The sequence below is a fragment of the Telluria sp. LT2P34 genome (genome assembly GCF_059685915.1).
In genome coordinates this window covers 853,459-966,896 of sequence record NZ_JCASIN010000002.1, presented here as the reverse complement: position 1 = coordinate 966,896, position 113,438 = coordinate 853,459, and the positions used below count along the sequence as shown (strand labels likewise).

100 protein-coding genes and 1 tRNA gene (2 of these 101 only partly in view) are annotated in these 113,438 nt (G+C 64.4%); 48 read left to right on the top strand and 53 right to left on the bottom strand.

What is annotated here, in order from left to right; all coding sequences use genetic code 11:
• The 3 genes from AC56KZ_RS10185 to AC56KZ_RS10175 all read left to right on the top strand — a co-directional run.
• Positions 1-332, top strand: partial view of a gamma-glutamyl-gamma-aminobutyrate hydrolase family protein gene (locus AC56KZ_RS10185; RefSeq protein WP_497162035.1) — the end only. 427 nt of this gene lie to the left of the window's left edge; only the last 332 of its 759 coding nucleotides appear in the window; its start codon lies beyond the left edge, outside the window; it ends in the stop codon at positions 330-332.
• Positions 333-502: 170 nt separating this feature from the next.
• Entirely contained in the window at positions 503-1,873 is a 1,371-nt protein-coding gene (locus AC56KZ_RS10180) for a glutamine synthetase family protein (RefSeq protein ID WP_497162034.1), read from the top strand.
• A 54-nt stretch (positions 1,874-1,927) separates the two neighbouring features.
• Entirely contained in the window at positions 1,928-3,376 is a 1,449-nt protein-coding gene (locus AC56KZ_RS10175; RefSeq protein WP_497162033.1) for an aspartate aminotransferase family protein, read from the top strand.
• A 132-nt stretch (positions 3,377-3,508) separates the two neighbouring features.
• Here AC56KZ_RS10175 and AC56KZ_RS10170 read toward each other — a convergent pair whose 3' ends face one another.
• Positions 3,509-4,969, bottom strand: coding sequence for a high affinity choline transporter 1 (locus AC56KZ_RS10170; protein WP_497162136.1), 1,461 nt, complete (start codon positions 4,967-4,969; stop codon positions 3,509-3,511).
• A 131-nt stretch (positions 4,970-5,100) separates the two neighbouring features.
• Between AC56KZ_RS10170 and AC56KZ_RS10165 the strand changes: the two genes are divergently transcribed.
• Complete coding sequence (locus AC56KZ_RS10165) at positions 5,101-6,585, top strand: aldehyde dehydrogenase (protein ID WP_497162032.1); 1,485 nt, start codon at positions 5,101-5,103, stop codon at positions 6,583-6,585.
• Positions 6,586-6,609: 24 nt separating this feature from the next.
• Here the strand turns inward: AC56KZ_RS10165 and thpR are convergent, their stop codons facing one another.
• The 6 genes from thpR to hda form a co-directional block, all read right to left on the bottom strand.
• Complete coding sequence (thpR, locus tag AC56KZ_RS10160) at positions 6,610-7,125, bottom strand: RNA 2',3'-cyclic phosphodiesterase (protein ID WP_497162031.1); 516 nt, start codon at positions 7,123-7,125, stop codon at positions 6,610-6,612.
• A gap of 15 nt (positions 7,126-7,140) precedes the next feature.
• The gene (gene panB, locus AC56KZ_RS10155; protein WP_497162030.1) at positions 7,141-8,010 is read right to left on the bottom strand and encodes a 3-methyl-2-oxobutanoate hydroxymethyltransferase; all 870 of its coding nucleotides are present in this window, start codon (positions 8,008-8,010) and stop codon (positions 7,141-7,143) included.
• A 77-nt stretch (positions 8,011-8,087) separates the two neighbouring features.
• The gene (folK, locus tag AC56KZ_RS10150; RefSeq protein ID WP_497162029.1) at positions 8,088-8,561 is read right to left on the bottom strand and encodes a 2-amino-4-hydroxy-6-hydroxymethyldihydropteridine diphosphokinase; all 474 of its coding nucleotides are present in this window, start codon (positions 8,559-8,561) and stop codon (positions 8,088-8,090) included.
• Between the two features lie 4 nt (positions 8,562-8,565).
• Entirely contained in the window at positions 8,566-10,017 is a 1,452-nt protein-coding gene (gene pcnB / locus AC56KZ_RS10145) for a polynucleotide adenylyltransferase PcnB (protein WP_497162028.1), read from the bottom strand.
• On the bottom strand, positions 10,010-10,681 hold the full coding sequence (locus tag AC56KZ_RS10140) for an HAD family hydrolase (RefSeq protein WP_497162027.1): 672 nt from the start codon (positions 10,679-10,681) through the stop codon (positions 10,010-10,012). The genes pcnB and AC56KZ_RS10140 overlap by 8 nt, the downstream gene beginning before the upstream one ends.
• Positions 10,678-11,403, bottom strand: coding sequence for a DnaA regulatory inactivator Hda (gene hda, locus AC56KZ_RS10135; RefSeq protein WP_497162026.1), 726 nt, complete (start codon positions 11,401-11,403; stop codon positions 10,678-10,680). The genes AC56KZ_RS10140 and hda overlap by 4 nt, the downstream gene beginning before the upstream one ends.
• 154 nt (positions 11,404-11,557) lie before the next feature.
• On the opposite strand from hda, the gene purM reads away from it, so the two are divergent.
• The gene (gene purM, locus AC56KZ_RS10130) at positions 11,558-12,601 is read left to right on the top strand and encodes a phosphoribosylformylglycinamidine cyclo-ligase (protein WP_497162025.1); all 1,044 of its coding nucleotides are present in this window, start codon (positions 11,558-11,560) and stop codon (positions 12,599-12,601) included.
• Positions 12,602-12,643: 42 nt separating this feature from the next.
• Here the strand turns inward: purM and AC56KZ_RS10125 are convergent, their stop codons facing one another.
• The 6 genes from AC56KZ_RS10125 to AC56KZ_RS10100 all read right to left on the bottom strand — a co-directional run bounded on the left by AC56KZ_RS10125 (position 12,644) and on the right by AC56KZ_RS10100 (position 20,685).
• Positions 12,644-13,870, bottom strand: a complete 1,227-nt coding sequence (locus AC56KZ_RS10125) for a 6-phosphofructokinase (RefSeq protein ID WP_497162024.1) — start codon at positions 13,868-13,870, stop codon at positions 12,644-12,646.
• Between the two features lie 44 nt (positions 13,871-13,914).
• The gene (locus AC56KZ_RS10120; protein ID WP_497162023.1) at positions 13,915-15,945 is read right to left on the bottom strand and encodes an alpha/beta hydrolase family protein; all 2,031 of its coding nucleotides are present in this window, start codon (positions 15,943-15,945) and stop codon (positions 13,915-13,917) included.
• A 106-nt stretch (positions 15,946-16,051) separates the two neighbouring features.
• Positions 16,052-18,136, bottom strand: a complete 2,085-nt coding sequence (locus tag AC56KZ_RS10115; RefSeq protein ID WP_497162022.1) for a sodium:solute symporter family protein — start codon at positions 18,134-18,136, stop codon at positions 16,052-16,054.
• Positions 18,133-18,456: a DUF4212 domain-containing protein gene (locus AC56KZ_RS10110; protein ID WP_497162021.1), complete on the bottom strand. Its 324-nt coding sequence runs from the start codon at positions 18,454-18,456 to the stop codon at positions 18,133-18,135. Before AC56KZ_RS10110 ends, AC56KZ_RS10115 begins: the two co-directional genes overlap by 4 nt.
• The gene (locus AC56KZ_RS10105; RefSeq protein ID WP_497162020.1) at positions 18,446-19,948 is read right to left on the bottom strand and encodes a sensor histidine kinase N-terminal domain-containing protein; all 1,503 of its coding nucleotides are present in this window, start codon (positions 19,946-19,948) and stop codon (positions 18,446-18,448) included. The genes AC56KZ_RS10110 and AC56KZ_RS10105 overlap by 11 nt, the downstream gene beginning before the upstream one ends.
• 17 nt (positions 19,949-19,965) lie before the next feature.
• Complete coding sequence (locus AC56KZ_RS10100; protein WP_497162019.1) at positions 19,966-20,685, bottom strand: response regulator; 720 nt, start codon at positions 20,683-20,685, stop codon at positions 19,966-19,968.
• A 190-nt stretch (positions 20,686-20,875) separates the two neighbouring features.
• Between AC56KZ_RS10100 and recA the strand changes: the two genes are divergently transcribed.
• Both recA and recX read left to right on the top strand, forming a co-directional pair.
• The gene (recA, locus tag AC56KZ_RS10095; protein WP_497162018.1) at positions 20,876-21,964 is read left to right on the top strand and encodes a recombinase RecA; all 1,089 of its coding nucleotides are present in this window, start codon (positions 20,876-20,878) and stop codon (positions 21,962-21,964) included.
• Positions 21,965-21,994: 30 nt separating this feature from the next.
• Positions 21,995-22,453: a recombination regulator RecX gene (gene recX, locus AC56KZ_RS10090; protein WP_497162017.1), complete on the top strand. Its 459-nt coding sequence runs from the start codon at positions 21,995-21,997 to the stop codon at positions 22,451-22,453.
• 146 nt (positions 22,454-22,599) lie between these two features.
• Here the strand turns inward: recX and AC56KZ_RS10085 are convergent, their stop codons facing one another.
• Positions 22,600-23,649, bottom strand: a complete 1,050-nt coding sequence (locus AC56KZ_RS10085) for a TPM domain-containing protein (RefSeq protein ID WP_497162016.1) — start codon at positions 23,647-23,649, stop codon at positions 22,600-22,602.
• A gap of 149 nt (positions 23,650-23,798) precedes the next feature.
• Between AC56KZ_RS10085 and AC56KZ_RS10080 the strand changes: the two genes are divergently transcribed.
• The 5 genes from AC56KZ_RS10080 (at position 23,799) to AC56KZ_RS10060 (ending at position 27,971) form a co-directional block, all read left to right on the top strand.
• Complete coding sequence (locus tag AC56KZ_RS10080) at positions 23,799-24,527, top strand: DUF2889 domain-containing protein (protein WP_497162015.1); 729 nt, start codon at positions 23,799-23,801, stop codon at positions 24,525-24,527.
• Positions 24,528-24,602: 75 nt separating this feature from the next.
• Positions 24,603-25,772 carry an ADP-forming succinate--CoA ligase subunit beta gene (sucC, locus tag AC56KZ_RS10075; protein WP_497162014.1) on the top strand — a complete coding sequence of 390 codons (1,170 nt, stop codon included), beginning with the start codon at positions 24,603-24,605 and terminating at the stop codon, positions 25,770-25,772.
• A 14-nt stretch (positions 25,773-25,786) separates the two neighbouring features.
• Positions 25,787-26,668 (top strand): succinate--CoA ligase subunit alpha, encoded by an 882-nt coding sequence (gene sucD / locus AC56KZ_RS10070; RefSeq protein WP_497162013.1) that lies wholly within the window; start codon positions 25,787-25,789, stop codon positions 26,666-26,668.
• 259 nt (positions 26,669-26,927) lie between these two features.
• Positions 26,928-27,374 carry a pilin gene (locus AC56KZ_RS10065; RefSeq protein ID WP_497162012.1) on the top strand — a complete coding sequence of 149 codons (447 nt, stop codon included), beginning with the start codon at positions 26,928-26,930 and terminating at the stop codon, positions 27,372-27,374.
• A 147-nt stretch (positions 27,375-27,521) separates the two neighbouring features.
• The gene (locus AC56KZ_RS10060; RefSeq protein WP_497162011.1) at positions 27,522-27,971 is read left to right on the top strand and encodes a pilin; all 450 of its coding nucleotides are present in this window, start codon (positions 27,522-27,524) and stop codon (positions 27,969-27,971) included.
• Positions 27,972-28,034: 63 nt separating this feature from the next.
• Here AC56KZ_RS10060 and AC56KZ_RS10055 read toward each other — a convergent pair whose 3' ends face one another.
• The 4 genes from AC56KZ_RS10055 to moaC all read right to left on the bottom strand — a co-directional run bounded on the left by AC56KZ_RS10055 (position 28,035) and on the right by moaC (position 32,149).
• Positions 28,035-28,745 carry a flagellar brake protein gene (locus AC56KZ_RS10055; protein ID WP_497162010.1) on the bottom strand — a complete coding sequence of 237 codons (711 nt, stop codon included), beginning with the start codon at positions 28,743-28,745 and terminating at the stop codon, positions 28,035-28,037.
• A gap of 151 nt (positions 28,746-28,896) precedes the next feature.
• Complete coding sequence (locus AC56KZ_RS10050; RefSeq protein ID WP_497162009.1) at positions 28,897-30,972, bottom strand: S9 family peptidase; 2,076 nt, start codon at positions 30,970-30,972, stop codon at positions 28,897-28,899.
• A 177-nt stretch (positions 30,973-31,149) separates the two neighbouring features.
• Positions 31,150-31,494 carry a hypothetical protein gene (locus tag AC56KZ_RS10045; protein WP_497162008.1) on the bottom strand — a complete coding sequence of 115 codons (345 nt, stop codon included), beginning with the start codon at positions 31,492-31,494 and terminating at the stop codon, positions 31,150-31,152.
• Between the two features lie 148 nt (positions 31,495-31,642).
• Positions 31,643-32,149 carry a cyclic pyranopterin monophosphate synthase MoaC gene (gene moaC, locus AC56KZ_RS10040; protein ID WP_497162007.1) on the bottom strand — a complete coding sequence of 169 codons (507 nt, stop codon included), beginning with the start codon at positions 32,147-32,149 and terminating at the stop codon, positions 31,643-31,645.
• A 98-nt stretch (positions 32,150-32,247) separates the two neighbouring features.
• Between moaC and AC56KZ_RS10035 the strand changes: the two genes are divergently transcribed.
• Positions 32,248-33,843 carry a beta-barrel assembly-enhancing protease gene (locus tag AC56KZ_RS10035; RefSeq protein ID WP_497162135.1) on the top strand — a complete coding sequence of 532 codons (1,596 nt, stop codon included), beginning with the start codon at positions 32,248-32,250 and terminating at the stop codon, positions 33,841-33,843.
• On the opposite strand, the gene AC56KZ_RS10030 is transcribed toward AC56KZ_RS10035, so the two are convergent.
• The 3 genes from AC56KZ_RS10030 to AC56KZ_RS10020 are packed head-to-tail and all read right to left on the bottom strand — an operon-like array spanning position 33,836 to position 35,704.
• The gene (locus AC56KZ_RS10030) at positions 33,836-34,447 is read right to left on the bottom strand and encodes a DUF2946 family protein (protein WP_497162006.1); all 612 of its coding nucleotides are present in this window, start codon (positions 34,445-34,447) and stop codon (positions 33,836-33,838) included. The genes AC56KZ_RS10035 and AC56KZ_RS10030 overlap by 8 nt on opposite strands.
• Before the next feature lie 5 nt (positions 34,448-34,452).
• On the bottom strand, positions 34,453-35,472 hold the full coding sequence (locus tag AC56KZ_RS10025; protein WP_497162005.1) for a YheT family hydrolase: 1,020 nt from the start codon (positions 35,470-35,472) through the stop codon (positions 34,453-34,455).
• Positions 35,473-35,509: 37 nt separating this feature from the next.
• Positions 35,510-35,704 (bottom strand): zinc-finger domain-containing protein, encoded by a 195-nt coding sequence (locus AC56KZ_RS10020; protein ID WP_497162004.1) that lies wholly within the window; start codon positions 35,702-35,704, stop codon positions 35,510-35,512.
• 112 nt (positions 35,705-35,816) lie between these two features.
• Between AC56KZ_RS10020 and AC56KZ_RS10015 the strand changes: the two genes are divergently transcribed.
• The 11 genes from AC56KZ_RS10015 to AC56KZ_RS09965 all read left to right on the top strand — a co-directional run bounded on the left by AC56KZ_RS10015 (position 35,817) and on the right by AC56KZ_RS09965 (position 46,800).
• Positions 35,817-36,566 carry an AzlC family ABC transporter permease gene (locus AC56KZ_RS10015; protein ID WP_497162003.1) on the top strand — a complete coding sequence of 250 codons (750 nt, stop codon included), beginning with the start codon at positions 35,817-35,819 and terminating at the stop codon, positions 36,564-36,566.
• A complete protein-coding gene (locus AC56KZ_RS10010; RefSeq protein WP_497162002.1) occupies positions 36,559-36,903 on the top strand; it encodes an AzlD domain-containing protein in 345 nt (114 codons plus the stop codon). Before AC56KZ_RS10015 ends, AC56KZ_RS10010 begins: the two co-directional genes overlap by 8 nt.
• A 49-nt stretch (positions 36,904-36,952) precedes the next feature.
• Positions 36,953-38,158, top strand: coding sequence for a phosphoglycerate kinase (locus tag AC56KZ_RS10005; RefSeq protein ID WP_497162001.1), 1,206 nt, complete (start codon positions 36,953-36,955; stop codon positions 38,156-38,158).
• 83 nt (positions 38,159-38,241) lie between these two features.
• Positions 38,242-39,693, top strand: a complete 1,452-nt coding sequence (pyk, locus tag AC56KZ_RS10000) for a pyruvate kinase (RefSeq protein WP_497162134.1) — start codon at positions 38,242-38,244, stop codon at positions 39,691-39,693.
• Between the two features lie 68 nt (positions 39,694-39,761).
• Complete coding sequence (gene fba, locus AC56KZ_RS09995) at positions 39,762-40,826, top strand: class II fructose-bisphosphate aldolase (protein WP_497162000.1); 1,065 nt, start codon at positions 39,762-39,764, stop codon at positions 40,824-40,826.
• A gap of 86 nt (positions 40,827-40,912) precedes the next feature.
• Entirely contained in the window at positions 40,913-41,809 is an 897-nt protein-coding gene (locus AC56KZ_RS09990; RefSeq protein WP_497161999.1) for a phosphoribosylaminoimidazolesuccinocarboxamide synthase, read from the top strand.
• A gap of 2 nt (positions 41,810-41,811) precedes the next feature.
• Positions 41,812-42,309, top strand: a complete 498-nt coding sequence (purE, locus tag AC56KZ_RS09985) for a 5-(carboxyamino)imidazole ribonucleotide mutase (RefSeq protein WP_497162133.1) — start codon at positions 41,812-41,814, stop codon at positions 42,307-42,309.
• Positions 42,310-42,352: 43 nt separating this feature from the next.
• Entirely contained in the window at positions 42,353-43,546 is a 1,194-nt protein-coding gene (locus AC56KZ_RS09980; RefSeq protein ID WP_497161998.1) for a 5-(carboxyamino)imidazole ribonucleotide synthase, read from the top strand.
• Complete coding sequence (locus tag AC56KZ_RS09975) at positions 43,543-44,580, top strand: L-threonylcarbamoyladenylate synthase (RefSeq protein ID WP_497161997.1); 1,038 nt, start codon at positions 43,543-43,545, stop codon at positions 44,578-44,580. Before AC56KZ_RS09980 ends, AC56KZ_RS09975 begins: the two co-directional genes overlap by 4 nt.
• A gap of 150 nt (positions 44,581-44,730) precedes the next feature.
• Positions 44,731-46,086 (top strand): SGNH/GDSL hydrolase family protein, encoded by a 1,356-nt coding sequence (locus AC56KZ_RS09970; RefSeq protein WP_497161996.1) that lies wholly within the window; start codon positions 44,731-44,733, stop codon positions 46,084-46,086.
• A 33-nt stretch (positions 46,087-46,119) separates the two neighbouring features.
• Positions 46,120-46,800, top strand: a complete 681-nt coding sequence (locus tag AC56KZ_RS09965; protein ID WP_497161995.1) for an OmpW/AlkL family protein — start codon at positions 46,120-46,122, stop codon at positions 46,798-46,800.
• Positions 46,801-46,864: 64 nt separating this feature from the next.
• Here AC56KZ_RS09965 and AC56KZ_RS09960 read toward each other — a convergent pair whose 3' ends face one another.
• From AC56KZ_RS09960 to AC56KZ_RS09950, 3 genes are all read right to left on the bottom strand, one after another.
• A complete protein-coding gene (locus tag AC56KZ_RS09960; RefSeq protein ID WP_497161994.1) occupies positions 46,865-48,904 on the bottom strand; it encodes a putative bifunctional diguanylate cyclase/phosphodiesterase in 2,040 nt (679 codons plus the stop codon).
• Positions 48,905-49,198: 294 nt separating this feature from the next.
• Positions 49,199-50,392, bottom strand: a complete 1,194-nt coding sequence (locus AC56KZ_RS09955) for an acyl-CoA dehydrogenase (protein ID WP_497161993.1) — start codon at positions 50,390-50,392, stop codon at positions 49,199-49,201.
• A gap of 93 nt (positions 50,393-50,485) precedes the next feature.
• Positions 50,486-50,992: a flavin reductase family protein gene (locus AC56KZ_RS09950; RefSeq protein ID WP_497161992.1), complete on the bottom strand. Its 507-nt coding sequence runs from the start codon at positions 50,990-50,992 to the stop codon at positions 50,486-50,488.
• Between the two features lie 136 nt (positions 50,993-51,128).
• Between AC56KZ_RS09950 and msrA the strand changes: the two genes are divergently transcribed.
• Complete coding sequence (gene msrA, locus AC56KZ_RS09945) at positions 51,129-51,665, top strand: peptide-methionine (S)-S-oxide reductase MsrA (RefSeq protein ID WP_497161991.1); 537 nt, start codon at positions 51,129-51,131, stop codon at positions 51,663-51,665.
• A 21-nt stretch (positions 51,666-51,686) separates the two neighbouring features.
• On the opposite strand, the gene pdxH is transcribed toward msrA, so the two are convergent.
• Positions 51,687-52,904: a pyridoxamine 5'-phosphate oxidase gene (gene pdxH, locus AC56KZ_RS09940; RefSeq protein WP_497161990.1), complete on the bottom strand. Its 1,218-nt coding sequence runs from the start codon at positions 52,902-52,904 to the stop codon at positions 51,687-51,689.
• 88 nt (positions 52,905-52,992) lie between these two features.
• On the opposite strand from pdxH, the gene tcdA reads away from it, so the two are divergent.
• Positions 52,993-53,862 (top strand): tRNA cyclic N6-threonylcarbamoyladenosine(37) synthase TcdA, encoded by an 870-nt coding sequence (gene tcdA / locus AC56KZ_RS09935; RefSeq protein WP_497161989.1) that lies wholly within the window; start codon positions 52,993-52,995, stop codon positions 53,860-53,862.
• Between the two features lie 54 nt (positions 53,863-53,916).
• Here the strand turns inward: tcdA and AC56KZ_RS09930 are convergent, their stop codons facing one another.
• The gene (locus AC56KZ_RS09930; protein WP_497161988.1) at positions 53,917-54,486 is read right to left on the bottom strand and encodes a YdeI/OmpD-associated family protein; all 570 of its coding nucleotides are present in this window, start codon (positions 54,484-54,486) and stop codon (positions 53,917-53,919) included.
• 189 nt (positions 54,487-54,675) lie between these two features.
• Positions 54,676-55,326, bottom strand: coding sequence for a hypothetical protein (locus AC56KZ_RS09925; RefSeq protein WP_497161987.1), 651 nt, complete (start codon positions 55,324-55,326; stop codon positions 54,676-54,678).
• 403 nt (positions 55,327-55,729) lie between these two features.
• Between AC56KZ_RS09925 and AC56KZ_RS09920 the strand changes: the two genes are divergently transcribed.
• A complete protein-coding gene (locus tag AC56KZ_RS09920) occupies positions 55,730-56,623 on the top strand; it encodes a DUF4394 domain-containing protein (protein ID WP_497161986.1) in 894 nt (297 codons plus the stop codon).
• A gap of 223 nt (positions 56,624-56,846) precedes the next feature.
• Here AC56KZ_RS09920 and AC56KZ_RS09915 read toward each other — a convergent pair whose 3' ends face one another.
• The 4 genes from AC56KZ_RS09915 to AC56KZ_RS09900 form a co-directional block, all read right to left on the bottom strand.
• On the bottom strand, positions 56,847-57,275 hold the full coding sequence (locus AC56KZ_RS09915) for a hypothetical protein (RefSeq protein ID WP_497161985.1): 429 nt from the start codon (positions 57,273-57,275) through the stop codon (positions 56,847-56,849).
• Positions 57,276-57,881: 606 nt separating this feature from the next.
• Complete coding sequence (locus AC56KZ_RS09910) at positions 57,882-58,667, bottom strand: hypothetical protein (RefSeq protein ID WP_497161984.1); 786 nt, start codon at positions 58,665-58,667, stop codon at positions 57,882-57,884.
• An 82-nt stretch (positions 58,668-58,749) separates the two neighbouring features.
• A complete protein-coding gene (locus tag AC56KZ_RS09905) occupies positions 58,750-59,103 on the bottom strand; it encodes a hypothetical protein (RefSeq protein WP_497161983.1) in 354 nt (117 codons plus the stop codon).
• 113 nt (positions 59,104-59,216) lie between these two features.
• Positions 59,217-60,203 (bottom strand): alpha/beta hydrolase family protein, encoded by a 987-nt coding sequence (locus tag AC56KZ_RS09900; RefSeq protein ID WP_497161982.1) that lies wholly within the window; start codon positions 60,201-60,203, stop codon positions 59,217-59,219.
• 590 nt (positions 60,204-60,793) lie between these two features.
• Here AC56KZ_RS09900 and AC56KZ_RS09895 point away from each other — a divergent pair.
• The gene (locus AC56KZ_RS09895; RefSeq protein WP_497161981.1) at positions 60,794-61,426 is read left to right on the top strand and encodes an FKBP-type peptidyl-prolyl cis-trans isomerase; all 633 of its coding nucleotides are present in this window, start codon (positions 60,794-60,796) and stop codon (positions 61,424-61,426) included.
• A 32-nt stretch (positions 61,427-61,458) separates the two neighbouring features.
• A complete protein-coding gene (gene cysK, locus AC56KZ_RS09890) occupies positions 61,459-62,391 on the top strand; it encodes a cysteine synthase A (protein WP_497161980.1) in 933 nt (310 codons plus the stop codon).
• Between the two features lie 139 nt (positions 62,392-62,530).
• On the opposite strand, the gene pulA is transcribed toward cysK, so the two are convergent.
• The 3 genes from pulA to AC56KZ_RS09875 all read right to left on the bottom strand — a co-directional run bounded on the left by pulA (position 62,531) and on the right by AC56KZ_RS09875 (position 67,008).
• Positions 62,531-65,593, bottom strand: a complete 3,063-nt coding sequence (gene pulA / locus AC56KZ_RS09885; RefSeq protein ID WP_497161979.1) for a pullulanase-type alpha-1,6-glucosidase — start codon at positions 65,591-65,593, stop codon at positions 62,531-62,533.
• Positions 65,594-65,746: 153 nt separating this feature from the next.
• Positions 65,747-66,694: a cation diffusion facilitator family transporter gene (locus AC56KZ_RS09880; RefSeq protein ID WP_497161978.1), complete on the bottom strand. Its 948-nt coding sequence runs from the start codon at positions 66,692-66,694 to the stop codon at positions 65,747-65,749.
• A complete protein-coding gene (locus AC56KZ_RS09875) occupies positions 66,691-67,008 on the bottom strand; it encodes an ArsR/SmtB family transcription factor (protein WP_497161977.1) in 318 nt (105 codons plus the stop codon). Before AC56KZ_RS09875 ends, AC56KZ_RS09880 begins: the two co-directional genes overlap by 4 nt.
• 323 nt (positions 67,009-67,331) lie before the next feature.
• Here AC56KZ_RS09875 and glf point away from each other — a divergent pair, with 323 nt between their 5' ends.
• Positions 67,332-68,486, top strand: a complete 1,155-nt coding sequence (glf, locus tag AC56KZ_RS09870) for a UDP-galactopyranose mutase (RefSeq protein ID WP_497161976.1) — start codon at positions 67,332-67,334, stop codon at positions 68,484-68,486.
• Between the two features lie 57 nt (positions 68,487-68,543).
• Here the strand turns inward: glf and AC56KZ_RS09865 are convergent, their stop codons facing one another.
• Genes AC56KZ_RS09865 through AC56KZ_RS09845 form a run of 5 tightly spaced genes read right to left on the bottom strand, consistent with a single transcriptional unit; the run spans position 68,544 to position 74,147 of the window.
• Entirely contained in the window at positions 68,544-69,227 is a 684-nt protein-coding gene (locus tag AC56KZ_RS09865) for a class I SAM-dependent methyltransferase (RefSeq protein ID WP_497161975.1), read from the bottom strand.
• The gene (locus tag AC56KZ_RS09860; RefSeq protein WP_497161974.1) at positions 69,224-69,835 is read right to left on the bottom strand and encodes an NUDIX hydrolase; all 612 of its coding nucleotides are present in this window, start codon (positions 69,833-69,835) and stop codon (positions 69,224-69,226) included. Before AC56KZ_RS09860 ends, AC56KZ_RS09865 begins: the two co-directional genes overlap by 4 nt.
• The gene (locus AC56KZ_RS09855) at positions 69,832-72,666 is read right to left on the bottom strand and encodes a M16 family metallopeptidase (protein WP_497161973.1); all 2,835 of its coding nucleotides are present in this window, start codon (positions 72,664-72,666) and stop codon (positions 69,832-69,834) included. The genes AC56KZ_RS09860 and AC56KZ_RS09855 overlap by 4 nt, the downstream gene beginning before the upstream one ends.
• 37 nt (positions 72,667-72,703) lie before the next feature.
• Positions 72,704-73,654 carry a metallophosphoesterase family protein gene (locus AC56KZ_RS09850; protein WP_497161972.1) on the bottom strand — a complete coding sequence of 317 codons (951 nt, stop codon included), beginning with the start codon at positions 73,652-73,654 and terminating at the stop codon, positions 72,704-72,706.
• Between the two features lie 10 nt (positions 73,655-73,664).
• Entirely contained in the window at positions 73,665-74,147 is a 483-nt protein-coding gene (locus AC56KZ_RS09845; RefSeq protein ID WP_497161971.1) for a CinA family protein, read from the bottom strand.
• Between the two features lie 284 nt (positions 74,148-74,431).
• Between AC56KZ_RS09845 and AC56KZ_RS09840 the strand changes: the two genes are divergently transcribed.
• Entirely contained in the window at positions 74,432-76,447 is a 2,016-nt protein-coding gene (locus AC56KZ_RS09840; RefSeq protein ID WP_497161970.1) for a sensor histidine kinase, YfiR-like protein-associated, read from the top strand.
• The gene (locus AC56KZ_RS09835) at positions 76,444-79,008 is read left to right on the top strand and encodes an EAL domain-containing protein (RefSeq protein ID WP_497161969.1); all 2,565 of its coding nucleotides are present in this window, start codon (positions 76,444-76,446) and stop codon (positions 79,006-79,008) included. The genes AC56KZ_RS09840 and AC56KZ_RS09835 overlap by 4 nt, the downstream gene beginning before the upstream one ends.
• A 155-nt stretch (positions 79,009-79,163) precedes the next feature.
• Here the strand turns inward: AC56KZ_RS09835 and thiL are convergent, their stop codons facing one another.
• A complete protein-coding gene (gene thiL / locus AC56KZ_RS09830) occupies positions 79,164-80,132 on the bottom strand; it encodes a thiamine-phosphate kinase (protein WP_497161968.1) in 969 nt (322 codons plus the stop codon).
• Positions 80,133-80,222: 90 nt separating this feature from the next.
• Here thiL and AC56KZ_RS09825 point away from each other — a divergent pair, with 90 nt between their 5' ends.
• The 5 genes from AC56KZ_RS09825 to AC56KZ_RS09805 all read left to right on the top strand — a co-directional run bounded on the left by AC56KZ_RS09825 (position 80,223) and on the right by AC56KZ_RS09805 (position 86,625).
• Positions 80,223-80,717, top strand: a complete 495-nt coding sequence (locus AC56KZ_RS09825) for a hypothetical protein (RefSeq protein ID WP_497161967.1) — start codon at positions 80,223-80,225, stop codon at positions 80,715-80,717.
• Positions 80,718-80,824: 107 nt separating this feature from the next.
• Positions 80,825-83,137 (top strand): NADP-dependent malic enzyme, encoded by a 2,313-nt coding sequence (locus tag AC56KZ_RS09820; protein ID WP_497161966.1) that lies wholly within the window; start codon positions 80,825-80,827, stop codon positions 83,135-83,137.
• A 293-nt stretch (positions 83,138-83,430) separates the two neighbouring features.
• Positions 83,431-84,477, top strand: coding sequence for a GDP-mannose 4,6-dehydratase (gene gmd, locus AC56KZ_RS09815; RefSeq protein ID WP_497161965.1), 1,047 nt, complete (start codon positions 83,431-83,433; stop codon positions 84,475-84,477).
• Position 84,478: 1 nt separating this feature from the next.
• Positions 84,479-85,441, top strand: a complete 963-nt coding sequence (locus AC56KZ_RS09810) for a GDP-mannose 4,6-dehydratase (protein WP_497161964.1) — start codon at positions 84,479-84,481, stop codon at positions 85,439-85,441.
• Positions 85,442-85,452: 11 nt separating this feature from the next.
• Positions 85,453-86,625, top strand: coding sequence for a glycosyltransferase family 4 protein (locus tag AC56KZ_RS09805; protein ID WP_497161963.1), 1,173 nt, complete (start codon positions 85,453-85,455; stop codon positions 86,623-86,625).
• Here AC56KZ_RS09805 and AC56KZ_RS09800 read toward each other — a convergent pair.
• Both AC56KZ_RS09800 and AC56KZ_RS09795 read right to left on the bottom strand, forming a co-directional pair.
• Positions 86,609-87,628, bottom strand: a complete 1,020-nt coding sequence (locus AC56KZ_RS09800; protein WP_497161962.1) for a response regulator — start codon at positions 87,626-87,628, stop codon at positions 86,609-86,611. The two genes, AC56KZ_RS09805 and AC56KZ_RS09800, sit on opposite strands and share 17 nt — an antisense overlap.
• Entirely contained in the window at positions 87,629-91,018 is a 3,390-nt protein-coding gene (locus AC56KZ_RS09795) for an MHYT domain-containing protein (protein ID WP_497161961.1), read from the bottom strand. It abuts the gene before it with no gap.
• 230 nt (positions 91,019-91,248) lie between these two features.
• Between AC56KZ_RS09795 and AC56KZ_RS09790 the strand changes: the two genes are divergently transcribed.
• Positions 91,249-92,040, top strand: a complete 792-nt coding sequence (locus tag AC56KZ_RS09790; RefSeq protein WP_497161960.1) for a substrate-binding periplasmic protein — start codon at positions 91,249-91,251, stop codon at positions 92,038-92,040.
• 34 nt (positions 92,041-92,074) lie between these two features.
• On the opposite strand, the gene AC56KZ_RS09785 is transcribed toward AC56KZ_RS09790, so the two are convergent.
• The 3 genes from AC56KZ_RS09785 to AC56KZ_RS09775 all read right to left on the bottom strand — a co-directional run bounded on the left by AC56KZ_RS09785 (position 92,075) and on the right by AC56KZ_RS09775 (position 93,320).
• The gene (locus AC56KZ_RS09785) at positions 92,075-92,311 is read right to left on the bottom strand and encodes a hypothetical protein (protein ID WP_497161959.1); all 237 of its coding nucleotides are present in this window, start codon (positions 92,309-92,311) and stop codon (positions 92,075-92,077) included.
• Positions 92,312-92,665: 354 nt separating this feature from the next.
• A tRNA-Leu gene (locus AC56KZ_RS09780) sits at positions 92,666-92,750 on the bottom strand.
• A complete protein-coding gene (locus AC56KZ_RS09775; protein ID WP_497161958.1) occupies positions 92,733-93,320 on the bottom strand; it encodes a hypothetical protein in 588 nt (195 codons plus the stop codon). The genes AC56KZ_RS09780 and AC56KZ_RS09775 overlap by 18 nt, the downstream gene beginning before the upstream one ends.
• A gap of 191 nt (positions 93,321-93,511) precedes the next feature.
• On the opposite strand from AC56KZ_RS09775, the gene AC56KZ_RS09770 reads away from it, so the two are divergent.
• A complete protein-coding gene (locus tag AC56KZ_RS09770) occupies positions 93,512-94,099 on the top strand; it encodes an FxDxF family PEP-CTERM protein (protein ID WP_497161957.1) in 588 nt (195 codons plus the stop codon).
• 18 nt (positions 94,100-94,117) lie between these two features.
• Here AC56KZ_RS09770 and AC56KZ_RS09765 read toward each other — a convergent pair whose 3' ends face one another.
• The 6 genes from AC56KZ_RS09765 to hutC form a co-directional block, all read right to left on the bottom strand.
• A complete protein-coding gene (locus tag AC56KZ_RS09765) occupies positions 94,118-95,851 on the bottom strand; it encodes an ArnT family glycosyltransferase (RefSeq protein WP_497161956.1) in 1,734 nt (577 codons plus the stop codon).
• 139 nt (positions 95,852-95,990) lie between these two features.
• Entirely contained in the window at positions 95,991-96,266 is a 276-nt protein-coding gene (locus tag AC56KZ_RS09760; protein ID WP_497161955.1) for a type B 50S ribosomal protein L31, read from the bottom strand.
• A gap of 213 nt (positions 96,267-96,479) precedes the next feature.
• Positions 96,480-97,742: a transcription termination factor Rho gene (gene rho / locus AC56KZ_RS09755; protein WP_497161954.1), complete on the bottom strand. Its 1,263-nt coding sequence runs from the start codon at positions 97,740-97,742 to the stop codon at positions 96,480-96,482.
• Positions 97,743-97,919: 177 nt separating this feature from the next.
• Positions 97,920-98,264, bottom strand: a complete 345-nt coding sequence (gene trxA / locus AC56KZ_RS09750; protein ID WP_497161953.1) for a thioredoxin TrxA — start codon at positions 98,262-98,264, stop codon at positions 97,920-97,922.
• A 231-nt stretch (positions 98,265-98,495) separates the two neighbouring features.
• Positions 98,496-98,894, bottom strand: a complete 399-nt coding sequence (locus tag AC56KZ_RS09745; RefSeq protein ID WP_497161952.1) for a response regulator — start codon at positions 98,892-98,894, stop codon at positions 98,496-98,498.
• Positions 98,895-98,991: 97 nt separating this feature from the next.
• Positions 98,992-99,711, bottom strand: a complete 720-nt coding sequence (gene hutC, locus AC56KZ_RS09740) for a histidine utilization transcriptional repressor HutC (RefSeq protein ID WP_497161951.1) — start codon at positions 99,709-99,711, stop codon at positions 98,992-98,994.
• 114 nt (positions 99,712-99,825) lie between these two features.
• On the opposite strand from hutC, the gene ada reads away from it, so the two are divergent.
• Positions 99,826-100,899, top strand: a complete 1,074-nt coding sequence (gene ada, locus AC56KZ_RS09735; RefSeq protein WP_497161950.1) for a bifunctional DNA-binding transcriptional regulator/O6-methylguanine-DNA methyltransferase Ada — start codon at positions 99,826-99,828, stop codon at positions 100,897-100,899.
• A gap of 9 nt (positions 100,900-100,908) precedes the next feature.
• Here ada and bla read toward each other — a convergent pair whose 3' ends face one another.
• On the bottom strand, positions 100,909-101,766 hold the full coding sequence (gene bla / locus AC56KZ_RS09730) for a subclass B3 metallo-beta-lactamase (RefSeq protein ID WP_497161949.1): 858 nt from the start codon (positions 101,764-101,766) through the stop codon (positions 100,909-100,911).
• A 140-nt stretch (positions 101,767-101,906) separates the two neighbouring features.
• On the opposite strand from bla, the gene AC56KZ_RS09725 reads away from it, so the two are divergent.
• The 7 genes from AC56KZ_RS09725 to hutI all read left to right on the top strand — a co-directional run bounded on the left by AC56KZ_RS09725 (position 101,907) and on the right by hutI (position 110,956).
• The gene (locus AC56KZ_RS09725) at positions 101,907-103,574 is read left to right on the top strand and encodes an amidohydrolase (protein WP_497161948.1); all 1,668 of its coding nucleotides are present in this window, start codon (positions 101,907-101,909) and stop codon (positions 103,572-103,574) included.
• A gap of 105 nt (positions 103,575-103,679) precedes the next feature.
• Positions 103,680-105,389, top strand: a complete 1,710-nt coding sequence (hutU, locus tag AC56KZ_RS09720) for a urocanate hydratase (protein ID WP_497161947.1) — start codon at positions 103,680-103,682, stop codon at positions 105,387-105,389.
• 13 nt (positions 105,390-105,402) lie between these two features.
• Positions 105,403-106,950 carry a histidine ammonia-lyase gene (gene hutH, locus AC56KZ_RS09715; RefSeq protein ID WP_497161946.1) on the top strand — a complete coding sequence of 516 codons (1,548 nt, stop codon included), beginning with the start codon at positions 105,403-105,405 and terminating at the stop codon, positions 106,948-106,950.
• 20 nt (positions 106,951-106,970) lie between these two features.
• Positions 106,971-107,759: an N-formylglutamate deformylase gene (hutG, locus tag AC56KZ_RS09710; RefSeq protein ID WP_497161945.1), complete on the top strand. Its 789-nt coding sequence runs from the start codon at positions 106,971-106,973 to the stop codon at positions 107,757-107,759.
• Positions 107,756-109,123, top strand: coding sequence for a formimidoylglutamate deiminase (locus AC56KZ_RS09705; RefSeq protein ID WP_497161944.1), 1,368 nt, complete (start codon positions 107,756-107,758; stop codon positions 109,121-109,123). The genes hutG and AC56KZ_RS09705 overlap by 4 nt, the downstream gene beginning before the upstream one ends.
• Positions 109,120-109,719: a HutD/Ves family protein gene (locus AC56KZ_RS09700; protein WP_497161943.1), complete on the top strand. Its 600-nt coding sequence runs from the start codon at positions 109,120-109,122 to the stop codon at positions 109,717-109,719. Before AC56KZ_RS09705 ends, AC56KZ_RS09700 begins: the two co-directional genes overlap by 4 nt.
• On the top strand, positions 109,712-110,956 hold the full coding sequence (gene hutI, locus AC56KZ_RS09695) for an imidazolonepropionase (protein WP_497161942.1): 1,245 nt from the start codon (positions 109,712-109,714) through the stop codon (positions 110,954-110,956). The genes AC56KZ_RS09700 and hutI overlap by 8 nt, the downstream gene beginning before the upstream one ends.
• Before the next feature lie 18 nt (positions 110,957-110,974).
• On the opposite strand, the gene AC56KZ_RS09690 is transcribed toward hutI, so the two are convergent.
• Positions 110,975-112,540 carry a methyl-accepting chemotaxis protein gene (locus AC56KZ_RS09690; RefSeq protein ID WP_497161941.1) on the bottom strand — a complete coding sequence of 522 codons (1,566 nt, stop codon included), beginning with the start codon at positions 112,538-112,540 and terminating at the stop codon, positions 110,975-110,977.
• A 195-nt stretch (positions 112,541-112,735) separates the two neighbouring features.
• Here AC56KZ_RS09690 and AC56KZ_RS09685 point away from each other — a divergent pair, with 195 nt between their 5' ends.
• Positions 112,736-113,438, top strand: partial view of a dienelactone hydrolase family protein gene (locus AC56KZ_RS09685; protein WP_497161940.1) — the 5' portion only. Its footprint extends 149 nt past the window's final position; the window shows 703 of its 852 coding nt (coding positions 1-703); the start codon lies at positions 112,736-112,738; its stop codon lies beyond the right edge, outside the window.

Genomic DNA, 113,438 nt, shown 5'->3' with positions numbered 1-113,438 from the left:
AACTCGGCCTGGATGAGCAATACGGCGACGCCCACAAGATCACGCTGACCCGGGGCGGCATGCTGCACGGGATCGTGGGCGCCGACGAAATCCCGGTCAATTCGCTGCACGGGCAAGGCGTCAACGAGATGGCGCCGGGCCTGGTGGTCGAGGCGGTCGCCGAAGACGGCCTGGTCGAAGCATTTTCGGTCGGCGCCGCTCCCGGCTTCACGCTCGCGGTGCAGTGGCACCCCGAGTGGCGCATCACGCAGAATCCGTATTCGATGAAGATGTTCGGCGCCTTCGGCCAGGCCTGCCGCGACTACCGTGCCAAGAAACTGGGGCTGCCATGACCGCCTGCAAGCGCCTGCTGGTGCGCGGCGGCGCGGTTAGCGCCGTCCCCTAGCTTTTCTCCTTTCTTCCCGCCTGCATGCAGGGTGCGTCCTTGCGCGCCTGCACCAGGCCCCACCCATCCACACACACTGAGCGAATATCGGCTGAGCGAACACTGACTGAGGCAATCATGGCAATCCGCGAGAATTTTTCCTATACCGACATGGACGAGTGGCTCAATGCCAAGCGCGTCACCGAAATCGAATGCCTGGTCCCCGACCTGACCGGCGTTGCCCGCGGCAAGATCCTGCCACGCGGTAAATTTACCGAAGAGCGCGGCATGCGCCTGCCGGAAGCGGTGCTCGGCATGACCGTCACCGGCAACTCGCCGACCGACGACGAGGCCTACGACCGCGCCATTTCCGCTACCGACCGAGACATGATCCTGAAGGCCGACCCGACCACCATCACGATGGTGCCGTGGGCTGTGGACCAGACCGCGCAGGTCATCCACGACTGCTATTTCGCGAATGGCGAACTGGTCGATTTCGCCCCGCGCACGGTGCTGCGCCGGGTCCTGAAACTGTACGAGGACAAGGGCTGGAAGCCGCTGGTGGCGCCGGAACTCGAGTTTTACCTCACTGCCAAGAACATCGACCCCGACCTGCCCCTGTGCGCCCCGATCGGCCGCAGCGGCCGCGCCGAAACCAGCCGCCAGGTCTACAGCATCGACGCCGTCAACGAATTCGATCCGCTGTTCGAGGACATCTACGATTACTGCGACCTGATGAACCTCGACGTCGACACCCTGATCCACGAGATCGGCGCCGGCCAGATGGAAATCAACTTCCAGCACGGCGACCCGCTGGGCCTGGCCGACAAGGTGTTCTATTTCAAGCGCACGCTGCGCGAAGCGGCATTGAAGCATGACATGTACGCCACCTTCATGGCCAAACCGATGGCGGGCGAGCCCGGTTCGGCGATGCATGTGCACCAGAGCGTGGTCGACGCCACCACCGGCCGGAATATCTTCAGCGATGCCGAAGGCAAGGCCTCGACCCTGTTCCACCAGTACATCGGCGGCTTGCAGCGCTACATGCCCTCGGCCATGGCGATCATCGCCCCTTATGTCAATTCCTACCGCCGCATCGTGCGCCACACGGCCGCGCCGATCAACCTGCAGTGGGGCATCGACAACCGCACCGTGGGCTTCCGGGTGCCGGTCTCGGGCGCCCAGGACCGCCGCATCGAGAACCGCATCATCGGCGCCGACGCCAACCCCTACCTGGCGCTGGCCGTGACCCTGGCCTGCGGTTATCTCGGCATGGTCGACGCCCTCGAGCCGACCGCGATCGTCGAAGGCAGCGCCTACAAGATGGCGGTCGAACTGCCGCAGGGCCTGCCGGAAGCGCTGCACCTGTTGCGCCGCGAGGCGCGCCTGCGCGAAGTGCTGGGCGACCGCTTCATTGATGTGTATTCTGCGATTAAGGAACTCGAACACCAGGAGTTCATGACCGTGATCAGTCCATGGGAGCGCGAACACCTGCTGCTGCACGTGTAACCAGGGCTGAACAAACCAAAACCAGGGTTTTTACATATTAAAAGAGGTGCCGTCATGGCAACCGACGATACGGCGGTGATTGCCGCCAGCTTGGCTTCCCGGGGCGCGCCCGATGTCGACACCTTCGACACGGCCGCCCTGCAACAACTCGATTCGGCGCATTTCCTGCATCCGTTTACCGACCATGCGGCGCTGCGCGACAAGGGCGCGCGCGTGATCGTGCGCGGCCAGGGCGTCTACCTGTGGGATTCCGACGGCAAGCGGCTCATCGACGGCATGTCCGGGCTGTGGTGCGTGAACGTCGGTTATGGCCGCACCGCGATTTCCGAAGCGGTCTATCTGCAGATGGAAACGCTGCCCTTCTATAACAGCTTTTTCAACACCACGAACGTGCCGGCGCTGCGCCTTGCGGCCGAGCTCATTGCGCTGGCGCCGCCGCAATTCAGCCACGTGTTCTTCACCGGCTCCGGCTCGGAAGCGAACGACACGGTCGTGCGCATGGTGCGGCGCTACTGGGAAATCCTCGACCAGCCGGAACGGCAAGTCATCATCAGCCGCCACAATGCCTACCATGGCAGCACGCTGGCCGGAGCTTCTCTCGGCGGCATGGCCGGCATGCACGCCCAGGGCGGCCTGCCGATTCCCGGCATCCGCCACATCGGCCAGCCGAATTACGCCGAAGCCGGGCAGGGCATGAGCGAGAGCGCCTTCGGCCTGCTCGCGGCGGGCTGGCTGGAGGAAGAGATCCTGGCCATCGGACCGGATAAGGTAGCCGCCTTTATCGGCGAGCCGGTGCAGGGCGCGGGCGGCGTCATCATTCCGCCCGCGACCTACTGGCCGGAGGTGCAGCGCATCTGCGACAAATACGGCATCCTGCTCGTCGCCGACGAGGTCATCTGCGGCTTCGGGCGCCTCGGCGCCTGGTTCGGCTCCGAACTGATGGGCTTCAGGCCCGACCTGATCAGTTTTGCCAAGGGCGTGACTTCCGGCTATGTACCGCTCGGCGGCGTCCTGGTCGGCAAACGGGTGGCGCAGGCGCTGGTCGAGCAGGGCGGCGACTTCAACCACGGATTTACCTATTCAGGCCACCCGGTGGCCTGCGCGGCGGCGCTGGAAAACCTGCGCATCCTGCGCGAGGAGCGCCTGCTGGAAAAAGTGGCGCTGGAGACGGGGCCGCACCTGAAAGCGGCGTTCAACGCCCTGGCGACGCATCCGCTGGTGGGCTACGCCGACAGTTACGGCATGGTGGCGGGGCTCAACCTGGTGCGCGTCAAGGGCGCCACCGTGCACGACTGCGTGCCGTTTGACCGCGCCCTGCATGTCGGCATGCTGTGCCGCGGGCACATGTTCGAGCAGGGGGTGATCATGCGCGCCGTCGGCGACCGCATGATCGTCGCGCCGCCGCTGGTGATGACGAAGGCCGAGATCGACGAGATGGCGGCGCAGATCCGGCACTGCCTGGATCTGACGCTGGCGGATGTGCGCTCGCGCGGCTGGATGTGATTTGCAATCGTAGGGTGGGCCTGGGCGGCCCCGCGGTTCGCCGCTCACGCGTTCAATCAGCGGGTGCTAGTTACATCGCGAATTGGCACCGAGTAGTTGAACGCGTGAGCGGCAGAGCCGCCCACCCTACGTTTAAACGCCCGCCGGCATCGACTTGCTTGGCTCGGTCCGGTTTTTCAGGACCTGCGGCGCCAGCGAGCCGATGAACATGCCTGCAAACGCGGCAATCAGCCCGGCCAGCTGGCCCGGGAAGGCTTCGCCCAGGTTCGATACCTGCGGGAAGAACAGCAGCCACACGAACAGCCCGGCGGCGATCGAGACGATCGCGCCCTGGGTGGTGGCGCGCTTCCAGTACAGGCCCATCACCAGCGGCACGAAGGCGGCGACCAGGGTCACCTGGTAGGCGCTCGACACCAGTTCGTAAATCGAGGTGCCTTCCATGGCGATCGCGTAGGCCAGCACCAGGGCGGCGAAGATGACGATGGTGACGCGCATGGCGAACAGTTGCTGGCGGTCGGTCATGCCCGGGCGCAGGTTTTTCAGGATGTTCTCGGTGAAGCTGGTCGACGGCGCCAGCAGCGTGGCCGACGAGGTGCTCTTGATGGCCGAGAGCAGGGCGCCGAAGAACAGGATCTGCATGATCAGCGGCATCTTGGTCATGACAAAGGTCGGCAGCAGGCGCTGGTAGTCGTTCTTGGCGATGTCCATGGCGCTGTCGCCCATCACCACCACGGCGGCCAGGACGATGAACATCGGCACGAAAGCGAACAGGATGTAGCTGGCGCCGCCGATCACGGCGCCGGTGCGCGCGGTCGGCGCGTCCTTGGCCGACATCACGCGCTGGAACACATCCTGCTGCGGAATGCTGCCGAACATCATGGTGACGGCCGCGCCGATGAAGAAGGCGATATCGGTAAAGCTCGGCTCCGGCCACACGCGCCACAGGTCGGCACGGTGCGCCATGTCGATCACGTTGCCGGCGCCGCCGGCCAGGTCGGCCGCGAAAATGGCGATGACCGACATGCCGATCACGAGCACGATCATCTGGATGAAGTCGGTCAGGGCAACGGCCAGGAAGCCGCCCACCACCACGTAGATCAGCACGGCGAGGGTGCCGATCACCATGCCCGTCGCCGGCGCCATCGCGCCCCAGGTCAGCACCGAAAACACCAGGCCGAGCGCGGTGATCTGGGCCGCGACCCAGCCGAGGTAACTGAGGATGATCGCGACCGAGCAAAAGATTTCGATGCCCTTGCCGTAGCGCTCGCGGTAATAGTCGCCGATGGTCAGCAGGTTCAGTTTATAGAGCTTGGTCGCGAAGAACAGGCCGACCAGGATCAGGCAGGTGCCGGCGCCGAACGGGTCTTCGATGATGGCGTTCAGGCCGCCCTGCACGAACTTGGCGGGCACGCCCATCACGGTCTCGGCGCCGAACCAGGTGGCGAAGGTTGTTGTAATTACCATGATCAGCGGCAGGCTGCGCCCTGCGACGGCAAAGTCGCTGGTATTCTTGATGCGCGAGCCCGCCCACACGCCCAGCGCCAGTGTGCCCAGCAGATAGAGCACGACGCAAGTAATCAAGGTGTTGTTTATCATGGTGCGGCTGCTCCGGGAAGGATTATTATCGGGCGGAAAATTCGCGATTATAGCGGCAGAACTTCGCCGTGAGAGGGGCTTGATGCGGTTTTTCCTCCGCTTTTCTTCACTTTAGAAGGAACACTGGCATGCCGACAACAAGCTGGCACGAACGTGCCGCCGCACTGCAAATCGACGGGCGCGCTTTCATCGATGGCGAACGGGTCGACGCCCGCAGCGAAGCGCGCTTCGATTGCATCTCGCCGGTCGACGGGCGCAAGCTGGCCGAGGTTTCACGCTGCGGCGGCGAAGACGTCGACGCCGCAGTTGGCAGCGCGCGTGCCGCCTTCGAAGACCGGCGCTGGGCCGGCAAAGCTCCCGCCGAGCGCAAGAAAATCCTGATCCGCCTGGCCGACCTGATGCTGGCCCACCGTGACGAACTGGCGCTGCTCGAAACGCTCGACATGGGCAAACCGATCCGCTACAGCCTGAGCGTCGACGTGCAGCTGGCGCAGAACTGCATCCGCTGGTACGGCGAAGCGATCGACAAGCTCTACGACCAGGTGGCGCCGACGGGCGAGGCCAGCCTGGCCCTGATCACGCGCGAACCGGTGGGCGTGGTGGCGGCGATCATCCCCTGGAATTATCCGATGCTGATGGCGGCCTGGAAGATCGGCCCGGCGCTGGCCGCCGGCAACAGCCTGGTATTGAAACCCTCGGAAAAAGCGCCCCTGAGCTCGCTGCGCCTGGCGGAGCTGGCCCTGGAGGCCGGCGTACCGCCGGGCGTGTTCAATGTCGTGCCCGGCTTTGGCGATGAAGCCGGCCGCGCCCTCGGCCTGCACATGGATGTCGACTGCATCGCCTTTACCGGCTCGACCCGGGTCGGCAGGCAGATCGTCCAGATGGCCGGGCAATCGAACCTGAAACGGGCCTGGACCGAACTGGGCGGAAAATCCGCAAACATCGTCTGCGCCGATTGCCCCGACCTCGACGCGGCGGTAGCCGGCGCGATCGGCTCGATCTATTTCAACCAGGGCGAAAGCTGCAACGCACCCTCGCGCCTGTTCGTGGAAGCCTCGATCAAGGATGCTTTCCTGGACAAGGCGCTGGCCATGATCCCGCAGTTCGCACCCGGCGACCCGCTCGATGAAGCCACCGTCATGGGCGCCATCGTCGACCCGGCCCAGATGAACACCGTGCTCGGTTTTATTGCGTCGGGCAAGGAAGAGGGCGCGCGCCTGTTGGCCGGCGGCGCGGCGGCGCGGGTCGCGTCGGGCGGGCTATACATCGAGCCGACCCTGTTCGACGGCGTGGACTCGTCGATGCGCATCGCCCGCGAAGAAATCTTCGGGCCGGTGCTGTCGGTGCTGTCGTTCACGGATCTGGATGACGCGGTGCGCCAGGCCAACGCCACCCCCTATGGCCTGGCCGCGGCTGTGTGGACAGCCGACCTGAGCCGCGCCATCCGCACCGCACGCGCCCTGCGCGCCGGTACCGTGCACGTGAACCAGTACGACAGCGACGACATCACCGTGCCTTTCGGCGGCTATAAACAGTCGGGCAACGGCCGCGACAAGTCGCTGCATGCGTTTGATAAATATACGGAGTTGAAGACGACCTGGATCCAGGTATAGCGCCGCCCGGCCCATCCTGCGTAGTTAACGGTACTCCTGCAGCACCGTATACGCCCCGCCATCGCCGGTCTTGGATTCCACCAGCGCATAGCCGCCGATGTTCCAGACGAGCTTGTCCGCCTCCGCCGGCACCACGGCATGGTTGGCGCGTCTTGCCAGCGTCACGTGGGGACGGAAGGTGCGCGCCTCCGGCTCCAGGCCGAGCGCGACCAGTGCAGCCGAAAGCTGCGCGTGCAGCGCCAGCAGTTCGGGCGGCTCGGCATGGGGCTCGAGCACGGCGATACCATGCGACCACAGCTTGGGCACGCCGATCGACAGCGAAAACGGCGTGAACGGCACGGCCAGTCCGGCTTGCAGTGCCGGCAGGCGCTCGCTCGGGATGCTGCCCAGGAAATGCAGCGTCATGTGCAGCTTGTCAGCAGGAACAGGACTGGCGCCGCGTGGCCAGTCCCAGGCATCGCGCCGTTCGCGCAAGGCATGGCGGATCGCCGGATCCGGCCAGAGGGCGACAAACAGGCGCACGGTGGGGACGCTGCTCATCGCCTGTTCCCCCAATTAAAAGCAGTGTTCCGGCGCCGGGAAGCTGCCGTCCTTGACGCCGCCGACATAGGCGCGCAAGGCGCCCTCGATGCTGGCCTGGCCCTCCATGAAATTCTTCACGAAGCGCGCCTTGTGGCCGGGGAAAACGCCCAGCATGTCGTGCATCACCAGCACCTGGCCCGAGCAGTCGGGGCCGGCGCCGATGCCGATGGTCGGCACCGCCAGCAGTTCGGTCGTTTCCTTGCCGAGCTGGGCCGGCACGGCTTCGAGCAGTACCAGTGCCGCGCCCGCGGCCTGCAGCGCCAGCGCATCGTTCTTCAGGCGATCGGCGCCTTCCTGGGTTTTGCCTTGCACCTTGAAGCCGCCGAGCTGGTGCACGAACTGCGGGGTCAGGCCGATGTGGGCGCAGACCGGGATGCCGCGCTCGGCGAGGAAGGCGACGGTCTCGGCCAGCCAGGCGCCGCCTTCGATTTTCACCATCTGGGCGCCGGCGCGCATCAGCGCAGCCGCGCTTTCAAAGGCGATCTCTTTCGTCGCGTAGCTGCCGAAAGGGACGTCGGCCACCAGCAGGGCGTTCTTGTTGCCGCGTGCGACCGAAGCCGTGTGGTAGACCATGTCCGCCAGCGTGACCGGCAGCGTCGAGGAGTGGCCGGCGCAAACCATGCCGAGCGAGTCGCCGACGAGCAGCATGTCGACGCCGCAGCGGTCCATGAGCGAGGCGAAACTGGCGTCGTAACAGGTCAGCATGGCGATCCTGGTGCCGGCGGCGCGCATCGCATGCAGCGCGGGGATCGTGATCGCCTTGGCCACCGCGTTGGTGACCGGCTGCGGCGTCGCAGGCGCCTCGCCGCCCGTCATCTCCTTGCCCTGCAAATAAGCGCTCATAGTGTTCCTTTGAAAACGAAATGGTCCGACGCGCTAGTGTAATGCGGCGCCGGAAATCGTGCCGGAATGACCAGATGTCAGTCGACGCGCGCAATCGCCTGGCCGGTAACCGCCGGCAGCCAGTCGTCCGCGCGGCCGCGTCCCGGAATCACGACATCCGGTGCGATTTCCAGCAGCGGCGCCAGCACAAAGGCGCGCTCGTGCATGCGCGGGTGCGGCACGGCCAGATCAAGCGTCTGGATGGTGGCGTCGCCATACAGCAGCAGGTCGAGGTCCAGCGTGCGCGGGGCGTTGCGGTAGGGCCGTTCGCGGCCGTGTGCGAGCTCGATCGCCTGCAAGGCGGCGAGCAGGGCGTGGGCGTCGAGGCTGGTCTCGAGCCGGGCCACTGCATTGATGTAGTCGTCGCCCGATGCGTCGACCGGCGCCGTGCGCCACAGGCTGGAGCTGGCCGTCAGGCGGCAGCCGGGCAGGGACGCCAGGCGGGCCAGGGCGTCAAGCACGTTCCCGCGCGCATCCCCCAGATTGGCGCCGATGCCGATAAAGGCCATCATGCCTTCAGCCGGCTTCGCGCTTGTAGGTCCCCGAGCTGGAATCGGTGATGATGTCGGCGATGGAGGTGGCGGCCGAACGCGGCGCCGGGCCTGGCGCCGAACCCGCCTCCATACCCTCGTCGCCTTCGTCGTTGCGGTTGCGCGGTGCGCGCCGCGGCGGGCGCTTCTTCTTGTCGCCGCTGGCCGGGCGTGTCGCCTGGGTCAGCAGGCGCTCGCGGTCGCCCGCTTCGCCTTCGTAGAAGTCGGTCCACCATTCGCCGATTTCCATGTCCAGCTCGCCCGAGGCGCAGCGCAGCAGCAGGAAGTCGTAGCCGGCGCGGAAGCGCGGGTTTTCCAGCAGCTTGTGGGGGGCGCGGCCGGTGCGGCGCTCGAAGCGCGGCTGCATGGCCCAGATGTCGCGCATGTCGGTGGCGATGCGGCGCTGCAGGGCCAGGTTGTCGGTTTGGGTGTCGAGCACGGCATCCGCGGCCAGGTGCAGGGCCGGAATCGGCGCTTCGCCGGCGGCGCGGTAAGCGGTCCACTTTTCCAGCACCTGGTGCCACAGCAGCGCGGCGAACAGGAAGCCCGGCGAGACGCCCTTACCGGCTTTTACGCGCGCATCGGTCGATTCGAGTGCCAGAGTGACGAACTTCATGCCGATCGGCTGCTCCAGCACGACGTCGAGCAGCGGCAGCAGGCCGTGGTGCAGGCCGGCCGAGCGCAGTTCCTGGAGGCAGGCCAGCGCGTGGCCCGACAGCAGCAGTTTCAGCATTTCGTCGAACACGCGCGCGGCCGGCACGTTGTCGATCAGCGGCGCCATCACGGGAATCGGCTCGCGCGTGTGCGGCTCGATCGTGAAGCCGAGCTTGGCCGCGAAGCGCACCACTCGCAGCATGCGCACCGGATCTTCGCGGTAGCGCGCTTCGGGCACGCCGATGATGCGCAGGGTTTTCGCGCGGATATCGGCGATGCCGCCGTGGTAGTCCAGCACCGACTGGTTGGCAGGGTCGTAGTACATCGCGTTGATGGTGAAGTCGCGCCGCTCGGCATCCTCGTGCTGCGGGCCGAAGCTGTTGTCGCGCAGGACGCGGCCATGCTCGTCTTTCGGCGCATTGTCGGCGCCCTTGCCGCGGAAGGTGGTCACTTCCAGCAGCTCCTGGCCGAACATCACGTGCACGATCTGGAAGCGGCGCCCGATGATGAAGGCGCGCCGGAACAGCTTTTTCACTTGCTCCGGCGTGGCGTCGGTGGCGATGTCGAAGTCTTTCGGTTTTATGCCCAGCAGCAGGTCGCGCACGGCGCCGCCCACGACAAAAGCTTTATAACCGGCCTCCTGCAGGGTCTGCGTCAGGCGGATCGCGTTCGGCGACACCAGTTTCAGGTCGATGCCGTGTTCTGCCGGGCCGAGGATGTCCGGCTGGGTGGGGTCGCGCTCGTCTTTCACGCCAAGCATTTTACGAATGAATTTTTTAATCATTGAAGAGATGGAGTAAAGGCCAGCCTTGGGCGTGTGCGTGGCTGGCGAGCGCGGCGCTCGGGTTGGTCGCGACCGGATGGGAGACGATCGACAGCAACGGCAGGTCGTTGTGCGAATCGCTGTAAAAATAGCTGCATTCGAAACCGGCGAAGGGCCGGCCGAGCTTCTCGAGCCAGGCGTGCATGTGCACGATCTTGCCCGGGCCCGAGGTCGGCGTACCCGCCAGCTTGCCGGTGGGGTGGCCGTTGGCGTCGAGTTCGGGCATCGCGGCCAGATGGTGCTCGACGTTGAACAGCCGCGCGATCGGCGCGGTGATGACATGGTTGGTGGCGGTGATGATCGCCACCAGGTCGCCGGCTTCCTGATGGCGCCGCACCAGGCTCAGTGCTTGCGGCCGGATCGCCGGTGCGATCACTTCACGCATGTACTGCGCCTGGAGCGCCGCCAGTTCGTCGGCGGAAAAGCCGGCCAGCGTGCCGAGGGCAAATTCGAGGTATTCGACCGGATCGAGCACGCCGGCCTGGTACTGCGCAAAGAAGGCTTCGTTGCGGCGCTGGTAGCCGGCGCCGTCGACGGCGCCAACGCGCACCAGGAACTGGCCCCACTCGAAATCCGAGTCGATCGGCAGCAGGGTGTGGTCGAGGTCGAACAGGGCGAGTTTCATTGTATGGTTTTCGACTGCGTGGTTTCCGATTGCGCGGCTTCCGGCTGGGCGGCATCGGCCGGCGGATGCGCCAGCAGCAGGTCGCGCAGCAGCGGCAGCGTGACCGGCCGCTGGGTTTCGAGCGAATACTGGTCGAGGGCGTCGAGCATCGTCGCCAGCGAGCGCATGTCGCGCTTGAAATGGGACAGCAGGTAGGGTAACACGCTGGCCGACAGGGTCAGGCCGCGCGCCTCGGCCGCCTGGGTCAGGGCCGCGATCTTCTGGTCGTCCGACAGCCCGTGGATCAGGTAGATCAGGCCCCAGCCCATGCGCGTGCGCAGGTCTTCGCGTACCGGCAGCACGGCCGGCGGCACCGGGCCGGTCGAGACCATGTAGGCGCCGTGCTCGCGGATCTGGTTGAAGAGGGCAAAGGCGTCGATCTGGCGCGCCGGCGACAGGCGCGCGCAGTCGTCGAGCAGGTAGAGCGTGGTGTCGGGCGCGAACACGAAATCGGCGGCCGGGGCGTCGCAGGCGATGTAGCGCGACTGCGGGGTGGCGGCCAGCGCCTGCAGCAGGTGGGTCTTGCCAGCGCCGGAGTCGCCCCACAGGTAGGCGAAATGCTCGCGCGATGCACGCTGCGCGAACTGGTGCATCAGGTGCGCCAGTTCGGCATTTTCCCCGACCTGGAAGGTATCGAGGCTGTGCGCCGGATCGGCGCCTAAATCGAGCACCAGTTGTTTCATGGCGTCGGGTTCATCCTGGAAGTATCATGCGGCGCGTACTCCGGATGGCGATAATGGGGGCATGTTTTTGTTTTGTTAGAATAGCGGATTGACCAGAATCAGCGCATCCATCCGGTCCACGCCTTCTATTTTACCGCCTCTGCTGCCAAATACCATGAGCCAACCATCTAATGTTTCTCTCTCCTACCGCGACGCCGGTGTCGACATCGACGCCGGCGACGCCCTGGTCGAAGCGATCAAGCCGTTTGCCAAGCGCACCATGCGTGAAGGCGTGCTTGGCGGTATCGGCGGTTTCGGCGGCCTGTTCGAGATCAGCAAGAAGTTCAAGGAGCCGGTGCTGGTGTCGGGCACCGACGGCGTCGGCACCAAACTGCGGCTGGCCTTCGAGCTGAACCGCCACGACACGGTCGGCATCGACCTGGTCGCGATGAGCGTCAACGACATCCTGGTGCAGGGTGCGGAACCCCTGTTCTTCCTCGACTACTTCGCCTGCGGCAAGCTCGACGTGGCCACCGCCACCGCCGTGGTGAAAGGCATCGCCCTCGGCTGCGAACAGTCCGGCTGCGCGCTGCTCGGCGGCGAGACCGCCGAGATGCCGGGCATGTACCCGGACGGCGAATACGACCTGGCCGGTTTCGCGGTCGGCGCCGTGGAAAAGTCGCAGATCATCGACGGCAGCAAGATCGTCGCGGGCGACGTGGTGCTGGGCCTGGCGTCGTCGGGCATCCACTCGAACGGCTATTCGCTGGTGCGCAAGATCATCGAAGTCGCCAAGCCGGACTTGGAGGCGGACTTCCACGGGCGCAAGCTGGCCGACGTGCTGATGGAACCGACCCGCCTCTACGTGAGACCGCTGCTGGCGCTGATGGCCTCGATGGAAGTCAAGGGCCTGGTCCACATCACCGGCGGCGGCCTGGTCGAGAACATCCCGCGCGTGCTGCAAGACCACCTGACGGCCGTGCTCGACGCCACATCCTGGACCATGCCGCCGCTGTTCAGTTGGCTGCAGCAGCACGGCGGCGTGGCCGATGCCGAGATGCACCGCGTGTTCAACTGCGGCATCGGCATGACGGTCATCGTCGCGAAGGAAAACGCGGATGCGGCGATGGCCCAGCTGCAGGCGGCCGGCGAAACCGTCTACCGCATCGGCGAAATCCGCGCCCGCGAAGAGGGCCAGGCGCAGACCGTGGTGGTGTAAGCAGCAACGGGCAGGACAAAGGCGCTCCGCGGAGCGCCTTTTTTATTCCCCTGCCGCCTTGTGCAGCACCTTCGGCACACGCGCCGCGCGCAGGCGGAACGCGTCCGGCATGCGCGCGCCGAGCAGCGGGCGCAGGTAGAGGCGGAAGGCGTCGGTGACGTCGGTGCCGGATTCGCTGATGAATTCGTCTTCCATGGTGCGCGTCTTGCCCGCGACCGCGTCCAGGCTCTGGAGTTCGTAGTCGACCGAATAGAAACCGGTGCGGCGGATCGCCACCGAACCGTCGGCGTCGCCCCACATCGCGAACTGCACCGCCTTTTCGCCGACTTCGCGGGCTTCCCTCTGGTCGACGTCGGACACGCAGCCGATGAAGGAGCGCTGCAGGTAGCCGAAGGTGTCGCCGCGCACGCGCTTGATGCCGAGTCTGGCCTTGATCTCGTCGCACAGCAGGTCGGCCAGGGCGCCGGTGCCCGACAGTTGCACGTTGCCGTGGTCGTCGCGTTCGATTTCCTTGGCCAGCAGAGTGGCCACCGGCGCGCCGGAGGCATCGTGGATGCCTTCGGAGACGGCGATCACGCAGCGGCCGTGGCGTTCGTACACGGCTTTCACATCGGCCAGGAAACGCTCCAGCTCGAAGACCCGCTCGGGCAGGTAGATCAGGTGCGGGCCGTCGTCGGGGAATTTCTTACCCAGCGCGGACGCCGCGGTGAGGAAGCCGGCGTGGCGCCCCATCACGACGCCGACGTAGACGCCGGGTAATGCTGCATTGTCGAGGTTGGCGCCGGCAAAGGCCTGGGCGACGAAGCGCGCGGCCGACGGAAAGCCCGGTGTGTGGTCATTGCCGACCAGGTCGTTGTCGATGGTTTTCGGGATGTGGATGCTGCGCAGCGGGTAGCCGGCGGCGCGCGCCTGCTCGCTGACGATTTTCACCGTGTCGGCCGAGTCGTTGCCGCCGATGTAGAAAAAGTGTTCGATTTCGTGCGCGCGCAGGACTTCCAGAATGCGCGTGCAATACGCGGCGTCGGGCTTGTCGCGGGTGGAGCCGAGCGCCGACGAGGGCGTGGCGGCGACCAGTTCCAGGTTGTGGCTGGTTTCCTGGGTCAGGTCGAGGAAGTCTTCGTTGACGATGCCGCGTACGCCGTGCAGGGCGCCGTAGATGCGCGTGACCTGCTGGAAGCGGCGCGCTTCCAGCGCCACCCCCACCATCGACTGGTTGATGACGGCGGTCGGACCGCCTCCTTGTGCAACGAGGATTTTGCCGGACGACATACGCACCTCCCTTGTTCAAAGTGGCGGCCAGGCGGCCGCAAGCTTTACTGCTGAACTGCTCCCGGGCCGATGTTCTTGTCCAGGAATTTTTCGACTCGGGTCCAGAAATCGATGCTGTTTTTTGGCAGGTAGAAGCCGTGGCCTTCGGCCGGATATTCGACCCATTCGACGTTCGGGTTAGTGCGTTTTACTGCCGAATAAAACTTCGTGCCATGGTCGATCGGCACGCGGCGGTCGACACCGCCGTAGGCCAGCAGCAGCGGCGCCTTGATGCGCGCGGCCTGCTCGATCGGTGAAGTGGCCGTCAGCTGAGCTGCGTCCTTGACGCGGTCGCCGATCATTTCCGGCATGCCGTAACGCTTCCATTCATCCGACAAATCGTTCGTATGGTTGGCGCTGGAATACATCAGGTTGATGTCGGAGACGCCGACCCAGTTCACGCCGCACTTGTACAGGTCCGGATCGTTCACCAGGCCCATCAGCGTGGCATAGCCGCCATAGCTGGCGCCGGCGATGCAGACGCGCTTCGGATCGGCATAGCCCTTTTCGACCGCCCAGCGCACGCCGTCGGCGATGTCGTTCTGCATGGCCAGGCCCCACTGCTTGAAGCTGGCCTTGTAGTGCGCGGCGCCAAAACCGAGACTGCCACGGAATTCCGGTTCCAGCACCGCATAGCCGCGCGAGGCGAGGAACTGGGTCGTCGGGGACCAGCCCCAGCTGCTGCCGCGCACCCAGGGGCCGCCGTGCACCATCACCACCAGCGGCAGGCCGGTGCGTTTGCCGCCCGGAGGCAGCGTCAGCAGGGCAGGAATGTTCAGGCCATCGCGCGCCTTGTAGTTCAGCGCCTGCTGCACGCCCATCTGTTTCGGATCGATGCCGGGATGGGATTCGCCGACCTTGTTGAGCACTTTTGTGTCGCGGTTGAACAGGTAATAAGTCGAAGGAATGACGTCGGAATAGGCGCGTACCAGCAGCCATGGCGTTTTTGCATGCTGGGGCGGCTCCGACATCAGGTTGACGGTTGCCGGCAGCAGCTTGTCCACCGTTTCCTGGACGGCTTTCATGGCCGGGTCGAACCACTCGACTGACTCGGCATCGGTTGTGAAGCGCATGCCCAGCACCTTCTCGCGGCTGGTCAGGATCGTGCCGTCGAAGTCATAGCCCTTGGTGCTGACCAGCGGCTCCGGGTTGAGCGTGCCGGTGGCGACATCCAGGGTGTGCACGGCGCTCGTGTCGCGGCCCTGTCGCGTGCTGACATACAGTTTGCCGTCGGGACCGAAAGCGAGCGGCGTAATGGTATTTTCGTTGTTGCCGTACAGCTTGTACGTGATCAGCTTGCGCCATTCCTTCGTTGCCGGGTCGAGGTAGTGAATAATGCCGCTGTCTTCGTCGGTGCCGACGGCAATGCGCGGCTCGCCCTTGTGGTCCAGCATCCAGTCGGTCACGTCTTCTTTGGGACGGGTGACTTCCTGCGAATGGCCGGTGACCGTATTCAGGCGCAGCAGGGTGTACCTGTTTCGTTTGCGGGCATTGTCCCAGACACTGTTGAGCACGTAGGCGTATTCGGAATCCTGGGCGCCGCGTTCCTCGAGCATGAAAGTATGCCACGGCAGCAGGCGGCGTCCGGTCCGTTGCCCGGTGCGCTGGCTTGTGCGGGAAAATCCGGTCTCAGCCAGCTGGATCAGGTCGCTGCCGTCGCGGTTGACCGCAAACAATCCTGGCGCATACTCGTGGTCGCCCGGAGCGACCTTGCGGTCGTCGACATTGAACATCAGGCGTTCGCTGTTGACCCACTGGAAGTCGCCGATGTCGGAATCGTTATACGCCGCCACCACCTTGCCCTTGTTCGTTTCCAGATCGACCACGACCAGGAAATCGCGCTGGCCGGGCGCGCTGCTGCGCGCGGCGATCGAACGGCCATCCGGAGACAATACGCCGCCATTGAAGGCGGGATTGCTGAAGAAACGCTCGATTGGCGGCAGGGCAGGCGTGGCCTGCGCGTGGACGCCGGGAGCGGCGCACAGCGACAGCGCGAACAGGGTGGCGTGGAAGAGGGAAGCACGGGTAAGCGGCATGCAAGATTCCTGGTCGAGAAAAGGGCCGCCATCGGCGGAACTGATATTTCTCAAGAATAACATTCATACATGTCAAAAAGCCATGCACCGGGGTTAATTTAGCGCCTTATTCAGGCGCCCGGATATGGTCGACCAGCGCATCGCTGGCGCGCGCCGGGCGCGGGCTCAGCAGGCTGGCGATGAGGATTGCCGCCATCCCCGCCGGCACTCCGAAAATCCCGGCCGACATCGGCGCGATGTCGAACCAGGCGGCGTCCAGGCGTCCACCCAGCATCGGGTTAACCCGGATCATGTAATAAAGGCAGACCAGGAAGCCGGCCACCATGCCGGCAATGGCGCCGACGTGGTTGGCGCGCTTCCAGAACACGCCCAGCACCAGCGCCGGGAACAGCGTCGAGGCCGCCAGGGAGAACGCGGCGCCGACCAGCGACAGGATGTCGGCCGGCTTTTGCGAGGCGGCGTAGGCGGCGATGAAAGCGACGGCCAGCAGCAGCAGCTTGGAAATCGTCACCCGCTTCTGGGTCGAGGCGCCCGGGTCGACGATCTTGTAATACACGTCGTGCGACAGCGCGTTCGAAATCGCCAGCAGCAGGCCGTCGGCGGTGGACAGCGCCGCGGCCAGGCCGCCGGCCGCCACCAGGCCCGAAATGACATACGGCAGGCCAGCGATTTCCGGCGTGGCCAGCACCAGCAGGTCGCCGTCGATGGCGATTTCGGCCAGCTGCACCAGGCCGTCGCCGTTGATGTCGATAACTTGAATTAAGGGATTGACCTTGTCGATGTTGCCCCAGTAGGCAATCCAGGTCGGCAAGGCGGAGAAATCGCTGCCGACCAGGCTGCTGTAGATGTCGTATTTCACCAGCACCGCCAGCGCCGGAATCGAGAGGTAGATCAGCAGGATGAAGAACAGGGTCCAGAACACCGAGACCCGGGTTTCCGCGACCGATGGCGTGGTGTACGAGCGCATCAGGATGTGGGGCAGGGCGGCGGTGCCGAACATCAGGCAGAACACGAGCGCCAAAAAATTGTTCCGACGCACATTTGATTCGGCAATCGTTGCGCCGGGAAAAGGCGTGGCATGCGGCTCGGGCGGCTGGGCCCGCGCCAGCAGGCGCGCGCGCTGCGCTTGCCAGAGCGCCTCGGCGTCTTCCGGCGTTTTCGGGTACGCCGCCAGGGCCCGTTCGGCGCTGCGCACGTCGGCCAGGGCGACGTTGCGCAGGCGCGCCGTGTCGAGGCGCTGCTGGGCGGCGAGCCGGCCGGCTTCCCAGGAGGCGGGCAAGGCCGCCAGCCGCTGTGCATAGACGTCGGCCTCGCGCCGGAAACTGGCGCGCACGTCCTGCTCGCGCGGGTCTTGCATCAGTTGCGCTTCGCGCTGGGCCAGCTTCGGCAGCACCGCACCGTAGGCCACCTGCGGCAGCGGATTGTCGGCATGCTTGACCGACAGCCACATCGTCGGGATCAAAAAGGCGACCAGGATGATGATGTATTGCGCCACCTGGGTCCAGGTAATGCCGCGCATGCCGCCCAGGAAGGAACACACGAGAATGCTCGCCAGTCCCAGGAAGATGCCGACCGAAAAATCGACGCCGGTGAAGCGCGACGCGATCAGTCCCACCGCGTAGATTTGCGCCACCACGTAGACGAAGGAGACGATGATGGTCGCGCCGACGGCCAGCAGCCGCACCGGCCCGCCGCGCCCGCCCGCGCCGCCGCCATAGCGCACCGCGAGGTAGTCCGGAATCGTGTACTGGGCAAACTTGCGCAGGTAGGGCGCGATCAGCAGCGCGACCAGGCAATAGCCGCCGGTCCAGCCCATGATGTAGGCGAGGGCGTCGAAGCCGACCACGTACAGGCCGCCGGCCAGGCTGATGAAGCTGGCTGCCGAAATCCAGTCGGCGGCGGTCGCCATGCCGTTGAACAGGGCCGGCACGCGGCGCCCGGCGACATAGTATTCGGTGACGTTCGAGGTGCGGCTGATGACGCCGATGGCGGCGTACAGCACGATGGTGGCGAACATGAACAGGTGGCCGATCCACAGCCGCGGCATGCCTTCGTTTTCGAGGATCGTCAGGGCCACCAGGAAACCGGCGAAGCAGAGGCAGAACCAGGCGTAGTAGCCCGACAGGCGCCGGAAATAGGCCGAGGGAGAAGCGGATGGGGAACGGGGCTGCACTGCGGGCCGCGGGCTCACGTGGCGTCCCCGGCGGCATTGTCCATCGCGCGCGCGTACTCGCGGTCGTAGCGGCGCATGCGCCATGCATAGGCGCCGATGATCGCCAGGCAGACCAGCGAGGCGCCCTGCGCCGCCATGTAGAACGACAGCGGCCAGCCGAACACGGTGATGCCGGCCAGCTCACGCGCGAAAAACACGGTGCAAAAGCCGGTGCCCAGCCAGAGCGCCATCAGGACGATCGTCAGGCGGCGCGTGCGGCGCCAGTGGACGATGCGCGCCGCGCGCAGGCGGCGCTGGTGCTGGGGATCGGCGGCGGGCGTGACGGATTCAGGCGGCATCGGGAGGCGTGGTGACGGGTGGCGGGAAGGTCAGCCGGAACAGGCTGCCCGGGTATTTCGGCAGTATGCTGCGCGGGTTGCTGAAGATGGCAACGTCCGCGCCGTGCTGCCCGGCGATCTCGCGCACGATCGCGAGGCCGAGGCCGCTGCCGGTCGTGTTCGAACCGAGGATGCGGTAAAAGCGCTCGAACACGTGGGCGCGCTCCTGGGGCGCGATGCCGGGGCCGGTGTCCTCGACCTCGAGCAAGGCGTGCTCGCCGTCGCGCCGCACCCGCACCGTGACGCTGCCGCCGGCCGGGGTGTAGCGCAGCGCATTGTCGATCAGGTTCGACAGCAGTTCGCGCAGCATCATCCCATTGCCGGCAATCACCACCGGCGCGTCGTGCGCTTCGTAGCCGAGGTCGATCGCATGGGCGAACGAGGCCTGCACCCAGTCCTGCACCGTGTTGCGCGCCAGGGCGCCGAGTTCGATTTCCTCGAAGGCCAGTCCCGCATGCGGCTGGTTTTCCGCGCGCGCCAGGGCGAGCAGCTGGTTGACGAGGCGGGTCGCCGATTCCGAGCTTTTCGCCAGTTGTTCCAGCGACTGGTGGATTTCGTCGGGATCGAGCTGGCGCAGCGCCAGCTCGGACTGCATGCGCATGCCGGCCAGCGGCGTCTTCATCTGGTGCGCGGCGTCGGCAATAAAACGCTTTTGCATGTCGATGGTCTGGGCCAGGCGCCCGAGCATGTCGTTGAGCGAGCCGACCAGCGGCGAAATTTCTTCCGGCACCTGGCGCGAGTCGATAGGCGACAGGTCGTCCGAGGGCCGCGCGCGGATGCGTTCCTGGAGTTCCGCCAGCGGCGACAATCCGCGCGAAAGGGCGAACCAGACCAGCGCCAGGATGATCGGCAGGATGATGAACTGGGGCAGGATCACGCCCTTGATGATCTCGTTGGCGAGCAGGGCGCGCTTGTCGAGCGTTTCGGCCACCTGCAGCAGCGCCTGGCGCCGCGCGCTCTTGGGCGCCGTGCGCGGATCGAGGTTGACGTAGAGGTAGGCCACGCGCAGCGGCTGGCCCTGCAGGGCGGCGTTGCGGAAGTGGACGGCGCCGTCCATGTCGGCTTCGTCGTCAAGCGGGCGCGGCAGCTCGCGGTCGCCGTCGACATGGCGGCCATCGGCATCGAGCACCTGGAAATACACGCTGTCGACATCGTCGGCGCGCAGGAAATCGCGCGCGCTGGCGGACAGGCGGGTGTCGATCGCGCCTTCTTCCACGCGCACCTGCTGGGCCAGCACCGTGACCCGGTTCTCGAGCGCATGGTCGAAAGGCTGGTTGGCGATCGATTTCGCGACCAGGTAGGTGATGGCGATGCTCATCGGCCACAGCAGCAGCAGCGGGGCCAGCATCCAGTCGAGGATTTCGCCGAACAGCGAATGCTGGATGTTTTCTTCCGGCTCGGGATTGGGCGGGACGTACAGCGGCTCGGGGTGTTCGCTCTCGCGTGGCCGCATGGGGGCAGCGCGGAACTTCACTTCGACGTGGCTGCCGATCCGGGCGCGGCGGCGCTGCTGCTGCGCGCGTCCGGGTATTTTTCCAGGCAGTAGCCGAGTCCGCGCACGGTCGCGATGCGCACGCCGCCCACTTCGATCTTCTTGCGCAGGCGGTGCACATAGACTTCGATGGCGTTGTTCGAGACTTCCTCGCCCCATTCGCACAGGTGATCGACCAACTGCTCTTTCGACACGAGGCGCCCGGTGCGCGCCAGCAGGATTTCCAGCAGGCCCAGTTCGCGCGCGGACAAGTCGAGCATCTGCTCGTCGATATAGGCGCTTCGGCCGACCTGGTCATAGCTCAGCGGGCCGTGGCGCACCACGGTGGGGCCGCCGCCGGCGCCGCGCCGGGTGAGGGCGCGCACCCGCGCCTCGAGTTCCGACAGGGCGAAAGGCTTGGCCATGTAGTCGTCGGCGCCGAGGTCCAGTCCTTCCACCCGCTGCTCGACGGAATCGGCCGCGGTGAGGATCAGGACCGGCAGCAGCGAAGAGCGCGCCCGCAGGCGGCGCAGCACTTCCAGGCCGGACATTTTCGGCAGCCCGAGATCGAGGATGAGAAGGTCGAATTCCTGGGTCGAGAGCGCCGTGTCGGCCTCCTGGCCGTTGCGCACGGCATCGATCGCATAGCCGGACTGGCGCAAGGAGCGCGTCAGGCCATCTGCGAGTACGCTATCATCTTCAGCAAGCAAAATTCGCATAAGATCACCCTGTTTTTCGATTAGACCGCCCGGTTGCACCCATTGTGTTTGATTTAGCGCAACAATGCGAGCCTTCTCCCACATATGGGCAGATAGCGCTTGCAAAAACTACTGGATTTTTATACAGTACTACCTATTGAAAAGCGCGATGGTGCCCCTACCTAGGTACCTCCAAGACTGAGAGAAAATTATGGACGACAAGAAAATAGTACACAACGCTGCTGAAAAGAGTAAGGCACTGGCCGCCGCCCTCGCGCAAATCGAAAAGCAGTTCGGCAAGGGTTCGGTCATGCGCATGGACGCGAACACCCCGGTCGAAGAAGTGCAGACGGTCTCGACCGGCTCGCTCGGCCTGGACATCGCCCTCGGCGTCGGCGGCCTGCCGCGCGGCCGTATCGTGGAAATCTACGGTCCGGAATCCTCGGGTAAAACCACGCTGACCCTGCAAACCATCGCCCAGATGCAAAAACTGGGTGGCACCTGCGCCTTTATCGACGCCGAGCACGCGCTCGACGTGGGTTACGCCCAGAAGCTGGGCATCAAGCTCGACGAACTGCTGATCTCGCAGCCGGACACCGGCGAGCAGGCGCTCGAAATCACCGATGCGCTGGTGCGTTCGGGTTCGGTCGACCTGGTGGTCATCGACTCGGTGGCGGCACTGACGCCGCGCGCCGAGATCGAAGGCGACATGGGCGATTCGCTGCCGGGCTTGCAGGCGCGACTGATGTCGCAGGCACTGCGCAAGCTGACCGCCTCGATCAACCGCACCAACACGCTGGTCATCTTCATTAACCAGATCCGCATGAAGATCGGCGTGATGTTCGGCAGCCCGGAAACCACGACCGGCGGTAACGCGCTGAAGTTCTACGCATCCGTGCGCCTGGACATCCGCCGTACCGGCTCGATCAAGTCGGGTGACGAGGTCATCGGTAACGAAACGAAGGTCAAGGTCGTCAAGAACAAGATCGCGCCACCGTTCCGCGAAGCGCACTTCGACATTCTTTATGGAGAGGGCACTTCCCGCGAAGGCGAAATCCTCGATCTTGGCGCCGATAACAAGATCGTCGAGAAGTCCGGTTCCTGGTACAGCTACAACGGCGAACGCATCGGCCAGGGCAAGGACAACGCCCGCCAGTTCCTGAGAGACCGCCCAGCCCTGGCGCGTGAAATCGAGAACAAGGTCCGTGCAGCACTCGGCGTGCGCGAGCTGCAAGCGCCGGTCGGTGGCGACGCCGAAGACAAGGTGCCGAAGCAGGTCAAAGCTGTCGCCGCCGAGTAATGCTGGCGTGCTGTCTATCGCAGTGACACCATGCGCGGGCCAGTACTCAGCCTGAAGGGCCGGGCGCTGCGCTTCCTCTCCATGAGGGAGCACAGCCGCATCGAGCTCAAGCGCAAGCTGGCGCCCCATGCCGAGGAGGGCGACGATATCGACGCCCTCCTCGATTTCCTTGAAAAGAACAACTGGCTGTCGCAGGAGCGTTTTGCCGAATCGCTGATTCATCGCAAGGCTGGACGTTACGGCAACAGCCGCGTCGTCGCCGAGCTGCAAAGCCACGGCATCAACGGCGAAGCGCTGGCCGAGCTCAAGCCCGGCCTGGCCGAGAGCGAGGTCGCCCGCGCCCTCGAAGTCTGGGAGCGCAAATTCGGCACCGTCGCCCAAGACCATGCCGAGCGCAACAAGCAGATGCGGTTCATGATGGCGCGCGGCTTTTCCAGCAATGCCGTACGTGCCGCGCTCAAGGGCGCGCCCGACGACGACGATTTTTAAAGCACACCGAGTAGTACAAGGCGCCAGCGTGGAGCGTCATCTGTCGATATGCGCCCGCATATTCCTCAACGACGGATGGCGCTGCGCGCTGGCGCTTTCTAGTGTCCGGGACCGGCAACCCGCCTGTCGTCTTGCGCTGCTGGGCACTACCATTCTCCGGATGCGCCGGCCCCTCCCGATCTTCCGCCTTTCCCGCCGCAGTCCGGCTCCCTGGATGGGCTGCGATGATCCCTGCCTGAGCTACCGAACGACACGGTGACTTTAAAAAAGCTTCGCTTGCCCGCAACCAGGGGTCGCCCGGAACCCGGGGTCAAGAATACGTCGAGCCAGGTCATGACATGGTTTTTTGAATTCGCAAGATGATGCTCCCGCACATTGCGTGCAATGAGGCGCCATCTGCCGAGCAGCCAGGCCGATATGACTGCCGCGATGATCGGCCCGCTCTGCGCCGGGTAAGTCATCAATGTTAAGGCGCTGGCAAGAAAAGCGAACAGCAACAGCCCCGCAAAGCCGAAGCCGATCGTCAACAGAGCGAGCCCGGCCAGGAACAAGCTGAAAAACGCAAGCGTCCGGGCCGGGTCGCTTGGCTGCGTCGATACCGCCGGCTGCTGCGTGTCCGGCGCAAGAATGTCGGAAGGAGGGCGCGGCATGGCTGGTGAGACCGCAAGAAGAATGGCGTCCAGGCCGGCCTCGATTCCTGCTGCATATCGACCCTGTGCAAACTGCGGCGCGACGATATCGTGGATGATGCGCGAACATGCGGCGTCCGTCAGGGTCCCCTCAAGGCCGTAACCCACCTCGATGCGCATCTGTCGATTATCCTTCGCGACCACGAACAGCACGCCATCGTCGATGCCTTGCCGCCCCGGCTTCCACTTCTGGAAAATGTCCACGGCATACTCATCGATCGAACGCCCTCCGGTGGTCGGAATGGTTAACACCCGTATTTGATGCCCTGTCGCGTTCTCGAACTCGCGCAGTTTGCCTTCGAGATTCACCGCCTCAACGCCTAGCACCTGGGCAAGATCCGTCACCTGCGAAGAATGCGCCGGAACCTGCTCCGATGCCTGCACGTCGTCGGCCCAGCTCACTACCAGCGCGAGCGCAACCAGCGCATGCAGGGCCATTCGGGCGGCGAAGGCCAGCCCGGTTCGAAAGCCGCCGGCGCGGCGCAGGATGATTCCAGAAATTTTCATGACGGTGTTCCGGCGATGATCAGCGCACAGCATGCTGCGCCGGACAACGTCATCATTGATTAATGGCAAGTTCAGCGATGTGAGAGGACATTTGCTTCTGGACGCCTGTTATTTGCAGCAAAAAAGGTGGCGATCGACCAGCAGCACGCTTGCAGAAACCATTTGTTGCAGTGCAACCCAATCTCGCCTGTGCTAAACTTTCGCGGTTTAAGCAGCGCCGCATGAGCGGTTGTTGCCGCAGAAGCTGCGGTGACGTGCATCAGCACACCGGCTGCCACCTTGATTGCCGTTCGATCGGCACGTTTGTTTTTTTTATGCCTCTGTCTTCTCCCGCCCCGCGCTCCCTGCGGCACACTCGCGCCATCACTGTCGAAGCGTACGCGCGCGACGATGGCCTGTGGGATCTCGACGCCCGCATCCGCGACATCAAGGCACGCGACATCGTCTTGGCTTCCGGCAACCGTCCCGCCGGCACCGCCGTGCACGACCTGAGCCTGCGCATCACGGTCAACCGCGCGCTCGACATCGTCGGCGCCGAAGCCGCGTCGGACGCCGTGCCTTATCCCGGCTACTGCGACGTCATCGGCCCCGCCTATCAAAAGCTGGTTGGCCTGTCGCTCACCAAACATTTCCGGCTGCACCTGAAAGACCGCCTCTCTGGCGTGCTCGGTTGCACCCACCTGACCGAACTGGCGCAGGTTTTGCCCACCGCGGCAATCCAGGCCTTCGCCGATGACGAATTCGAGACGCGCAGCGCCGCCAATGACAGCGATGCCATGCGTCCGTACGAGATCGACCGCTGCCACGCACTGCGCGCAGACGGCCCTGCCGTAGCAAAGTATTATCCGCGCTGGGTGATCAAGGCCATTGCGGGTTAAACTTCGGGGTTAACAATCGATGTCGAAGTTTTTCAGTTAATTAACTAAATCAGTAACAGAAGAAGGGAAGCCAGCATGAAAATCCATGAGTATCAGGGCAAAGAAATCCTCCGAAAGTTCGGAGTGACGGTTCCGCGCGGCATTCCGTGCATGTCGGTCGATGAGGCCGTCAAGGCAGCTGAAGAGCTGGGCGGCCCGGTCTGGGTAGTCAAGGCGCAGATCCATGCTGGCGGCCGTGGCAAGGGCGGCGGCGTCAAGGTCGCCAAGTCGCTCGAGCAGGTCCGCGAATACGCGGAGCAGATCATGGGCATGCAGCTCATCACGCACCAGACTGGTCCTGAAGGCCAGAAAGTGCGTCGCCTGCTGGTCGAAGAAGGCGCCGACATCAAGAAGGAACTGTACGTCTCGATGGTCACCGACCGTATTTCGCAGCGCGTCGTGCTGATGGCCTCGTCGGAAGGCGGCATGGACATCGAAGAAGTCGCCCACAGCAATCCGGAAAAAATCCACTCGATCGCGATCGACCCGGCCGTCGGCCTGACCGACGCCGAAGCCGACGAGATCTCGACCAAGATCGGCGTGCCTGCCGAATCGCTGGCCGACGCCCGCACCCAGCTCAAGGGCCTGTACCAGGCTTACTGGGAAACCGATTCGTCGCTGGCTGAAATCAACCCGCTGATCCTGACCGGTTCGGGCAAGGTCATCGCCCTCGATGCGAAGTTCAACTTCGACTCGAACGCACTGTACCGCCAGCCGGAAATCGTCGCCTACCGCGACCTGGACGAAGAAGATCCAGCCGAAGTCGAAGCATCGAAGTTCGACCTGGCCTACATTTCGCTCGACGGCAACATCGGCTGCCTCGTGAACGGCGCCGGCCTGGCCATGGCCACCATGGACACCATCAAGCTGTTCGGCGGCGAGCCGGCCAACTTCCTGGACGTGGGCGGCGGTGCGACGGCTGAGAAAGTCACCGAAGCATTCAAGATCATGTTGAAGAACCCTGGCCTGAAAGCCATCCTGGTCAACATCTTCGGCGGCATCATGCGTTGCGACGTCATCGCCGAAGGCGTGATCACCGCATCGAAGGCCGTGTCGCTGCAGGTACCGCTGGTCGTGCGCATGAAGGGCACCAACGAAGACCTGGGCAAGAAGATGCTGGCCGACTCCGGTCTGCCGATCATCGCTGCCGATACGATGGAAGATGCAGCCAAGGCCGTCGTCGCCGCTGCAGCTGGTAAAGCCTAATTCAAGGAATAAAAATGTCGATCCTGATCAACAAAGATACTAAAGTCATTACCCAGGGTATCACCGGCAAGACCGGTCAGTTCCATACCCGCATGTGCCGCGACTACGCGAACGGCAAAGCCGCTTTCGTCGCTGGCGTGAACCCGAAGAAGGCCGGCGAAGACTTCGAGGGCATCCCGATCTACGCCAACGTGGCGGAAGCCAAAGCGGCTACCGGCGCCAACGTGTCGGTCATCTACGTGCCGCCGGCAGGCGCAGCCGCCGCTATCTGGGAAGCCGTCGAAGCCGACCTGGACCTGGCAATCTGCATCACCGAAGGCATTCCAGTGCGTGACATGATGGCCTTGAAGGACCGCATGGCCAAAGCCGGCTCGAAGACCTTGCTGCTGGGCCCGAACTGCCCAGGCCTGATCACCCCGGACGAAATCAAGATCGGCATCATGCCGGGTCACATCCACAAGAAGGGCCGCATCGGCGTCGTCTCGCGTTCGGGCACCCTGACTTATGAAGCAGTCGGTCAGCTGACCGCACTGGGCCTGGGCCAGTCGTCGGCAGTCGGCATCGGCGGCGATCCGATCAACGGTCTGAAGCACATCGACGTGATGCGCATGTTCAACGACGATCCTGATACCGACGCGGTCATCATGATCGGCGAAATCGGCGGACCGGACGAGGGAAATGCCGCGTACTGGATCAAGGACAACATGAAGAAGCCGGTCGTCTGCTTCATCGCCGGTGTCACCGCTCCTCCAGGCAAGCGCATGGGCCACGCCGGTGCGCTGATCTCGGGCGGCGCCGACACCGCGCAAGCCAAGCTGGACATCATGGAAGAGTGCGGCATCAAGGCCACCAAGAACCCGTCGGAAATGGCGCGCCTGCTGAAGGCCATGCTGTAATACCGATGCGTTGTTGTTGAAAGAAGGGAGCCTGCGGGCTCCCTTTTTTTGTCTCACCTTAAGTTTCCTGACGGAAATTGCTCATCAGGTGACAATTTTTGTCAGCCTGCACCGCATGCAGGACGCATTTTGTCGGTATTGTTGTATGGAAACTACCAAAACGGGGGGTAAACGGGCTGGCACGGCGCTTGCAATAAGAAGAACGTGGCACCAAGCAAAGCACCAAATAACCCCAAACACCCTGACCTGGAGATACACCATGAAATCGATGAAAATTGTCAAGAAGACCCAAGCCGGCTTCACCCTGATCGAGTTGATGATCGTTGTTGCAATTATCGGCATCCTGGCCGCAGTGGCGATCCCGAACTACCAGAACTACACCGCAAAATCGAAGTTCAGCGCTGCCCTGGCTGAAGTGTCGGCCGGCAAAGTTGGCTACGATGCCAAGCTGAACGATGGCGAGAACATCACTGCCGCTGCCGATGCAGGCCTGTCCGCCACCAAGACCGCAAACTGCACCTTTGCAGCGATCACCGCCAACGGCGGCCTGACCTGCACGATCGAAGCCGGTCCTTCGACCGTCGCCGGCAAGGTCATTACCCTGACCCGCGGCGCTGATGGCTGGACCTGCGGCGCCAACGTCGATACGAAGTTCATCGGCAAAGGCACCTGCACCGCTGCTGCTGCCGCTCCAGCCACCCCTTAATCCCGGCTGAGCTATCCCAAAGAACCCCGCTTCGGCGGGGTTTTTTCTTTTCCACCGCAAAACCTACCCGCGCACGATAATGCCATCGCAAGGCTCCGGCCAGACGCCCATCCATAATTTGCGCTCCCAACCAGTCCCGGAGGAACCATGAAAGCGATGAACACCGTGCGAAAAACGCAAGCAGGCTTTACCCTGATCGAGTTGATGGTCGTCGTTGCCATCATCGGCCTGCTGGCCTCGATTGCGATTCCCTATTATCAGGAATACGTTGCCAAGGCCAAGTTCGGCGCCGCGCTGGCGGAAGTTTCGGCAGGCAAGGTCGTCATCAGCACCAGGATCAACGACGGCATCGACGTCAAGACGCCCGAAGAGATCGGCTTGTCGAAAGACCCTACCGCCCATTGCGTCTTCGGCGCCACGGCCGACGCCGCCGCGGCCAGCTTGAGCTGCAAGATTGTCGCCGGCCCCACCGTCGTGCGCGACCAGACGATTACGCTCACCCGCAATGCGGCGACCGGCGCCTGGAGCTGCAGTGCGAACACAATCCCGCAGAACGTGATTGGGCCGACAGGCTTATGTATCGGTAAAGCGGTCTAACACCGCATTGCATAAAAAAACTCCCCGCTTGCGGCCGCAAGCGGGGAGTTTTTCGATGCGCAATTACACGATTTTTTGCCGGTCCGCCAGCAGCGCCTCGTAGGTCATGTTTTGCAGCAGGGTGTAATGCCCTGCATCGAGGTCAATGAACTGCATGCCATAAGTAAACAGCTCGGAGTCGTCCGGCGCTTTCGATACGTTCACGTTGCGAATCGCCGCCCGCGCCGAAATGCGTACTTCCTGGTCGTCCGGCGGCGCCTTCAACAAAAACTCCAGCGCGATCTTCGCTTCGTCGACTGGCAGCCGGCTGCTTGACACCACCAGCGCACCGCTGACCGACAGGTTCAGGATCGTGCAGGGCAGGGGGCGGCCATGCGTGCTGCTGCCCGTCAAATGGGCAGGCAGGTCGACCTTGACCCGCATCGCGGTGCGCAGGCTCGTGCCCTGGATGGTCTTCGGGAAGGACACATGCACATACAGCAGGGGCCGTCCGAATACGCGTTCGACCGTACACGGGAACGAACATACCTTTACGCCCGAGAACACCCGAATCGTCAGGCGCTCGCCTTCGGCCAGTGCGATCGGCGCGCCGTTTTCCATCGGGATTTTAAGGATGATGTACTCATCCTTCACGTACCCGATCAGTGCCGAGAAGTGCTGCACGGGCTTGATGCTACGATGCGTGATGAGCTGCAGCCGGGTACCGACCTGCAGGTTCATCGTTTCGAAATCGTAGTCCTGGGCTTTGAGTTCCGCTGCTGGAGGGACGTGCATAGGCTTGTTCGGAGTAACCGGCAATTATGCCAGGTGGGTGAACATGATACCAGTCTTAGCCGTAGAGAAATAAAACCACTGCCGAAGCAATAAAAAAGCCCGCCGTAATGGCGGGCTTTGTTGTTACTACGTAACGCTTGAGGCTTAAAGCTTAGCGCTTCAGGTGTTGGTCGAGCCAGCCGATCACGGTGTGGTGCCACAGCACGGAATTGGCCGGCTTCAGCACCCAGTGGTTTTCATCCGGGAACACCAGCAGCTTGCTGTCGATCCCGCGGCGTTGCAGGGCCGTGAAGGTAGACAAGGCTTGCGCGGTCGGGATGCGGAAGTCGAGGTCGCCCTGGATCACCAGCATCGGGGTCTTCCACTTGTTTACATGGTGCACCGGGTTGAAGCGCTCATGGCTTTCAGGCACCGCGAAATACGGGCCGCCGTTTTCCCAGTCGGTGAACCATTGTTCCTCGGTCGAATAGGCCATGCCGCGCGTGTCGAACACGCCGTCGTGGTTGACGATGCACTTGAACGTGTCCGGCCAATTGCCCTCGATCCAGTTCATCATGTAGCCGCCGTAGGACGCGCCCAGCGCGCAGCTGCGCTCGCGGTCGAGCCACGGGAACTTCTTCACGGCAGCATCCAGGCCCTTTTGCAGGTCCTCGAGCGGCTTGCCGCCCCAGTCGCCGCTGATCGAGTCGGTGAACTTCTGGCCGTAACCGGTCGAGCCGTGGAAATCGATGAAGACGGTGGCGTAACCCGCACCCGCATACACCTGCGGATTCCAGCGGTAGCTCCAGGCATTGCCGAAGCTGCCTTGCGGGCCGCCGTGCACCAGGAAGGCGACCGGGTATTTGGTTCCTGCGCCTTTACCATCCGAACCTGCGTTCCACGGCTTCATCACATAACCGTGGACCGTGTCGCCATTGGCGCCCGCGAACGAGAACTGCTCGAACTGGCCGAAGCGCACGTCGGCCAGCTTGTCCGCGTTATTCCGGGTCAGCTGCTGTGGTTTGCCGGCGCGCAGCTTTGTACTGTGCAGTTGTGCCGGCGAAGCCAGCGTGGCGTGGGTAAACGCGATGGTATCGCGGCGCATGTCGAAGGCGCCGACCGAACCCTTGTCGGTCAGCGCGCCCACTTTACCGCTGGCGACGTCGATCGCGAACAAGCGGTGCTGGCCGACGTCTTCGGCGTCGACAACGAGGGTCTTGCCGTCCGCGCTCCACTGCAAGGCGCCGGCCGAGCGATCCCAGCTCTCGGCCAGGCGCCGCTTCTTGCCGCTGGCCACATCCATCAGCACGATGTGAAAACGGTCGGCTTCGAAGCCGGGACGGGTCATGGCAAGGTAGGCGAGGGTGCGGCCATCCGGCGAGAACATGCCTTTTGCATCCCAGGCCGGGTTCTCAAGAGTCAGGTTGCGCGGTACGCCGCCCAGCGCAGGCACGGTGTACAGGTCGAAGTTGGTCGACCAGGCTTCGGTCTTGCCGGCAATGCGGGCGGAAAAGACGACGGTCTTGCCATCCGGGCTGAAGCGGTATTCCTCGCGGTCACCAAAAGGTTTCGAGGGCACGTCGCCATCGAGCGAACCGGACAGGGTGACTGGCGCCGCGCTGACACGCCCGTTCGCATCCAGCGGGGCCGAGAACAGCACCGCGTTGCGCCCGTCCGCCCAGGTATCCCAATGGCGCACGAACAGCTTGTCATAGACGCGCCCGCTTGCCTTGTTTTTCGACTGCGCGTCCATGCGGCCCTTGGTGCAGGCCAGGTCCGGGCAATCGCGGAACACCGCCATGCTCAGGGCAATGCGGTCTCCGGTGGGCGACACGCGGAAGTTGTCGACGTCGAGCGGCAGGTTCGTCACCTGCACCGGCTCGCCGCCGGCCGCGCTCTGGCGCCACACCTGCGCGCTGCCCGAACGGGTCGACAGGAAATACACGGCGTCGCCGGCTGGCGCCCATTCCGGATCGGTGCTGCTGGTGTCGTGCGTGATGAGCAATTTAGGAGCGGCCTTGCCGTCCATGCCGGCGATCCACAGGCTGGTATGGCCGCGGTTCTTGTCCATGTTCGTGGTGCGCACCGTGTACACGACGCGGCTCGCGTCCGGCGACACCGCCGGGCTGCCGACGCGCTCCAGGTTGACCAGGTCTTCCACCGTCAGCCCGCGCGGGGCGGCAGGGGCGGCAACCGCGGCATTCGCGGCAGCCAGGGCCGTGACCAGTAAAGCCAAGCGTAGTTTCATCGATTCCTCTTCAAGCATGTCTCGGGTAGGTTCTCGCGCGCGGTCCTGCCGCGGCAAGCCAGCAATTTAACATGCATGCGTCGAAGAACGCCGGGTGCCGGATCGGCGGATACCGGGTCCTGGCTGCTTCAGCCGGTCCGCGCCCTGTACCTTCAGCTCGACAGTCTGATGTGCCGTTCAGGTGCAAGGCATCGTCTTGGCCGCCGGCAAGGTGCTCAAAGGCGTAAAGCCTGCCGCGGCAGCTGCCGCGGCTTGGGAGGACGAAATCTCAAAGATGCCAATCCTGCCGTCCGGACCGCCGCATACCGTCGGTTTCGCCAGGCCATCCGTGCCGCAGGCGGCAGAGAGCGCCTGGACGTTAGCAGCTGCCAGCTGTGCTTGGAGTGCCGCCAGCGATAGGCCACCACCGCTGCACTGCACGGAGCCCATGGATTTAAAAACCTTGTTATTGGCTTCGTCATCGCCGCCGCCGCAAGCGGTCAAGGATGTAAGAAGTGCCAATGTTGGAACAAGCATGCGCATGCACAGAATCCTGGTTGCTAAAATTGATTGCGGCGGCGGTATTGACGTCGCCAGACAAATATTAGACTTTCAGCAACTAATCATCAACTTGCAAATTGTCACCGAGTGTAGGGATTTGTCATCTGGACATCCTGAGGGAAGCTTGGACTTATACCGACGCCGTCCAATCCCCGCTCTTGCCCCCATGCTTCTCCAGCACCCGCACATTGGTCATCACCATGCCGCGGTCGACCGCCTTGCACATGTCATATATGGTGAGCAAACCGATTTGCACTGCAGTCAGCGCCTCCATCTCGACTCCGGTTTTGCCGTATAGCTCGACCTGGGCGCGGCAGTGCACGCTGGAAGCAGCCGCGTCGATCTCGAAATCGACGGCGACGCGGGTCAGCGCCAGCGGGTGGCACAGGGGGATCAGGTCGCTGGTGCGCTTGGCGGCCATGATGGCGGCGATGCGGGCGATGCCGAGCACGTCGCCCTTTTTGGCGTTGCCCGACTGAATCAGCGCCAGCGTTTCCGGCTGCATGCGGATCGTGCCGGCGGCAAGGGCAACGCGGTGCGTCTCGTTCTTGGCGCCGACATCGACCATGTGGGCCTGGCCGGTGGCGTCGAAATGGGTCAGCGTGCCGGCGTTTGCTTCTGCAGAAGAGCTCGTCATCGTAGTGTCAGTATGCGTGTCAGTATGCTTGAGTAAGAAAGTGTTTCAGGCTGCGGCAAGCTTTATCCCGATAGGGGTATCATAGCATCGTGAAATCGATGACCCATCCCGCGCCCCTGCCTGGTTCAGCCCGCCGGCGGCGCCGTTCGTTGAATATCCTTGGCGCCCTCGCCGTGTCGGCCGCGCTCGGCGTTGCTGCTACGAACGCGCATGCCCAGCCCTTGAACAACGCGCCCAATTCGATGCGCCTGCCGACGCTGGGCGATACGGCGCGCGAGGATTTGTCGCCCATCGTCGAGCGCAAGCTGGGCGAGGAAATCATGCGCGAGATCCGGCGCGAACGCGACTATCTCGATGACGATGCGATTTCCGAATACCTGAACAGCTTCGGTGGCGCCCTGGTCGACGCCGTGCCCGGTGCGCGCGGCGAAACGAATGCCGATTTCCATTTCTTCCCGGTGCGCGACGGCGCCATCAATGCGTTCGCGCTGCCGGGCGGTTTCATCGGTATCCACACCGGCCTGGTGCTGGCGGCGCAGACTGAGTCGGAACTGGCCTCAGTGGTCTCGCACGAGATCGGCCACGTGTCCCAACGCCACATCGCGCGCATGCTTGGCCAGCAACGGCAGGACGTGCTGTTGCCGCTGGCAGCGCTGATCCTCGCCGCGCTGGCGGCCAAGGCCAGCCCGGATGCGGCGATGGGCGTGCTGATGGGCGGGCAGGGCCTGGCGGTACAGCGCCAGCTCAACTTCAGCCGCGATGCCGAGCGCGAGGCGGACCGGGTCGGCTTCCAGATCATGAGTGCCGGCGGTTACGATACCTCGGGCATGGTGAACTTCTTCAAGCGCCTGCAAAGCGTGAGCAAGGTGTACGGGGAAATTCCGGCTTTTCTCAGCAGCCACCCGCTGACCAGCGAGCGGATCGTCGACATCCAGTCGCGCATCCGCGATGTGCCCTACCGGCAGCGCCCGGACTCGCTCGAATTTCACCTGGCCAAGGCGCGCGCCCGCGTGCTGCAGGACATGGGGACCAATGCGCGCCGCGATACGCGCATCGCCTTCGAAACGCAGCTGGCCCAGCAGCACCGCCAGCAGCAGGCCGCGGCCCAGTACGGCCTGGCCTTCCTGGCGCTCAAGGAGGGCAACCTGGCCTCGGCGCGCAGCTGGTTCGACAAGTCGCGCGTCACGCTGCAACCGAAACCGGGCGTGTTCTCGGCCGCGCCCGCCAGCGATGGCGGCGCCATGTTCGCCGTGCTCGATCTCGAGATCAAGCTGGCAGGAGGGCAGCCGAAAGAAGTGGCGCAGCAGGCATTGAAGGATGCCGAGGCCGCCACGAACCGCTACCCCCTGTCGCGTGCGCTGGCACGCCAGTACGCCAGCGCGATGATTGCTGCCGGCAAGCTTGAAGACGCAACGCGCTACCTGCGCGACCAGGTTCAGATGTACCGCGAAGATCCGAAGCTGTACGACCTGATGGCGAAAGCGTATTCAAGCCAGGGCAAGGTCGCGCTCCAGCACATGGCGCTGGCCGAGTCGTATGTGCTGGCCGGCGCCTTGCCGGCAGCCGTCGACCAGCTGGAATTTGCGCGCAAGGCAAAGGACGTGTCCTTCTACGAACAGTCCGTGATCGACGCGCGCGAACGCGAAATCAAGGCGCGCCAGAAAGAGGAAAAAGAGGAAGAGAAGATCAGGTAGGGGCGGCTGGCGCCACCGGCGCCTGCACAAACCCTAAGCGCTCCGGCAACGCCGCGCGCGCGATCCGCTCGACCGGAATCGTGGCGCCGCGCCAGTCGAGGGTCAGTGCGCCGCCGCTGGCGTCATGACCGCCGAGCCAGGCCAGCAGCGCTTCGTCCCGCGCCGGCTTGCCGTCGAGTTTCAAACCTTCAAACAATTGCGCTACATCGCGATCGTCGACCTGGGCCACGATTTCGCCCGCCTGCACGATCGCCTCGCCGGCTTCCGTCAGATACAGCCGGTCGAGTTTCTCCAGCGCCGCGCCCGTCTGCAGCACCAGGCCCAGCGCCGGATCGGTGCGCGCGATGAAGGGCGTGCTTTCCAGGTTGACGAACACGCGCTGCGGGCCATTCTGGAAAAACCAGCGTCCCTGTTCGTCGTGCTGGTAATTGCGGTTGATAAAGCTGACCAGGGTGCCGTTCGCCATTCGGTCCCCCGGCGCCCCGGCCGCCTGCGCCGCTTCGTCGCGCATGCGCCAGCCGCCGCGCGCATCCAGGGCCAGCCAGCCATAGCAGTGCGGTACGTTCGGCCATTTGGCCATTGCCTGTTTTACGATCTCATCCATGCGTTTTATCCTTTGATTCCAGCTTCGCACAGTTCGGCGGCCTTCGGCGCGCAGGTGGCGGGCGCGGCGCCATCGAAAAAGGCCAGGATGCGCCTCGGCAGCCAGTCGAGCCGGCCCGGGAAAGGGCCTGCGGGAAAGCCAACGTGGCCGCCGCCGTCCGGGTAGTCGAGGGTGACGCTTGCCGAGGCGTTCGACGGCAGGTATTCGCCCGGCAGGAAGGGGTCGTTGCGGGCGTTCAGGACCAGCGTCGGCACGGTGATCTCATGCAGGACGTGGCGGGCGCTGGCGCGGTGCCAGTAATCGTCGGTGTCGCGGTAGCCGTGCAGCGGGGCGGTGACGACGTTATCAAAAGCGTAGAGGTCGCGCGCGGCCAGCAGGGCGCTGCGGTCGAACAGGCCGGGAAATTGTTCCAGTTTGGCCAGGCATTTCGGTTTTAAACTTTGCAGGAACATGCGGGTATAGAGCATGTTGAAGCCCGAGGACAGCGCCTGGCCGCCGCGCGTCAGGTCGAGCGGGGCGGAGATGGCGGCGGCCGCCGTGACGAAGTCGGCGCCGTGACCGGACTCGCCCAGCCAGCGCAGCATCGCGTTGCCGCCGAGCGAGACGCCGGCCGCGTACAAGGGGCCGGGGGCGCGCTGGCGCAGGCGCGCCATGATCCAGCCGATTTCGGCGGCGTCGCCCGAGTGATAAAAACGTGCGGTGCGGTTCGGTTCGCCCGAGCAGCCGCGGAAATGCGGCACAGCGCCGGACCAGCCGCGTGCGGCGAGCGCGGCCATGAGGGAGCGCGCGTAATGGCTGTTCGACGACCCTTCCAGCCCGTGGAACAGCACCACCAGTGGTTTACCGGGCGCGCCGTCGACGAAATCGACATCGACGAAATCGTCGCCCAGCAGCGGATCGTGCACATCCCAGCGCTCGCGCCGGTAGGTCACCGCCGGCTTGGCGATCAGCGTGGCGGGGTAGATCGTCTGCAGGTGGCCGCCGGGCAGCCAGGCCGGCGCAGAGTAGGGGACGAATGTGCTCATGAACGCGGTCATGACAGGCGGGGGACCCGCCTCCCGATCAATGGTGCTTGAAAGCCACGCCAGGCGCGAGGCGATAGTGGGTGCCGCAGTATGGGCACTTGGCCGTGCCTTCATGATCGAAATCCAGGAACACGCGCGGGTGCGACGACCACAGCGTCATCGCCGGGTTCGGGCAATGGGCCGGCAGATCCTTGGCTTCCAGTTCCACCACTGGCATCGTCTTGTTGTTCATCGCAATTCTCCGTCGAGCTAAGTTAGGCAAAGACAGGATTTTAACGGATTCAGGCGGGCGTTTCGAATGATCGGTAGAATGATGCGCCGCACCATTCACATTCCTTCATTCCATGAATGCGCCTGAACCTGCACCAGCCACTTCACCGCTGACCGAACAGCACGATCCCGCCCTCTGGCAGGAAGGCGTGCGCACCGGCTTGCCGACCCTGTTCGGCATCGCCGCCTGGGGGCTGGTGGTGGGCGTGGCCATGGTCAAGAGCGGGCTGACGGCTTTCCAGGCCTGCGGTATGACCTTGCTCGTGTTCGCAGGTTCCGCCCAGCTGGCTTCGCTGCCGCTGATCCTGGCGCATGCGCCGGTGTGGGTGATCTTCGCCACCGGCCTGGTGGTGAATTTGCGCTTCGTGATCTTCTCGGCCCTGCTGGCGCCGCATTTCTCGCACCTGCCATGGCGCCAGCGCCTGCTGTACGGTTATATCTCCGGCGACATGACGGTGGCCATCTTCCTGCAGCGCTTCCCGACGACGGCGCCGGTGCGCGGCAAGCTGTCGTATCTGAAAGGGCTGGTGTTTCCAAACTGGGCCGCCTGGCAGGCGGGCTCGCTGACCGGGATTTTCCTCGGCAGCGCGGTGCCGGCCGAATGGGGCCTGGGCTTTGCCGGCACCCTGGCCATCCTGTGCATTACGGTGCCGCTGATCGCCAATCGGGCCGCCCTGTGCGGCGTGCTGGTCGCCGGCGCCGTGTCGGTGCTGGCGAACGGTTTTCCTTACAAGCTGGGGCTGCTGGCGGCGGTCGGCGCCGGCATGCTGACCGCGATGGCGGTCGAGGGCATCTTCAGCAAGCGAAAGGGGCGTCATGTCTGATTGGGAAATCTGGGCCACCATCGTCGCGCTGGCGCTGTCGACCTTGCTGACGCGCAGCGGCTTCTGGCTGGTCGGGCACAAGGTAACGATCCCGCCGCGGATCCAGGACATGCTGCGCTATGCCCCGGCTTGCGCACTGGCGGCGATCATCGGGCCCGACCTGTTGCTGGACGGCGGCGGCCAGGTGCACCTGGAATTGTCGAACCCGAAACTGCTGGCGGGCATGGCCTCGGTCGGCTTTTATCTGTGGCGCCGCAACATGCTGCAGACCATCGTGTTCGGCATGCTAGCGTTCACACTGTTGCGCGTTTGGCACGTTTTTGGTGCTGCTAGTTAACAGTGCTAGGGTAGAATATCGTTCTTTGACTATTCAGCCCCGAGCCGACATGGACGCCGTTCTCAGTTTCACCCGCTTGCAAGACCTGATCGACCGCGACGCTTTGACGAACAAGCGCGTCTTCATCCGTGCCGACTTGAATGTGCCGCAAGACGACGCCGGCAAGATCACCGAAGACACCCGCATCCGCGCGTCCATCCCCGCCATTCAGGCGGCGATCAAGGCCGGCGCCGCCGTCATGGTGACTTCGCACCTGGGTCGTCCGACCGAGGGCGAGTTCAAGCCGCAGGACTCGCTGGCGCCGGTCGCCGCGCGCATGTCGGACTTGCTCGGCCAGCCGGTCGAACTGAAGCAGAACTGGACCGACGGCGTCGACGTGGCGCCGGGCCAGGTTGTGCTGCTCGAAAACTGCCGCGTCAACAAGGGTGAAAAGAAAAACGACGACGAACTGGCCCGGAAAATGGCCAGCCTCTGCGACGTGTACGTGAACGACGCCTTCGGCACTGCCCACCGCGCCGAAGCGACGACCCACGGCATCGCCAAATTCGCCCCGGTCGCCTGCGCCGGCCCGCTGCTCGCCGCCGAACTCGACGCGCTCGGTAAGGCCCTGGGCCAGCCGGCGCGTCCGCTGCTGGCCATCGTCGCCGGTTCCAAAGTGTCGAGCAAGCTGTCGATCCTGCAGAGCCTGGCGGGCAAGGTGGATAACCTGATCGTCGGCGGCGGTATTGCGAATACCTTCATGAAGGCCGTCGGCCTGAACATCGGCAAGTCGCTGGTGGAAAACGACCTGGTGGCTGAAGCGAAACAGATCATCGACATGATGAGCGCGCGCGGCGCCTCGGTGCCGATTCCGGTCGACGTGGTCTGCGCGAAAGAGTTTTCGCCGACCGCCACCGCCACCATCAAGGATGTGGCCGACGTCCAGGATGACGACATGATCCTCGACATCGGTCCGAAGACGGCCGCCATGCTGGCCGAACAGGTGGCGCAAGCCGGCACCATCGTCTGGAACGGTCCGGTCGGCGTGTTCGAATTCGACCAGTTCGCCGAAGGCACGAAGACCCTGGCCATGGCGATTGCCAATTCGAAAGGCTTCTCGATCGCCGGCGGCGGCGATACGCTGGCGGCAATTGCAAAATACGGGATCGGCGAGCGGATCGGTTACATCTCCACCGGTGGCGGCGCCTTCCTCGAATTCCTCGAAGGAAAAACCCTGCCGGCGGTCGACATCCTGCTCCAGCGCCGGGCCCAGTAAGGCGAAGTCACATCCAGCGCAGCCCCGAGGCTGCGCTTCTCTTTTCAGAATCGAGGATTTTACTTATGCAAGCTGCGCGCCCCCTGTATAACGCTACCAAGATCGTTGCCACCATCGGCCCGGCCTCGACCGATTTCGACATCCTCGTGAAAATGATTCGCGCCGGTGTCGACGTCGTGCGCCTGAACTTTTCGCACGGCCGCGCCCAGGACCACATCGACCGCGCCATCCTAGTGCGCCGCGCCGCCGCCGAATGCGGCACCGAAGTGGCGATCATGGCCGACATGCAGGGTCCGAAGATCCGCGTTGGCAAGTTTGAAGAAGGCAAGATCTTCCTGAACAATGGCGAGCGTTTCATCCTCGACGCCAAATGGGGCGACAACGGCGAGCTGGGCAACCAGGAACGCGTCGGCCTCGACTACAAGGCGCTGCCGCGCGACGTCCGTCCGGGCGACAAGCTGCTGCTCAACGACGGCCTGATCGTGCTGGTGGTCGACAAGGTCGTCGGCCATGAAATCTGCACCACCGTCAAAGTCGGCGGCGAGCTGTCGAACAACAAGGGCATCAACCGCCAGGGCGGCGGCCTGACCGCGCCGGCGCTCACCGCGAAGGACATGGAAGACATCAAGACGGCGATGAGCTTCCAGGCCGACTACCTGGCGATCTCTTTCCCGAAGAGCGCGACCGACATGGAAATGGCGCGTCAGCTGGCAAATATCGCCGGCGAGCCTTTCAATCACAAGCCGATGATGATCGCCAAGATCGAACGCGCCGAAGCGATTCCGGTGCTGCAGGAAATCCTCGACGCGTCGGACGGCATCATGGTGGCCCGCGGCGACCTGGCGGTGGAAGTCGGCAACGCGGCCGTGCCGGCCCTGCAAAAACGCATGATCCGCATGGCGCGCGCCTCGAACAAGCTGGCCATTACCGCGACCCAGATGATGGAGTCGATGATCGTCAACGCCGTCCCGACCCGCGCCGAAGTGTCGGACGTGGCGAACGCCGTGCTGGACGGCACCGATGCCGTCATGACCTCGGCCGAGACCGCATCGGGCAAGTATCCGGTGGAAACCGTCGAGATGATGGCGGCGATCTGCCTCGAAGCGGAACAGTCCGAATACAACAAGCTCGACGCCGACTTTTTGAACGTCGAGTTCACCCGCATCGACCAGTCGATTGCCTACGGCACCTTGTTCACGGCGCACCACCTGGCGGTAAAAGCCATCGTCGCTCTGACCGAATCGGGATCGACGGCACTGTGGATGAGCCGCCATAACATCGACACCCCGATTTTCGCCCTGACCCCGTCACAAACGACGCAGCGCAAGGCTTCGCTGTACCGGAACGTGCGAGCATTCCACCTGCTGCAGGAAGGCGGCAGCCATGCCGTGCTGCGCAAGGCGGAAGAACTCCTGATGAACGAGGGCATGGTGCAAAAGGGCGACACGATCGTCGTGACCTGGGGTTCGCCGATGGGCGAAGCCGGCGGCACCAACGCGCTCAAGATCGTCAAGGTCGGCGAATACGCCCCGTAAAGAATTTATGGCCGCTTCGCGTTGTCGAAGCTCCTACTACTGTTTCTTATCTTGCTTGGAGTATTACCATGGCACTCGTATCACTGCGTCAACTGCTGGACCATGCTGCTGAAAACGGCTACGGCCTGCCGGCCTTTAACGTCAACAACCTGGAACAGGTGCAGGCCATCATGGCCGCGGCCGACGCCACCAACAGCCCGGTGATCATGCAGGCCTCGGCCGGCGCGCGCAAATACGCCGGCGAAGCATTCCTGCGCCACCTGATCGACGCCGCCGTCGAAGCCTACCCGCACATCCCCGTCGTCATGCACCAGGACCACGGCCAGTCGCCGGCCGTCTGCATGGCCGCGATCCGCTCGGGTTTTACCTCGGTGATGATGGACGGTTCGCTGGAAGCGGACGGCAAGTCGGTCGCATCGTATGAATACAACGTCGAAGTCTCGCGTGAAGTCGTGAAATTCGCGCACTCGATCGGCGTGACCGTCGAGGCCGAACTGGGCGTGCTCGGTTCGCTCGAGACGATGAAGGGCGACAAGGAAGACGGCCACGGCGCCGACGGCACCATGACCCGCGAGCAGCTGCTGACCGACGTGGCCCAGGCCGCCGACTTCGTCGCCCGCACCCAGTGCGACGCCCTGGCGATCGCCATCGGCACCTCGCACGGCGCCTACAAATTCAGCCGCAAGCCGACCGGCGACATCCTGGCGATCGACCGCATCAAGGAAATCCACGCGCGCATCCCGAACACCCACCTGGTGATGCACGGCTCGTCGTCGGTGCCGCAGGAACTGCTGGCGATCATCCGCGAGTTCGGCGGCGACATGAAGGAAACCTATGGCGTCCCGGTCGAAGAGATCCAGGAAGGCATCAAGCACGGCGTTCGCAAGATCAACATCGATACCGACATCCGCCTGGCGATGACGGCCGCGATCCGCAAATACCTGTTCCAGAACCCGGGCAAGTTCGATCCGCGCGACTACAACAAGCCTGCGCGCGAAGCGGCGACCGAGATCTGCAAGGCGCGTTACCTGTCGTTCGGCTGCGAAGGCCAGGCCGGCAAGATCAAGCCGATCCCGCTGGACAAGATGGCCGAGCGTTACAAGGCCGGCGAGCTGGCCCAGCTCGTGAAGTAAAATACGGTGTCGAACGGGCTGCTGCGGCAGCCCGGTTTTCTTGTCGGCGGCTCTGCTCCGCCGATTTCGTTTCTCTGATAGCCCTTATGAACAGCCTCTACCAATCCACGATCCAGTCCCTGCCACTGCTCGGCCGCGGCAAAGTGCGCGACAACTACGCCGTCGGCGAGGACAAGATCCTGATCGTCACCACCGACCGCCTGTCCGCCTTCGACGTCGTCATGAACGAACCGATTCCGGGCAAGGGCATGGTGCTGAACCAGATGAGCGATTTCTGGTTCGAGAAGCTCGGCCACATCGTGCCGAACCACCTGACCGGCGTTGCGCCGGAAAGCGTCGTGGCGCCCGATGAAGTCGGGCAGGTGCGCGGCCGCGCGGTCGTGGCCAAGCGGCTGCAGCCGATCATGGTCGAAGCGGTGGTGCGCGGTTACATCATCGGTTCCGGCTGGAAGGACTATCAGGCAAGCGGCAGCATCTGCGGCATCGCACTGCCAGCCGGCCTGCGCCAGGCCGACAAGCTGCCGCAGCCGATCTTTACCCCGGCCGCGAAAGCCGACATCGGCGAGCACGACGAGAACATCTCGTTCGCCGACATGGAAAGCCGCATCGGGGCGGACCTTGCGGCGCAAATGCGCGACATTTCGATTGCCCTCTACACCGCCGCCGCCGAATACGCGGCCACGCGCGGCATCATCATCGCCGACACCAAATTCGAGTTCGGCCTGGATGACCAGGGCGTGCTGCACCTGATGGACGAAGTGCTGACGGCCGACTCCTCGCGCTTCTGGCCGGCGGACTCGTATGCACCGGGCATGTCGCCGCCATCTTTCGACAAGCAGTTCGTGCGCGATTACCTGGAGACGCTCCATGACTGGAACAAGAGCGCGCCGGCGCCGCAGCTGCCGCCGGAGGTCATCGATAAAACCCAGGCCAAGTATTTCGAAGCCATCGAACGCCTGACCGGCGAAAAGCTGAAAGCGTGACGATGACAAGCGAAGCGAAACCGCTGGTGGGCGTGGTGATGGGTTCCTCCTCGGACTGGGACGTGATGCAGCATGCCTGCGTCGTGCTCGAGCAGTTCGGCGTGCCTTTCGAGGCGCAGGTGATCTCGGCCCACCGCATGCCGGACGAAATGTTCGCCTATGCCGAAAGCGCGCGCGCGCGCGGCCTGCGCGCCATCATCGCCGGGGCCGGGGGCGCCGCCCACCTGCCGGGCATGATCGCCGCGAAAACCATCGTGCCGGTGCTCGGCGTGCCGGTGCCGTCCAAATACCTGCGCGGCGAGGATTCGCTGCTGTCGATCGTGCAGATGCCCAAGGGCGTGCCGGTTGCGACCTTTGCCATCGGCGAAGCGGGCGCCGCGAATGCCGCGCTCACGGCGGTGGCGATGCTGGCCGCAACGGACGATGCCCTGGCTTCGAGGCTGGAGCAGTTCCGCCTGGACCAGACCGCCGCCGCGCGGGCCATGATCCTGCCTGTCTGAATGTCTGAATGTCTGAATGTCTGAAAGCGCGAAGAGCCGTTTGATGAGCAACGCTGCAACCAATTCTCCTTTGCTTCCCGCCGCCAACCCGCCGACCTGGCTCGGCGTCATGGGTGGCGGCCAGCTCGGCCGCATGTTCGCCCAGGCCGCCCAGGCCATGGGCTACAAGGTCGCCGTCCTCGAGCCGGCCGCCGTTTGCCCTGCCGGCGAAGTGGCCGAGCGCCTCGTCAACGCCGATTACGCCGATACCGTCGCGCTTGGCCAGCTGGCCGCGCTGTGTTCGGCGGTGACGACCGAATTCGAGAACGTGCCGGCCGACAGCATGAATCTGCTGGCGCAGGGCAGTTTTGTCGCCCCGGCCGGCGCCTGCGTGGCCATTGCCCAGGACCGCATCCTGGAAAAGCGCTTCTTTGTCGAATGCGCGCCAAGCTCCGGCGTGATGCCGGCGCCGCACAAGACCATTGCCTCGCTGGACGACATCGACGCCGTCGGCGACGCCCTGCTGCCGGGCATCCTGAAAACCGTGCGCATGGGTTACGACGGCAAGGGCCAGGTGCGCGTTGCCAGCCGCGCCGAGCTGCGCGCGGCCTTCGAGGCCATGCAGGGCGTGACCTGCCTGCTCGAAAAAATGCTGCCGCTGGCCTACGAGGTGTCGGTGCTGACCGCACGTGGCGCCGATGGCGCCTCGGTCGTGTACCCGATCGCCGAGAACGTGCACCGCGACGGCATCCTGTTTACCACCACCGTGCCTGGACCGAACGTGTCGCCGGAATGCGCCCGGCGCGCCCAGGATGCGGCGCAGGCGATCGTGGCCCAGCTCGGCTACGTCGGCGTGCTGTGCATCGAGTTCTTCGTGCTGGAAGACGGCAGCCTGGTCGTCAACGAGATGGCGCCGCGCCCGCACAACAGCGGTCACTACACGATCGATGCCTGCGTTACCAGCCAGTTCGCGCAGCAGGTGCGTGCGATGGCGAGATTGCCGCTGGGTGATTGCCGCCAGCATTCGCCGGCGACCATGCTGAATATCCTCGGCGACGTCTGGTTTGAAGGAGAAACCTTGCGCGAGCCGGCCTGGGACCGCGTGCTGGCGCTACCCGGCGCCTTCCTGCACCTGTACGGCAAGACCGAGCCGCGCCGCGGCCGCAAGATGGGCCACGTCACCTTCGTGGCGCCGACCCTCGACGCGGCCACCTCGCAATTGCACGCGGCCTGCGCCATCCTCGGAATCGCGCCGTGAACGAACAGCTCGACCAGGCCGCGGTCGAGGCGGCGGCGCGCGCGCTTGAAGCGGGCCAGCTGGTCGGCTTCCCGACCGAAACCGTCTACGGACTTGGCGCCGATGCCGAGAACCCGGCGGCGGTGAGCGCGATCTACGCCGCCAAGGGCCGCCCGCAGGATCACCCGGTGATCGTCCACCTGGCGCCGGAAGCCGATCTGGCGCACTGGGCCTGCGAGATTCCGCCGCAAGCGCACGCGCTGGCCGAAGCATTCTGGCCGGGGCCGCTGACCATGATTTTAAAACGCGCGCCGAACATTCCGAGCGGCGTCAGCGGCGGCCAGGACACGGTCGGCCTGCGCTGCCCCGCGCATCCGGTGGCGATTGCACTATTGCGGGCATTCAAAGGCGGGCAGGGCGGGGTGGCGGCGCCGTCGGCCAACAAGTTCGGCCACGTCAGCCCGACGACGGCCCAGCACGTGCGTGACGAATTCGGCGCCGATGGATCGGTGGCGCTGGTGCTCGACGGCGGCGCTGCCCAGGTCGGCATCGAGTCGACCATCGTCGACCTGTCGCGCCTGGCTACCCACGGCCCGGTGCTGCTGCGTCCTGGGCAGGTCAGCGCCGAAGCGATTGCAGCCGTCATCGACCAGTTGCCGAGCGCGCCGGATCCGCAGTCCGACCCGACTGCGCCGCGCGCCTCGGGCACGCTCGAATCGCATTACGCGCCGCACACGCCGGTGGCGATGCAGGACACTGACACGCTGGTCCAGACCCTGGCGCGCATGGGGGAGGCAGGACGCAAGGTCGCCCTGATTCACTATTCCGACTTGCCGGCGGCCCACGCTTGTGAGCGCCTGCCGGCCACGCCGGAAGGGTTCGCGCATGCGCTGTACGCGGCGCTGCGCGCCATGGACACCCACGGCGCCGACCTGATCCTGGTCGAAGCCCCACCCCAGGACGGCACCTGGCTCGGTGTCAACGACCGCCTGCGCCGCGCCGCGCACGGCTCGACCGGGATCGTGCACGGCCTGCTCAACCGCGACGCTTCCTGACATCCCGGGTGGACGGGGCCTTACCCCGTATCAATTGCCCCACACGCATATCTCTTAAAGCATTCCTCTAAGGCAATGCTTGCTATAATTCTTTGGCTGGCCGGCCTCCCCGCGTGCCTAAAAAATATCTAATTCCCCTCAGGAGACACAATGCGTCACACCAAATTTGCGCTCGCGCTGCTGGCAGCGGCTGCGCTCGCCGCTTGCGGCGGCACCGATCCCGCCCCTGGCGACCAGACCCGCGCCGTCAAGTTCAGCCAGCAAGTGACCTTCGGCGACAGCCTGTCGGACGTCGGCACCTATGCCGTCGGCGCCATCGCGGCAGCCGGTGGCGGCCAGTACAACATCAATGGCAAGAATACCTCGGTGAATGCCGAGTACACCGGTTTGAACTGGACCGAGGTCCTGGCTGCCGAGCTGGAGCTGCCTGCGCCTTGCGCCGCCCAGACCGGCCTGCAAGGCCTGGATAACGCGAATCCTGCACTCGACTTCAACGTCGCGATCGTCAACAACGCCAACTGCTTCAATTATGCCCAGGGCGGCGCCCGCGTGACCGATCCGATCGGTCCGGGCAACCGCGCCATCAGCCCTGAACTGGGCCAGATGACCTTGCCGGTCGTGACCCAGGTGAAAAATCACCTGACGAAAACCAGCGGCAAGTTCAGCGGCACCGAACTGGTGACGATCATGGCTGGCGGCAATGACGTGCTGATGCAGCTTGGCGGCCTGAGCGCTGGCGCCACGGCGGCAGGCACCGCAGCCGGCCAGAAGGCCTTCCCGACGCTGCTCGTCAGCGGCCTGGTGCCGCTGGTGACGCCGTCGAACCAGGCCATCGCCCAACAGTCGATCGGCCTGGCGATCCAGAACGCCGCGCTGGCAGGCGGCAACCAGACGGCCATCGCCAACGCCGCCGCCATTGCGGCGATCAACCTGGGCGCTTCGCCGGCTGCCGCGCAAACCGCTGCCACCAAAGCCGGCACTGACGCCGCGGCCGAGGGCGCCAAGGCCGGCGCCGCCTATGCCGCCCAGCAGGGGCCGCTGCTGGTCGCCGCACTCGGCAAGGCTGGCGCCGAGCTCGCCGCCATCGTCAAGACCGAGCTGCTCGCCAAGGGCGCGAACTACGTCGTCGTCAACAACCTGCCGGACGTTGCCGGTACCCCGTCGGGCAAGTCGCAGAGCGCTGAAACCCAGGTGTTGATCAAGGCCATGGTCGACGCCTTCAACGCCCAGCTCAAGGCTGGCCTGGGCGAGGACCCGCGCACCATCTACGTCGACCTGTTCACGGTGAGCGCCGACCAGGTGGTCAATCCTGCGCCTTATGGCCTGACCAACACGAGCGCACGGGCCTGCACGACGGCCTCGTCGCTGACCTGCACGAGCAAGACATTGTCGGCGCCGGACGTCAGCCATTACATGTTCGCCGACGACATTCACCCGACCCCCTTCGTGTACAAGCTGGTCACTCGTTATGTCCTGAAAGACATGGCCCTCAAGGGCTGGCTGTAAAGTCGACAATACAAATAAGAATCTGGAGAGATAATGAAAAACCGTTTGAATAGCGCCGTCAAGATGCTGGTAGCTGCGAGTGCGCTGGCGTGCGCGGCGGGCGCGTCGGCCCAGTCGGCCGGCCAGTGGACCGCAAAGTTCGGCTTCAACGAGCTGACCCCGAAGGTCGAGAGCGGCAACGTGTCGGCGCCGGCCCTGCCCAACACCAGGGCCGACGTCAAGGGCGACATCCAGCCGGTGCTGATTTTTACCTATGGCCTGACCGACAACATCTCGCTCGAGACCGCGCTCGGTACGCCGTATAAGAACACGATCATCGGCGCCGGTTCGGTTGCCGGGGTCGGCGAAATCGGCACCGTCGAGGCACTGCCGCCGACGCTGTTCGCGCAGTACCGCTTCTTCTCGCCAAGCGCCATGTTCCGTCCTTATGTGGGCATCGGTGCAACCTATGTCCACTTCATGCGCGAACGTGGTTCGGCCAAGCTGAGTGCGCTGCTCAATCCAGGCGGCGAGCCGGTGACTTTCAAGATCGACGACAAGTTCACCTACACCGCCCAGCTCGGCCTGGCGATGAGCTTCAGCGAGCGCTGGTTCGCCGACGTCACGGTCAACAAGAGCAAGCTGCGCACCGACGTGCACTTCTCGACCGGCCAGACCCAGTTCATGAAGCTCGATCCGGTGGCGGTGGTGCTGGCCGTCGGCTACAAGTTTTAAACTGAATTGATCGAACAAAACCGGCAGCGCTGCCAGCGCCGCCGGTTTTTTTTTCGCCTCTTCATCAGTGCAGGCAGGACGCGTAGGCCGTGAAATGCTCGCCGCTCAAGGCGCGTTCGTACAGGTAGCCCTGGTAGGCGAAGCAGCCGGCCTGCGACAGCCATTCGCGCTGGCCCTGGGTTTCCACGCCTTCGGCGATCACCTGCAGGCCGAGGCTGCCGCCGAGGGCGATGATCGAGCGCACGATCGAGGCGTCGTTGCGGTCGGTGAGCACGTCGCGCATGAAGGAATAATCGATTTTCAGCTGGTCCAGCGGCAGCTTGCGCAGGTAGGCCAGCGACGAGTAGCCGGTGCCGAAATCGTCGAGCGAGAAGGTGATGCCGAGGCGGCGCAGGGTTTCCATCGTTTCCACGGTGTGGGCGAAGTCGGTCACCACCAGCGTTTCCGTCAGCTCGAACTTGAGGCCGTGCGGATCGACGCCGGTGGCGGCCAGGATTTCCTGCGTCATCGCCACGAAATCGGGTTCGACGAACTGGCGCGCGCTGACATTGACCGACAGCGAGAGGTGCTTCGTTACCGGGTTGCGCTGCCATTTCGCCAGTTCGATGCAGGCCGTGCCAAGCACCCAGCGCCCGATCTCGACGATCAGGTTGGTTTCTTCGGCTGCCTTGATGAATTCGGTCGGGTAAAGCACGTCGCCGTTCGGCAGGCGCCAGCGCACCAGCGCCTCGGCGCCGATCACGCGGCTGTCGCCGTCGAGCTGGGGCTGGTAGTTCAGGATGAATTCGCGGTTGCGCAGCGCGCGCCGCAGGCCGTTCTCGAGTTCCGAGCGCGCATTCCACTTGGCCTGCATGGCGGGGTCGAAAAAACGGAAGGTGTTGCGGCCGGCCGCCTTGGCCTGGTACATCGCGGTATCGGCCTGCTTCAGGGCCGACTCCACCGTGTCGAGCGCGCCGCTGATCATCGTCACGCCGACGCTGGTCGAGACCGAATACGCGAAGTCCGCCAGCTGGAAGGGCGCGCGCATGGCCGCGACCACCTTGGCGGCCACGGTTTCGGCCTGTTTCGCGGCGGCGTCGAGCGTTTCTTCCTCGGGCTGCACCAGGATCACGAATTCGTCGCCGCCGATGCGGGCAACCAGGTCGCTCTCGCGCACGCTGTGCTCGAGCCGGCGCGCGACGGCCTGCAGCAGCATGTCGCCGGCCGCGTGGCCATGGGTGTCGTTCAGGGTTTTGAAATTGTCGAGGTCGAGGAACATCAATGCCCCCAACTTGCTCGAACGCGCGCTGCCGAGCAGGGCGCGGCGCAAGTGGTCGAGCAGGCTGGCGCGGTTCGGCAATTCGGTCAGGGCATCGAAATACGCGAGCCGGTGGATGCGCTCCTCATTGCTCTTGCGTTCGCTGATATCGGTGCTGATGACCAGGATTTTCTGGGCCACGCCTGAGGCGGGGTCGGCCGCCACCACGGTCCAGCGCGTGTCGACCTGAATCGAGCTGCCGTCGCGCCGGTGCTGCAACAGCTCGCCCCCCCATTCCCCCTCGACGACGGCATGGCGGAAGGCGGCGCTGAAGGCTGCATGGTTATCGCACAGCAGGTCCTGCATGCGCTTGCCTACCGCCTCGTCCGCTTGCCAGCCGTAGAGCCGTTCGGCGCCCTTGTTCCAGTAGGTGATGCGTGAGCCCATGTCCATGACGAAAATCGCATCGCGTGCCTGGTCCAGCAGGGATGCCTGTTCCAGCGCCAGCACGTCGGCGCGCCGCAAGACCGTGATGTCGGCGATAAAACCTTCCAGCGCCACGACATTGCCCTGCTCGTCATGGACGGCCGCGCCTTGTTCCCAGGTCCAGCGCAGCTTGCCGGCGGCCGTGGTGATGCGGTAACTGAGCTGGAAAGGACGGCGTTCGCGAATGGCGGCCTGCGCGTCGACGGACACTTGCGCGCGGTCGTCCGGGTGGATCAGGCTGGCGAACGACATCGCACCGTCGCCCGTGAAGGCCGAGGCAGGGTAACCGGTGAGTTTTTCGACGCCGGCGCTGAGGAACTCCATGGTCCAGTCGCGGTCGTCCAGGCAGCGATACACCACGCCAGGCAAGTTGCTCAGCAATAGGTCCAGCGACAACGCCGAGGCGTCGTGCGACCGCAAGTTTGGCGATACGTGTTGGTTTGATGAGTGCATGTTCCGCGCGCTTGAGGTAGGTGGAACATCAGCTGGACGACGCTTGATCTACACACATGGTAACGCGAAAATTATGTCAGTTCGTTATGACAATACAAGTTTATTTCATGCGTTGTCAAAATGATACGTGCCATTTATGCACCATGAATGACTTAACACAACAGCGCCCACAGCCGCTTGCGCGGTCAGTGGGCGCTAACATCGCTTGCCTGCCGGAAGGCCTCAGAACGCGGCGATACCGGTCTGGGCGCGGCCCAGGATCAGGGCGTGAATGTCGTGGGTGCCTTCATAAGTGTTGACCACTTCGAGGTTGACCATGTGGCGGATGATGCCGAACTCGTCCGAGATACCGTTACCGCCGAGCATGTCGCGCGCGGTCCGGGCCACGTCCAGCGCCTTGCCGCAGGAATTGCGCTTCATCATCGAGGTGATCTCGACGGCGGCGGTGCCTTCGTCCTTCATGCGGCCCAGGCGCAGGCAGCCCTGCAGGCCGAGGGTGATGTCGGTCTGCATGTCGGCCAGCTTTTTCTGCACCAGCTGGTTGGCCGCAAGCGGTTTGCCGAACTGGTGGCGGTCGAGCGTGTACTGGCGTGCGGTGTGCCAGCAGGCTTCGGCCGCGCCCAGCGCGCCCCAGGCGATGCCGTAGCGCGCCGAGTTCAGGCAGGTGAACGGACCTTTCAGACCGCGCACGTCCGGGAAGGCGTTTTCTTCCGGGCAGAACACGTTGTCCATGACGATTTCGCCGGTGACCGAGGCGCGCAGGCCGAACTTGCCGTGGATCGCCGGGGCCGACAAGCCTTTCCAGTCCTTTTCCAGCACAAAGCCGCGGATCGCGCCTTCGTCGTCCTTGGCCCAGACCACGAACACGTCGGCGACCGGCGAATTGGTGATCCACATTTTCGAGCCGCTCAGTGCGTAACCGCCCTCGACCTTGCGCGCGCGGGTGACCATCGAACCCGGATCCGAGCCATGGTTCGGCTCGGTCAGGCCGAAGCAGCCGATCCATTCGCCGGTGGCCAGCTTCGGCAGGTATTTCTGCTTCGTTTCCTCGTTGCCGAATTCGTAGATCGGCACCATCACCAGCGAGGATTGCACGCTCATCATCGAGCGGTAGCCGGAGTCGACACGCTCGACTTCGCGCGCGATCAGGCCATAGGCGACATAGTTCAGGCCAGGGCCGCCGTACTGTTCGGGAATGGTCGGGCCGAGCAGGCCAAGGTCGCCCATTTCGCGGAAGATGGAATTGTCCATGCGCTCGTGGCGGAAGGCCTCGAGTATGCGCGGCTGTAACTTGTCCTGGCAGTAGGCGGCGGAGGCGTCGCGCACCATGCGCTCGTCATCGCTCAGCTGGCTGCCCAGCAACAGCGGATCGTCCCAGTGGAAGGCGGCCTTGCGTGGCGAATCGGAGTGGTTCATGGATCGTCCTGGTCGGTGTCGGTTCTAATGAGGGATCATTATAGAAAAGGCATGGCGGCCCATCTTTTCAAACTGCGACAGCCATTTTCATTTTCACTCGGTGCTGCCGAAGCGCCCGGAGTGAAACAGCAGGCCCGGCTGCGGCTGCACGGCGCAGTCCTCGACTTCGCCCACGAAAATCACATGGTCGCCTTCGGGATAACGGCTTCGGTTGTGGCATTCGAACCAGGCGGCGACCCCGCTCAGGATCGGCAGCCCGGTGCGCGACAATTCATAGTCGATGCCCTCGAAAGGATCGCTGTCCGTGCGCTTCGAGAAGCGCAGCGCCAGCGCTTCCTGGCCAGCAGCGAGCACGTTGATGACGTAATGCGAATTGCCGCTGAAGACAGGCATGCTGTTGGCGCGCGCGCCCAGGCTCCACAGCACCAGCGGTGGGTCGAGCGAGACGGAATTGAAGGAACTCGCGGTCAGGCCGCGAAAACTGCCGTCCGGCAGGCGCGTCGTGATGACGGTGACCCCGGTCGCGAACTGCGACAGCGCCTGGCGGAAATGCGCAGAGTCGAAATCGCGCACCGTGGCGGAGGGAGAGCGTGTGTTCATCGAAGCATTATGCCATTGCCGACTGGCAGATGCCGGCACGGCGCGTTACCCCGTACTTCGCGCGGACGTATTGCGCCGGCATAAGGCCAGGCTTTGCGCTAGCATAAGGTCATCAAAAACAGCGATGGGGAACAGGATGAGCGAGCAAGCGAGGGAAGTGGCGATCCTTGGCGGCGGATGTTTCTGGTGCACCGAAGCGGTCTATCTGGAAGTGCGCGGCGTGACGCGCGTCGAATCGGGCTACATGGGCGGGCACGTCGTCAATCCCACCTACGAACAGGTGTGCAGCGCCGGCACCGGCCACGCCGAGGTGGTGCGCCTGGAATTCGATCCGGCCGTCATCAGCTACCGCGACATCCTGGAAATCTTCTTCACGATCCACGATCCGACGACCCAGGACCGCCAGGGCAATGACGAAGGGCCGCAATACCGCTCCGTCATCTTTTACCAGGATGCGCAGCAGGAAGCGACCGCGCGCCAGGTGATGGCGGAGATGGCCTCGGTATGGGACGCGCCGCTGGTAACGCAGCTGCTGCTTGAGGAGACCTGGTACAAGGCCGAGGAATACCACCAGAATTACTATGCCCAGCACCCGATGCAGGGCTATTGCGCCTTCGTGGTGGCGCCGAAGGTGGCGAAGTTTCGCAAGACTTATGAGCACTGGAAAAAATAACCAGGGCCTCGGCGGCCCACGTTACGGCTGCAAGCGGCTTTTCGTCCAGCTTCCATCCGGCTGCCGCGTGTAGACAATCCGGTCATGGAAGCGCGAGCGCCGTCCCTGCCAGAACTCGATACGTTCCGGCACCAGCCGGAAGCCGCCCCAATTGTCCGGACGTGGCGGCGCCTCCCCGGCGCCTGCCTCGACCGCTTGATAATTCTGCTCGAGGGCCGCGCGGTTGGCGATCGGCGCGCTTTGCCGTGAGGCGATCGCGGCCAGGCGGCTTTTCAAGGGCCGGCTGTGGAAATACCTGTCGCTTTCTTCGGGCACGGTCAATTCGACCCGGCCTTCGATGCGCACCTGGCGTTCCAGTTCGCTCCAGAAAAATAGCAGCGCCGCATGTGGATGGGCGCGCAGTTCCTCGCCCTTGCGGCTGTCGTAGTTGGTGTACCAGGTAAAGCCGCGCTCGTCGAACTGCTTGACCAGCACGATGCGCGAACTTGGCCGCCCATCGGCGCCCACTGTGGCGACATTCATCGCGTTCGGCTCGTTCACCTGGGCCTGCAAGGCTTGCTCGAACCAGCGCGTGAACTGCAGCATCGGATCGTCCAGCACATCGTCTTCGTCCAGGCTGGCCTGGCCGTAATCCTTGCGCAGCCCGGCAACGGCGTCGCCCACGGCCTGCGGTGCCTGCGCTGGCGTACCGCTTGCACCGCTATCGGCGCCGATGCCGCGGCGGCGCGCCATCGCCTCGCCCAGCTGGCGCATCTGGTCGCCCGAGAACAGGCGCAGCGCCATCGGCGCCACCGTGCTTTCCTCGCGCTCCATGTGCGCCGTATAGCGCTGCACGAAGCGCTGCACGGCGGAGGTCGACAGGGCGCCCGCACTACCTGCGGCAATCGCGACCAGCTGCTCGTGCAAGTCTTGCCAGAGCGTGTCCATGTCCTTGTGGTCTTGCAGGATCACCGGCACCAGCGCCTGCAGGGTGGCGGCGTCCTCGCCCTGGGCCACCGCGCGCAGCATCGGGATCAGATCCTGCTCTTCGTCGGCGTGGTGCAGGTGCGATGCCTTCTCGAAATACTTCAGCACGGCGCTGGCCGCCTGGCGCGCCCCTTCGTCGGCGCCATGCTCGGGCAGGTGCGACAGCAGCCGCTCGAGCGTTGCCAGCTGCTTGCGGATGCGATCGTGGCAATGCTTGAGCACGGCAATCGGCTGGTCGAAACCGGGGGCAGTGTCAGGAAGGAAATCGTTCATTGGCGTAATTTTGACAGGGGAAAGTTTTTTGATTAATTAAGAGCTATTTTAGGGCAGTTGAGAAAGATGGGTCCGGTAAAATGGCCGGATGACGACGATCGATACCCACATCTTTGCCCCTGCACCTGACGACGAGGTCGACTTCGAGCACCGCTTCGGCGGCATTGCCCGTCTCTACGGCGAGCGTGCGCTGGAACGCTTCCGTGCGGCGCACGTTTGCGTCATCGGCGTTGGCGGTGTCGGCTCCTGGATCGTCGAGGCACTGGCGCGCAGCGCGGTTGGCCACCTGACCCTGATCGACCTCGACAACGTGGCCGAATCGAACATCAACCGCCAGATCCAGGCCTTGAGCTCGACCATCGGCCAGCCGAAGATCGAGGCGCTGCGTGAACGCATCGCCCAGATCAATCCCTTCTGCCGGGTCACGCTGGTCGAGGATTTCATCGAGCCGGACAACATCGTTCGGATGATCGGGGCCAAGGCCTCTGGCTCGCCGCGATTCGATTACGTGGTCGACGCCATTGACAGCGTCAAGGCGAAAGCAGCGCTGATTGCCTATTGCCGCGAGCACAAGCTGCCGATGATTACCATCGGCGGCGCCGGCGGCCAGATCGACCCGACCATGATCGAAGTGCGCGACCTTGGCCGCACCGAGCAAGAGCCGCTGCTCAAGAAAGTACGCAAGCTGCTGCGCGCCGAGTATGGCTTTTCGCGCGGCGAGAAGCAGAAATACGGGATCGACGCCGTGTTCTCGATGGAGCCCTTGCGCTATCCGGAAGCGGAAGATGCCTGCGAGATCGGTTCCAGCGTCACCGGCCTGAACTGCGCGGGTTTTGGTTCGAGCATGGTCGTCACCGCCAGCTTCGGGATGATCGCGGCCGGCCATATCCTGCGCAGGATGGCCGAGGCGGCCGAGCTCGCGGCGCCCGCTGCGCCTGCCTCAGGGCTTGCCGCTTAACGCTTCAGGCAGCGTTGCTGGATTGCGTCCTCATCCGAGTCGTCAACCAGCGTTTCACACCAGCCGTTTGCCAGCCGCGCACGCCTGCATGAGCTGCTCCAGCCGCTTGCTGCGCGTTTCTTCCCGCTTGGCCTTGGTGATCCAGTGCAGGGTGGTTTTGCGGTAGCCGGGCGGTGCTGCCTGGAAGTAAGCCCAGGCCGCCACATCACGCTGAAAGCGTTCGCGCTCTTGCTCCGCCAATTCGGGAACGTCGCTCCGTTCGTGTGCATAGATGCCGGATTTCGTTTCGAGGCGCAGTGCAAAAGCAGCTTCTCCCGCCGGCTTCATCTTTCCCTCGGCACGCGGCTTGTCCATCTTGGCGATGTTGACCACGCTCCAGATCGAGGATGCCTTGCGTGGCGTGAAGCGGATGGAGTAGCTGTCCTCGTCGATGCGCTTGCGGCGGCCGTCTATCCAGCCGAAGCACAGGGCTTCGTCGACCGACTCGGACCAGCTCATGCAGGCCTGGCGTGAACCGACCTTGTGGAAGCCGACAAGCAGTTCGGTGGCGCTGGCAGCATGGATCTCGAGCCAGGCGCGAAAGGCCCGGGCTTCGACGAAAAAGGTGGGAGTCATGTCAGCCATGATGTTCTCACAAATGGAGTAGGTCCGAGCCAGGGCTGGCAAGGACTGCTATTGGTCGTTAGCTGCGTGGCGCAGCCCAACAAGTGCTTTTTGCTTTTCGAATTGCTGGACCATTCTTTCGTTAGCGTTCGCTGGGCACGTCCGCAAACGATCCGAACCAGACATTCCGATGTCGGGGCACGCCGTTAATCAGCCATCAGTGCTTACGCCAACTTGGCGCGCAGGCAGACGATTTCGCAGGGCGGTTGAAAATTGCTTCCACGATTCTGTTACCTCACTCCACGCAGGCTTTTGAGCATACACGTGGAGCCGGGAGTCCAAATAGTCCGACATTTCGTTGAAACGGCCTAGCAGGAATAGCACCACGGCTATACGTTCGGGGTACCCTCCAAGCATCTCTTCTTTCTCGCGGAACAAGCCGAGCAAGGCCTCAAGATTCGCGTTTTCCCTCATCCAAGGCAAGCCGAACTTGATTACTGCTTCAGCCAGGCGGCGAGCTTCGTCCTCGGGAGGTTGCGACTGCTGAAAACTGAAACCATCGATGTCTGGTGCAAGTTCGCCCAGATGAAGCGCCGCCGTGGCGGTTTGGCCAAGGAGATATTTCGGTTTGCGGTAGGTGTCAAGTTCGTACCACAGCCGCATGATGGAGACGCAATGCACACCTATGAACGGATTAATGCGCCATGTATCGCCTACCTTGCATCTATTCAAACCCACCCAACCGTAGGTGTCGGCCGAAATGGGAAACAAACGCGTACTTTTTCGTGGAAAGTGAAAACCAGAGGAGGCGAGTGCCAGATTGCACGCAAGCTCTACCTCATCAATAAACTTGTTTTTCATTTTACTGAGCCTACCTCCCTGGCTGGTCCTATTAATCGACTTAAGTCACGCCTAGGAAGATAACTAAGAGCGCCTGGCAAAACCTCCATAGCTGCGTTGCAGCTCCTCGCCGTACAGTCGTACTGTCGTCGTCGCCGCACCGGGTGGCCGTATCCCTTGCTCTGAAGGGTTCGTTAGACGCTCTAAAACGGCTGTCGATTTATTTTACAGTAAGCGTATTTGAGATTGTGTCATCGTCATTTTCGTCAAGAAACGATTCTGCAAGTCATTGAAACGGCTGATTTTATCGGAATTGCATAGAGCATGGCCCAGGACTTGCTTTAAGCTAATCAAATTAATCAAATCAACCGATGACTTTCGACATTCGTCGATACGGTCATTCCAACCTAGGAGCTACTCCGCGATGAATACACGTTTCAAAACCAAAGCCGCCAGTCTTGCCGTCGCTGTCGCCGCTACGCTGTTTTCCGCCGTTCCTGCTTTCGCCGTCCCGATTCTGGGTTTGACCGATACGAATTCGCTATTTACCTTCGACAGCGCTACTCCTGGGTCGCAGTCGTCGTTTGTCAGCGTTACCGGCCTCGCTACGGGAGAAACTCTGGTCGGCATCGACCGCCGTCCGACGACGGGCGTACTGTATGGCGTCAGTAATCAGGGCCGCGTTTTCTCGATCGCAGCCAGTGGCGCGGCCACGGTGATCGGTACGGTTCCCGGCATCTCCGCCGGCACCGTGATCGGCATCGATTTCAATCCGGAAGCCGATCGTCAAAACCTGGCTTCGTTGCGGGTCATCACGAGCACCGGGCAAAATGGCGCGTTCAATGTCGGCACCGCCACTTACACCGCACAGACGGCTATCCAGGCTAACCTCACGTCGATTGCCTATTCGAACAACGATATTGATGCAGCCACAGCGACCTCGCTTTACTTCATTGATTCCCAATCGAACGACCTGAAGCTGGCAACCACCGGTTTCGCCAACCCGACGATCACGACCGTCGGCGCCCTCGGCTTCAATGCCGGTAATATCGGTGGCTTTGACATCTTCGGCGCATCCACCGCGTTCGCCGCGCTGCAGATCGGTAACGGCAATTCCAGCTTTTACTCCATCAATCTGGGCACCGGCTTTGCAAGCCTGCTCGGCGGCTTTAACCTCACCGGCAACGGCAACGTGATCGGCCTGACGTCGAGCGCCGCGGCTACAGCGGTGCCAGAACCAGCAACGATCAGCCTGATGCTGGCCGGGTTATTCGGTGTCGGCGCCTTCGCGCGCAAGCGCCGCAGCGCCGGCCGTTAATCTCGGCGCCAATCGGCGCTTGCAACCCAGCTTGCAACCCAGAGTCCCGGTTTTCCGGGACTTTGTCGTTTACAGCCGTGTGGAAAATGCAGCAAGGGCAGGGGCAATATTGCAAACGTAAGGCTTGCGGTGCCAGCCGACTGACAAGGCAATTTTGAAGGCGGCGTCTGGCCGAAGGAGTCTACCGGTGAAGGACCGCGATCGACTGCGCATTCTGAACGTCCTAAATTTCTTGCAGTATTCTGGAAGAGATCCTAGGCTCATTAGCCACAATTGCATCTACTAAATCAAACAGATTTGGCACCAGACCTTCCTCAAGGAGCTGCCTGCGAGTCAGAACCTTCCCTAAGGCTTCACTATCCCCCCAAGGTGCTTGCTCCGGTTCCAGAACGGTGTAAATCAGTTTTTCCCCATCACTTCGGCAAGACACCACTCCAAGACCTGCAAGATTCGCACCTTGCTGATCTAAGGCACAAATCCCTAGGGTAAAGCGCGATTCGTGTCCATCTGCCCAGCGGTATCCGTAGTGCGCAAGTTCGTGGGATTCAGACTTCAGTACGCCTTCGCCTTCATACACCGACCGTCCGCAGCAGTGGCATGAACTCGCTTCTTCCTCTGTAATCACAGCAGTCGAAATCGACATTTCTTCCATATGTAATCCGTTGTTTCGTTATGTCTGTTTCCGGCCGAAGCGGACCTTCGCGCGCCGAGCAGGAATATACGGAAGGGATCCGACAAGCAAGTATGGTGGACGAAGGAAGACTGGAGCCTGTTCTGAGTTCATCAATTTTCTGCTCTAGAAACCGGGACGGCTTGGCCTGTTAAAGAACCTCCACTTTTGGCCGATTGCAGACGTATTGTAGCGTCCTCTTACGGACCCTGAGCAGACCCTCTGGTTACCTACTATCTTTAGTTCTTACCAGGTAGGACGACCGACTAAGCCGCCGCAGAACCCATGAGAGCCCGAGAAAAGGTAGCGCCATTGCCAGCGTTAGAAGCAATGCCGGAACTAGAGGCGCATGCATCCAAACAACTACGCCGAAGAGATAAACGACGGCTCCAAGTGCCGTCACAACGTTCAGCAAGACCCCAGCTATCCAAGCTAGCTTTCCGAAGATTTCTTTCATGGCTCGTGAGTGGCGTCCCTGTGTCAAAAGAGGAGCGCGAATAGCGTGTCAAAGGTCCGCTTCTGCCCGATTGCCGACAGCCGAACAGCTAAATACGAGTAAATTAGAACATGTTAGTTCGCACGACAGCATCATTTACAGGAGCGCTTTTTGCCGAGTGCTTCCATTTGCTCTGTTGTCATGGTACTAGGCATCGGTTCGTCGATAGGAAATCCGTCGGTACCCAAGGCTGCCCGCTTAGGCAGAGGCTCGTTAGGACAGGCCGGGACAGAAACGGGAAGCGAACTGGCAAGCTCGAACAAACGAGCTCGCATTGGATTACGTGCCGCGTTGGGTTCAAGCCAAATTTCGTAATAACGCCGTCCCTCGAGCCATGAGAGGACTGAGACCGATCTCCCGGAACTGGCTTGGAAGACCGACAACCGGGCCGGCAAGCCGTTGACGCGTTCGGGCTCGTCCTTAAGGTCACGCCACATACTGGAGCCGTCTGCGGACATATCGTGCTCAAAAAGAGTCAATTTGTAGCCCTCGGGAGAACGAAATCCGCGATACAAGCGCGACTGCGTGTCCGATACAGTCTCTGGGCGGCCACCGAGGCTGTCAAGCTTGGCGAAAGACGTATTACGCAAGTCGGCCGGCTCAAAGTCTAACCCAAGAGTTGCGGCAGCCATCGGAAAGAATGTGACCGAGTAACGCTGGAGGTTTGCTTCACACACGCGTAAGAATCCATTGGTTTTTTCCTCGGACTCGCGCTGTGCTTTTTGCTTTGCAAAGCCAACCGCACTTGGCGGAAGTCCAAGACCGCAAAGTTCAGCACCAGCCAACTGAGCATTTGGAATGGCTCTAATAGCTACTGCGAGACTAATTACGCAGGCGATTGATGCCCAAAATAAAGTGAACAGAGGGTGCATCTTCATTTGAGTCCAGTCAGGTTTGTGCAGTACTGGCAATCGCCCTGCGCATGTAGTTCAATCCGTGCTTCACGCGGTCGTTCCGTCATCAAATAACGATAAACTCAGGGTAGATTTGAAGACTTTCGTATTGCGTTGAATTGTCGTGCAGGCGCAGCTGCAACCCGTTCTGAAACCTGATCTCCATGGTCTGCTTGCTTAGCACGGCGTAACTATCGACCGTCTCGCTCAGGAGCTTTTGAAACGCGGTAGTAGTCCAGTTTCGCTCTTCGTCCCACGTAGCAACCAGCTTCTCGCCCTCGAACACCTCAACCAAGCTTTGAACACAGATTCTGGTTCCTGAGCCGAAAAGGAATTGGACGTCATACCGCCCGAGACAGATCTGCTGTATCTCCGATTCGACGACACTGTCCAGCTTAAAATCTTCCGAAAAGCCGTGCATTCGATTCCTTAGTTTGCTGGTAGCTCAACGTCCGCTCCTGGGCGAAAGCGGACGTGTTGTAGCGTCCGCTTTCGACCCGAAGCAGATGCACATGACGTTCTACACTCTTATACTCAAGGTAACCCGGTTCTGCTGAACCAATTAAGGGCGGCCTCCTGTTCCTGATCCAGCTGGCCCCAGTTTTTGGCGTCGCGACGGTTGAGAGTATGACCTCCATCGACTACCCTTCTAATAGTGACGTCTCGGCCAGCAACTAGAAGTTTCGCCGCCACAATCTCCTGAGAAATTGCTGGTACCGAATCGTCTGCAGTGCCGATCGCAATATAAACCCGCGCCCTGCTTTGCAAAAGCAACGCGCTAGGGTCAACGGAGAAAAAGCTAGTCCACCTTTTATAGGGGTGACCCCAAGCGAATTTCGTCCCGCTGCTCGGATCGCTTTTTATCTCTGCTAAGTTCTTCTCGATTTCTGCCAAGCATGCAGAAGCGTTGAAGCAACTACGGTAAGCCTGGGTGATAAAGTCAAAAAGCTGGGTCGTACCTGAGCCACTCATAAAGACAACGTCAGTGATTGATGGGTCGTTCGCCGCCATGGCGGAAGCCATTACGGCACCCTCTGACGAGCCGAAAACAAGCGTGCGATGGCGATCAACTCTTCGAAGTTTTCGGGTGTCGTTGAGGGCTGCCTGTAGCGCGATTCGCCAACTTTCCGCGGTGAAGTCTGAATTGAATGCATCGCTACACCCCGGGGCCTGGCCAGCCTTTGCAACCAACCCGGAGAACGGCTTCTCCACTGCAATAACGGTGAACCTTCCGTCTCGCGCGAATTTCTCTAAGTTGTAGACAGAGCTCGATGCGCCTCCTGCTCTCATCGTTAGCACTGGTGCGCATCCCGACCCTTGAATGACCAGCATGATTGGCTTGGGTTCACTTGTCGGGAGACTGACATAATATGTAATATCTCGATTTAACGTGTCGCGAACCACATGTTGTTCGAATGGCGTACCAGCGATCGGACCTTCCATGGCGAGAGCAGGCTTCGACAAAAAGCAAGTAACTGCCAATAAGATGTAGAACTGCCAAAGATTTTTTTTGCGGCTCAATTTTTTTCCAGTCACGGAACCTTAACTCCTAAATAAACCCGATTCTGTCCCTAGCTTTTGCAAACCGGTTAAGCAAATTCTGGTTGTGGCCGAAGGACGAATTTCGCTCTTCTCGACGCTGGTTGCGATGGCCTATTTCAGTGTCCGCTCCTGGCCGGAAGCAGACCTACTGTAGCGTCCGCTTCCGACCTGAAGCGGACGTAGCATGACGAGCGAAATGCCGCCTACGACGATGCACAGGGTCAAACTCGATGAGTAGTGCTCGCTTTGTTTAGGTAAGTTTGCCACTTTATCGAAAGCCCAAATCGATAGGATAAGACCTCCGAGTCCAATCAAGGAGTACAGATAAGCATCCCGTCTATCGTTCGTCATCTTCCTCAAGCGCGTCAGTGTTTAGTCAAGTTCAGGCGTTCGTTAGTGCGGGTGCTTGATGTCTACCCTCGGCCCGATAGCAGACCCCCAATATAGCCCAGTGTACGAGCTCGTTGCCATAAGGACAAGGAACAGGTTGGCCGCCGCTGTTGGGCTATTCTTGGCGTGGTAGGCTTGCTATTATTAAGTATTGAAATCCTGTCATTGAAAGACTTCTCATGATGCGTCGCACCACCTTTGTTGCCCTGCTGCTTGCCGCTGCTGCAGCCCACGCCCAGACCGGAGCGCCGGTGGCCACACCGGCCGCCGTCACCCCGGCCAACACGCCGCAAGCTGCCACCGCCGCCGACCCAGCCATGGCCACGCGCCAGCAGGGCGTGCAGAGCGCCGCCGACGGCGCTGCGCCAGCCACGCAGCCGGCCACTACCGGCCAGGCAACGGCGACCAGCCCCGAGGCCGTTGCCGGCGCCGCCCAGCCGGTTGCGCCGGCCGCGAGCGGGCCGCAGCTCGAGATCGTCGACCGTGTCGTCGGCAAGGGCAGGGAAGCGACGAACGGCTCGCTGGTGCAGGTCAATTACACGGGCTGGTTCCACAAGCCCTACGCGAAGAACGGGCGTGGACGCAAGTTCGACTCGTCGCTCGACACCGGCCGTACGCCGCTCGAATTTCGCCTCGGCAGCGGTACCGTGATCAAGGGCTGGGAGCAGGGCGTGGCCGGCATGAAAGTCGGCGGCAAGCGTACCCTGGTCATCCCCAGCCACCTGGCCTACGGCAAGCGCGGCGCACCCGGCGGCATGATTCCGGCGGATACCGACCTGATCTTCGATGTCGAATTGCTGGGCGTGAAATAAACCGGACTTTTATATCACTGCGGGGGAAAGCGATGCGCGTTGCAAACGATGTCACTGAACTGATCGGCAACACACCACTGGTCAGGATTCGCAAGCTGGGAGGGCAGGGCGGGGCCGACATCCTGGCCAAGCTCGAATACCACAACCCCGCGCACAGCGTAAAGGACCGTATCGGCCTGGCCATGATCGAGGCGGCCGAGGCGGCCGGCAAGATCGGCCCCGACACCGTCATCGTCGAGCCTACCAGCGGCAACACCGGCATTGCGCTGGCGATGGTCTGCGCCGCGCGTGGCTACCGTTGCAAGCTGGTCATGCCGGAAACCATGAGCAACGAGCGGCGCATGCTGCTGCGGGCGTATGGCGCCGAACTGGTACTCACGCCCGGCCCCGAAGGCATGCTCGGGGCGATCCGCCGCGCCGAGGAAATTGTCGCTGGCGACCCGCAGGCCTTCATGCCGCAGCAATTCAACAACCCCGCCAACCCGGATGTCCACCGCCGCACCACGGCCGAGGAAATCTGGCGCGATACCGACGGCAAGGTCGACATCGTGGTGGCCGGCATCGGCACCGGCGGCACGATTACCGGCGTGGGCGAAGTGTTGAAGGCGCGCAAGCCCGGCTTCCAGGCGATTGCCGTCGAGCCCGAGGCATCGCCGATGCTGTCGAAAGGCACCAAGGGCCCGCACCCGCTGCAGGGCATCGGTGCCGGTTTCGTGCCTGCCGTATTAAACACCGCCATCTACGACGAAATCATTGCGGTCAGCAACGAGAATGCCTTCGAGACGGCGCGGGCGGCTGCGCGCGAGGAGGGGCTGCTGGTCGGCATTTCCTCGGGCGCGGCGCTCTGGGCCGCGCTGCAGGTGGCGCGGCGGCCCGAGAATGCGGGGAAATTGATCGTGACGATCATTCCGTCGTTTGGCGAGCGTTATCTTTCTACGGCGCTGTTCGCCAATCTCGCGGGGTAATTCTGTCTTGTACGGCCTGGAGTCGGGACTCCACCCTACGAAGGGCTGTGCAGCGTAGGGTGGCGTCCCGACTCCACGCGGTTGCAACGAAAAAAGGCCGGGAACGCGAGTTCCCGGCCTTTTCCCATTTCAGGGCCGGTCAGTCCGCCGTTTCCACGAACACCGCCGTGGTGCGCGCCGGGATCGTGAACTTGCCGTCCGCCGCCGTGTAGTTCGACGTCTTCACGGTCGCGTCATCCGATTTGCGCTGGACCTTGTGCAGCGACAGGCGCAGCCCCTTCAGCTCGGGAATCGCGATCGACTTCGCTTCCTTGTCGACGTTGAACAGCACGACTACGCTGCGGTAATGCGCGCCTGGGTAGCGGGTCGGCTGGTTGCCGTCGATGTGCATGACGACCAGGCCAGGCAGCTGGTCCGGGCCGGTGTTGTGGAAGCGCAGGCGCTCTGTCACATCCTGCGCGGTGCGCAGGCGGAACAGGCTGGTGTCCTTGCGGATGGCGAGCAGGTCTTCGAAGGCCGATTTCGCGGACACGATGGCGGCGGTGTCCGGCTTGATCAGCGCGTTCTCCAGCACCGGCGCCATGATGCTCCAGTTGTCGCGGTTCGGGCCGGCCATCGGCAGGCCGACGCCGAAGTTGTTCGACGTGTAGCTGTAGTCGAGGCGGTTGAACCAGTCGCCGGCGTTGTAGCTGTCGCGGTCGAGCGATTTCGAGCGCAGCAGCTCCTGGCCGGCGTGGATGAACGGGATGCCCTGGGCCAGCAGGACGACGGCTGCGCCCAGGTTCTGCACCCGCACCCGGTCGGCCAAGGAGGTCGATTGCGGCAGGCGGAAGGCGTTGATGTCGAACAGCGTCTGGTTGTCGTGCTTCTCGACGTAGTTGATCGCCTCCGAAGGGCTGGCGGTGTAGCCGGCCTGCTGGCCGAAATAGTCGATCTCGCTGTTCCTGCGCAGCGAACCAAAACGGTCGACGAAGCGATAGTCGCGCAGCGTGCCCGACAAGCCCACGCGCACCATGTCGGCCAGGCGCAGCACATCGTCGCGCGACTGGTTGGCAAGGTGGTTCGGGTCGTACCAGGCGCCGTTGACGAAGCCCTGCTGGCTGATCAGGTTCTGGCCGCCGTCGCAGCAGCCGCCGCCGCGCATCGCATCGCGCAGGCGGTCGTTGAACGAGCCGATGCCGCTGCCGTACAGGTTCGACTGGCGCGCCTGCACGAAGCGCGTGTCGTTGCCGACGGCGCCGAAATTCCAGCCCTCGCCGTATAGGTAGACCTCGCGGCCGGCGGCGCGGTTGACGCTGGCTTTCAGCTGCGTCATCAGGTTCAGCGGCGCAAAGGCCATCAGGTCGAAGCGGAAGCTGTCGATCTTGTATGCCGACGCCCACAGCGACGCCGAATCGATCATCAGCTTGCCCATCATCGTGTGTTCGGCGGCGGTATCGGCGCAGCAGCTGTCGTTCAGGTTGGCGCCGTTGGCGTTCAGGCGGTAGTAATAGGTCGGGACGATCTTGTCGAGCACCGACAGCGGCCCCTGCTGGGACGAGCTGGTATGGTTGAACACCACGTCCATCGTCACCCGCAGCCCGGTTTCATGCAGGCTCTGCACCATCGCGCGGAACTCGCGTACGCGCGCTGCGCCATCGTTGGCATCGGTGGCATAGCTGCCTTCGGGGGCGTTGTAGTGGACCGGATCGTAACCCCAGTTGAAGCAGTCGCTGTCGCGCACGGCGTCGACGGCGGCCTGTTGCGCCTCCGAGCTCGGGCCGGCATCCGGAATGCTTGGTGTGACGCAGCCCGCTTCGTTGAGGTTGGCGATGTCGAAGGCGGGCAGCAGGTGCACGTGCGACAGGCCCGCCTTTTCCAGCGATTTCAGGTGGCGCATGCCGCGCGACTCGAGGTCGGTGAAGGCCAGGTACTTGCCGCGGTGGCCGCTTGGCACCGACTCGTCGCTGGCGCTGAAGTCGCGCACATGCAGTTCGTAGAGCGAGATGTCGCTCGGGTGCGCCAGTTTCGGCAGACGGTGATCATCCCAGCCGCGCGGTTTCAGCTGCGCGCTGTCGAGGTTCGCGACAAAGGAGCGGGCGCTGTTGGCGTTCAGGCTCAGGGAATAGGGGTCGGTAACGGTATTGGTGACCAGCGCATTGTTGGCCCAGCGCGACAGCACATTGACCGTGTAGGTGTAATAGGCGCGGTTGGTCCAGCCGGCGCCGGGCGCGGTATAGCTCCACACGCCGCTGGCCGGATCGAGGCGCATCGCGACTTGCGTGCTCCTTGGCGCGTTCGCATCCGGATAGATGTCGAGCGCGACCGATTTCGCGGTCGGCGCCCAGAGGCGGAAGGTCGGCACGCCCGAGGCATTGAAACTGACGCCCAGCTTTGCACCGGCAGCCTGCGCGCCAAAGGCGTCGTCGAGCATGCCCGCGGTTTGCAGCGAAGTCACTTGTACCAGCTTGCCGGCGCCATCGAACTGCGCAAGGGCGAACTGGCCGCTGGCCAGGGAAGCGACGCTGGCGGCATCCGCCTCGCGCAACTGCAGGCCGGTGGCGCCGGCGAGGTGACGGAATTTTGTGCGTACGGCTTCCGGCAGCGGCGCGGCCGCCAGGTCGAAGCTGCGGTCGGCGCCCGTCACGCCGCCCAGGCTCGAACCCAGGCCGCCGTTCGCGGCGTAATACAGCTTGAAGCTGGCGTTGGCGGGTACGCCAGGCCAGGCGATGGTGTTGGTGGCCAGCCAGTGGGCGCTGGCGTTGGCCAGGTTGCCGAAGCTGATCGCCGGCGGCGCGGTGTAGACGGTGCAGTCGCCTTCCAGCAGCCAGATCTCGTGGCCTTTGGTGGCGACGTCCGGATTGAATGGTGCGCCCTGGTCGGCGCCGCAGTTCTTGTTGCCGCTGCCGTCGGTCACCAGGAACCACATGGCGGTCTTGCCGGCGGCCAGCGGGATATCGACGTAGCCGCCGAAGTCATCGCTGCCGGTGAACATGAAACGGTCGGCGATCCACGCCGAACTCGGGTTGGCGGGGCCGTCCCACGAGTACACGCCCCACTGGGAAGCGTCGTTCTGGACGCGCCGGAAGTGCACCCGGATGGTGTTGGCGGCGACCGGCGCCACCGCGCTGGCGCCTGCCTGCTGGGCCCAGGCGGTGGATACCGGCAGGCCGGCGCCGGCACCCAGCAGCAGGCTGCTGCATACGGCAAGGCGCAGGCTCATTCGTGAAGTCAAACTACGTCTGTTGCGCATCATGTCTCCTTCTTCATTGTTTTTCATTGGTAGTCGTCGCAACAGAGCGCACATTGGAAATTAATTGTGGCGGACGCGACTGTGTAATATTACTACCACTGATAAGAAAAAAGGAAACAAAGCTTACGCGTGCCCGACCTCCAGCGCACAACCGTGGCGAGTCGTTCCTTCTTCCACCTGCAGCGTGCAATGGTGGATTGCATGATCCTTCCTGAGCTGGGCCACGATGTCGTCGATCGCCCGGTCGCCGGGATAGCCGCCAGGCATGACCAGGTGCGCGGTGAGCGCTGTTTCGGTCGTGCTCATGGCCCAGATGTGCAGGTCGTGCACCTCGGCCACGCCGGGCCGGCCCGCCAGGAAGCCCTGGATGCCGGCGGCGTCGACCTTGTCGGGTACCGCTGCCATGATCAGGCCGGTCGATTCGCGCAGCAGCGACCAGGTACCGGCCACGATCACCAGCACGATCGCCAGGCTGACGGCCGGGTCGAGCCAGGTCCAGCCAGTACCCATGATGACCAGTCCCGAGATCACCACGCCGAGCGAAATGGCGGCATCGGCCGCCATGTGCAGGTAGGCGCCGCGGATGTTGATGTCGCCCTTGCTGCCGGCCATGAACAGCCAGGCCGAGAAGCCGTTCACCGCCACGCCGATCGCGGCCACCACCGACACCGTCATGCCTTCGACTGGCGCCGGCGCCGCGAAGCGCTGGACGGCTTCCCAGGCGATCGCACCGCAGGCCAGCAACAGCAGCAGGGCGTTGGCAAGCGCCGCCAGGATCGACGAGCTGCGCAGGCCGTAGGTATAGCGTGCACTCGGCGCGGTTTTCGCGAGGACCGCCGCGCCCCAGGCCAGCACCAGCCCCAGCACGTCCGACAGGTTGTGGCCGGCATCGGCCATCAGCGCCGTCGAATTGGCGATGAAACCGTAGAAGAACTCGATGGCGACAAAGACCGCGTTGACGCCGATCGCCAGCGCAAAGGCGCGTCCATGGCCGGGCGCCGGGTGGTGGTGATGATGGTGGCCATGGCCGTGGTGGTGGTCATGATGATCGTGATCGTGGTCGTGGTTCATGGGTCGATTCCGTTGGGGGTTTCCGCGATGTGCTCGAAGGTGTTGGCGAGCAGGGTACTGATGTGGGCGTCGGCGGCCGAATAAAACACCTGCTTGCCCTGGCGCTCGGCCTTGACGATGCGCGCCGCGCGCAGCAGGCGCAGGTGGTGGCTGACCAGCGAGCTCGACAAGGCGAGCGCAGCGGCGATGTCGCCCACATTGGTCGGCTGCGCCAGGCAAGCCAGCACGATGCGCAGGCGGGTCGGGTCGCCCAGCAGGTGGAACAGGTCCGCCACCTGGGCGACGGCAAGCTCGGATTCGTCGGTTTTGGTCATGGTAAACATATGAATAGGTGTTCATATGTTAGTGCAAGACCAGCACTGTGGCAAGCCTTCCGGAGGCCTGCCTATCGAACGGGGGTGAAAGCGGAGGCGCGATTATAATTATCGATGTATTAATAAATGCAAACAGTTGACGTGCCTTGTGCAGGTTCTAAACGTTGAATTAAATCAATAAAATTTCTCCAGCTCAGCGTTGATTGTTATTGGGAATTGCTGACTGGGATAAACGTCTGTTCGTGACACGGAATCCAGCCTGAGACCCGGGTGCGAGCGCTTCATGCGCCCCCGGGTACAACACAACATCGTTAGGAAAATACATGACCAAGAATATCGCCATTGTCGGCGCAGGATTTTCAGGCGCCGTGATCGCCAACCAGCTGGCCAAGGAAGGCTATACCATCGATGTGTTCGAGTCGCGCAACCACGTTGCCGGCAATTGCCACTCCGAGCGCGATGCCGACACCGGCGTCATGCTGCACGTGTATGGCCCGCACATTTTCCATACGGATAATGAGCGCGCATGGGAATTTGTGAACCGTTATAGCCGATTCATGCCATATGTAAATCGCGTCAAGGCAATCACGAACGGCAAGGTCTTTACCCTGCCGATCAATTTGTTGACCATCAACCAGTTCTTCAACAAGACCTTCCGTCCGGCCGAGGCCGAAGCCTTCCTGATGACGCTGGGTGATAAATCGATCGAAAATCCGCAAACCTTCGAAGAGCAGGCCCTCCGCTTTGTCGGCCGCGATCTCTACGAAGCCTTCTTCAAGACCTATACCGTCAAGCAGTGGGGCCTGCAGCCGAGCGAACTGCCGGCCAGCATCCTCAAGCGCCTGCCGGTGCGCTTCAACTACGACGATAACTATTTCAGCCATAAATACCAGGGCATGCCGGAAGAAGGCTATACGGCGCTGGTCCAGAACATCATCGATGTGCCGGGCGTGACCGTGCACCTGAACACCCGTTTCGATCCGGCGCTGAAAGGCGACTACGAACACGTCTTCTACAGCGGCCCGATCGACGCCTGGTTCAACCATGCAGAAGGCCGTCTGCCTTACCGCACGCTGGATTTCGAAACCTTCCGCGACGTCGGCGATTACCAGGGCAATGCCGTCATCAACTACTGCGACAACGCCCAGCCCTACACCCGCATCACCGAGCACAAGCACTTCTCGCCGTGGGAACAGCACGAAAAGTCGATCATGTACGCGGAATACAGCCGCCAGTGCGAAGAAAAGGACATTCCCTACTATCCGATCCGCATGGCGCGCGACAAGGAACAGCTCGAGCGCTACATCAACCTCGCGCAGCAGGAAACCAACGTCACCTTCGTCGGCCGCCTCGGTACCTACCGTTACCTCGACATGGACGTGACGATCAACGAAGCGCTGATCACTTCGGACAAGTTCCTCGAGTGCGCACGGGACAGGGCGCAAATGCCTGCCTTTACCATCAACCCGCTGGGCTGATCGCCTGCGTGGACCAAAAAGCCCGTCACTCGACGGGCTTTTTTCATTGCAAGGGGTTCAACCCGGCAGCTCACCCACCAGGATCAGCGATACCGGTTTTCCCGTCTCCGGATGGACCGGTTCGCGCACTTCGGTGATGCGCAGGCCGTTGTCCGTGAACAGGGCAATCCAGCCGGCCATGGTGCGGAAATACCAGGGCGGGGCATCGGCGAAATCGCTGCTGAAACCGGCCCAGCTGCCTTCGCGCCAGCCGTCGACATAGGGCGCGTCGCCACAGGAGGCGAAGGGGTGCACGGTCTGCACGACGAGGGCGCCGCCCGGGCGCAGGTAGTTCGGCGCCGCCTTGAACAGGCCGCTCACCGCCTCGTGCCCGATCAGCGAAAAATTGCAGATGGCGATGTCGAAGGCGCCCTGCAAGTCTCCCGCCGCGATCTGCTCGTAGGACATCGTGCGAAATTCGCCGCCGCCCGCGGCCCGCGCCGCTTCCACCAGGCCGGGGATGGCGTCCACGCCCACCATCTCGACGCCCGCCAGCGCGCGCACCAGCCAGCCTTCGCCGCAACCGAGGTCGACGCCCGTGCGCGGGACGCGTGCCCGCACCGCTGCGACGATCGCGGCGTCGGTCACTAGCGCGCGGCTGGCGATCTCGCGCGCGCGCACGGCCGTGATCCAGGGGGCGGCATTCTTCGACCAGGCGTCGACGACGCCGGCATCGGTGAGTGAAGTTGTCGATTTGGTCATCGCATCCCTTTCATGTTCCCGAGTGCCGCGATGATCGCGGCATCGTTCGGATGCGCCGCCACGGCGTCCAAGTGTGCAAGCGGCACCAGGTGCACCGCCTGGGTTTCCCAGCCCATGGCCGCCGGGCTGCCGCCAATCCGGCGCGCCAGGTAATAGCGGGTGAAGGTCTGGGTGCGCCGCACATCGATCAGCCAGGCGCTGAGCTCGACAGCCAGGCCCGATTCCTCGAAGGCTTCGCGGATCGCCGTGCGCTGGAGAGCGGTCCCCGGATCGACGCGGCCTTTCGGGAAGGTGGCCTCGTAGCCGCCGAAGCGGTTGGTGGGCGCCACCAGCCAGACGCGCCCATCGTCCTCCACCACGACCACGCCGGCCGCGGCCGCCAGTCCGGCGGGCAGCACAAAAGCCGGCTCGTCAACCGGGCTGGCCGGCGTCGGCAAGCTTCCCGTCCATGGCGAGAACGGGATGCCGCTCAAGTCCGGCGGCATTTCTCCGCCGGGTACGACGGTGGCGATCCGGGTCGGATCGCTCCAGCTGCTCAGGCAGGTCGGCAGGCTGGGCAGGTGGATGGTGACCGGCTGCCCGGCATCGTTCGGGAAGGGATGCTTCATTTCCGCAGCTGACCCTCCGTATCCCTGACCTCGACCGGACCCAGTTTCAGCTTCTCCAGCTGCGGCAGGATGCGCTTGCGCGCGCCGACCGCCACCACCAGCAGGCGGCGCGGATCGAGGTAGCGTCTGGCGGCGTCCTGCACGTCGGCGGCGCTGACGGCCGCCAGGCGCGCGGGCAGGGCGCTGTAGTAATCGAGCGGCAGGTCGAACACGAAGGTTTCGGCCAGGCTGGCGCCGATGTCGGCGTTGGTCTCGAAACGGTTCGGCAGCGACAGCAGTTCGGCGTTACGCGCCCCCGCCAGTTCCGCATCGCCCAGGGGCTGGTCGATCATCGCCTGGGCCTCGCGCAGCAGTTCCGACACCGAGGCGCCGGTGACATTCGCGCGCACGCTGCCGGCGATGACGAAGGGGCCCGGGGTGCGGTCGTAGCGAAAGCCCGAATACACGCCGTAGGTATAGCCTTTTTCTTCGCGCAGGTTCTGGTTGATGCGGCTGGTGAACAGGCCGCCGAAGGCCGCGTTCATCACTTCCAGCGCCGGGTACAGGGGCGTCTTGCGCTCGGCGCCGAGGACCGTCAGGCGCAGCGCGGTCTGGCCGGCGCCGGGCTGGTCGACCAGCACCACCCGCGCAGCCGTGGTGGCGGGCTTGCCGAGCGTGGTCGCGGGCGCCGCCTCGCCTTTCCAGTCGAGGAAACGCGCTTCGGCCAGCGCCTGCAGGTCCGCGCGCGAGATGTCGCCCGACACCACCAGCGCCGCGTTGGCCGGCACATAATGGCGGCGCCAGAAGTTGACCAGGTCTTCGCGCGTGGTGGCGCGGATCGCCGGTTCGGTGCCGAGCTGGCCGAAGCCGTAGGGATGGCGCGGGCCGTACAGCGCGCCGGCGGCGGCCAGCGCGGCGACGACTTCGGCCTCGTCGCGCTGCTGGATCAGGTCGCCCAGGCGGCTGGCGCGCTGGCGTTCGACTTCAGCGGACGGGAAGGCCGGGTTGCGCACCACGTCGGCCAGCACGTCGAGCGCGGTACCGAAATTCGCGCGCAAGGCCAGCAGCGACACGCTGGACGCATCCAGGCTGCTGCCGGCGTCGATGAAGGCGCCCAGTTGCGCGATTTCGTCGGCGATGCGAGGCGCGCTGCGTTTTGCCGTGCCCTCGGTCAGCATTTGCGCGGTGAAGCCCGCCAGGCCCGGCAGCGCGTCCGGGTTGGCGCTCGAGCCGCTCTTGATCACCAGCTCGGCCGCCACCAGCGGCAAGGCCGGGTTGTAATGGTGGATCACGGTCAGGCCGTTGGCCAGCTTGAACGATTCGCCGCGCGGCAGGTTCAGGCCTGGGGCCGGCCCCGCTTTCGGCATCTCGGCGCGCCAGGCCTCGGCTTCGTTGATGCCGCGGATTTTGGCCTTGACGGCTTTCGGCAGCTTGGGCGCCGGCGGGTCCGGCGGCAGTTCCGGGATGCCGGGCACGCCGGCGACCAGCACCCGCGCCCGCTCCTGCAGCCAGGTCTGCGCGGCGCGGCGCACGTCCTGGGCCGTGATCTGGCGCAGGCGCGCCACGTCCTGGCCCAGGTAGCCGGGGTCGCCCGTGTACTGGTTGTAGTGGTTCAGCTGGTCGGCCAGGCCGTCGCCGCCCAGCTTTTCCAGCGAGCTCAAGATCGCCGTTTCGATCTGGTTGCGCGCGCGCTCGATTTCCGCGTCGCTCGGGCCCTGGTCGCGCAGCGCGGCCAGTTCGGCGTCGACCGCCGCTTCCAGCTCGCGCGGGGTGTGGCCGGTGCGCGCCGTCACCTCGATTGTGAAAGTCGAGGTCAGTGCGCGCGAGTCCTGGTTGGCGTCGACGTCCTGCGCGATCTGGCGTTCGTAGACGAGCGACTTGTACAGGCGGCTCGACTTGCCGCCGGCAAGGATTTGCGCCAGCACGGCCAGCTCGGCGTCGCCCGGCGTGTAGGCGGGCGGCGTCAGCCAGCCCATGTAGATGCGCGGCAGTTCGACCCGGTCCGGCACCACCAGGCGTTTTTCGACCGTGATCAAAGGGGTCGCCACTTTCGGACGCACCACCGCCGGGCCGCGCTGCAGGCTGCCGAAGTATTTGTCGACCAGGACTCGCGTCCTGGCCTTGTCGATGTCGCCGGCGATCACGATGCTGGCATTGTTCGGCCCGTAATAGCGGGTGAAGAAGTCGCGCACGTCGGCCAGTTTCGCGTTCTGGATGTCTGTATGCGAACCGATCACCGAGGCGCGGTAGGGATGGTCTTGCGGGAACAGCGCGTGGTTCAGCGCTTCCTCGACGATCCCGTAAGGTTCGTTCTCGACGCTCTCGCGCCGCTCGTTGCGCACCACGTCCTGCTGGTTGGTCAGCGATTTCTGGTCGAGCACGTCGAGCAGGTAGCCCATGCGGTCGGCATGCACCCACAGGGCCAGCTCGAGCTGGTTCGATGGCACCGTATCGTAGTAATTGGTGCGGTCGTAGTCGGTGCTGCCGTTGCTGTCGCTGGCGCCGGCGCCTTCCAGCAGGCGATCGGCGAGGCCGCGCGGCAGGTGCTTGCTGCCGGCGAACATCATGTGCTCGAACAGGTGCGCAAAGCCGGTCAGTCCCGGCGCTTCGTTGGCCGGGCCGACGTGGTACCAGACATTCACGGCCACCAGCGGCAGGCGCTTGTCCTCGACCAGGATCACTTGCAGGCCATTGGGCAGCGTGTACTTGTCGAAGGCGATGGCCGGAATGCCGGGCAGCGCATTGCCGGCCGGAGTGGCGGCCCTGGTTCCGGGCGTGCCGCCGGTTTGGGCGCCGGCGCCGTTCAGGGCGGCCATCAACAGCGATGCGGCGACCAGCGGACGGGTATTCATGGGGTGCTCCTGACGATATTCAATGGTGGTTCCAGTCTTAGTGGCAACGCGCGCTGCCGCGGTCGGGCGGCGACGCGTTCGGCAATGCAGGTGGGGTCGCTTCCAGCAATTCCCAGTCGTAGCCGCCGGCAGTCAGGCGCAGGCGCAGCACGGCGTTGCGGCTGGCGTCGCGCGCTTCGCTGTGCGCCCGCAGGCGCAGGAAGGGCGTTGCGTAGGCGCCGCCGGTGCCGACCACGAACTGGCGCAGGCCGCCGGCCGGATCCAGCCGGCCCTGTGCGTCCTGCGGCGCGAAGCGTTCGTAATCATGGTCGTGGCCGGACAATACCAGTTCGGCGCCGGCCGCGTGCAGCAGCGCCCAGGCCTGCTGCATCTTCGGCACGCTGCCATGCCCGCCCGAGCTGTACAGCGGATGGTGCCAGAACGCCAGCGTGCAGGGTGTGATGCCGGGAACGGCGTCCGCTACCGTGCTGGCGGCCAGTTCCTGCTTCAGCCAGGCCAGCTGGGCCGCGTGCGGCGCCGGGCCCAGGTTGCTGTCGAGAGAGATGATGCGCCAATGGCCCAGGCGCAGGCTGTAATAGCCACGCCCGGCGCGCGCGCCGAAATAGGCGAAATAGGGCAACGCGCCCTTCGTGTAGTACTCGTGGTTGCCCGGCGCCGGCCAGGTGCGGTCCTTGAAGCGTCCCCAGGTCGGTCCATAACAATGTTCGAACTCGGCGGCGGTGCCGACCGGATAGGTATGGTCGCCCAGGGTCAGGACCACCGCATTCGGATCGGCGGCCAGGCCGGCGGCCACCACGGCGGCGGTGTCGAAGGCGCCCGACCAGCGCGGATCGGGATGGCGGCAGCGCGCGATGTCGCCGGCCGCGTAGACCACCTGGACCGGCTCGGGGGGATCCGGCGCCCTGGCGAAACTACTGCCGGCTGCCAGCAGCAGCGCGCCGGCGCCGCAGGCGAAACAAGGCGCTGGGGTCCGCCAGTGAAACAACACTAGCCGCGCATCATTCGACAAAGCGCAGCAGGCCGCGCAGCGCATGCGCCACCGTCTGCTCGCGCACGGCCTGGCGGTCGCCCTGGAACACCAGGCGCTCGGTAAACGTGTAGTCGCCGCGCGCCCAGCCGAAACACACGGTGCCGACCGGTTTGCCCGGCACGGCGCCGGTCGGGCCGGCGATGCCGGTGGTGGAGATGGCGACGTCGGCGTTGCTGTTGGCCAGCGCGCCCTCGGCCATGGCGCCGGCGACTTCCTCGCTCACCGAGCCGCACTGCGCGATCAGGGCGTCCGACACGCCCAGCATGTCGGTCTTGGAGGTATTCGAATAGGTCACGAAGCCGCACTCGAACCAGGCGGTCGAGCCGGCGATTTCGGTAACGGCCTGGGACACGCCGCCGCCGGTACACGATTCGGCCGTGGTCAGTACCAGGCGCCTGGACTGCAGCGCCGCGCCCACTTTGGTTGCAAGATCGATCAGGTCATTCGTCACGTGCGGCTCCTTGGGCTAATGGGCTGTCATGGAGGCCATTCTAGCGCGCCGTGGCCGGGATCGGTATGGCAAACTTGCAAGGAATGCGGGCTGGCGCTATCCAAATACGACAGCCAGGCGTACAGTGGCAGCCGAGTCCGGTTCTGGAAAAATTCCCTATGCATATGTGTTGTGCGACACGGCAGTAATTCCGGCTGCTATCCTGCATCGCGGCATTTCCGGCCGCATTTTTTATTGGAACCCATGCCGTTCGATTCTTGCACGCGCCACCAGGCCAGGGCCGCATGATTGCGTTGCCCTCGATCCGCCAGAAGCTGCTGGCCGTCGTGATGGCCACGACCCTGGCCGCGGTGCTGGTCTCGGTCGGCCTGATCATTGCCTACGACTTGCGCGTCTACCAGCGCTCGCTGCACAACGACCTGTCGACCCAGGCCGAGCTGGTCGGGCACATGACCTCGGCCGCGCTGGCCTTCGACGATGCCCGCCTGGCCGGCGAGAACCTGGCGCTGCTGCGCACCCGGCCGATGGTCAATTCGGCCGCGATCTACGACGCCCGCGGGCGCCTGTTCGCGTCCTACCTGGCCGGCGGCGCGCCGGCCGTGTTCCCGGCGCGGCCGGGCCATTCGGAGCCGCGCATCGAGGGCGACCACCTGGCGCTGTTCCACCCGATCGTGGAGAACGGCGAAACCGTCGGCACGGTCTGGCTGAGCGCGCGCCACCGGCTGCTCGAGCGCACGCTCGACTACCTCGGGATCGCCCTGGGCGTGACGCTGCTGGCGCTGGCCGTGGCCTGGCTCCTGATGCGCCGCATCGGGCGCATCGTCACCACGCCGATCGTCGCCATCACCGACATCGCGCGCGACGTCGTCGCCACCCGCGACTATTCGCGCCGCGCGCCGCGCATCGGCAACGACGAGGCGGCCGAGCTGGCCGATTCGTTCAACGCGATGCTGATCGAAATCGAGCAGCGCACGCGCGCCCTGGAAGGCTCGAATGCGGAAATCGTGCGCGAAGCGCAGGAGCGCGCCCGCGCCCAGCAGGAAGTCATGCGCCTTAACGAGCAGCTCGAACACCGGGTCGACGAACGCACGCTGCAGCTGGCGCTGGCCAATGCGGAACTGGCGAATGCCATCGAGGAGGCGCAGAGCGCCAACCAGGCCAAATCCGCCTTCCTGTCGTCGATGAGCCACGAGCTGCGCACGCCGCTCAACGCGATCCTCGGCTTTGCCCAGATCCTCACTTCCGATTCACTGCCCACGACCGAGGCCCAGAAGAAGGAATTCGCCAACCACGTCTTGAAAAGCGGGCGCCACCTGCTCACCCTGATCAACGAAATCCTCGACCTGGCGAAGGTCGAGTCGGGCACGATTTCGCTGTCGATGGAGCCGGTCGAACTGAACGAGATCCTGCGCGAATGCCGCAACATGGTCGAGCCGCTGGCGGCGGCGCGCGGCGTGCGCGTGCTGTTCCCGGTAGAGGCGAATGCCATGCTGCTGGCCGACCGCACGCGCCTGAAACAGGTACTGTTGAACCTGCTGTCGAACGCCATCAAGTACAATCGCGATGCCGGTGCTGTCGTGCTCGATTGCACCCAGGTCAGTCCCGAGCGCCTGCGCATTTCGGTGCAGGACACCGGCATGGGCCTGCGCGCGGACCAGGTGGAGAGCCTGTTCCAGCCCTTCAATCGCCTGGGACAGGAAGCCGGCGCCCAGGAAGGCACCGGCATCGGCCTGGTGGTGACGCGCCGCCTGGTCGAGCTGATGGGTGGCACGATCAGCGTCACCAGCAGCCCCGGCGTAGGCAGCGTGTTTTCGTTCGAGCTGGCCAGCACGGCGCCGCTGGCCTCGAAAACGGAACCCATCTCCCGGCCGCTGCAAGCAGCTGCCGGGCGGCCCGACAAGGCCCCGCACCTGCTGTTATATGTGGAAGACAATCCTGCAAACCTGAAACTGGTGGAGGAAATCGTGCGCTTCCGGCCCGACTTGCGCCTGCTGGCGGCCGGCGACGGCCCGCTCGGCCTGTCGCTGGCGCGCACGCACCGCCCGGAGATCATCCTGATGGACCTGAATTTGCCCGGCATGAGCGGGTTCGACGTATTGAAGGAACTGCGGCACGACGCGCTTACCAGCGCCATTCCCGTAATCGCGCTGACCGCGAACGCGATGGCGAGCGACATCGAGCGCGGCCTCGCGGCCGGCTTCTTCCGCTATCTCACCAAACCGGTCGACATCGACCGCTTCAATGAAGCGATCGACGGCACGCTCGCGCACTTGCGCGCCGTCGCGGACGGGGCATCATGATCACGCCGGCCGACATCCGCCGCGCGCGCGTGCTGGTCGTGGACGACCAGCCGGTCAACGTCCAGCTGCTGGAATACCTGCTCAAGACCACCGGCTATGAAAACGTCCACAGCACGCTCGACCCGCGCCAGGTGGTGTCGCTGCACCTGAAATATCGCTTCGACCTGATCATCCTCGACCTGCACATGCCGGGCATGGACGGCTTCCAGGTAATGGAAGCGCTGAAACCGCTGGAAAGCGAATCCTGGCTGCCGGTGCTGGTGGTAACGGCCGAACCGGACAAGAAACTGGCGGCGCTGGAAGCGGGCGCGCGCGACTTCATCGGCAAGCCGCTCGATACCGTCGAGGTGATGACGCGCATCCGCAACCTGCTCGAAATGCGCCTGATGCACCGCGAGTCGCGCGAGCACGGGATCCAGCTCGAACGCACCGTGCGCGAGCGCACCGCGACGCTGGCGCGCTTTCGCAGCGCCATGGACGCCACCACCGACGGCATCTTCCTGGTCGACGCGGCCAGCCTGGCGCTGGTCGACGTCAGCGACGGCGCCTGCCGCATGCTCGGCTTTTCGCGCGAAGCCCTGCTGCGCATCGATCCGGTGGCGCTGGGCCTGACCACCGCCGCCCAGCTCGAGCGCCACCTGGCCACCAACGGCGCCGCCCACGAAGCCGACATCGCCGAGACCGAACTGCTGCGCGCCGGCGGCGAGGGAGAAGTGCCGGTCGAGATCAGCTGGCAGTGGCAGGAAGCGGGCATCAGCAAGCTCTTGATCGCGGTCGCACGCGACATCAGCGAGCGCCGCCAGGCGGAGCGGCGCCTGAAGCATGCGGCCAGTTTCGATGGGCTCACCGGCCTGCCGAACCGCGCGCTGTTCTTCCAGAACCTGCGCGAAACGATCGAGCTGGCGCAGGACAAGGCCTGGCGCGTGGCGGTGCTGTTCATTACGCTCGACCGCTTCAAGATCGTCAACGATTCGCTCGGGCCGCAGCTGGGCGACGAGCTGCTGCGCGAATTTTCGAATCGCCTGGTGCGCGTGATGGACATGCGCGACGCCGTCGGGCGCCTCGGCGGCGACGAGTTCGCCGTCATCCTGAACATGACGCGCGAGCAGCAGGACGAGCCGGCGCACCTGGCCAACGAGATCCGCGAGGCCTTGCGCGCGCCGTTCGAGCTCGATGGCCAGCAGGCGGTGCTCACAGCCAGTATCGGCATCGCCGTCTACCCGGACGACGCGGTCGATCCTGGCACGCTCGTGAAATACGCCGACACGGCGATGGTGCGCGCCAAGGAAGCCGGGCGCGACGGCTACCGCTTCTTCACCGCCGGCATGAACGTGCAGGTGCTGGCACGCCTCGACCTGGAAGTGGCGCTGCGCGGCGCGCTCGACGGCGACCAGTTCAAGCTGCACTACCAGCCGAAGCTGGAACTCTCCACCGGCCGCGTGTGCGGGGTCGAGGCCCTGCTGCGCTGGGAACGGCCCGGTCACGGCCTGGTGTATCCGGCCGAATTCGTGCCGGTGCTGGAAGAGACCGGGATGGTGGTGCGCATCGGCGAATGGATCATCGACCAGGCCTGCCGCCAGATCGCCGCCTGGAATGCGCAAGGCCTGCGCGACCTGCGCGTGGCCGTGAACGTGTCGAGCCGCCAGTTCGTCGAGGGCGACCTCGAAGGCGTGGTGCGCGCCGCCATCGAGGAGCACGCCATCGAGCCCGGCATGCTCGAGCTGGAGCTGACGGAAAGCGCCCTGATGACCAACGCCGAGCGCACCATCGACGTGCTCGAGCGCCTGAAAGCGCTGGGCATCCGGATCGCGATCGACGATTTCGGCACCGGCTACTCGAGCCTGGCCTACCTGAAGCGCTTCCCGATCGACAAGCTCAAGATCGACATTGCCTTCGTGCGCGACATCGTCACCAACCCGGACGACGCGGCCATCGCCCTGGCCATCATCAGCATGGCGCACAGCCTGCACATGCAGGTCATCGCCGAAGGCGTGGAGACGCGCGCGCAAATGGCGTATTTGCGGCGCCACCGCTGCGACGAGATCCAGGGTTTTCATTTTGCGCGCGCGCTGCCGGCGGCGCAGCTGGCGCAACTGGTGCGCCAGAACCAGGAAAGCCCGAACAAGCCGACCGGCGACGACAGCGACGTCCAGACCCTGCTGATCGTCGACGCCGACGCCGACACCCTGAGCGCGCTGCACCGGCTGCTGCGGCGCGATAATTACCGGGTGCTGACGGCGTCGACCCCGCTCGAGGCCTTCGAGCTGCTGGCGCTGTACCGGGTGCAGGTGGTGATGTGCGACCAGCGCATGCCGGTCATGAGCGGCACCGAGTTTTTAAGCCGGGTCAAGGAAATGTACCCGGACACGATGCGCATCATTTTGTCCGGCTACACGGGAGTGCGGACCGTGCTCGATACGATCAACCGCGGCGCGATCTACAAGTTTTATACCAAGCCCTGGATTGACGCCGAACTGCGCGACAACGTGCGCCTGGCCTTCCGCCATTACTGGATGGAGCATGGGCCGTATGACGACCGCAAGCTGCCAAGGACAGGGTAGGGTGGGCGGCTCCGCCGCTCACGCGTTCAACGCACGGATGCATGTCGCGAATTATCTGGAACCGGTTGAACGCGTGGGCGGCGTTCGAGCCGCGTCGTTTCAGCCGCCCGGGTGTAGCCGCACACCCTACGTCCTCCGGTCGATATTCCGGATGATCATTCCTCGCCGAAGTGATCCCAGCCCTTGACATCCATCTGCAGTGTGGTGCCCGCCGCGTCGACCAGGCGCAGGCCCGGCTGGGCGTCGATGGTGCCGACCCGGGTGACCGGCGTGTTGGCCGAGGCCGCCGCCGCCAGCACGGCGTCGCGGCGGGAGGCGGGAGCGGTAAAACATAATTCGTAATCGTCGCCGCCGGCCAGGGTAAAACGGCGGCGCAGGGCCAGCGGCTGGCGCGCCAGCGCCGGACCGGCCGGCAGCGCGTCCACGCCGAGCGTGGCGCCGACCTTCGAGGCGTCCAGGATGTGCTGCAAGTCGCCGACCAGGCCGTCGGAGATATCGAGCGCGGCGTGCGCCACCGGCAGCGTGGCCAGCGCGCGCCCGAGTTCGATGCGCGGCTCGGGCAGGTGCATGCGGGTGGCGGCCAGCGCCAGCTGGTCCGGCTCCAGGGTCAGCTCTTTCCAGTAGCCGGCCAGCGCCAGGCGGGCATCGCCCAGGGTGCCGGAGATCCAGATGTCGTGGCCGGCGCGGGCGGCGTCGCGGCGCAGCGCGTGGCCGGGCGCGACTTCGCCGAACACGGTGATGCAGATGGCCAGCGGCCCGCGCGTGGTGTCGCCGCCAATCAGTTCGCAGTCGTGCAGGTCGGCCAGCGCGAACAGGCCGCTTGAAAACGCTTCCAGCCAGGCTTCGTCGACGCCGGGCAGCGACAGGGCGAGCGTGAAGCCGACCGGGCGCGCACCCATCGCCGCCAGGTCCGACAGGTTCACGGCCAAGCATTTGTGCCCGAGCATGCGCGGATCGGCGCCGGCGAAGAAATGGCGGCCCTCGATCAGCATGTCGGTCGAAATCGCGGTCTGCATGCCCGGCGTGGGAGCCAGCAGCGCACAGTCGTCGCCGATGCCGAGCACGGCGTGCCCGGCGCGGGCGCGGCGGAAATAGTGTTTGATGAGGTCGAATTCGGAAAGCATGTCCCATTCTATCGTGCACGGCCCTGCCAGCCGGTTGCCGTGCACTGTGAGAATCCGTGCAAATTCAGCACTTAATTAATGGCAATATAGATGTTTTATCAATCGGGAGCGATGATGCGTGATGAATGGACGGCGGTAATGGGGCGGGCTTGCGCCGTGCTGGCATTGGCTGCATTGGCGGGATGTGCGCAGTTGCCAGGGAGCCCGGAAGCGCAGCAAGCGCCGATGACGCCGGTCGAGGCGGTAGCGCAGGCAAGCAAATGGGCGCCCCAAGCGGTGACCGGCAGGTTCGCATTCGAGGTCAAGGCTGTCGGTACCAACGGCACCGACAGCTTCATCAATTCGGAACCTGATTACCGCGATCCGCGTTGCCTGACGCTGCGGGTGACGCCCCAGGTGCGCGCGCAGCTCGAGGCACGCTTCAAGGGCAAGCTCGAGCAGGTACTGGTTGGCCGCCAGGTGCTGGTGCGCGGGGCCGCCGGGCGCGTACGTATTGCGTTCACCGAGAACGGCCAGGCGACCGGACAACACTATTACCAGACCCATGTCAGCGTCACCAGGGATGAGCAGATCACGCTGCTCTGATCGATCCGGGGCCTGAGATGCGGCGCGTGGAAAATACGTAGCCGGCCGCAAGAACGGGTCTGATAAAATTGGAGGTTCCCCTCTAAGTATCAGGAAGGCTGCATAGCATGGACTCGTCATCGGAAAAAAAAGAAGAACTACGGCAACAACTGCGTGCTGCAGCGCTCGAATACCACCAGTTCCCACGTCCAGGCAAAATCAGCGTCACGGCCACCAAAGGCCTGCTGAACCAGCGCGACCTGGCACTGGCCTATTCGCCGGGCGTGGCCGCGCCGTGCGAGGAAATCGTCAAGGACCCGGCGGCGTCGTTCAAGTACACGGCGCGCGGCAACCTGGTGGCCGTGATTACCAACGGCACCGCCGTGCTGGGCCTGGGTAACATCGGTCCACTGGCTTCCAAGCCTGTGATGGAAGGCAAGGGCGTACTGTTCAAGAAGTTCGCCGGCATCGACGTCTTCGACATCGAAATCAACGAAAGCGACCCGGATAAACTGGTCGACATCATCGCCTCGCTCGAGCCGACCTTTGGCGGCGTCAACCTGGAAGACATCAAGGCGCCCGAGTGCTTCTACATCGAGCGCCAGCTGCGCGAGCGCATGAAGATCCCGGTCTTCCACGACGACCAGCATGGCACCGCCATCATCGTCGGCGCCGCCATCCTGAACGGCCTGAAGGTCGTCGGCAAGGACATCAAGAGCTGCAAGCTGGTGGTCTCGGGCGCGGGCGCGGCGGCGCTGGCCTGCCTCGACCTGATCGTCGACATTGGTTTCCCGATCGAGAATATCTTCGTGACCGACCTGGCCGGTGTTGTCTACAAAGGTCGTCTTGAACTGATGGACCCGGACAAGGATCGCTTCGCGCAAGACACGCCGCTGCGCACCTTGGCGGAAATGATTCCAGGCGCCGACATTTTCCTGGGCCTGTCGGCTGGCGGCGTACTCAAGCAGGAGATGGTCGCCAGCATGGCGCCCAACCCGCTGATCCTGGCGCTGGCCAATCCGAATCCGGAAATCCTGCCTGAGGATGTGAAGGCGGTGCGCGGCGACGCCATCATCGCAACCGGCCGCTCGGACTACCCGAACCAGGTGAATAACGTCCTGTGCTTCCCGTACATGTTCCGCGGCGCCCTGGACTGCGGTGCGACGACGATTACCCGCGAAATGGAAATCGCGGTGGTGCACGCGATCGCCGACCTGGCCCATGCCGAGCAGTCCGACATCGTGGCCTCGGCCTACGGCATCGCCAACCTCTCCTTCGGCCCGGAATACCTGATTCCAATGCCCTTCGATCCGCGTTTGCTGACGCACATCGCCCCGGCGGTGGCCAAGGCGGCCCAGGAAGGCGGCGTCGCCACGCGCCCGATCGAGGACCTGGCGGCCTACGCCGAGAGCTTGCAGCAGTTCGTGTACCGCAGCGGCACCTTCATGAAGCCGCTGTTCTCGGTGGCCAAGGCGGCCCAGGCCGAGATCAAGCGCATCGTCTACGCCGAAGGCGAGGACGAGCGCGTGCTGCGCGCGGTGCAGGTGGTGGTCGACGAGCGGCTGGCGCGCCCGATCCTGGTCGGGCGCCCGGCGGTGCTGGAAAAGCGCATCGAGAAGTTCGGCCTGCGCCTGAAGCTCGGCGAGCACGTGGACGTGATCAATCCCGACTTCGACCCACGCTACCGCGAATACTGGGAGGCCTACCACGCAATCGGTATGCGCAAGGGCGTCACGATGGATCTGGCCAAGCTGGAAATGCGGCGCCGCCATACCCTGATCGGCGCCATGATGGTGCACAAGGGCGATGCCGACGGCCTGATCTGCGGTACCTACGGCAATACCCTGATGCACCTGTATTACATCGACCAGGTGCTGGGCAAAAAGGCCGGAAGCAATGTGTATGCGGCGATGAACATCGTCATCACGCCCGAGCGCCAGCTGGCGATCCTCGATACCCACGTCAACGAGAACCCGAATGCCGAGGAAATCGCCGAGATGACGATCATGGCGGCCGAGGAGCTCGAGCGTTTCGGCATCGTGCCGCGCGCGGCGCTGCTGTCGCATTCGAACTTCGGCTCCTCCAACGGCGAGTCGGCCAAGAAGATGCGCGCCGCGCTGGCGCTGGTGCAGCAGCGGGCGCCGCACCTTGAAGTCGATGGCGAAATGCACGGCGACGCCGCGATCGACTCGAAGCTGCGCGCCAAGGTCATGCCCCATTCGCGGCTGACGGCCGACGCCAACCTGCTGGTGATGCCGAACATGGACGCCGCCAACATCTCGTACAACCTGCTGAAGACCGCCGCCGGCAACGGCATCGCGGTCGGCCCGGTGCTGCTTGGCTGCGCGCGCCCGGTGCACATCCTGACGCCGTCGGCAACGGTGCGCCGCATCGTCAACATGACGGCGCTGTGCGTGGTGGACGCGGTGTCGAACCGCTGAGCGGAGCCTGGGAACTGAAGCGGAGGCCGCAAGCGACCGGAAGTTCCGGCCGCTTGCGGCCTCTTTGCGTTGGATTGACAGGCGAGCGTGCTCGCCTGTTTTTTCGCGCCGGTATAAGTAACAATCCGTAAGCGCCCCCCATCCGCAATGGCATTTTAGATAATAATGCACTGCCCAAGAGGCTGCGCTGTTCTGTTGCCCGCGTCTCCATGCACGTCAAAAAGCCTCTGTTACAATATGGAGTTGCCAGAAATGTATTTACCGCGCGATACTCATCCGGAATCTTTCTCACTATGCATAACACAACAAGAAGAGCCGTTATCACTGGCATTACGGGCCAGGATGGGGCCTATCTAGCCGAGCTGCTACTTGACAAGGGTTACCAGGTCACCGGTACTTTCCGACGCGCCAGTTCCACCAATTTCTGGCGCATCGAGGAACTCGGCATTGCTGCGCACCCGAACCTGTCGCTGGTCGAATACGACCTGACCGACTTGGCCTCGAGCATCCGCCTGATCCAGAACGCGCAACCCGACGAGGTGTATAACCTGGCGGCCCAGAGCTTCGTCGGCGTGTCCTTCGACCAGCCGCTGGCGACGGCGTCGATTACCGGCCTGGGCGCCGTCAACCTGCTCGAGGCAATCCGCACCGTCAACCCGAAGATCCGCTTCTACCAGGCGTCGACTTCCGAAATGTTCGGCAAGGTGCAGGCGATTCCGCAGGTCGAGGAGACCCCGTTCTATCCGCGCAGCCCCTACGGCGTGGCCAAGCTGTATGCCCACTGGATGACGATCAATTACCGCGAGAGCTACGGCATCTTCGGCGCCTCGGGCATCCTGTTCAACCACGAGTCGCCACTGCGCGGCCGCGAGTTTGTCACCCGCAAGATCACCGATTCGGTGGCGAAGATCGTCCTCCACAAGCTCGACGTGCTCGAGCTGGGCAATCTCGACGCCAAGCGCGACTGGGGCTATGCGAAAGAATACGTGGAAGGCATGTGGCGCATGCTGCAGGCCGAGCAGCCCGACACCTATGTGCTGGCCACCAACCGCACCGAAACCGTGCGCGACTACGTCACGATGGCCTTCAAGGCCGCCGATATCGGCATCGAGTGGCGCGGCAGCGACGAAAACGAAACCGGCATCTGCGCCAGGACCGGCAAGACGCTGGTGCGCATTTCGCCCAAGTTCTACCGCCCGGCCGAAGTCGAGCTCCTGATCGGCAACCCGGAAAAAGCCAGGCGCGAGCTGGGCTGGGAGCCGAAGACCACGCTCGAAGAACTGTGCCAGATGATGGTCGCGGCCGACCTGCGGCGCAACGAGCAGGGCTTCTCGTTCTGACATGAACACGATCCTCCCGGACCGCCAGGTCGACACCGTGACGCGCGAAGGCGCAGGGCGGAGCGCGCTGGTCACCGGCCTGCGCGGCTTCACCGGCCGCTATGTGGCCGGTGAACTGGCGGCGGCGGGTTACCGGGTGTTCGGCACGGTCATGCCGCGCGAAACTGGCGACACTGGCAAACCCGGCGAACCTGAAGTCGACGTGCTGGCGGTCGACCTCTGCGACCGTCCGGCGGTGGCGGCGCTGGTCGAGCAGGTGCAGCCCGACGTGGTCGTGCACCTGGCCGGCATCGCCTTTGTCGCCCACGCCGATGTCGAGCAGATTTACCGTGTCAACGTGCTCGGCACGCGCAACCTGCTCGAAGCGCTGGCCGGCGCCCGCCACAAGGCGTCCAGCGTACTGCTGGCTTCGTCGGCAAATATCTACGGCAATGCCCGCGTCGCCGTGATCGACGAAAGCGTGGCGCCGGCGCCGGCCAACGACTACGCCGTGAGCAAGCTGGCGATGGAATACATGGCGCGCCTGTGGATGGACAAATTGCCGATCACGATCGTGCGCCCGTTCAACTACACCGGGCAGGGCCAGGGCGAGAACTTCCTGCTGCCGAAGATCATGGCGCATTTGCGCCGCGGCGAGCGCCGCATCGAACTGGGCAACCTGGCGATCGCGCGCGATTTTTCCGACGTGCGCACGGTCGCGCGCAGCTACCGGCGCCTGCTGGCGGCGGCGCCCGCCGGCGAGACTTTCAATGTGTGTTCCGGCCGCAGCCACTCGCTGGCCGAGGTGATCGACATGGCATCCGAGATCGCGGGCTACCGCATCGAAGTGGCGGTCAATCCGGCCTTTGTGCGCGCCGGCGACGTCCTGACGCTGACCGGCAGCAATGCCAGGCTGGCCGGCGTGATCGGCCCGCTCGCCTCGCCGCCGCTGTACGACACCCTTCGCTGGATGTACGAGGGCTGACCATCCTGCCTATGCGCGTCCTACATTTCTACAAGACGTATTATCCGGATTCGGTGGGTGGCATTGAACAGACCATCCGCCAGATGTGCGTCGGCACCGGCCACCTCGGCGTGACCAACACCGTGCTGTCGCTGTCGCGCCAGAAGGACCTGTCTCCGATCGAGTTCGAGGGCCATACCGTGCACCGGGTGCCGCTCGACTTCGAAGTGGCGTCGAACGCCTGCTCGATGGCTTCGTTCAGCATGCTGGCGCGCCTCGCTGCCGAGGCCGACGTCGTGCACTACCATTTTCCGTGGCCCTTCATGGACCTGGCCCACTTCGTGGCGCGGGTGCGCAAGCCCACCGTGGTCACCTACCACTCGGACATCGTGCGCCAGAAAACGCTGCTGCGCCTGTACCAGCCCCTGAAGCAGCGTTTCCTGAAGAGTGTCGACGCCATCGTCGCCACCTCGCCCAACTACATGGAGTCGTCCCCGGTGCTGGGGCGCTACCGCGACAAGACCCGCATCATTACCTATGGTCTCGACCAGTCCACCTACCCGCAGCCCGATCCGGCGCGGCTGGCCTACTGGCGCGACCGCGTCGGCCCGAAGTTCTTCCTGTTCGTCGGCGTGCTGCGCTATTACAAGGGACTGCATGTGCTGCTCGAGGCGGTCGCCGGCACCAATTACCCGGTGGTGATCGTCGGCGCCGGGCCGGAAGAAGCGGCCCTGAAGGCCCAGGCCCAGCGTCTCCGGCTGGACAATGTGCTGTTCGTCGGCGCCGTCGGCGAGGACGACAAGGTCGCGCTGCTGACGCTGTGCTATGCGCTGGCCTTTCCGTCGCACCTGCGTTCGGAAGCTTTCGGGATTTCGCTGCTGGAAGGGGCGATGTACGGCAAGCCGATGGTCTCCTGCGACATCGGCAGCGGCACCACCTACATCAACATCGACGGCGAGACCGGGCTGGTGGCGCCGCCGTCCGATCCGCGCGCCCTGCGCGCGACCTTGCGCACGCTGTGGGACAACCCGGAACTGGCGCGCGAGATGGGCGCCTGCGCCGCCGCGCGCTTCGAGGAAGTGTTTACGGCGTCGCAGATGGCGACCAGCTACACCTCGCTGTACGGCGAGCTGGTGGCGCGCCATACGGCCAGGCCGGGCAGGGCGGCGCCAAGCCTGAATTCGCCGGTCAAGGCGCCGGACTGACTTTCTCGGCCCAGCGGGTGCGCACGGTCCTCACGGCCGGCAACTGCGCCACGAACAGGTCGACCAGCACCGGGTCGAAGTGCTTGCCCTTTTGCTGCACCAGGTAGTCCACCGCTTCTTCCTCGCTCCAGGCGCGCTTGTACGGGCGGATCGAGGTGAGGGCGTCGAACACGTCGGCAATCGCCACGATACGCCCGGTCAGCGGGATCGCCTCTCCGGCCAGCCCTTTCGGGTAACCGCTGCCGTCGTATTTCTCGTGGTGGGTGAGGGCGATGTCGTGCGCCAGCTGCAGCATGCCGCCGCCATGCTCGCCGATGATTTCGGCGCCGATCGTGGCGTGGCTTTGCATGATCTTCCATTCGTCGGCATCGAGCGGCCCGGCCTTTTGCAGGATGCGGTCGGGGATGCCGATCTTGCCGACGTCGTGCATCGGCGCCGCATGCAGCAGGTCGTCCGCTTCCTGCTCGCCCATGCCGGCCGCCAGCCCCAGGATGCGCGCGAAGTGGCTCATGCGGATCACGTGCAGGCCGGTCTCGTTGTCCTTGTATTCCGCCGCCAGGCCGAGCCGCTGGACGATCGCCAGGCGCGACGCTTTCAACTCGTCCATCCGCACCAGCGACAGGTGGGTGCGCACGCGCGCGCGCACCACCGGCGGGCTGACCGGCTTGGTGATGTAGTCGACCGCGCCCGCCTCGAAGCCTTCGAGTTCGTCGGCGGTGTCGTTCAGGGCGGTGACGAAGACCACCGGGATCGGCGCGGTCGCCGGATCCGCTTTCAGGGCGGCGCAGACTTCGTAGCCGCTCATCCCCGGCATCATCACGTCGAGCAGGACCAGGTCCGGCTGCTCCTGGTGCGCCAGTTCCAGGGCGCGCGCGCCGTCCTTGGCGAACAGCAGCCGGTAGTGGTCCTGCAGGATCTGGCGCAGCAGCTGCAGGTTGCTGGCTTCGTCGTCGACCGCGAGGATCAGCGGGCGAACGAGCGGGCGACTACTGTTGGTACTCATTTACATCGTTTCCTGTGTTGTCGGGTCATCCTGGCCGAGCGCGTCGAGCGTGCTTAGCGCAGCCATCACGGCGTCGAGCTGCTGCTGGGCGAGGTCAAAATCGAAATCGGCGAGCGCCGCCTGCACTTGCGTGACGCGCGCGGCTGCCGGGTGGCCGGCCAGCGCGGCGGCCAGGCCTGCCAGTGCGGCGTCGTCGAAGGCGCCGCGGGCGAGGGCTTCCTGCAGCACGTGGCCGGCGCGGCGTGCGCGCGCCAGGTCAAACGCCGGCGTCGAGGCGGCCAGCGCCGCTTGCGCCGCCTGCGCCGGACGTTCGGCGCGAATCATCAGGAGCGCGGCTTCATGGGCGGCGTCGACCTTGGCCAGCGCCTCGGGCAGCAGCGCCAGGCTGGCCAGGCCGCTGCCCTTGTCGCCTTCGGCCAGCAGTTCGAGTTCGGCCAGCGCCTCGGCCAGCAGTTCGAGGGCGATATTGCCCGCCACGCCGCGCGCCTTGTGCGCCAGCATGCGCAGCGACGGATAATCCTTGGCCTCGGCGAAGCCGCGCAGGAACTGCGGCAGCAGGGCGTGCTGGCTGTGGAAGTGTTCGAGCGCCTCGCGGTAGGCATCCTCGTTGCCGCCCCAGCGGCGCAGGCCGCCCGGACGGTTCAGCACCTGGCGATCAAGCGTCAGGGCCGGGTCGGCGGCGGCAAGGCCTGCTCCCAGGCCCAGCACGCGGCCGATCTCGTGCGACAGCGTGGTCCAGTCGACCGGCTTCGAGGCAAAGCCGTCCATCCCGGCATCAAAGGCGGCGCGGCGGTGTTCGACCAGGACGCTGGCGGTCATGGCAATCACCGGCACCCGGGGGCGGCCGGCGGCTGCGGCCTGTTCGCGGATCAGGCGCGTGGCGCGCAGGCCGTCGAGGACCGGCATCTGGAAGTCCATCAGCACCAGGTCGAAGTCCTGGCGCGCGGCCATCTCGACCACGGCGGCGCCGTCCGCAACGGCCGTCATCGTGTGGCCGCGGCGCGCCAGCAGCAGCTGCAGCAGCTCGAGGTTCTGCGGCACGTCGTCGGCGGCCAGCACGCGCAGCGGCGGCAGGGCGCACGCGGTGCGCACGCGCGCCTGTTGCGGCGCGAACTGCGCCACCACCAGCGGCAGCAGCACATGGAAAGTGGTGCCCGCGCCGACGGTGCTCTCGGCCCAGATCCTGCCGCCCATCAGCTCGACCAGCTGCTTGCTGATCGTGGTACCGAGGCCGGTGCCGCCGAAGCGGCGCGTCATCGAGGCGTCGGCCTGTGTAAAGGGATCGAAGATCGCCTGCAGGCGATCGGGGGCGATGCCGATGCCGGTGTCGGTCACGCACACATGCAGCTGGCCGTCCTGCTGCCCGGCGCGCAGCAGGACGCTGCCGCTGGCGGTGAACTTGATCGCGTTATCGAGCAGGTTGGTCAGGACCTGGCGGATGCGAAGCTCGTCGCCGCGCAGATTCGTGGGCAGCGCCGGGTCGTAGTGGATGTCGACTTGCAGGCCCTTGGCGCGCGCATTCGCCGCCAGGGTCGAGGACAGTTCATCGATCAGCGACAACAGGTTGAAGTCGTTGATCTCGAGTTCGACCGCGCCTTTTTCGAGTTTGGCGGTGTCGAGGATTTCGTTCAGCAGGCGCAGCAGCGAGCGGCCGGCGCTGCGCACGGTGTCGAGGTGGCGGCGCTGCTCCGGCGCCAGTTCGCCGTCGAGCAGCACGTCGGTAAAGCCGAGGATCGAATTCATCGGCGTGCGGATCTCGTGGCTCATGTTGGCAACGAAGGTGGCGCGCGCGGCGGCGGCCTGCTCGGCCGCTTCCTTGGCCTCGCGCAGTGCGTCTTCCATGGTGCGGCGCTCGCTGATGTCGAGGATCACGCCGTCGAGCCAGGTCAGCACGCCGGCGTCGTCGCGCACGCCGGTGCCGTTTTCCCACAGCCAGCGGGTGCTGCCGTCCGCATGCAGCAGCCGGTATTCGACCAGGTAAGGGCGCTCTTCGCGCAGTGCCGATTCGATCGCTTCCGACACGCGCGCGCGGTCGGCGGCGTGGATCAGCGTGCCGAAGCTGCGCCGTGGCGCGCTACCCGGGCGTTCGCCGGTAAAGTCGGCGGCCGGGTAGCCCGCCACGCGCTCGACGGCGTCGCTGATGAACACCATCGGGTGTTCTCCTTCGATGCGGCTGCGGTAGGAAATGCCGGGGATGGTGCCGATCAGGGAACGGAACTGGTTCTCGCTGGCGCGCAGGGCGCCGACCATGGCGCGCCGTTCGGTGATGTCGGTCACGAAGCAGACGAAGAGCTCACGCTCGTCCATGCGCGCGTGGCCGACCGCGACCCGGATCGGCACCAGGCTGCCGTCGCGGCGCTGCGCTTCGACTTCGGCATTGTTCGGGGCGGCGTGGGCGGCGCTGTCGCGCAGGTAGCCCAGCAGGCCCGCTTCGCTGACGCGCTCGGCCTCGCTCATCAGGAGACGGATGTTGGCGCCGACGATATCGTCGCGGCGCCAGCCGAAGATCTTTTCGGCCGAGGCGTTGAATTCCTCGATCGTGCCGGCGCGGTCGATGGTGATCACGCCGTCGACGGTGGTGGTGAGCAGGGCGCGCATCCAGGCCTCGCTGCGCGAGAGTTCGACATACAGCTGGCGATAGCGCAGCAGGCCGTTGGCGGCCAGCACCACGCCGGTGAACAGGACGGTGATGAGCGAGATCGCCAGCGCCAGGAAGGTGGTGTCGGAGGCGACGGCGACGGTGGTGTCGACGACGCCGACGAAGCGCGCGGCAGCCATGCCGGTGTAGTGCATGCCGGTGATCGCGCAACCCATGACGATCGCCGCCAGCAGCAGGCGGCGGTTCTCGCTCAGCGACGCGAAGCGCGACAGGCCGAAGCGCACCCACAGGGCAAGGGTGGCGAGCACTACGGCGACCACGATCGACAGGCCGAAAGTGAAGGGATCGTAGCGCAGGTCCAGGCTCATGCGCATGCCGGCCATGCCGGCGTAGTGCATCGCACCGATGCCGGCGCCGACCAGCACGCCACCCATGACCAGGGTGCCGGTGCCGATGCGCTCGCGTGCGATCAGGGTCAGGGCGACAAAGGAGGCGCCGATGCTCGGCAGGTTCGACAGGATCGTGATCATCGGGTCGTAATCGACCTGGGTGCACAAATTAAAGGCCAGCATGCCGATGAAGTGCATGGCCCAGACGCCGGCGCCGAGCGCCAGGCTGCCGGTCAGCAGAAACACCGTGCGCAGGCGGGTCTGCTGGCGCGCCTGGCCGGCGACCTGCAGGCCCATCCAGGAGGCGAAGATCGCCACCAGCAGCGACAGGACCACCAGTTTCGGATCATAGATGCCGTAGCTCAGGAGCGACGGGTCGTCGGGCAGCATGAATAGGGACATGAGGAATTCCAGACAGAAAGCGACCGGGAGGACGCGGGCGTTTCGTCAGTATGACATTTTCCTGTGGGAAAGTCTTGCTTCAAACTATCGGAATTGCCGATATGTCACATGTGTGTCGCGCAGTTACCACCATATACAAGTAGCATTTCCTGACAACAATCGCTGTCACGCCGGATGGAGTATGCTGGGTGAATAGCGGACGGTTTCCGGAGCGGCTCGACAGGTACAAGATGCTGATCCAACATATTTTATTTGCCACATTCGTACTGGCTGCAGCCACGGGCGCAGCATGCGCGGACGTCCGGATCGATAGCGGCGACGACCCGCTCGCGCTCGAGAGCCCGCTGTACATCACCACCGAGTCGGCAGCGCCATCGAGCATGCAGGACAGCGAAGGGCGGGTGATCGGCATTGCCACCGACAAGGTGCGCGCCGCTTTCGAGCGCGCCGGCGTGCCCTATACGATCGACCTGCTGCCCTGGAAGCGCGCCTACGCCGCGGCGCGCACCCGGCCCGATGCCTGCGTCTACTCGACCACGCGCACACCCGAGCGCCAGGCGCTCTTCAAATGGGTCGGGCCGACCGACAGCGCCGAATGGGTCTTGATGGCGCGCGCCGGCAGCGGCATCACGCTGCGCACCCTCGAGGACGCGCGCCCGTACCGGATCGGCACCTATAACGGCGACGCCCGCGACGGCTACCTGCGCAGCCGTGGCTTTCGCGTCGACGCCGCACCGAACGACCTGACCAATCCGCGCAAGCTCCTGCTCGGCCGCATCGACCTGTGGGCCGCCGCCCTGCGCGCCGGCAGCCCGGTGCTCGAGCAAAACGGCTGGAGCGACAAGATCGTCCCGGTACTGGTGTTCAATCGGATCGACGTGTTTTTGGCCTGCAACCGGGCGGTGCCGGATACCGTGGTCAAACGCCTGAACGGCGCTTTCGCCAGCCTCGAGCGCGAAGGGGTGATGCGGCGGATCGAGCGCTCGTATGACGGGTGGCATGGACAGGCGGGCAGCCGTTAGCAAGCTGGCCGGTTCTGCCGGGCAGGTGACGAAGCTACCAGGCCGTCATGGAGTAGGCATCGTCGTAGCCCGACTCCCATTCGCGGTAGCTCGTCGTATCCGGCATATAAGGGTTCGGCCGGCCCTTGAAATAGGCGCGATAGCCGGTATTCCACGCTTCGGATCGCTGCGCATCCTGCCAGTTCACATCGGCTGATGCATTCAGCCAACGTAGCAGGCGACCGAAAACATTGAGCGGAGCTGGACGATGCAGGGGCTGTGACATGCTCATATGATTAGCCTCCCTCAATATCGACAATAAAAGTATGTAAATAAAGATAACACAGGGGGAGCGGCTGTCCGGGGCGGTGATTTCAACGGAGTGGGCCCTCAGGCATGCGATCAGAATTCGCAAGGGTACATTGCCATCGTATCTCGGGATCGCTCGGGTAGATATCGCCGCTGCGGAAACGAGATCGACGGGATTGCGACCGGCTGCTACCGCGCTTCGCGCGAAATAGGGCTCTGGCCCTGCCTCTAATGCAAGGCAGCGCGACTCCTGACACAAGATCAGGCAACAAAAAACCCGCACTGCTGTGAAGCATGCGGGTTCTGCACTTGGGTGATTCTATTTAATGCAAGATTGTGGTGCCGGGAACCGGAATCGAACCGGTACGCCTCGCGGCGCGGGATTTTGAGTCCCGTGCGTCTACCTATTCCGCCATCCCGGCAACGCGCCCCGCATTATCGCTGATTTGCATTGCACCGGCAACAGTTTCCCGGCTCGGCAGGATGGCGGCACGCGCCGGCGTCGCTGGCGCGGCAGCCGGGGTCGCAGTTGGCGCGACTGCCGCTCCTGACAATGCCTCTTGCAGCGCGCGCAGGACCGGGACCGGGCCGATGATTTCGAGCGCGTGGGCATGGATGCGGACCGTGATGGCCTTGCCCGTGCGGCTGCGGTAGCGCAGCTGGCCCGCTGCGGCGCTGGCCTCGGCATAGCCGAGCGCCGCGAGCGACTCGGCGAGGGTGTGGCGCAGGTGGACGGCGTCGAAGCGGGTGCAGATGTCTAGGCGGCCAGGGGTGCCGGCCCAGAGCGGCAGGGCCAGGCCGGCCAGCATCGGCAGCACGATGACGGCGAGCGGCGCGCCGGGGTCCATGGCGCGCAGGGCCAGCACCATCAGCGGCATGCCGATCGCTACCGTAATGCCGTAGGCCACCAGCGGTGGCAGGCCGCGCAGCGCGCGCGTTCCGCCTGCGCCCGAATGCGCATGCACGATTTCCGAGAACATTACGCTTTTCATGTTGTCTCCTGATAGGGGGCCGGCCGGAACGGCGGTGGACTACTCGCCATTGTCGGCCGCACTTTTTCCCTGAAGTTGAGGTGACGCAATAACATGACTGGAGACAATTGTTCACGTCGGGGTGGCGTGCCCGGTGGGGCATCCCTGCCGACATTTCCTGAGTTTGTTCAGATTTCTCCGAGGGAGGGACCATGAAACGACAACCGTTGATCCTGGGCGCTGTGCTCCTGGCCCTTCTCTGCGGCGCACCGGGGGCGGGTGCGCAAACGATCGAACGCAAGGCGCCGATCGCCGTCAACGCCGACGGCGTGGGCGGTTTCAACGCCTTTTATGGGGATGCCTTCGCGGCTGGCGAGAGCGGGCGCGCCTTTGCCAGTGTGTACACCTTCGAGGTCGCCGGAATCCCGTTCGACGCGGCGGCCTCGGTCACCTCGTCCTATCTCGACTCGCCGGCCACCAAAGACCTTTTGATCACGGGCCTGTCCCTGTACCGCTTCGATCCGGCCACGCTGGCGATTATCGGCAATGCGGTAGCCGGGATCGACCTCACCGGGTTCGGCGAGAACCCGGTCGATTCATGGTCGGTGAGCGCGTTCAACCTGCCGGTCGGATCGTATGCGGTGCGCGTCGATGGACGGGTGGTCGGACTCGGCGGGGGCAGCTTCGGCGGCGACCTGACGGTCTCGCCGGTGCCGGAAGGAGCATTCTGGGCGATGCTGCTGGCGGGCCTGGCGGCGGGCGCACTGGCGCGCCGTCGCCGTCCGCTCAGGCGTGAATAATGAGACCGGCGCCGCAGCTCACGGCGCCCTGCGGTACAGGCGGAAGCGCTCGTCGCGGTCGGAGGCGCGGCGGCCTTCCCACAGCAGCGTGGCGCCGGCGGTGCGCCAGGTGCGGTTCAGCTCGCGTTCGAATTCGCCGACACGGCGCTTTTTGAGGCTGTCCTGGAGCAGCACGTAATCGCACTGGCCGCCTTCGACGCCGACGAAAGGCAGGCGCCCGAAATAGGCGAACGAGGCGCGCTGCGATGCGCCGACATTGGTCTCGATGCAGTTCGCTTGCGGCGGCAGCCGTGCGGCGATCGCGCGCGCCACGCCGGCATAGCTCTTGCTGTAGTTCAGGTCCGGCAGGAACAGGGTCATCAGGAGCACCCACAGCAGGATCAGGCCGCTCGAGGACAGCACCACCGCGCGCCACAGCACGGTGCGCTGGCGCGACACACGCCAGCGCACCAGCCAGATCCAGCCGATCGACACGCTGGCCGCCACCATGAAGCTGATGATGCCGAATTCCGGCGTGAAGCCCGGTACCAGTTTTAATGCATTGCGCGACAGCTGGGCCGGCCAGCCGGTCAGCTTGGCGATCCAGAACAGCCAGACCAGGGCTGCCAGGGTGGTCAGCGCCATTACCGAGAACCAGTCGATGGCATTGATCGCGCCGCGCTTCATGGTCGGCAGGCCGAAGGCGGCCATCAGGGCCAGCGGCGGCAGCAGTTTCAGCAGGTCGCCGTTTTCCGGCGTCGGGTCGCACAGGATCAGCGCGGTGAGCGCGCCCAGGAAGGTCAGCGGCAGCACGATGTGCAGCATGTGCTGCTGGCGCCGCCAGGCCCAGATGGCCCAGCCGGCGAAGGGCCAGGCCGGCCAGAAGAACCAGACGCCGATGCGGAAGAATTCCTTGAGCGAGGTCCAGCCGGGCAGGGCCAGCTGGCGCGCGTTCCAGTCGAGCCAGGCCGCTACCGGCGACTGGCCATAGGGCTGGACCAGGCTCGCCGGCAGGATCCAGACCAGGGTCAGGAGCAGGGCGGCGAGCGCGGCCAGCAGCAGGTGCGGCAGCGCGGCGCGCGTCGGGATGCGGAAGAAGCGGGTGCACAGGAACAGGGCCAGCAGCAGGGCCAGCGGCGACTGCGGCCCGCGCGTGAGCGTCAGCGCGCCCAGCGACAGGCCGACCAGGGCGGCGTTGCGCAGGCTGGCCGTTTCGATATAGCGCACCGCGCGGTACAGGAAATAGGCCAGCAGCGAACCCTGCAGGGTGACGGCGAGGGTCTGGTGGCTGTACTGCAGCAGGCCGAGCGAGCCGAGGTAGACCAGCACCGCCGTATCGGCCAGGGTGCGGCCATAGTCGTCCGGCTCCGGCTGGCCGCCGAAGGCCAGGCGCAGCGGCTGGGCTTCGGGACGGCGCCCGAGGTGGAAGGCGGTGTACCAGAGCGACATGCCGCCGGCAACGAACATGCCGATATTCGACATGCGGGCGGCCAGCACGTCGCCCAGCAGCCAGCCGAAGAGCTTGATGCACAGCGCGCCCAGCCAGAAGGCAAGCGGCCCCTCGTCGAGCGCGGGCAGGCCGGCGATGTTCGGGTACAGCCAGTCCTCGAGGCCGCCGCGCGACATCGTCCACATGATGCCGAAGCTGTCGGCGTCTTCCTTCCACGGGTCGCGGCCGATCAGCCCCGGCAGGATGTACAGCAGGCCCAGTGCGAACAGGGCCCAGCGCGGCAGGGCGACGGTGGCGGAGGCGGGAAGGCGGACTGGTTTCATCGATAAGTCGGATGTGGCGAATGAATGTCGGGCTAGTATAGCGGTGAATAGAAAACCGAAATAATGGCGAAAAAAAAGAAGCCGGATAGCGGCTTCTTTTTTGCAGCGTTATCGTGAAGCCCGCAAGGGGCTCCCGAGCTTAACCCTGGTCGTTGGCGATGGCGGTCTTCGAACCGACGGCGCCGAACTTCTGGCGGAACTTCTCGACGCGGCCGGCGGTGTCGACGATCTTGTGCTTGCCGGTGTAGAACGGGTGCGATTCAGCCGACACCTCGATCTTGACCAGCGGGTAGTCCTTGCCTTCGTGGTTGATCGTCTCGCGGGTGTTGATGGTCGAGCGGGTCACGAATTTGAAGTCGCACGACATGTCGTGGAAGACGACATCGCGGTATTCTGGATGGATTTCTTTTTTCATGGTTCTGCCTTGGTAGGTTTGGTAGCCAAACTGCACTTCGTCGGTCGTCCTGCTTCTTGACCCGATTGCCGATCACTTGCCGGGGTTGAGTACTGCTGAACCCACGATTATAAGGTGCCTGGGCCGGCGCGGCAAGCTTGACCGACGCGTGCACCCGACGCCCGAATGAAAAAAGGGCGGCTCGCGCCGCCCCCCTTGATGCTGTTGGCTGAATCAGCCGCCGCGGCGCATCATGTCGAAGAACTCGATATTCGTCTTCGTCGCCCGCATCTTGTCGAGGATGAACTCCATCGCTTCGATCTCGTCCATCGAGTACAGCAGCTTTCGCAGGATCCAGATCTTTTGCAGCTGGTCCGGCTTGATCAGCAGTTCTTCGCGGCGGGTGCCCGACTTGTTCAGGTTGATCGCCGGGTAGACGCGCTTCTCGGCCAGGCGGCGCTCGAGGTGCACTTCCATGTTGCCGGTGCCCTTGAATTCCTCGAAGATCACGTCGTCCATGCGCGAACCGGTTTCGACCAGGGCGGTGGCGATGATGGTCAGCGAGCCGCCTTCTTCGATGTTGCGGGCGGCGCCGAAGAAACGCTTCGGACGCTGCAGCGCGTTGGCGTCGACACCACCGGTCAGGACCTTGCCCGAAGCCGGGATCACGGTATTGTAGGCGCGCGCCAGGCGGGTGATCGAGTCGAGCAGGATCACGACGTCCTTCTTCATTTCGACCAGGCGCTTGGCCTTTTCCAGCACCATCTCGGCAACCTGCACGTGGCGGGTGGCCGGCTCGTCGAAGGTCGAGGCGACGACTTCGCCGCGCACCGAACGCTGCATCTCCGTCACTTCTTCCGGACGCTCGTCGATCAGGAGCACGATCAGGGTGCAGTCCGGATGGTTGGCGGTGATCGCGTGGGCGATGTGCTGCAGGATGACCGACTTGCCGGACTTCGGCGAAGCCACCAGCAGGCCGCGCTGGCCCTTGCCGATCGGCGAGATCAGGTCGATGATGCGGCCGGTGATGTTTTCCTGGCCGTTCATGTCGCGCTCGAGGCGCAGCGGCTCGTTCGGGTGCAGCGGCGTCAGGTTTTCAAACAGGATGCGGTGCTTCGAGGCTTCCGGCGATTCGCCGTTGACCTTGTCCACCTTTACCAGGGCAAAGTAGCGCTCGCCGTCTTTCGGGGTGCGCACTTCGCCTTCGATCGAGTCACCCGTATGCAGGTTGAAGCGGCGAATCTGCGACGGCGAGATATAGATGTCATCGGTCGAGGCCATGTAGCTGGCGTCGGGCGAACGCAGGAAGCCGAAGCCGTCCGGCAAGACTTCCAGGGCGCCATCGCCGAAGATCTGCTCGCCGGATTTGGCGCGCTTCTTCAGGATCGCGAACATCAGTTCCTGCTTGCGCAGGCGCGCTGCGTTGTCGATGTCGAGGCCGATGGCCATCTCCAGCAGCGCGGAGACGTGCATTGCCTTCAATTCAGATAAGTGCATGTTGTTTGGGTGTCCCGTGACGGGAAATATTAGGTAGGGGAGGGAACGACGTGGATAAATTTAGCTGCAGATAAATTAAACTGCATTGACTGCGTCAGGTTGGGAAGCGGTCGGAGCCGACCGGATTCCCGTCCGGACAATGGCGGCAGTGCGGGCGCGCTGCCGCCGCTATGCGCTTCAGGTGTTGCTGTTGCTATTGATATTGCTTTCAATGAAGGCGGTCAACTGGCCCTTGGCCAATGCGCCGACTTTTTGTGCTGCCACGGCGCCGTCCTTGAACAGGATCAGGGTCGGGATGCCGCGGATACCGAACTGGGCCGGCACGGCCTGGTTGGCATCGACGTCCATCTTCACGATCGAGATCTTGCCGTTGTATTCCTTGGCAACTTCTTCGAGAATCGGGGCGATCATCTTGCATGGACCGCACCACTCGGCCCAGAAATCGACCAACACCGGCAGCTCGGACTTGAGCACGTCGGTTTCGAAAGAAGCATCGCTGATGTGTTTAATGTTTTCGCTCATTTTTTCCTCAAAGAAGAGGTAAGGATCAAGGTACGCCTGGGAACCTGCAGGCAAGGTCCCACTTCCGCTTTTCGGGACGACGTCCCTAAGCACAATTAGCTGCTGCGCAATGGTGGAGACAATGCGCGCGAACTCACTATTTGGAAGGGCGTCTGGAGGACGTCAGGCGGGGGAATTAGGCCGAATAATACCTTATTTTCCCGAATAGTGTTCAGACGTTTGTACAAAATCTCAACAGGCCACGGCGCTGCGCAATTGGTCAAGCGCAATCGGTTTGCGGAAGATGCCATCCACCCGCAAACCCAGTACCCGGGCCAATTCACCGGCGGCGTCGCGTACACCGGAATCCATGCCTGACAACAAGATCACGCCGCCTCCAAAGCCGCGTTCGGCGGCCACCTGCAGGAATTCGATGCCGTCCATGTCGGGCAGCGCGAGGTCGCAGATCAGCACGTCGGGACTGGCTTCGGCCAGCGTCGAGAGTGCGTGACGGGTGCTCGCTTCCATATAGACGTCGCGTACGCCGATTTGTTCCAGCATGTCTTTCAGCATCTCCAGCATGAACAGGTCATCGTCGAGAACCAGCACGCGCGGCGGCTGGTCCAGGTGTCGAGCGGTGAGCATATTCATACCATTGGTTCCGGCTAGAGAGTAACTGGGTGCGAATTATGGGCGAGAACCGGCATGCGTGGCACACGCCGTTCAAAATATATTCTCCCTGACTGGTTTAGCCGACGCTACCTGTTAACTGGATCAGGTTTCCCGGGTGCCACATCCGTACGACCGAGGCGACTTGTCCCTGCGAACTGGTGGTGCGATTGAGGACCAGGCAGGCGGCGCGCGCGTCGATGCCGAGCATGTCGGCGACGTCGCGCGGTGCGCCCACCGCCTCGATGCTGTAGGTGGCGCCCTGCAGCGGGGCCACGGCCATCAGGTGCTCGTTGGGCGTGATGCTGCCGAAATCCTGGCGCAGGTAGTCCGGCGCGCAGCCGGGATTGACCCAGCGGTCCTCGAGCTGGATCGGGGCGTCGTTCTCGAAGTGGACGATCACGGAATGGAACAGCGGCGCGCCCGCATCGAGGGAGAACTGCAGCGCCAGCGCCTCGGGGGCAGGCGCCTGTTCGAGCAGGCACAGGCGGCTGGCGTGGCGGTGGCCGCGCGCGCGCACTTCGTCGGCGATGCTGCGAATCTCGACCAGGGTGGCCTGGTATTTGCGCGGCGCGACATAGGTGCCCGAGCCCTGGCGGCGGGTCAGCACCTGTTCGGCGGTCAGCTCGCGCACGGCGCGGTTGACGGTCATGCGCGAGACGCCGAACTGGCGCACCAGCGCCTGCTCCGACGGCACCAGCTCACCCTCTTTCCAGCGCCCGGTGGCGATCTCGCCGAGCAGGTAATCCTTGATGCGCTGGAAAATCGGGGTGCTCGCTTGTGCGCTGTGTTCGTCCAACCTGCTCTCCCGAAGGGCGATAATGATGACTATGGAAACATCGATTCTAGCATCGCCAATTCGAAAGCAAGGATCGGGGTGTTTTCGAGACCGGCTTGTGTCACGATGTTGGCCATGAAGACCGAGACTCCCACCGAAATCTATGCCAGCCTTGATGCGCGCTGGGCCGCCGTGCAGCGCCGCGACACGCAGGCCGACGGCGTCTTTTACTATTCCGTGCGCAGCACCGGCGTGTATTGCCGGCCCTCCTGCGGCGCGCGCACGCCCTTGCAGGCGAACGTCGCCTTCCATGCCAGCTGCCTGGAGGCCGAGGCAGCCGGCTTTCGCGCCTGCCTGCGCTGCCAACCCGGCCAGCCCCCGCTCGCCGAGCGCCAGGCGCAAGCCGTGGCCGAGGCCTGCCGCCTGCTCGGCGCGCTCGAAGAAGCGCCGGATGTCGAGGCCGTCGCCCGCGCGGTCGGCATGAGCCGCTTTCACTTCCAGCGCGTGTTCAAGGCCCATGCCGGGCTCACGCCGAAAGCCTATGCCGCGGCGCGCCGTGCCGAGCGCGTGCGCGAGGCCCTGGGGCAGGGCGCCGGGGTGACCGAGTCGCTGTACGCGGCCGGTTTCGGGTCGAGTTCACGCTTTTATGCCGGCGCGGAAGCGATGCTGGGGATGGCGCCCGCGCGCTTTCGCCAGGGCGGCGCCGGCGAGTCGATCCGGTTTGCCGTCGGCGCCTGCTCGCTGGGCGCGATCCTGGTGGCGGCGACCGAACGCGGCATCTGCGCAATCCTGATGGGCGACGATCCGGATACTCTGCTGCGCGACTTGCAGGACCGCTTCCCGAAGGCGCAACTGCTGGGCGCCGACGGCCACTTCGAGCAGATGGTGGCGCAGGTGGTGGGCCTGGTCGAGGCGCCGCGTATCGGCCTGGACCTGCCGCTGGACCTGCGCGGTACCGCCTTCCAGCAGCGCGTCTGGACGGCGCTGCGCGCCATCCCGGCCGGCGAGACGGTCAGCTATACCGAACTGGCGCAGCGAATCGGGGCGCCATCGGCGGTGCGCGCCGTGGCCGGCGCCTGCGCTGCCAATCCGGTGGCGGTGGCGATTCCCTGCCACCGGGTGGTGAGGAATGACGGCGGCTTGTCGGGCTACCGCTGGGGGATCGAGCGCAAGGCGAATTTGATCGCGCGCGAAAAAACGGTGGATTAATGGGTACGATTAACGCGCCGCCGCTTCTTTCGCCAGCGTTTCCGCCAGCCGCTTGCGGCCTGCCTCGGCATACTTGCGGCAGGCGTCGCGGTCGACAAAGGCGGCGCTGCCGAGCTGCTTGACCTTCGCCTGACGCTCGATCAGGCCAATCGCATCCGGATGCGCGCTCACCAGGATGTCGCAGGGCAGGGCGGCGACCAGCGCGATCGAACGCTCGATATCCCGTTTCGCCTGCGGATACAGCGCGTTGCCGCTGTAGCGGAAGTTCGGTCCCGCCACCGCATTCAGGCTGTCCGCGTAGACCATGTTCAGCGTCTTGCCCTTCTCCTGCGACTGCCAGGTCCAGCTGATGCCGCCCTGGGTATGGCCTGGCGTGTAATGCGCCTTGACGGCCAGCGGCCCGAGCGTGACGGTCTCGCCATCGCGCACGGTGTTGACTTTCGCCACCGGCGTCATGTTCGGAAACTTCGATCCGAACTGCGGATCGCCCTTGTCCGTCACGCCCGATTCCAGCACCGGTTTCGCGGCCGGGCTGGTCAGCACCGTGGCGCCGCTCAGGCGCTGCAGTTCGCCGATGCCGCCCGCATGGTCGAGATGCTCGTGCGACGTCAGGATGAATTTGATGTCCTCCACCTTGAAGCCGAGCTGGCGGATATGGGCGGCGATCTGCAGCGGGGTCTTCGGGCCGGCGCCGTCGATCAGGATGTGGCCCGCCGGCGAAGTAAGCAGCACCGCGCTCAGGCCCTCGGTGCCCACGTAATAGCTGTTGCCGTGCAGGGCAAACGGTTCCTGCGGGCCTTCCCAGTCGGCGGCAAGGGCAGCGGTGGACAGGCAGAGGCAAGACAGGATGGTGGCGATGCGTTTCACGAGGATGTCCATTGATGAGGTGATTCAGGAGTGACCACCGCGATCATAACGAAAAAAGCTTCAAGGAAACACAGTCGGCAGTGTCAAAGCCGCAAGGACTTCGCTACACTCATGTTTTGTTTTTTTTCCACGGAGAGTCCATGCGCCCCACCCCGAAGCAGTGTTCCTTGTTCGTCCTGGCCGTCCTGGCTTTCTCCAATGCCCAGGCTGACACCATTATCGTCAACGCCAACGGATACACGCTCAACACCAAGGGTGAGCTGGTGCAGTTCAATGCGCTCGCCTTTGACGACAAGGGCCGCATCCTCGCCGTCGGCAGCGCCGCCGAGGTGCAGGCCAAGGCGCCGAACGGACGCCGCGTGGACATGCAGGGCCGGACCGTGCTGCCGGGCCTGATCGACGCCCATGGCCACGTGTTCGGCCTGGGCCAGATGCTGACCCAGCTCGACCTGTCGCAAGCGACCTCGCTGCAGGCTGCCCTGAAAGCGGTCGGCGACTATGCACGCACGAATTCGAAGCAGGCCTGGCTGCGCGGGCGCGGCTGGAACCAGGAGAACTGGAAACTGGGCCGCTTCCCGACCGCCGCCGATCTCGATCCCGTCGTCAGCGACAAGCCGGTCTGGTTCGAGCGCGTCGACGGCCACGCCGGCTGGGCCAACAGCCGCGCGCTGGCCGCCGCCGGCATCACGGATAAAACCCCGGATCCGGCCGGCGGCAAGATCATGCGCGACGCAAACGGCAAAGCGACCGGCGTGCTGGTCGACGCCGCACAGGACCTGGTCACCAAGGTCATGCCCGCGCAGACCGAAGCGGAAGGTCGCGTCGTGCTGGAGCGCTCGCTGCAGGAAATGGCGCGCGTCGGCCTCACCAGCGCGCACGATGCCGGCCTGGGCGTGGCGGAAGACCGCCTGTTCCGCAGCTATGCCGACGCCGGCAAGCTGACCGCACGCATCTACGGCATGATCGGCGGCACCGACGCCGACTTCGATGCGCTAGCCAAGAACGGCCCCCTGAAAACCTATGGCAACGACATGTACGCGCTGCGCGCCGTGAAACTGTATTCGGACGGTGCGCTCGGCAGCCGCGGCGCGGCTCTCCTGAAGCCCTACAGCGACGAGCCGCATTCGCACGGCCTGCTGTTCTTCAACGCGGCGCAGATGAACGCGAAGATGAAGAAGGCGATGGCGCGCGGCTACCAGGTCAACGTGCACGCGATCGGCGACGCCGGCAACAAGCAGGTCCTCGACATCTATAAAAAAGAACTGGCGGCGACCAGGAGTGCAGGCCAGCGCCACCGCATCGAGCACGCTCAGGTGGTGACGGCCGCCGACATTCCGCGCTTCCAGGCGCTCGGCATCATCCCCTCGATGCAGCCGACCCACGCCACCTCGGACAAGAACATGGCCGAAAGCCGCGTCGGCGCCGAGCGCATCAAGGGCGCCTATGCCTGGCGCACCTTCCTGCAGCAGGGTTCGCGCGTGGCCTGCGGTTCCGACTTCCCGGTCGAATCGCCGAACCCCTTCTTCGGCATCCACGCCGCCGTCACGCGCCAGGACGCCTCCGGCCAGCCGGTCGCCGGCTGGTACCCGAACCAGGCGATGTCGCTGAAGGAAGCCTTCCGCTGCTTCACGCTCGACGCGGCCTATGCCGGCCACGCCGAAAACACGGTCGGTTCGCTCGAGCCGGGCAAGTGGGCCGACTTCATCGTCATCGACCAGGACTTGTTCCGCATGCCGACCTATGACATCCACAAGACCGGCGTGCTGCAGACCTGGGTGGCGGGCAAACCGGTGTACGAAAAACGGTAAACCGCTGACGATATGGATTGACGCTGTTGTATAGACAAGTCTAGACTCTCAGGATGACGGGGCGGGCGGCATATCGCTCGTCCTTCCCCAATGCCAGGAGCTGCCATGACCCAAGAATCGTCTCACGCTGTCGATCCACGCTTCGATCCAACCCGCTCCATCCGCGCCCCGCGCGGCACGGAACTGTCCTGTAAAAGCTGGCTGACCGAAGCCGCTTACCGCATGTTGCAGAACAATTTAGACGCCGAGGTGGCCGAAGACCCGCAGCGCCTGGTGGTCTATGGCGGCATCGGCCGCGCCGCGCGCAACTGGGAATGCTACGACCAGATCCTGGCCTCGCTGCGCGCGCTGGAAGACGACCAGACCCTCCTCATCCAGTCCGGTAAACCGGTCGGCGTCTTCCAGACCCACGAAAACGCCCCGCGCGTGCTGCTGGCGAACTCGAACCTGGTGCCGAAATGGGCCAACTGGGAGCATTTCAACGAACTCGATCGCCAGGGCCTGTTCATGTACGGCCAGATGACCGCCGGCAGCTGGATCTATATCGGCACCCAGGGCATCGTGCAGGGCACCTACGAAACCTTTGCCGAAGCCGGGCGCCAGCATTTCGGCGGCGACTGGGGCGGGCGCTGGATCCTGACCGCGGGCCTGGGCGGCATGGGCGGGGCGCAGCCGCTGGCCGCCACCTTTGCCGGCGCCGTATCGCTGAACATCGAATGCCAGCAGAGCAGCATCGATTTCCGGCTGCGTACGCGCTACCTCGACAAGCAGGCTAGGGACATCGACGATGCGCTGGCCCTGATTGCCGAGCATACCGGCAAGCGCGAAGCGGTCTCGATTGGCCTGCTCGGCAACGCCGCCGACCTGCTGCCCGAACTCGTGCGGCGCGCCCGCGCCGGCGGCCTGGTGCCGGACATGGTGACCGACCAGACCTCCGCCCACGACCTGATCCACGGCTACCTGCCGCAGGGCTGGACGGTGGAGCAGTGGAAGGCGGCGCAAGCCGATCCCGGCCAGCACGCGCGCCTGAAAGCGGCCGCCGCCGCTTCATGCGCCGTGCATGTGCGCGCCATCCTCGATTTCAAGGAAATGGGCTCGCACGCGGTCGACTACGGCAACAACATCCGCCAGGTGGCGCTGGATGAGGGTGTGGCGAACGCCTTTGATTTCCCTGGCTTCGTGCCGGCCTATATCCGCCCGCAATTTTGCGAGGGGCGCGGCCCTTTCCGCTGGGTGGCGCTGTCCGGCGACCCGGAAGACATCTATAAAACCGACGCCAAGATCAAGGAACTGTTCCCGCAGCACGCGCAGGTGCACCGTTGGCTCGACATGGCGCGCGAGCGCATCGCCTTCCAGGGTCTGCCGGCGCGCATTTGCTGGCTGGGCCTGGGCGAACGCCACCTGGCCGGCCTCGCGTTCAACGAGATGGTGCGCACGGGCGAGCTGAAAGCGCCGATCGTGATCGGCCGCGACCACCTGGACACCGGCTCGGTCGCCAGCCCGAACCGCGAAACCGAAAGCATGCGCGACGGCACCGACGCCGTGTCGGACTGGCCGCTGCTGAACGCCTTGTTGAATACCGCCGGCGGCGCCACATGGGTTTCGCTGCACCACGGCGGCGGCGTCGGCATGGGTTATTCGCAGCATTCCGGCGTCGTCATCGTTGCCGACGGCACCGAGGCGGCGGCCAAACGGCTGGCGCGCGTGCTCGTGAACGACAGCGGCTCGGGCGTCATGCGCCATGCCGACGCCGGCTACGAGACCGCCATCGCCTGTGCCAAGCGCACCGGTTTGAACCTCCCGATGATCAAATAAAAGTACCGAAAACATGAATAACGCATCGCAGCACTGGACCCTGCAACCCGGCGCCTTGACGCTGGCCGACCTGCGCGCCGTCTGGGCCTCGCATTTCCCGATTGCGCTGGCCGCCAGCGCCGCCGCGCCGATCGCCGCCTCCGCCGCCCTGGTCAAAACCATCGTCGACAAGGGCGACCCGGCCTACGGCATCAACACCGGCTTCGGCATCCTGGCCAAGGCCCACATCCGCAACGACCAGCTCGAGCAGCTGCAGCGCAACCTGATCCTGTCGCACGCGGTCGGCACCGGCGAACTCATTTCCGACGCCGTCGTGCGCCTGATTCTGCTCACCAAGATCGGCAGCCTGGCGCGCGGCTATTCGGGCGTGCGCCCGATCATCATCGACACCCTGATTGCCCTCTACAACGCCGGCATCATGCCGGCCATACCCTGCCAGGGTTCGGTCGGCGCCTCGGGCGACCTGGCGCCGCTGGCGCACATGACGCTGGCGATGATGGGTGTCGGCCCGGTGCGCCGCAACGGTGAATTGATGGAGGCCGCCGATGCCCTGGCCGCCGCCGGGATCGAACCGGTGACGCTGGCAGCAAAAGAAGGCCTGGCGCTGATCAATGGCACGCAGGTGTCGACCGCGCTGGCCCTGCATGGCCTGTTCATGGCCGAGCGCCTGGTGGAAGCGGCGATGGTGACCGGCGCCTTGTCGGTCGACGCCGCGCGCGGCAGCGACGCGCCTTTCGATGCCCGCATCCACGCGGTGCGCGGCCAGCCGGGCCAGATCGCCGCCGCCGCCATCTACCGCGAACTGGTGGCCGGCAGCGCGATCCGCGCGTCGCACCTGGTCGGCGACGAGCGCGTGCAGGATCCGTACAGCCTGCGCTGCCAGCCGCAGGTGATGGGCGCCGTGATGGACCTGGTCGGCAATGCCAGCCGCACCCTGCTGATCGAAGCGAACGCCGTCACCGACAATCCGCTCCTGTTCCCTGAAGATGGCGCGATCCTCTCGGGCGGTAACTTCCACGCCGAGCCGGTGGCCTTTGCGGCCGACACGCTGGCCCTCGCCATTGCCGAAATCGGCGCGCTGTCCGAGCGCCGCATCGCGCTGCTGATCGACGCCAACCTGTCGGGCCTGCCAGCTTTCCTGGTGCGCGAGCCGGGCCTGAATTCCGGCTTCATGATTGCCCACGTCACGGCCGCCGCGCTGGCCTCGGAAAACAAGTCGCTGGCCCATCCGGCCAGCGTCGACAGCCTGCCGACCTCGGCCAACCAGGAAGACCATGTCAGCATGGCCACCTTCGCGGCGCGCCGTCTGGCCCAGATGGCGCACAATACGTCGGTTATTGTCGGGATCGAACTGCTGGCCGCAAGCCAGGGCATCGAGTTCCACCGCCCGCTGGCCACATCCACGCATCTGGAGCACGTGCATGCCCAATTGCGCACGCGCGTGGCGCCTTTCGATGCCGACCGCTTCTTCGCGCCGGACATCGAGGCGGCGCGCCTGATGGTGGTCGAGGGCGAGCTGTCAGCATCCTGCAAGGAGTTGTTCGCAATACTGCATCCATAATTTCATCAGCAGGAGTATTCATGGATTTCCGGTTCAAGGCGGGTAGCACCCCGATGCTGCTGTCGATGCCGCATGTGGGCACCGACATTCCCGACGAGGTGGTGGCGCACATGACGCCCTGCGCGCTGGCCACGGCCGATACCGACTGGCACCTGGCCGAGCTCTACGGGGCCGCGGAACGCATGGGCATTTCGACGCTGGCGGCCCGCTGGTCGCGCTATGTCATCGACCTGAACCGCCCGCCGGAGAACACGAATCTGTATCCCGGCCTGGACACCACCGGCCTGTGCCCGGTCGATACCTTCGGGCGCGAGGGCCTGTACCAGGAAGGGCGCGTGCCGGACCAGCTCGAGGTCGCGCGGCGCCTGGCGCGTTACTGGCAGCCCTACCATCGGCAGCTGCGCGCGGAGCTGGACAGGCTGCTGGCGCTGCACGGGCGCGTGGTGCTGTGGGATGCGCACTCGATTGCCTCCCAAGTGCCGCGCTTTTTCGAGGGCCGCCTGCCGGACCTGAACTTCGGCACCGCCGAGGGCAAGTCCTGCGATCCGGGGCTGGAGAATGCCGTGGTCGGCGTGGCGCGCGCCCAGGACCGTTTCAGCACTGCCGTCAACGGCCGTTTCAAGGGCGGCCACATCACGCGCTTCTATGGGCAGCCGGCCAGCGGCGTGCACGCGATCCAGCTCGAGATGGTCCAGTGCCTGTACATGGATGAAGCGCCGCCCTTCGCCTACCGGCCCGAGGTCGCCGCCGAGGTGCAGCCGCTGTTGCAGGACATGATGCAGGCTGCGCTCGACTGGGTGCGCGCATGAATGCGCTGTTCGCGCGCCACGCCTTGCTGCCTGGCGGCTGGCAGGGCGACGTGCTGCTCGAATGGGATGGCCGCGGCAATTTAACCCGCGTCGACGCCGGCGCGCGCCCGCCGATCGGCGTCGCCCGCGCCGAGTATGTGGTGCCGGGCATGGTCAACCTGCATTCGCATGCCTTCCAGCGCGCGCTCGGCGGCCTGACCGAAAAAGCGGGCGATGGGCCGGACAGCTTCTGGACCTGGCGCGACCTGATGTACCGCTTCGCCGCCACCATCACCCCCGAGCAGATCGAAGCCATCGCCGCCCAGCTGTTCGTCGAATGCCTGCGCCACGGCTATACGGCGCTGTGCGAGTTCCACTATATCCAGCGCGATCCCCACGGCGCCTTCTATGCGCGCCCGGCGGAGATGGCCGAGCGCATCGCCGCGGCCGGCCAGCAATCGGGCATGGGCCTGACCCTGCTGCCGGTGCTGTACAGCCACAGCGGCTTCGGCGCGCAGGCCTTGAAGGCGGAACAGGCGCGCTTTCGCACCGATGTCGACGCCGTGCTGCGCGTGGTGGAAGCGCTCGAACCGCTGCGCAGTGGCCAGCTGGAGGTGGGGGCGGCGCCGCATTCGCTGCGCGCAGCCGGCATCGACCAGATCCGCGAGCTGGCCGGCGCCCTGCCCGGTGGGCGGCCGCTGCACATCCACATCGCCGAGCAGCCGGGCGAAGTCGCGCAGAGCATCGCATTTTCGGGGCGCCGCCCGGTCGATTATCTGTTCGAGCACATCGGCATCGATGCGCGCTGGTGCCTGGTCCACGCGACCCACCTGAACGATGCCGAAATCCTGCAACTGGCAAACAGCAGCGCCGTGGCCGGCCTGTGCCCGACCACCGAGGGCAACCTGGGCGACGGCCTGTTCCCGCTGCCGGCCTACCTGGCGGCCGGCGGGCGCTGGGGCATCGGCAGCGACAGCCATGTGTCGCAGAGCCCGGTCGAGGAATTGCGCTGGCTCGAATACGGCCAGCGCCTGGTGCGCGGAGTGCGGAATGTCGCCGCCAGCCCATCCCGGCGCGACGTCGGCCTGAACCTGTGGCAGGATGCACTATCCGGCGGCGCGCAGGCGGCCGGACGGCCGGTGGGCGCGCTCGAGGCGGGGCGGCGCGCCGACCTGCTGGTGCTCGACAGCGCCCATCCGAACCTGGACGGCGTGCTGGACGCCGAGGTGCTGGGCCGGCTTGTTTTCTGCGGCAACGACAACCTGGTGCGCGACGTGCTGGCCGGCGGGCGCTGGGTAGTGCAGGGCGGACGCCACATGGCCCAGGAAGCGATCGGGCGCCGCTACCGGGAAGCCATCAACGAGTTGCGTGAGGTAAGAGCATGAATATCCTGATTCCGTTTGCCGGACTGTCGGCGCTGCCGTGGAAAAATGGCGGCGGCAGCACCACCACGATTGCGGTCGGCCCGCCGGAGGCCGGCTTCGACGACTTCGACTGGCGCGTCAGCCTGGCCACGATTTCCGAGGATGGCCCGTTCTCGCGCTTTCCCGGCGTCGACCGCACCCTGGCGCTGGTGGACGGCCACGGCATGACGCTCGACATCGACGGCGCCGAGCGGGTGATCATCTGCGAAAACGGCCCGGTGCTGGCCTTCGACGGCGACTCGGACGTGGTGGCCAAACTCAATCGCGGCCCGACCACCGATTTCAATGTCATGACCCGCAGCGACCGCTGCTACCACCAGTTCGGGCGCCGCCGCCTGAACGGAAAATCGCGTTTCGTGGCGCGCGCCGACCTGACGATCATGTTCCTGGCCGAGGGCGAAACGCTGGAAATCGCCAGCGAATCGGAACGCATCAACATGGTGCGCTACGACGCCGTGATGTTCGATCCGGGCACGGTCTGGTCGCTCGAGACCACCCAGGCGCTGATTTTCATTGTCGACATTTTCTACTACAGCGAGGAAGACGAAGATGAGTGAGCGCCACGGCCCGCGTTATGACGCGGTGTTTGCGAACGTGAACCTGGCCACGATGGTCGACGGCTACGGCGAGGTCAGGGACGGCGCCATCGCCGTGCACGGGGGCCGCATCGCCTGGGTCGGCGCGCGCCGCGAAGCGCCGCGCGCGGCCGTCATCCACGACTGCGACGGCGCCTGGCTCACCCCCGGCCTGATCGACTGCCACACCCACATCGTCCACGCCGGCAACCGCAGCGAGGAGTGGGAAGCGCGCCTGGAAGGCGCCAGCTACGAGGACATCGCGCGCGCCGGCGGCGGCATCATGGCCACCGTGCGCGCGGTCCGCGCCGCCACCGTGGAAGACCTGCTGCGCGAGAGCGCGCCGCGCGTCTCGCAACTGCTGGCCGAGGGCGTCACCACGCTCGAGATCAAATCGGGCTACGGCCTGAACCTGCAAGGGGAAGCGAACCTGCTGCGCGCCGCGCGCCGCATCGGCGAACTGCTGCCGGTCCGGGTGCGCACCACCTTCCTCGGCGCCCATGCACTGCCGCCCGAATTCGCGGATCGCCCCGACGACTACATCGCCGACGTGGCCGAGCGCATGCTGCCGCTGCTGGTCAAGGAAAAACTGGTCGACGCGGTCGACGCCTTCTGCGAACAGATCGGGTTCAGCATTGAGCAGACCGAGCGCGTGTTCGCCGCCGCCAAACGCCTGAATCTGCCGGTCAAGCTGCATGCGGAACAGCTGTCCGACAGCCGCGGCGCGGAACTTGTGGCGCGCTATGGCGGCCTGTCGGCCGACCACCTCGAGCACCTGAGCCCGGCCGGGATTGCCGCCTTGGCGCAAGCCGGCACGGTGGCCGTGCTGCTGCCCGGCGCTTATTATTTTTTGCGCGAAACGAAGGCGCCGCCGCTTGATGCGCTGCGCGCCGCCGGCGTGCCGCTGGCCATCGCGACCGACTGCAATCCGGGTACCTCGCCGATGACGTCCTTGCTGCTGGCAATGAACATGGCCTGCACCCTGTGGCGCCTGACGCCGCGCGAAGCGCTGCAGGGCGCCACCGTGCACGCCGCGCGCGCGCTCGGCCTGCAAGCCGACATCGGCACGCTGGAAGTGGGAAAACGGGCGGACTTCGCCCTCTGGGACATCGCCCGCCCGGCCGAACTGGCCTACGCGATCGGCTTCAATCCCTGCCATTCGGTGGTCAACGGCGGCGTGATGCGCGAGCGCGACGTGGGACTGCCGGCGGGGTTTTGAATTTCCGGCTTGCCAGGCTTACCGACTGAGCTTGAACACCTGCACCACGCTTGACAGTTCGTCGGCGCGGCGGTGCACGTTCTCGGCCGCCGCGGCAGCTTCCTCGACCAGGGCGGCGTTCTGCTGGGTCATGTCGTCGAGCTTGCCGATGGACTGATTCAGTTCTTCGATACCGTTGCCCTGGGCGCGGCTGTCGGCGCTCATTTCCGTCATGATCCCGGCCACGCTGCGCACCGACTGCAGCAGGTTCGTCATGGTGACGCCGGCCTGGTCGGCCAGCTTGCTGCCGCCATCGACCTCGGCCAGCGAGGCATTGATCACGGCGCCGATATCGCGCGCCGCGGCCGCGCTGCGCTGCGCCAGGGCCCGTACTTCCGAGGCCACCACGGCAAAGCCGCGGCCGTTTTCACCGGCACGGGCCGCTTCGACCGCCGCGTTCAGCGCCAGCAGGTTGGTCTGGAAGGCGATCGCTTCGACGGTGCCGATCATGCCGGCCATCTTCGACGAGGCCTGGCGGATCGCGGCCATCTTGCCGACCACCTCGGCCACCGCCTTGCCGCCGCTTTCGGCCTCGTTCGACGCCGACGCCGACAAGGATGTCACGTGGGCCGAGCGCTCCACATTGGCGCGCACGGCGGTCACGATGGTGTCGACGTTGGCCGCGATTTCCTCGAGCGAGGCGGCCTGGGTCTCGGTGCGGGTGGCCAGGTCGGCGTTGCCGGTGGCGATTTCGCGGGTTGCCCCTGCAATGCTGTCCGAACCATTACGCACCTTGCCGACGATATCGGCCAGGCCCTGGCTGATACCGTTAATCGCCTGCATCAATTGACCGATTTCGTCCCGCCGCCCCACATGCATTTGCGAGGAAAGGTCACCCAGTGCAAGTTTCACCGCCGCCGCGCGCGCTTCGATCAAGGGCTGCGTAATCATGCGCCGCACGCCCTGGTCGACGATGACGCCGAGTACCAGCAAGGGCCACAGCATGCCGAGCAGGTAATTCAGGCGCAGGCCGGCGACTTCTGGCGCCGGCGCGTGCGCGGTCAAGGCCCAGATGCCGGCGGCGCCTGCGGTTCCCGCGACCAGCACGGCGACCAGCGCCAGCTTGAGCGAGACGGGCACCTGGCGGTAGTTGGCAACGTCGAGGCCGACATACAACACGCCAATGACAACACCGCTGCTGTTGAAAATCGGATCGTAATGGGTCATGTACTGGGTGCCGAACAGCGTGGCATAGCCGACATAAGGCCTGCCGGCCATCAGTTCCTTGTAGCCGGGATGCGCACGGTCAAGTGGCGTACCGAGCGGGCGCTCGCCGTTGGGGCGCTTGACCGAGGTAGTGACGCGCACGAAGTCCTGCGCGATCCGTACGAAGAATGTGGAGGTGGCGCCAGTGGTCTGTTTGAACAGGTCCGGCAGCGAGAAGTCCATGTTCAGGACGGCCGACCCGCTTCGCAGTACCGGGGTCGGGGTGCCGTTGATGTCGACGCTGTGCCCGTGATCGACGGTGATCGCGCCTGGCAGTTGTCCATGCAATTGCCTCGCCAGCGCATTGATCTGCGCGGTGAGCGTCCTGAAAACTTTCATCCTGTCTCTCCCCGGGGCGGTACTTGGTAGTTTTATTTCATCTGATAGTAACGCATGGAAGCAAAAAATTGCATTGGACCAACAAAATATGTTCGTTGGATGAAACGCTCTCTGGGGCCCTGGTTCACGCCGAATTGCCATGGTTGCAACAATCTGTCACTCTCACCTTTTTACCGCTGATTAACAGGAGGCAGGATGAAGGCACGCGCACGCTGGCCGCTGGTGATACTGGTAATGCTGGTTTTGCCTGGCTTGCAACATGCTGCCGCGCAGGTCGGCGAAACGGTCTGGATACCGATGCAAGACCCGGGCCTGTTCGGCGACCGCCGCATCCGGCTCGAAGCGACCCTGTTCAAACCGGGCGGGCAGGGGCCTTTCCCGGTCATGGTTTTCAACCATGGCTCCAGCGGCGGACCGATTCCGCCTACCCACACGGAAAATCCGCAGGCGTTTGGCGCCTGGTTGACGGCGAAAGGGGTCGCGCTGATTGTGCCGATGCGTCGAGGGCGTGGAAAATCCGAGGGTAGCAACAAGGAAGAGCCTTCCCCCTGCACCGTCGAGGCGGCAAGGAAAGGCATAGCCTACGCGTCCGCGTCGGTCGATGCGGTGTATGCCTGGCTGGGCCAGCAATCCTGGGCAGCAATGGACAAAGTCATTCTTGCTGGCCATTCTCGCGGTGGCATCCTGGCAACCTTGTATGCGGCCGAACATCCGGGGTCTGCGATTGGGGTGATCAATTTTTCCGGAGGCTGGAAAAACGATGATTGCGGGCCGGTCGACGCCAACCTTGCCTTGTTTGGCGAGGCAGGGGCGCGCAGCCGGATTCCCCATCTTTTCCTGTACGGCCGTGGCGACGCGTTTTATTCGGACGCCGCAATGGCCAGGTATGGCGCTGCCT

What these genes read in the sequence shown, in the direction of transcription:
- hutH (WP_497161946.1), top strand. Translation starts at nt 105,403, where the DNA reads ATGAATAACGCATCGCAGCACTGGACCCTGCAACCCGGCGCCTTGACG.
- AC56KZ_RS09930 (WP_497161988.1), bottom strand. Translation starts at nt 54,486, where the DNA reads ATGGCTGACATGACTCCCACCTTTTTCGTCGAAGCCCGGGCCTTTCGC.
- AC56KZ_RS10060 (WP_497162011.1), top strand. Translation starts at nt 27,522, where the DNA reads ATGAAAGCGATGAACACCGTGCGAAAAACGCAAGCAGGCTTTACCCTG.
- AC56KZ_RS09835 (WP_497161969.1), top strand. Translation starts at nt 76,444, where the DNA reads ATGATCACGCCGGCCGACATCCGCCGCGCGCGCGTGCTGGTCGTGGAC.
- AC56KZ_RS09700 (WP_497161943.1), top strand. Translation starts at nt 109,120, where the DNA reads ATGAATATCCTGATTCCGTTTGCCGGACTGTCGGCGCTGCCGTGGAAA.
- AC56KZ_RS09955 (WP_497161993.1), bottom strand. Translation starts at nt 50,392, where the DNA reads ATGAACCACTCCGATTCGCCACGCAAGGCCGCCTTCCACTGGGACGAT.
- AC56KZ_RS09820 (WP_497161966.1), top strand. Translation starts at nt 80,825, where the DNA reads ATGGACTCGTCATCGGAAAAAAAAGAAGAACTACGGCAACAACTGCGT.
- purE (WP_497162133.1), top strand. Translation starts at nt 41,812, where the DNA reads ATGACAAGCGAAGCGAAACCGCTGGTGGGCGTGGTGATGGGTTCCTCC.
- trxA (WP_497161953.1), bottom strand. Translation starts at nt 98,264, where the DNA reads ATGAGCGAAAACATTAAACACATCAGCGATGCTTCTTTCGAAACCGAC.
- AC56KZ_RS09770 (WP_497161957.1), top strand. Translation starts at nt 93,512, where the DNA reads ATGAAACGACAACCGTTGATCCTGGGCGCTGTGCTCCTGGCCCTTCTC.
- fba (WP_497162000.1), top strand. Translation starts at nt 39,762, where the DNA reads ATGGCACTCGTATCACTGCGTCAACTGCTGGACCATGCTGCTGAAAAC.
- thpR (WP_497162031.1), bottom strand. Translation starts at nt 7,125, where the DNA reads ATGAGCAGCGTCCCCACCGTGCGCCTGTTTGTCGCCCTCTGGCCGGAT.
- AC56KZ_RS09865 (WP_497161975.1), bottom strand. Translation starts at nt 69,227, where the DNA reads ATGACCAAATCGACAACTTCACTCACCGATGCCGGCGTCGTCGACGCC.
- AC56KZ_RS09875 (WP_497161977.1), bottom strand. Translation starts at nt 67,008, where the DNA reads ATGACCAAAACCGACGAATCCGAGCTTGCCGTCGCCCAGGTGGCGGAC.
- hda (WP_497162026.1), bottom strand. Translation starts at nt 11,403, where the DNA reads ATGAAACAACTGGTGCTCGATTTAGGCGCCGATCCGGCGCACAGCCTC.
- AC56KZ_RS09925 (WP_497161987.1), bottom strand. Translation starts at nt 55,326, where the DNA reads ATGAAAAACAAGTTTATTGATGAGGTAGAGCTTGCGTGCAATCTGGCA.
- AC56KZ_RS09855 (WP_497161973.1), bottom strand. Translation starts at nt 72,666, where the DNA reads ATGAATACCCGTCCGCTGGTCGCCGCATCGCTGTTGATGGCCGCCCTG.
- AC56KZ_RS10175 (WP_497162033.1), top strand. Translation starts at nt 1,928, where the DNA reads ATGGCAACCGACGATACGGCGGTGATTGCCGCCAGCTTGGCTTCCCGG.
- AC56KZ_RS09895 (WP_497161981.1), top strand. Translation starts at nt 60,794, where the DNA reads ATGATGCGTCGCACCACCTTTGTTGCCCTGCTGCTTGCCGCTGCTGCA.
- AC56KZ_RS10100 (WP_497162019.1), bottom strand. Translation starts at nt 20,685, where the DNA reads ATGCGAATTTTGCTTGCTGAAGATGATAGCGTACTCGCAGATGGCCTG.
- AC56KZ_RS10120 (WP_497162023.1), bottom strand. Translation starts at nt 15,945, where the DNA reads ATGCCGCTTACCCGTGCTTCCCTCTTCCACGCCACCCTGTTCGCGCTG.
- gmd (WP_497161965.1), top strand. Translation starts at nt 83,431, where the DNA reads ATGCATAACACAACAAGAAGAGCCGTTATCACTGGCATTACGGGCCAG.
- thiL (WP_497161968.1), bottom strand. Translation starts at nt 80,132, where the DNA reads ATGCTTTCCGAATTCGACCTCATCAAACACTATTTCCGCCGCGCCCGC.
- recA (WP_497162018.1), top strand. Translation starts at nt 20,876, where the DNA reads ATGGACGACAAGAAAATAGTACACAACGCTGCTGAAAAGAGTAAGGCA.
- AC56KZ_RS10065 (WP_497162012.1), top strand. Translation starts at nt 26,928, where the DNA reads ATGAAATCGATGAAAATTGTCAAGAAGACCCAAGCCGGCTTCACCCTG.
- AC56KZ_RS10035 (WP_497162135.1), top strand. Translation starts at nt 32,248, where the DNA reads ATGACCCATCCCGCGCCCCTGCCTGGTTCAGCCCGCCGGCGGCGCCGT.
- moaC (WP_497162007.1), bottom strand. Translation starts at nt 32,149, where the DNA reads ATGACGAGCTCTTCTGCAGAAGCAAACGCCGGCACGCTGACCCATTTC.
- AC56KZ_RS09840 (WP_497161970.1), top strand. Translation starts at nt 74,432, where the DNA reads ATGATTGCGTTGCCCTCGATCCGCCAGAAGCTGCTGGCCGTCGTGATG.
- AC56KZ_RS09785 (WP_497161959.1), bottom strand. Translation starts at nt 92,311, where the DNA reads ATGAGCATGTCACAGCCCCTGCATCGTCCAGCTCCGCTCAATGTTTTC.
- AC56KZ_RS09760 (WP_497161955.1), bottom strand. Translation starts at nt 96,266, where the DNA reads ATGAAAAAAGAAATCCATCCAGAATACCGCGATGTCGTCTTCCACGAC.
- msrA (WP_497161991.1), top strand. Translation starts at nt 51,129, where the DNA reads ATGAGCGAGCAAGCGAGGGAAGTGGCGATCCTTGGCGGCGGATGTTTC.
- ada (WP_497161950.1), top strand. Translation starts at nt 99,826, where the DNA reads ATGAAGACCGAGACTCCCACCGAAATCTATGCCAGCCTTGATGCGCGC.
- AC56KZ_RS09800 (WP_497161962.1), bottom strand. Translation starts at nt 87,628, where the DNA reads ATGAGTACCAACAGTAGTCGCCCGCTCGTTCGCCCGCTGATCCTCGCG.
- AC56KZ_RS09905 (WP_497161983.1), bottom strand. Translation starts at nt 59,103, where the DNA reads ATGCACGGCTTTTCGGAAGATTTTAAGCTGGACAGTGTCGTCGAATCG.
- AC56KZ_RS09970 (WP_497161996.1), top strand. Translation starts at nt 44,731, where the DNA reads ATGCGTCACACCAAATTTGCGCTCGCGCTGCTGGCAGCGGCTGCGCTC.
- AC56KZ_RS10180 (WP_497162034.1), top strand. Translation starts at nt 503, where the DNA reads ATGGCAATCCGCGAGAATTTTTCCTATACCGACATGGACGAGTGGCTC.
- AC56KZ_RS10010 (WP_497162002.1), top strand. Translation starts at nt 36,559, where the DNA reads ATGTCTGATTGGGAAATCTGGGCCACCATCGTCGCGCTGGCGCTGTCG.
- recX (WP_497162017.1), top strand. Translation starts at nt 21,995, where the DNA reads ATGCGCGGGCCAGTACTCAGCCTGAAGGGCCGGGCGCTGCGCTTCCTC.
- AC56KZ_RS10005 (WP_497162001.1), top strand. Translation starts at nt 36,953, where the DNA reads ATGGACGCCGTTCTCAGTTTCACCCGCTTGCAAGACCTGATCGACCGC.
- tcdA (WP_497161989.1), top strand. Translation starts at nt 52,993, where the DNA reads ATGACGACGATCGATACCCACATCTTTGCCCCTGCACCTGACGACGAG.
- AC56KZ_RS10105 (WP_497162020.1), bottom strand. Translation starts at nt 19,948, where the DNA reads ATGCGGCCACGCGAGAGCGAACACCCCGAGCCGCTGTACGTCCCGCCC.
- AC56KZ_RS10165 (WP_497162032.1), top strand. Translation starts at nt 5,101, where the DNA reads ATGCCGACAACAAGCTGGCACGAACGTGCCGCCGCACTGCAAATCGAC.
- AC56KZ_RS09790 (WP_497161960.1), top strand. Translation starts at nt 91,249, where the DNA reads ATGCTGATCCAACATATTTTATTTGCCACATTCGTACTGGCTGCAGCC.
- AC56KZ_RS09725 (WP_497161948.1), top strand. Translation starts at nt 101,907, where the DNA reads ATGCGCCCCACCCCGAAGCAGTGTTCCTTGTTCGTCCTGGCCGTCCTG.
- AC56KZ_RS09910 (WP_497161984.1), bottom strand. Translation starts at nt 58,667, where the DNA reads ATGAAGATGCACCCTCTGTTCACTTTATTTTGGGCATCAATCGCCTGC.
- pcnB (WP_497162028.1), bottom strand. Translation starts at nt 10,017, where the DNA reads ATGATTAAAAAATTCATTCGTAAAATGCTTGGCGTGAAAGACGAGCGC.
- AC56KZ_RS09860 (WP_497161974.1), bottom strand. Translation starts at nt 69,835, where the DNA reads ATGAAGCATCCCTTCCCGAACGATGCCGGGCAGCCGGTCACCATCCAC.
- AC56KZ_RS09775 (WP_497161958.1), bottom strand. Translation starts at nt 93,320, where the DNA reads ATGAAAAGCGTAATGTTCTCGGAAATCGTGCATGCGCATTCGGGCGCA.
- AC56KZ_RS10015 (WP_497162003.1), top strand. Translation starts at nt 35,817, where the DNA reads ATGAATGCGCCTGAACCTGCACCAGCCACTTCACCGCTGACCGAACAG.
- AC56KZ_RS10055 (WP_497162010.1), bottom strand. Translation starts at nt 28,745, where the DNA reads ATGCACGTCCCTCCAGCAGCGGAACTCAAAGCCCAGGACTACGATTTC.
- AC56KZ_RS09990 (WP_497161999.1), top strand. Translation starts at nt 40,913, where the DNA reads ATGAACAGCCTCTACCAATCCACGATCCAGTCCCTGCCACTGCTCGGC.
- hutU (WP_497161947.1), top strand. Translation starts at nt 103,680, where the DNA reads ATGACCCAAGAATCGTCTCACGCTGTCGATCCACGCTTCGATCCAACC.
- AC56KZ_RS09805 (WP_497161963.1), top strand. Translation starts at nt 85,453, where the DNA reads ATGCGCGTCCTACATTTCTACAAGACGTATTATCCGGATTCGGTGGGT.
- AC56KZ_RS09950 (WP_497161992.1), bottom strand. Translation starts at nt 50,992, where the DNA reads ATGAACACACGCTCTCCCTCCGCCACGGTGCGCGATTTCGACTCTGCG.
- AC56KZ_RS09915 (WP_497161985.1), bottom strand. Translation starts at nt 57,275, where the DNA reads ATGGAAGAAATGTCGATTTCGACTGCTGTGATTACAGAGGAAGAAGCG.
- AC56KZ_RS10125 (WP_497162024.1), bottom strand. Translation starts at nt 13,870, where the DNA reads ATGTCGTCCGGCAAAATCCTCGTTGCACAAGGAGGCGGTCCGACCGCC.
- AC56KZ_RS09765 (WP_497161956.1), bottom strand. Translation starts at nt 95,851, where the DNA reads ATGAAACCAGTCCGCCTTCCCGCCTCCGCCACCGTCGCCCTGCCGCGC.
- sucD (WP_497162013.1), top strand. Translation starts at nt 25,787, where the DNA reads ATGTCGATCCTGATCAACAAAGATACTAAAGTCATTACCCAGGGTATC.
- AC56KZ_RS10020 (WP_497162004.1), bottom strand. Translation starts at nt 35,704, where the DNA reads ATGAACAACAAGACGATGCCAGTGGTGGAACTGGAAGCCAAGGATCTG.
- hutI (WP_497161942.1), top strand. Translation starts at nt 109,712, where the DNA reads ATGAGTGAGCGCCACGGCCCGCGTTATGACGCGGTGTTTGCGAACGTG.
- purM (WP_497162025.1), top strand. Translation starts at nt 11,558, where the DNA reads ATGAGCCAACCATCTAATGTTTCTCTCTCCTACCGCGACGCCGGTGTC.
- AC56KZ_RS10110 (WP_497162021.1), bottom strand. Translation starts at nt 18,456, where the DNA reads ATGCCGCCTGAATCCGTCACGCCCGCCGCCGATCCCCAGCACCAGCGC.
- AC56KZ_RS10085 (WP_497162016.1), bottom strand. Translation starts at nt 23,649, where the DNA reads ATGAAAATTTCTGGAATCATCCTGCGCCGCGCCGGCGGCTTTCGAACC.
- pdxH (WP_497161990.1), bottom strand. Translation starts at nt 52,904, where the DNA reads ATGAACGATTTCCTTCCTGACACTGCCCCCGGTTTCGACCAGCCGATT.
- AC56KZ_RS09880 (WP_497161978.1), bottom strand. Translation starts at nt 66,694, where the DNA reads ATGAACCACGACCACGATCACGATCATCATGACCACCACCACGGCCAT.
- cysK (WP_497161980.1), top strand. Translation starts at nt 61,459, where the DNA reads ATGCGCGTTGCAAACGATGTCACTGAACTGATCGGCAACACACCACTG.
- AC56KZ_RS09795 (WP_497161961.1), bottom strand. Translation starts at nt 91,018, where the DNA reads ATGTCCCTATTCATGCTGCCCGACGACCCGTCGCTCCTGAGCTACGGC.
- rho (WP_497161954.1), bottom strand. Translation starts at nt 97,742, where the DNA reads ATGCACTTATCTGAATTGAAGGCAATGCACGTCTCCGCGCTGCTGGAG.
- AC56KZ_RS09825 (WP_497161967.1), top strand. Translation starts at nt 80,223, where the DNA reads ATGTTTTATCAATCGGGAGCGATGATGCGTGATGAATGGACGGCGGTA.
- glf (WP_497161976.1), top strand. Translation starts at nt 67,332, where the DNA reads ATGACCAAGAATATCGCCATTGTCGGCGCAGGATTTTCAGGCGCCGTG.
- AC56KZ_RS10025 (WP_497162005.1), bottom strand. Translation starts at nt 35,472, where the DNA reads ATGAGCACATTCGTCCCCTACTCTGCGCCGGCCTGGCTGCCCGGCGGC.
- AC56KZ_RS09980 (WP_497161998.1), top strand. Translation starts at nt 42,353, where the DNA reads ATGAGCAACGCTGCAACCAATTCTCCTTTGCTTCCCGCCGCCAACCCG.
- AC56KZ_RS10045 (WP_497162008.1), bottom strand. Translation starts at nt 31,494, where the DNA reads ATGCGCATGCTTGTTCCAACATTGGCACTTCTTACATCCTTGACCGCT.
- panB (WP_497162030.1), bottom strand. Translation starts at nt 8,010, where the DNA reads ATGAGCGCTTATTTGCAGGGCAAGGAGATGACGGGCGGCGAGGCGCCT.
- AC56KZ_RS09690 (WP_497161941.1), bottom strand. Translation starts at nt 112,540, where the DNA reads ATGAAAGTTTTCAGGACGCTCACCGCGCAGATCAATGCGCTGGCGAGG.
- AC56KZ_RS10140 (WP_497162027.1), bottom strand. Translation starts at nt 10,681, where the DNA reads ATGAAACTCGCCCTGTTCGACCTCGACCACACCCTGCTGCCGATCGAC.
- hutG (WP_497161945.1), top strand. Translation starts at nt 106,971, where the DNA reads ATGGATTTCCGGTTCAAGGCGGGTAGCACCCCGATGCTGCTGTCGATG.
- pulA (WP_497161979.1), bottom strand. Translation starts at nt 65,593, where the DNA reads ATGAGCCTGCGCCTTGCCGTATGCAGCAGCCTGCTGCTGGGTGCCGGC.
- AC56KZ_RS09965 (WP_497161995.1), top strand. Translation starts at nt 46,120, where the DNA reads ATGAAAAACCGTTTGAATAGCGCCGTCAAGATGCTGGTAGCTGCGAGT.
- folK (WP_497162029.1), bottom strand. Translation starts at nt 8,561, where the DNA reads ATGATGGCCTTTATCGGCATCGGCGCCAATCTGGGGGATGCGCGCGGG.
- sucC (WP_497162014.1), top strand. Translation starts at nt 24,603, where the DNA reads ATGAAAATCCATGAGTATCAGGGCAAAGAAATCCTCCGAAAGTTCGGA.
- AC56KZ_RS09810 (WP_497161964.1), top strand. Translation starts at nt 84,479, where the DNA reads ATGAACACGATCCTCCCGGACCGCCAGGTCGACACCGTGACGCGCGAA.
- AC56KZ_RS09920 (WP_497161986.1), top strand. Translation starts at nt 55,730, where the DNA reads ATGAATACACGTTTCAAAACCAAAGCCGCCAGTCTTGCCGTCGCTGTC.
- AC56KZ_RS09745 (WP_497161952.1), bottom strand. Translation starts at nt 98,894, where the DNA reads ATGAATATGCTCACCGCTCGACACCTGGACCAGCCGCCGCGCGTGCTG.
- AC56KZ_RS10050 (WP_497162009.1), bottom strand. Translation starts at nt 30,972, where the DNA reads ATGAAACTACGCTTGGCTTTACTGGTCACGGCCCTGGCTGCCGCGAAT.
- AC56KZ_RS09705 (WP_497161944.1), top strand. Translation starts at nt 107,756, where the DNA reads ATGAATGCGCTGTTCGCGCGCCACGCCTTGCTGCCTGGCGGCTGGCAG.
- AC56KZ_RS10030 (WP_497162006.1), bottom strand. Translation starts at nt 34,447, where the DNA reads ATGGATGAGATCGTAAAACAGGCAATGGCCAAATGGCCGAACGTACCG.